The organism is Dactylosporangium sp. NPDC051485 (assembly GCF_040682015.1).
In the GTDB taxonomy this organism is placed as follows: domain Bacteria; phylum Actinomycetota; class Actinomycetes; order Mycobacteriales; family Micromonosporaceae; genus Dactylosporangium.
The window spans coordinates 1-84467 of the sequence record NZ_JBFAZW010000038.1; the positions used below are offsets into that span (position 1 = coordinate 1).

General features: G+C 71.9%; 73 protein-coding genes and 1 tRNA gene. 24 read left to right on the forward strand and 50 right to left on the reverse strand.

All coding sequences use genetic code 11. From position 1 onward, the window contains the following. The 6 genes from AB0M46_RS22170 to AB0M46_RS22195 form a co-directional block, all read right to left on the reverse strand. Nucleotides 1–472 (reverse strand): response regulator (locus AB0M46_RS22170; protein ID WP_363338761.1); only part of this gene is annotated, 472 nt, incomplete at its 3' end. A 151-nt stretch (nt 473–623) separates the two neighbouring features. After that, on the reverse strand, nt 624–1517 hold the full coding sequence (locus tag AB0M46_RS22175) for a hypothetical protein (protein ID WP_363338763.1): 894 nt from the start codon (nt 1515–1517) through the stop codon (nt 624–626). Nucleotides 1518–1626: 109 nt separating this feature from the next. Further along, on the reverse strand, nt 1627–3168 hold the full coding sequence (locus tag AB0M46_RS22180) for a methyl-accepting chemotaxis protein (protein WP_363338765.1): 1542 nt from the start codon (nt 3166–3168) through the stop codon (nt 1627–1629). Beyond that, the gene (locus AB0M46_RS22185) at nt 3169–3627 is read right to left on the reverse strand and encodes a chemotaxis protein CheW (protein ID WP_363338767.1); all 459 of its coding nucleotides are present in this window, start codon (nt 3625–3627) and stop codon (nt 3169–3171) included. It abuts the gene before it with no gap. Between the two features lie 3 nt (nt 3628–3630). Then, a complete protein-coding gene (locus AB0M46_RS22190) occupies nt 3631–6153 on the reverse strand; it encodes a chemotaxis protein CheW (RefSeq protein WP_363338769.1) in 2523 nt (840 codons plus the stop codon). 177 nt (nt 6154–6330) lie between these two features. Continuing rightward, a complete protein-coding gene (locus AB0M46_RS22195) occupies nt 6331–7047 on the reverse strand; it encodes a class E sortase (RefSeq protein WP_363338771.1) in 717 nt (238 codons plus the stop codon). A 110-nt stretch (nt 7048–7157) separates the two neighbouring features. Between AB0M46_RS22195 and AB0M46_RS22200 the strand changes: the two genes are divergently transcribed. Next, nucleotides 7158–9377: a bifunctional diguanylate cyclase/phosphodiesterase gene (locus AB0M46_RS22200; RefSeq protein ID WP_363338773.1), complete on the forward strand. Its 2220-nt coding sequence runs from the start codon at nt 7158–7160 to the stop codon at nt 9375–9377. 54 nt (nt 9378–9431) lie between these two features. Here the strand turns inward: AB0M46_RS22200 and AB0M46_RS22205 are convergent, their stop codons facing one another. Further along, nucleotides 9432–9911 carry a hypothetical protein gene (locus AB0M46_RS22205; protein WP_363338774.1) on the reverse strand — a complete coding sequence of 160 codons (480 nt, stop codon included), beginning with the start codon at nt 9909–9911 and terminating at the stop codon, nt 9432–9434. A 199-nt stretch (nt 9912–10110) separates the two neighbouring features. Here AB0M46_RS22205 and AB0M46_RS22210 point away from each other — a divergent pair, with 199 nt between their 5' ends. Further along, complete coding sequence (locus AB0M46_RS22210; protein ID WP_363338776.1) at nt 10111–11733, forward strand: S8 family serine peptidase; 1623 nt, start codon at nt 10111–10113, stop codon at nt 11731–11733. A gap of 69 nt (nt 11734–11802) precedes the next feature. On the opposite strand, the gene AB0M46_RS22215 is transcribed toward AB0M46_RS22210, so the two are convergent. From AB0M46_RS22215 to AB0M46_RS22265, 11 genes are all read right to left on the reverse strand, one after another. Further along, nucleotides 11803–12522 (reverse strand): GAF and ANTAR domain-containing protein, encoded by a 720-nt coding sequence (locus tag AB0M46_RS22215; RefSeq protein ID WP_363338778.1) that lies wholly within the window; start codon nt 12520–12522, stop codon nt 11803–11805. Nucleotides 12523–12572: 50 nt separating this feature from the next. After that, entirely contained in the window at nt 12573–13715 is a 1143-nt protein-coding gene (locus tag AB0M46_RS22220) for a SigB/SigF/SigG family RNA polymerase sigma factor (RefSeq protein WP_363338780.1), read from the reverse strand. Nucleotides 13716–13823: 108 nt separating this feature from the next. Beyond that, nucleotides 13824–14600 carry an ATP-binding protein gene (locus AB0M46_RS22225; protein WP_363338782.1) on the reverse strand — a complete coding sequence of 259 codons (777 nt, stop codon included), beginning with the start codon at nt 14598–14600 and terminating at the stop codon, nt 13824–13826. Nucleotides 14601–14694: 94 nt separating this feature from the next. Then, nucleotides 14695–15414 carry a phosphoribosyltransferase family protein gene (locus AB0M46_RS22230; protein ID WP_363338784.1) on the reverse strand — a complete coding sequence of 240 codons (720 nt, stop codon included), beginning with the start codon at nt 15412–15414 and terminating at the stop codon, nt 14695–14697. A gap of 473 nt (nt 15415–15887) precedes the next feature. Further along, on the reverse strand, nt 15888–16634 hold the full coding sequence (locus tag AB0M46_RS22235; RefSeq protein WP_363338786.1) for an MFS transporter: 747 nt from the start codon (nt 16632–16634) through the stop codon (nt 15888–15890). A gap of 371 nt (nt 16635–17005) precedes the next feature. After that, nucleotides 17006–17368, reverse strand: a complete 363-nt coding sequence (locus tag AB0M46_RS22240; protein WP_363338788.1) for a response regulator — start codon at nt 17366–17368, stop codon at nt 17006–17008. A gap of 60 nt (nt 17369–17428) precedes the next feature. Then, a complete protein-coding gene (locus AB0M46_RS22245) occupies nt 17429–17626 on the reverse strand; it encodes a hypothetical protein (RefSeq protein ID WP_363338789.1) in 198 nt (65 codons plus the stop codon). 22 nt (nt 17627–17648) lie between these two features. Continuing rightward, complete coding sequence (locus AB0M46_RS22250; RefSeq protein WP_363338791.1) at nt 17649–19265, reverse strand: glycoside hydrolase family 13 protein; 1617 nt, start codon at nt 19263–19265, stop codon at nt 17649–17651. Next, nucleotides 19262–20125, reverse strand: a complete 864-nt coding sequence (locus AB0M46_RS22255; RefSeq protein ID WP_363338897.1) for a carbohydrate ABC transporter permease — start codon at nt 20123–20125, stop codon at nt 19262–19264. The genes AB0M46_RS22250 and AB0M46_RS22255 overlap by 4 nt, the downstream gene beginning before the upstream one ends. 62 nt (nt 20126–20187) lie before the next feature. Continuing rightward, nucleotides 20188–21174: a sugar ABC transporter permease gene (locus AB0M46_RS22260; protein ID WP_363338792.1), complete on the reverse strand. Its 987-nt coding sequence runs from the start codon at nt 21172–21174 to the stop codon at nt 20188–20190. Between the two features lie 70 nt (nt 21175–21244). Beyond that, nucleotides 21245–22585 (reverse strand): ABC transporter substrate-binding protein, encoded by a 1341-nt coding sequence (locus AB0M46_RS22265; protein ID WP_363338794.1) that lies wholly within the window; start codon nt 22583–22585, stop codon nt 21245–21247. Nucleotides 22586–22782: 197 nt separating this feature from the next. Here AB0M46_RS22265 and AB0M46_RS22270 point away from each other — a divergent pair, with 197 nt between their 5' ends. From AB0M46_RS22270 to AB0M46_RS22285, 4 genes are all read left to right on the forward strand, one after another. After that, a complete protein-coding gene (locus AB0M46_RS22270; protein ID WP_363338796.1) occupies nt 22783–23811 on the forward strand; it encodes a LacI family DNA-binding transcriptional regulator in 1029 nt (342 codons plus the stop codon). Nucleotides 23812–23863: 52 nt separating this feature from the next. Next, nucleotides 23864–24013, forward strand: coding sequence for a hypothetical protein (locus tag AB0M46_RS22275; protein ID WP_363338798.1), 150 nt, complete (start codon nt 23864–23866; stop codon nt 24011–24013). Between the two features lie 79 nt (nt 24014–24092). Beyond that, nucleotides 24093–24165, forward strand: a tRNA-Lys gene (locus tag AB0M46_RS22280). Between the two features lie 389 nt (nt 24166–24554). Next, complete coding sequence (locus AB0M46_RS22285; RefSeq protein ID WP_363338800.1) at nt 24555–25586, forward strand: nuclease-related domain-containing protein; 1032 nt, start codon at nt 24555–24557, stop codon at nt 25584–25586. A 387-nt stretch (nt 25587–25973) separates the two neighbouring features. On the opposite strand, the gene AB0M46_RS22290 is transcribed toward AB0M46_RS22285, so the two are convergent. The 7 genes from AB0M46_RS22290 to AB0M46_RS22320 all read right to left on the reverse strand — a co-directional run bounded on the left by AB0M46_RS22290 (nt 25974) and on the right by AB0M46_RS22320 (nt 31175). Then, entirely contained in the window at nt 25974–27239 is a 1266-nt protein-coding gene (locus AB0M46_RS22290) for an RNA polymerase sigma factor (RefSeq protein ID WP_363338802.1), read from the reverse strand. A 2-nt stretch (nt 27240–27241) separates the two neighbouring features. Beyond that, entirely contained in the window at nt 27242–27664 is a 423-nt protein-coding gene (locus tag AB0M46_RS22295; protein ID WP_363338804.1) for a YciI family protein, read from the reverse strand. A gap of 50 nt (nt 27665–27714) precedes the next feature. Continuing rightward, nucleotides 27715–28056, reverse strand: coding sequence for a DUF1801 domain-containing protein (locus AB0M46_RS22300; RefSeq protein WP_363338805.1), 342 nt, complete (start codon nt 28054–28056; stop codon nt 27715–27717). Nucleotides 28057–28134: 78 nt separating this feature from the next. Continuing rightward, entirely contained in the window at nt 28135–28680 is a 546-nt protein-coding gene (locus tag AB0M46_RS22305; protein WP_363338807.1) for a dihydrofolate reductase family protein, read from the reverse strand. A 386-nt stretch (nt 28681–29066) separates the two neighbouring features. Then, nucleotides 29067–30257, reverse strand: a complete 1191-nt coding sequence (locus AB0M46_RS22310; protein ID WP_363338809.1) for a CU044_5270 family protein — start codon at nt 30255–30257, stop codon at nt 29067–29069. Further along, complete coding sequence (locus tag AB0M46_RS22315; RefSeq protein ID WP_363338811.1) at nt 30250–30933, reverse strand: RNA polymerase sigma factor; 684 nt, start codon at nt 30931–30933, stop codon at nt 30250–30252. The genes AB0M46_RS22310 and AB0M46_RS22315 overlap by 8 nt, the downstream gene beginning before the upstream one ends. Nucleotides 30934–30998: 65 nt before the next feature. Next, nucleotides 30999–31175 carry a hypothetical protein gene (locus AB0M46_RS22320; RefSeq protein WP_363338813.1) on the reverse strand — a complete coding sequence of 59 codons (177 nt, stop codon included), beginning with the start codon at nt 31173–31175 and terminating at the stop codon, nt 30999–31001. Nucleotides 31176–31270: 95 nt separating this feature from the next. Between AB0M46_RS22320 and AB0M46_RS22325 the strand changes: the two genes are divergently transcribed. Next, nucleotides 31271–31675, forward strand: coding sequence for a hypothetical protein (locus AB0M46_RS22325; protein WP_363338901.1), 405 nt, complete (start codon nt 31271–31273; stop codon nt 31673–31675). 2 nt (nt 31676–31677) lie between these two features. Here the strand turns inward: AB0M46_RS22325 and AB0M46_RS22330 are convergent, their stop codons facing one another. The 3 genes from AB0M46_RS22330 to AB0M46_RS22340 all read right to left on the reverse strand — a co-directional run bounded on the left by AB0M46_RS22330 (nt 31678) and on the right by AB0M46_RS22340 (nt 33462). Further along, nucleotides 31678–31986, reverse strand: a complete 309-nt coding sequence (locus tag AB0M46_RS22330) for an antibiotic biosynthesis monooxygenase (protein ID WP_363338815.1) — start codon at nt 31984–31986, stop codon at nt 31678–31680. 17 nt (nt 31987–32003) lie between these two features. Continuing rightward, nucleotides 32004–32567 (reverse strand): TetR/AcrR family transcriptional regulator, encoded by a 564-nt coding sequence (locus AB0M46_RS22335; RefSeq protein WP_363338817.1) that lies wholly within the window; start codon nt 32565–32567, stop codon nt 32004–32006. 79 nt (nt 32568–32646) lie between these two features. Continuing rightward, complete coding sequence (locus AB0M46_RS22340; RefSeq protein ID WP_363338819.1) at nt 32647–33462, reverse strand: SAM-dependent methyltransferase; 816 nt, start codon at nt 33460–33462, stop codon at nt 32647–32649. An 88-nt stretch (nt 33463–33550) separates the two neighbouring features. Here AB0M46_RS22340 and AB0M46_RS22345 point away from each other — a divergent pair, with 88 nt between their 5' ends. Continuing rightward, nucleotides 33551–33898: a hypothetical protein gene (locus tag AB0M46_RS22345; protein WP_363338821.1), complete on the forward strand. Its 348-nt coding sequence runs from the start codon at nt 33551–33553 to the stop codon at nt 33896–33898. 102 nt (nt 33899–34000) lie between these two features. On the opposite strand, the gene AB0M46_RS22350 is transcribed toward AB0M46_RS22345, so the two are convergent. From AB0M46_RS22350 to AB0M46_RS22370, 5 genes are read right to left on the reverse strand one after another with little or no spacing between them, the layout of a single operon-like run. Then, nucleotides 34001–36226, reverse strand: coding sequence for a hypothetical protein (locus AB0M46_RS22350; RefSeq protein WP_363338823.1), 2226 nt, complete (start codon nt 36224–36226; stop codon nt 34001–34003). 13 nt (nt 36227–36239) lie between these two features. Continuing rightward, on the reverse strand, nt 36240–38222 hold the full coding sequence (locus tag AB0M46_RS22355) for a TIM-barrel domain-containing protein (protein ID WP_363338825.1): 1983 nt from the start codon (nt 38220–38222) through the stop codon (nt 36240–36242). Nucleotides 38223–38267: 45 nt separating this feature from the next. Then, on the reverse strand, nt 38268–39074 hold the full coding sequence (locus AB0M46_RS22360; protein WP_363338827.1) for a carbohydrate ABC transporter permease: 807 nt from the start codon (nt 39072–39074) through the stop codon (nt 38268–38270). 43 nt (nt 39075–39117) lie between these two features. Further along, on the reverse strand, nt 39118–40068 hold the full coding sequence (locus tag AB0M46_RS22365; protein WP_363338829.1) for a sugar ABC transporter permease: 951 nt from the start codon (nt 40066–40068) through the stop codon (nt 39118–39120). A 4-nt stretch (nt 40069–40072) separates the two neighbouring features. Then, on the reverse strand, nt 40073–41254 hold the full coding sequence (locus tag AB0M46_RS22370; protein WP_363338831.1) for an ABC transporter substrate-binding protein: 1182 nt from the start codon (nt 41252–41254) through the stop codon (nt 40073–40075). Between the two features lie 208 nt (nt 41255–41462). Between AB0M46_RS22370 and AB0M46_RS22375 the strand changes: the two genes are divergently transcribed. Beyond that, entirely contained in the window at nt 41463–42485 is a 1023-nt protein-coding gene (locus tag AB0M46_RS22375) for a LacI family DNA-binding transcriptional regulator (RefSeq protein ID WP_363338833.1), read from the forward strand. Nucleotides 42486–42503: 18 nt separating this feature from the next. Here AB0M46_RS22375 and AB0M46_RS22380 read toward each other — a convergent pair whose 3' ends face one another. After that, complete coding sequence (locus AB0M46_RS22380; protein WP_363338899.1) at nt 42504–42752, reverse strand: TetR-like C-terminal domain-containing protein; 249 nt, start codon at nt 42750–42752, stop codon at nt 42504–42506. Nucleotides 42753–42768: 16 nt separating this feature from the next. Beyond that, nucleotides 42769–43566 carry a DNA-formamidopyrimidine glycosylase family protein gene (locus tag AB0M46_RS22385; protein ID WP_363338835.1) on the reverse strand — a complete coding sequence of 266 codons (798 nt, stop codon included), beginning with the start codon at nt 43564–43566 and terminating at the stop codon, nt 42769–42771. 83 nt (nt 43567–43649) lie between these two features. Between AB0M46_RS22385 and hrpB the strand changes: the two genes are divergently transcribed. The 4 genes from hrpB to AB0M46_RS22405 all read left to right on the forward strand — a co-directional run bounded on the left by hrpB (nt 43650) and on the right by AB0M46_RS22405 (nt 48816). Continuing rightward, entirely contained in the window at nt 43650–45929 is a 2280-nt protein-coding gene (hrpB, locus tag AB0M46_RS22390) for an ATP-dependent helicase HrpB (RefSeq protein ID WP_363338837.1), read from the forward strand. A gap of 190 nt (nt 45930–46119) precedes the next feature. Beyond that, nucleotides 46120–47391, forward strand: a complete 1272-nt coding sequence (locus tag AB0M46_RS22395; RefSeq protein ID WP_363338840.1) for a DUF1254 domain-containing protein — start codon at nt 46120–46122, stop codon at nt 47389–47391. Nucleotides 47392–47506: 115 nt separating this feature from the next. Beyond that, nucleotides 47507–48070 (forward strand): NADAR family protein, encoded by a 564-nt coding sequence (locus AB0M46_RS22400; protein WP_363338842.1) that lies wholly within the window; start codon nt 47507–47509, stop codon nt 48068–48070. After that, entirely contained in the window at nt 48067–48816 is a 750-nt protein-coding gene (locus AB0M46_RS22405) for a hypothetical protein (protein ID WP_363338844.1), read from the forward strand. The genes AB0M46_RS22400 and AB0M46_RS22405 overlap by 4 nt, the downstream gene beginning before the upstream one ends. Here AB0M46_RS22405 and AB0M46_RS22410 read toward each other — a convergent pair whose 3' ends face one another. Next, nucleotides 48817–50919, reverse strand: coding sequence for an MMPL family transporter (locus tag AB0M46_RS22410; protein WP_363338846.1), 2103 nt, complete (start codon nt 50917–50919; stop codon nt 48817–48819). 106 nt (nt 50920–51025) lie between these two features. Beyond that, the gene (locus tag AB0M46_RS22415; protein WP_363338848.1) at nt 51026–54634 is read right to left on the reverse strand and encodes a BTAD domain-containing putative transcriptional regulator; all 3609 of its coding nucleotides are present in this window, start codon (nt 54632–54634) and stop codon (nt 51026–51028) included. Nucleotides 54635–54706: 72 nt separating this feature from the next. Here AB0M46_RS22415 and AB0M46_RS22420 point away from each other — a divergent pair, with 72 nt between their 5' ends. Next, nucleotides 54707–55360 (forward strand): hemerythrin domain-containing protein, encoded by a 654-nt coding sequence (locus tag AB0M46_RS22420; RefSeq protein ID WP_363338850.1) that lies wholly within the window; start codon nt 54707–54709, stop codon nt 55358–55360. On the opposite strand, the gene AB0M46_RS22425 is transcribed toward AB0M46_RS22420, so the two are convergent. Both AB0M46_RS22425 and AB0M46_RS22430 read right to left on the reverse strand, forming a co-directional pair. Then, entirely contained in the window at nt 55357–55788 is a 432-nt protein-coding gene (locus AB0M46_RS22425) for a hypothetical protein (protein ID WP_363338852.1), read from the reverse strand. The genes AB0M46_RS22420 and AB0M46_RS22425 overlap by 4 nt on opposite strands. A gap of 49 nt (nt 55789–55837) precedes the next feature. Next, a complete protein-coding gene (locus AB0M46_RS22430; protein ID WP_363338854.1) occupies nt 55838–57328 on the reverse strand; it encodes an amino acid permease in 1491 nt (496 codons plus the stop codon). Between the two features lie 92 nt (nt 57329–57420). Between AB0M46_RS22430 and AB0M46_RS22435 the strand changes: the two genes are divergently transcribed. Beyond that, nucleotides 57421–58743 (forward strand): FAD/NAD(P)-binding protein, encoded by a 1323-nt coding sequence (locus AB0M46_RS22435; protein ID WP_363338856.1) that lies wholly within the window; start codon nt 57421–57423, stop codon nt 58741–58743. On the opposite strand, the gene AB0M46_RS22440 is transcribed toward AB0M46_RS22435, so the two are convergent. After that, a complete protein-coding gene (locus AB0M46_RS22440) occupies nt 58710–59669 on the reverse strand; it encodes a DUF5996 family protein (RefSeq protein ID WP_363338858.1) in 960 nt (319 codons plus the stop codon). The two genes, AB0M46_RS22435 and AB0M46_RS22440, sit on opposite strands and share 34 nt — an antisense overlap. 213 nt (nt 59670–59882) lie before the next feature. On the opposite strand from AB0M46_RS22440, the gene AB0M46_RS22445 reads away from it, so the two are divergent. After that, nucleotides 59883–61001 (forward strand): acyltransferase, encoded by a 1119-nt coding sequence (locus tag AB0M46_RS22445; RefSeq protein WP_363338860.1) that lies wholly within the window; start codon nt 59883–59885, stop codon nt 60999–61001. Nucleotides 61002–61006: 5 nt separating this feature from the next. Here the strand turns inward: AB0M46_RS22445 and AB0M46_RS22450 are convergent, their stop codons facing one another. Continuing rightward, nucleotides 61007–61624 (reverse strand): YetF domain-containing protein, encoded by a 618-nt coding sequence (locus AB0M46_RS22450; protein WP_363338862.1) that lies wholly within the window; start codon nt 61622–61624, stop codon nt 61007–61009. A gap of 140 nt (nt 61625–61764) precedes the next feature. Continuing rightward, nucleotides 61765–64497 (reverse strand): BTAD domain-containing putative transcriptional regulator, encoded by a 2733-nt coding sequence (locus AB0M46_RS22455; RefSeq protein ID WP_363338864.1) that lies wholly within the window; start codon nt 64495–64497, stop codon nt 61765–61767. Between the two features lie 136 nt (nt 64498–64633). Between AB0M46_RS22455 and AB0M46_RS22460 the strand changes: the two genes are divergently transcribed. Continuing rightward, entirely contained in the window at nt 64634–65386 is a 753-nt protein-coding gene (locus AB0M46_RS22460) for a matrixin family metalloprotease (protein ID WP_363338866.1), read from the forward strand. 31 nt (nt 65387–65417) lie between these two features. Here AB0M46_RS22460 and AB0M46_RS22465 read toward each other — a convergent pair whose 3' ends face one another. From AB0M46_RS22465 to AB0M46_RS22480, 4 genes are read right to left on the reverse strand one after another with little or no spacing between them, the layout of a single operon-like run. After that, a complete protein-coding gene (locus AB0M46_RS22465; RefSeq protein ID WP_363338868.1) occupies nt 65418–65996 on the reverse strand; it encodes an ATP/GTP-binding protein in 579 nt (192 codons plus the stop codon). Further along, the gene (locus AB0M46_RS22470) at nt 65977–66360 is read right to left on the reverse strand and encodes a DUF742 domain-containing protein (RefSeq protein ID WP_363338870.1); all 384 of its coding nucleotides are present in this window, start codon (nt 66358–66360) and stop codon (nt 65977–65979) included. Before AB0M46_RS22470 ends, AB0M46_RS22465 begins: the two co-directional genes overlap by 20 nt. Then, entirely contained in the window at nt 66347–66769 is a 423-nt protein-coding gene (locus AB0M46_RS22475) for a roadblock/LC7 domain-containing protein (protein WP_363338872.1), read from the reverse strand. The genes AB0M46_RS22470 and AB0M46_RS22475 overlap by 14 nt, the downstream gene beginning before the upstream one ends. Next, a complete protein-coding gene (locus tag AB0M46_RS22480; protein ID WP_363338874.1) occupies nt 66770–69238 on the reverse strand; it encodes a nitrate- and nitrite sensing domain-containing protein in 2469 nt (822 codons plus the stop codon). It lies immediately after the preceding gene. Nucleotides 69239–69356: 118 nt separating this feature from the next. Between AB0M46_RS22480 and AB0M46_RS22485 the strand changes: the two genes are divergently transcribed. Then, nucleotides 69357–69749: a hypothetical protein gene (locus AB0M46_RS22485; RefSeq protein WP_363338876.1), complete on the forward strand. Its 393-nt coding sequence runs from the start codon at nt 69357–69359 to the stop codon at nt 69747–69749. Nucleotides 69750–69772: 23 nt separating this feature from the next. Here AB0M46_RS22485 and AB0M46_RS22490 read toward each other — a convergent pair whose 3' ends face one another. Next, on the reverse strand, nt 69773–70885 hold the full coding sequence (locus AB0M46_RS22490; protein ID WP_363338877.1) for a DUF5925 domain-containing protein: 1113 nt from the start codon (nt 70883–70885) through the stop codon (nt 69773–69775). 10 nt (nt 70886–70895) lie between these two features. Then, nucleotides 70896–71822, reverse strand: coding sequence for a PfkB family carbohydrate kinase (locus AB0M46_RS22495; RefSeq protein WP_363338879.1), 927 nt, complete (start codon nt 71820–71822; stop codon nt 70896–70898). A 418-nt stretch (nt 71823–72240) separates the two neighbouring features. On the opposite strand from AB0M46_RS22495, the gene AB0M46_RS22500 reads away from it, so the two are divergent. After that, a complete protein-coding gene (locus AB0M46_RS22500) occupies nt 72241–73671 on the forward strand; it encodes an FAD-dependent oxidoreductase (RefSeq protein ID WP_363338881.1) in 1431 nt (476 codons plus the stop codon). A gap of 228 nt (nt 73672–73899) precedes the next feature. Here AB0M46_RS22500 and AB0M46_RS22505 read toward each other — a convergent pair whose 3' ends face one another. After that, on the reverse strand, nt 73900–74490 hold the full coding sequence (locus AB0M46_RS22505) for a helix-turn-helix transcriptional regulator (RefSeq protein ID WP_363338883.1): 591 nt from the start codon (nt 74488–74490) through the stop codon (nt 73900–73902). Nucleotides 74491–74590: 100 nt separating this feature from the next. Between AB0M46_RS22505 and AB0M46_RS22510 the strand changes: the two genes are divergently transcribed. The 5 genes from AB0M46_RS22510 to rpsT all read left to right on the forward strand — a co-directional run bounded on the left by AB0M46_RS22510 (nt 74591) and on the right by rpsT (nt 82209). Continuing rightward, a complete protein-coding gene (locus AB0M46_RS22510; RefSeq protein ID WP_363338885.1) occupies nt 74591–77272 on the forward strand; it encodes an FtsX-like permease family protein in 2682 nt (893 codons plus the stop codon). 3 nt (nt 77273–77275) lie between these two features. Further along, nucleotides 77276–78016, forward strand: a complete 741-nt coding sequence (locus tag AB0M46_RS22515; RefSeq protein ID WP_363338887.1) for an ABC transporter ATP-binding protein — start codon at nt 77276–77278, stop codon at nt 78014–78016. A gap of 61 nt (nt 78017–78077) precedes the next feature. Next, nucleotides 78078–80552: an ATP-binding protein gene (locus AB0M46_RS22520; RefSeq protein ID WP_363338889.1), complete on the forward strand. Its 2475-nt coding sequence runs from the start codon at nt 78078–78080 to the stop codon at nt 80550–80552. A 66-nt stretch (nt 80553–80618) separates the two neighbouring features. Next, on the forward strand, nt 80619–81806 hold the full coding sequence (locus AB0M46_RS22525) for an Ig-like domain-containing protein (protein ID WP_363338891.1): 1188 nt from the start codon (nt 80619–80621) through the stop codon (nt 81804–81806). Nucleotides 81807–81939: 133 nt separating this feature from the next. Continuing rightward, the gene (gene rpsT / locus AB0M46_RS22530; RefSeq protein ID WP_363338893.1) at nt 81940–82209 is read left to right on the forward strand and encodes a 30S ribosomal protein S20; all 270 of its coding nucleotides are present in this window, start codon (nt 81940–81942) and stop codon (nt 82207–82209) included. 535 nt (nt 82210–82744) lie between these two features. On the opposite strand, the gene AB0M46_RS22535 is transcribed toward rpsT, so the two are convergent. Further along, nucleotides 82745–84427: a hypothetical protein gene (locus AB0M46_RS22535; protein ID WP_363338895.1), complete on the reverse strand. Its 1683-nt coding sequence runs from the start codon at nt 84425–84427 to the stop codon at nt 82745–82747. Nucleotides 84428–84467 lie beyond the last annotated feature (40 nt).

The following is an 84467-nucleotide window of genomic DNA, read 5'->3' on the forward strand; positions in this document are numbered from 1 at the left end:
GCCGGGCCGGCACGGCGCCGGGGCGCGGCGGGGCGGCCAGGCCGCCGGAGAGGCCACGGCCGGCGCGGGCGCCGCCGCACAGCGCGTGGATGCGCGGGATGATCTGCTCGCGGACCGACCGGATGCTCTCCGCCACGCTGCCGACGTTGGCCGGCTTGGTCACGTAGTCGCTGGCGCCGGCGGAGAGCGCGTCGAGGGTGGCCGTCGCGCCGGCCGCGGTGAGCGTGCTGAACATGATGACCGGCAGCCGGGCGTACTGCTGGCGGATCGCCCGCATGGTCTGCAGCCCGTCCATGATCGGCATCTCGATGTCGAGGGTGACGAGATCGGGGCGCAGCTGTTCGATCTTCGTGAGCGCGACCTTGCCGTTGGGGGCGGTCCCGACCACGCGGATCTCCGGGTCGTCGCCCAGCGCGTCGGTGATCAGACGCCGGACGACGACCGAGTCGTCCACGACCAGAACCGAGATCACGCGGGTTGCCTCCAGCACCGGGGGCCACGGCACTTGCGAGGCCCGTACGTTCCAGCGGGCTAATCGGCGCCGCCACCGGCGTGGATAAGGAAATTCCCAAAAGAACCGCCGCTGCCCGGAGCATTCCGGACAGCGGCGGTGGTCTACGGCGTCAGCCCGCGAGCGGGCCCATCGCGGTGAAGTACGGGTCGAGCAGGCGGCGGGCGGTCGCCGAGTCGAGCAGGTCCTGCACCATGAGGGCCTGCAGGGCGCCGCTGAGCAGGTTCCACATCCCGCCGGCCCGGTCGGGCACGGGCACGCCCGAGCGGTCCAGCGCCTGCACGAGCAGGAGCTGGGCGGCGGCGCCGGCCCGCACGCGACCGGAGAGGAAGACCGCCCAGGAGGCGGAGTGCACGGCCGGGGCCCAGTCGGTCAGGCCCGGGCGGGCGCTGTCGGTGACCTTGTTGAGCCGCTGCTTCTCGGCCGGCGACAGGGCGCCGACGCGGGTCAGCAGGCGCCGCACGTCCTCGGCCTGCGGGCCCAGGTCGTGCTCGCGCTCGGGCAGGGCGCGCATCGCGGCGATGAAGGGGGCGCTGAGCCGGCGGCGGGACTCGTCGGAGAGCAGCTCGCGCAGGTAGGCGGCCGCGGCCGCGTCGGAGAGCACGCCGGTCGCCTTGCTGGCCACCGGGCTCTGCCGCTGGCGCGGGGCGCGGGCCTGCGGGGTGGGCATCGTCGCCTGCTGCGCCGGGGGCTTGCCCCAGGTCCAGTCGAGCACGTCGTACCGCAGGCAGTGCAGCAGCCCGTCGAGGGTGCCCAGCGGCGCCCGCTCGATCACGGTCAGCGTGCCGGCGTCGGCCACCGACGCGCGCCGCTCCTGGGCCGCGGCGTCCACGTCGCGCCAGAGGTCGACGCGGTCCCAGTCGTCGTCGGACCGGACGTCCGCAATGGCCGGGAGGTCACTCTGCGTAAGAGTGAGGCTGCGAAGCAGCACATCGGCCGCGGCCGATCCGCCCTGCAGACGGGAGAGGTCGAAACCGAGGACGGGGGCGCTCACCAGGCTGTACATGGCAACTAGTCTGCAACGCACCTGCACCCCGGTCTGTCCGCCGAATGGGCCGGGGGCGACGCCCGGGCAGTAGCCCAGCGTCACCCCCGGTGTCATCCGACCGGCATCGTCAGATCCTGAACCGGGCCACCAGCGAGCGCATCTCGCTCGACATCCGCGACAGATCGGCGGCCGCGCGTTGCGCCTCGGACACGTTGCGTGACGTGTTCTGGGTCGCCGCGGCCACCGTCGAGACGTTGTTGGCGATCTCGGCCGAGCCGGTCGCCGCCTCGCTGACGCTGCGGTTCATCTCGTTCGTGGTGGCCGTCTGCTCCTCCACCGCCGAGGCGATGGTGAGCTGGTAGTCGTTGATCCGCGAGATGATCTGGCCGATCTCGCCGATCGCGGCCACCGCGCCGGTGGTGTCGGCCTGGATGGCCTCGACCCGCCGGGAGATGTCTTCGGTGGCCCGCGCGGTCTCCTGGGCGAGCTCCTTGACCTCGTTGGCCACGACCGCGAAGCCCTTGCCCGCCTCGCCGGCCCGGGCCGCCTCGATGGTGGCGTTGAGGGCCAGCAGGTTGGTCTGCTCGGCGATCGAGGTGATCACCTTGACCACGTTGCCGATCTCGGTCGAGGACTCGCCGAGCCGGCTGACCGCCTGGTTGGTCGACTCGGCCGCCATCACCGCCTGCGACGCGACCTTCGCCGCCTCGCTGGCGTTCTGCGCGATCTCGCGGATCGACAGGCCCATCTCGTCGGCGCCGGCCGCCACCGTCTGCACGTTGCGCGAGACCTCCTCGGCCGCGGCCGCGACCACGTTGGCCTGGTCGCTGGCCTCGCCGGTGCCGGAGGCGATCTGCGCGCTGATCCCGGTCAGCTGGCCGGCCGAGGCGGCCAGCGAGGTGGCGGTGGAGTCCATGGTGTGCACGGTGTCGCGCATGCTCTCGGTGGCCCGGTTGAGCGCGCCGGCCATCACGCCGACCTCGTCGCTCGAGCGCACCTCGACCTTGATGTTCAGGTCGCCGTTGGCCACCGCGTCGAGCACCTGGGAGACCCGGCGCAGCGGCACGACCACGAGCGAGGTCACCCACAGCCCGATGCCGAACGCGGCGATCAGCCCGATCACGGCCGCCGTGATCATCCACATGCGGCTGCTCTTGTAGTCGCTCTCCGCGCCGGTCTGCCAGGCGATGGCCTCGGCGACGTCCGCACTCTGCATGCGGCTGATCGCCGCGATCGCCTTGGTCAGCAGCGGCTGGCCCTTGGTCGCCATGATCTGGACGTACCCGGCGATGTCACCGTTGGCGACGGCGGGGCTCGCCTCGGTGTCGCGCACGGTGCGGTAGCCCTGCACCGACTGCTCGATCGTGGCGAGCTCGTTGTCGCGGTCGGCCGGGGCGGCCTCGCGGTAGCGGCTGATCGCGTCGGCGAGCTCGATGTCGGCCGCCTTGCGCTGGTCCGCGTCCAGCGAGCCGAGGATGTCGGCGATGCCCTGGCGCATGTCGGCCAGGGCCACGAACTGCTTGTTCTTGGCGGTGAACTGCCGCATCTTGTCGTTGGCGCTGCTCAGCGCGCTCAGCCCGACAAAGGTGATCACGATCGTGACGATGCCGCCGACCGCGATGGCCGCGAGGACCTTGGCCCGCACGGACCGATTGGTGAACCAGCTCATCTATTCCTCGCGGTTGTTGCTGGAGCCAGGGGGGTTGGTGTTCACGGCCTTCGTCGTGTCGAGGGCCAGCAGCAGGCGCCCGTCGAGCTTGAAGGCGCCGGTGATGAGGTGGCGGGCCCGGCCCTGCAGCGTGTCCGGCGGCGGCTCGAACGTGTCGTCCTGCAGCGTCACGACCTCGCCGATGCGGTCGACGAGCAGCGAGACCGACTCTTCCTCGGTCTTGACGATCACGTTCATGGCCGGCTCGGCGGACTTGGTCCGCGGCGGCAGGCCCAGCTGGACCCGCAGGTCGACCGCGGCGATCACCTGACCGCGCAGGTTGAACAGGCCGCCGACGGACTCCGGGGCGAGGGGGACGGGGGTGTACTGGTCGAAGGAGAGGACCTCCTGGACCTTGGCGACGTCGAGGCCGAACAACTGGTCGGCGACCTCGAAGGTGGCGTACTGACGGCTGGCCATGGGTCAGGCTCCGGCGGGCTGGTAGGTGTTGAGGTCGGCCTCGGATCCGCTGTGGTACGGATCGTGCTGCTCGTAGGGGTCCATGGAGGTGTGGAACAGCGGGTCAGCGGCCAGGATGGCCCGCCGCACGTCCAGCAGCTCGGTGACCCGCTGCTGGATGACGGCCGAGCCGAGCAGGCCGTCGTCGCCGAAGTCGCGGCGCGAGTCGTCGAGGCCCTCCTCGACGATGTCGAGGATCTTCTCCACCGCGAGCGCCACCGAGCGGCCGTTCTCGGTGTAGACGACCACCGGGACCGTCGAGCCGGGCTCGGTCTCATAGGCGCCCAGCAGGTGCGACAGGCGCAGGACCGGCAGGATCTGGTCGCGGTACTGCACGACCTCCCGGCTGCCTGTGCGCTCGATGCGGTCGATCGGGAACTCCTCGAGCCGGGTGACCATGTCCAGCGGGATGGCCACGCGCCGGTCGCCGACCCCGGCGATGAGCAGCCGGTCGGCGTTGCCGCCACCGCGGCGGACCGTGGTGTCGACGTCGGTGCGCTCGCCGCCGGCGGCCAGGTGGGCCCGCCGGGCCAGCGAGGCCACGTCGAGGATGAGCGCGACCCGGCCGTCGCCGAGCAGGGTGGCCCCGGCGTAGACCCCGATGTCCTTGAACCGCGAGGTCAGCGGCTTGACCACGACCTCCTCGGTGTTGAGCACCCGGTCGACGACCAGCCCGAAGCGCTTGCCCTCGGCCTGCAGGACGGCGACGTAGACGTCGGTGTCGTGCTCGCCGTCGCGGGCCAGGCCGAGGGTGTCGTCGAGGTACACCAGCGGCAGCAGCTTGCCGCGCAGGCGGTACACCGGGGCGCCCATCGCGTGCTCGACCACCCGGCCGGACTGGCCGTCCAGGTAGACCAGCTCGTGCACGGCGACCTGCGGGATGACGTACCGCTCCCGCCCGCACTCGATCGTGAGGGCCTGGATGATGGCCAGGGTCAGCGGGATGGTGAGCCGCCAGGTCGTGCCGTGCCCGACCACCGAGTCGACGTCGACCGCGCCGCCGATGCGCTCGATGTTGGTCTTCACCACGTCCATGCCGACGCCGCGGCCGGAGACGTTGGTGACCGCCTTGGCGGTGGAGAAGCCGGGCCGGAAGACCAGCGCGAGGATCTCCCGCCGGTCCATCGCGGCGAGCTGGTCGCGCGAGACGAGGCCCTTCTCCACGGCGATCCGGGCGATCTTGTCCGGGTCGATGCCGGCGCCGTCGTCGCGCACCTCGACGATGACGTGGCCGCCCTCGTGGTACGCCCGCAGGGTCAGCGTGCCCTCGGCCGGCTTACCGGCGGCGACGCGGTCCTCCGGGGTCTCGATGCCGTGGTCGACCGCGTTGCGCACGAGGTGCGTCAGCGGGTCCTTGACCGCCTCCAGCAGCGAGCGGTCGAGCTCGGTCTCCTTGCCCTCCTGGGCCAGCTTGATCTGCTTGCCGAAGGTCGAGGACAGGTCCCGCACGACCCGGGGCAGCTTCGACCAGAGGTGGTCGATCGCCTGCATGCGGGTCTTCATCACCGATTCCTGCAGTTCCGAGGTGATGAGGTTGAGCCGCTGGCCGGTGCGGGTCATGGCCGGGTCGGCCACCCCGCCGATCGCCCGGACCAGCTGGTTGCGGGTCAGCACCAGCTCGCCGACGAGGTTCATGAGCTTGTCGAGCAGGTCGACGTCGACGCGGATCGACTGGTCGGCCACGCTGCGACGGGACACGGCGTCATCGCCCGCCTCCGGCGCGGGGCCGCCCGACGGCGCCGGCGGCTTGGCGGCCGGGGGCGGCGGGCCGGCGGACTTCGGCGCGTCCGCGGCCGACGGGGCGGCGGGCTTCGGCACGTCTGCGGCTGGCGGCGGGGTGGCTGCCGGAGCCGGCGTGGGGGCCGGCGGCGGCACGGGAGGCTCCACGACGGCGATGACCGGCTCGACCACGATCACCTCGACCGGCGGCGGCTGCTCGACGACCGCCTCGACGATGGGGACGGCAGGCGCGGCGGGCGGCGTGGCCGGGGCGGCGGGCGCGGCCGGGGCGGCAGCGACAACCGGGGCAATCGGGGCAGCGGGCGTGGCCGGGGCGGCGGGCGGCGTGGCTAGGACGGCGGGCGCCTTGGGGGCGCCGGAGCCGTCGGTGATGCAGGCGTTGACCGCCGCGACCACCTCGGAGTCGTCGCCCGGCAGCTCCTGGCCGTTCTCCTCGATCTCGGCGAGCAGGCCGCGGACCGTGTCCACCATGCGCAGCAGGGCGTCGGTGGTCGCCGGGGTCATCTCCTGGGCGCCGTCGCGCAGCCGGGACAGCAGCGACTCGCCGACGTGCGTCACGCGCTCCAGGCGGTTGAACGCGAGGAAGCCCGAGGTGCCCTTGATCGTGTGGATCGTCCGGAAGATCGAGGAGAGCAGCTCGCGCGAGCCCGGCTGGGCCTCGAGCGCGACCAGGTCTCGGTCCAGCTGGTCGAGGTTCTCGTGGGACTCCACGAGAAACTCCTGGACAATGTCACCCAACTCGCTCACGGCCAGGCGCTCCTTTCGACCCCGCGCGGGGACACGACAGGCATCGGGACGAACCCCGCGGCTCGCACCCACTGGGACAATCGGCACTCGCGATGGCCGGTGAAGAAGATTCGTCGCGATTGGGTGCCCGCGCCACTACGCGGGGTAAACGGCCCTGCCCTGCGGAAAAACGGGCGGTCAGGCCAGTTCCGCCGGGCGGGGGCCGGCGTGCGGGTCGCGCCGCACGAGCGTGGCCTGGCGGATCAGCCGGCGGGCCGTGCTCAGCCGCGGCTCGCAGGTCACCAGGGTCAGCAGCGGGCTCGACCCGGGCGGCGGCGGGCCGAGCACACCGGCCTCCTCCGGGCGCACCACGCGGGCCTCGACGACGCGGTACACGAGCCAGGTGTCGCCGGTCTCCAGGACCACCGGGTCGCCGACGCGGAGCCGGTTGAGCGCCCAGAACACGCCCGGGTAGCGGGCGCCGGCGATGCCGGTGTTGCCGGCCGCGCCGATGGGCGCCGTGCCGGGGATGTGGCCGGGGCCGAGCCGCAGCGCGGCGTCGTCGGCGCCGTCCACCACCACGAGGTCGATGCCGAGCGTCGGCAGGTGCAGGCGGGCCAGCGGGACGGCCGGGCCCGAGTGCGGCTCCTCGGCGAGCGCGCCGAAGGGCATGGTCACCGGGGCGGGTGCGGCCACGGCGGCGCGGCCCGGGCCGGCCATCCTCGGCACGGCGGCGGCCGGCTGGGCGACGCCGGCCGGCCACTGGCGGGAGAGCCGCTGCTGGGCGGCGTTGATCTCGCGCGTGCGCCCCCACCAGGTCCACGCCACGGTCCCGGCCGTCGCCAGGCCGGTGAGCAGGAGGAGTACCGCCGAGGCCAGAACCGCCCGGGCCACCCGGTCCTGGCGTTTCCCCATGAATACACTATAAGTGGATCAACCGACCCACGCGGCGGCCTCGGCCGGCTGATCCTGCTTGCACCCCCTTGCACAACCCACCTGCACCGCTCGTCCCGGTGAATGAGTGTGTGCGAATCTGGCTGTGGTTTCTCGTGAGCGCCGTGGTGGCGTCGGCGGTCGCCGCCGCGGTCTCCCCCGACGGTGACGGGCTGCCCAACCTGGTGGTGCTGCTCGTCAGCATCGCCGCGGCGGTCGCCGGGCTGCGCCGGCACCGGCCCGAGCCCGCGGCCGCGTGGTGGCTGCTGGTGGCCGGGGTGTCCGTCTCCGCGGCCAGCACCGCCGTCACCACGCTGGTGCCCGGCGCACCGCAGGCCTTCCAGTCCGGCTACATGTTCTGCTACCCGTTGACCGGGGCCGGGCTGTGGCTCATCGCCCGGCGGCTGCGCCCGTGGACCTCGACGCGGCTCATGGACGCGGTCATCGTGATGCTGGGGATCGCGCAGCTGACGTGGGTCCTGGTGCTGTACCCCCTGTTGCACCGCAGCGACCTGGACCGCATGACCACGATCGGCATCACCACCCTCGCGGTCTGCCAGATGCTGCTCGTCGCGCTGCTGTTGCGGGTCGTCTTCGCCGTGGGCCCGGGCACCGCCGCGCTGCTCACCGTCGGCTCGGCCACCGCGATGGTGCTCACCGACGTGAGCTACAACGCGATCCTGATCGCCGGCCACGGCTCCGCGGTGCGCAGCTTCGCCACCTCGGCCGGCTGGCTCACCTGGACGTTCCTGCTCGCCGCCGCGCTGCTGCACCCGGAGGTCGGCACGGTGGCCAACCGATCCCGGGTCATCGGCGAGGACCGCGGCACCCCGATCGCCGGCTTCATCGCCCTGGCCCTGCTCGGCCCCTGCGTGGTCGTCGTCGACCTGATCCTGCGCCCGGGCACGGACTCCTGGCAGCACGCGCTCGTGCCCACCATCATCACCGCCGCCCTCATGGTGGCGATGGTGCTGCGTCTCGGCCGGGCCCTGCGCGACCGGGTGCGGCTGCAGCAGGAGCTCGCCTTCCGCGCCCAGCACGACGTGCTCACCGGCCTCGCCAACCGCGAGCTGTTCCGCAGCAGCCTGCAGGACGACATCGATGCCGGCGGCGAGGTCGGCCTGCTCATCATCGACCTCGACGGCTTCAAGGACGTCAACGACACCCTCGGCCACCCGGCTGGCGACGAGCTGCTGCTGACCGCCAGCGAGCGGCTGCGCCGCACCGCCGGCTCGTCCCGGGCGTCCCTGCTGGCCCGCCTCGGCGGCGACGAGTTCGCGGTCATCTGCCCGCCGGACGCGCTCGACGAGCTCTCGGCGGCGCTCGTGGTGCAGCTGGCGCGGCCGTACCGCGTGGCCGGCCGCGAGCAGCGCATCAGCGCCAGCATCGGGGTCTACGCCGGCACCCCGGCGAGCACGGGCGAGGCACTGCAGAGCGCGGACATCGCGCTCTACGCCGCCAAGGAGGCCGGGCGCAACCGGGCCGTGCGCTACCACCCCGGCCTGCGCGAGGCCCACGTCGCCCACACCGTGCTGGCCGACCGGCTGCGCGCCGCGGTCGAGGCCGGCACCGGCTTCGCCATGCACTACCAGCCGGTCGTCGACGTGCACACCAACCGGATCACCGCCGTCGAGGCCCTGCTGCGCTTCACCGCCCCCGACGGGACTTCGGTGTCGCCGGCCGTCTTCGTGCCGGTCGCCGAGGAGATCGGCCTCATCGGCCACCTCGGTGCCTGGGTGCTGGAGCAGGCCTGCACCGACGCCAAGGCCTGGCACGAGGAGTACGGCATCTCGGTCACCGTGAACGTCTCGGGCCGTCAGCTGCGCAACCCGCAGTTCGCCGACGAGGTCCTGGCCGCGCTCAAGCGCACCGGCCTGCCGGGGGCCGCCCTGGTCCTCGAGATCACCGAGACGGTCCTGGTGACCGCCTCGATCGAGCAGACCGCCGAGGTGAGCCGCCGCCTGGCCCGCCTGCGCGCGTTCGGCATCCGCATCGCCATCGACGACTTCGGCACGGGCTACTCGTCCCTGGCCTACCTGCGCACCCTGCCCCTCGACGTGCTGAAGATCGACCGTGCGTTCGTCTCCCGCATCGAGGAGCGCCAGGACAAGGCCCTCTTCCGCGCCGTGGTGGAGCTGGCCCGCAGCATGTACCTCCAGCCGGTCGCCGAGGGCGTGGAGACCACCGGCCAGGCCGGCGTGCTGCGCGAGCTGGACTGCGGCCTGGCCCAGGGCTTCCTCTTCGCCCGCCCGCTGCCGGCCCCGAGCCTGGCCGCCCTGCTGTCGGAACGCGCCGCCACCGTGGCCGCGTAAGGCCAGGCCCGGCCGCCCTGCTGTCGGGGCACGCCGCCGCGTTGCGGCCTGAGGTCAGGTTCGGCCCTCGGCCTCCTGGGCCTGCTGCAGGGTCGAGGAGTGCGGCACCCAGTCGGCGAGGCGCACCGGGTACCCGAGGCCGCGCAGCCGCTCCACCACCGCCGGGTCGTCGTCGACCACGACCTCGATCGGCGACTCACCGGCCAGCCGGGCCAGCTGCCGGGCCTTGTAGTCGCGGGCCGGCCTTCGATCGTTGGCCGGGCGCATGAACAGCAGCTCGGCGGGGAGGCCGGCGTCGCGCAGCCAGCCGGCGGTGACCTCGCGCAGGTACTCGGGCCTTCCGGTGAGCCAGACCAGGACGTGGCTCTGCGCGTACTCCTTGGCCAGTTGCACGCCCTCCTGCAGGACGGGGTCGCGGTCGGCGGCGGCGAAGAAGCGGCCCCAGTCCTTGGGCCGGCGCTCGAGGTACTTGAGCCGGTGCCGCACGTCGGCGACGACCCCATCGATGTCGAACACGGCCAGCGACGCCTCCATGCGCCCAGTCTTCCAGGCCGTCCGATACCGGGGCGCAACGCGGCGGGACCTGCGGCTGCGGGCGCCGCCACGCTCGGCACCACGGGTCCGGCGCGCGAGCAACCCGCTGGCAACGGCCGGCGAACCGGCGGCGCACCGAGCGCCGCGGAGTCTGGAGCGGTCAACGACCTCGCGCGACCGACCCCGAGGAGCCCGACCGATGCGCCATTCCCTCCGCGCCACGCTCATCGCGGCCGTCGCGACCGCCGGGCTCGCCGGGGCCGGCACGCCCGCCCTCGCCGCGCCCGAGGGAGAGATCCTCGGGGCGAACGACGCCGGGGCGATCCGCGGCCGGTACATCGTCGTGTTCAAGGACTCCGTCGCCGCCGACGCGACCGCCGCCACCGCCAGCCGGCTGACCGCGCGCTTCGGCGGGCAGGTGCGCCGCTCGTTCGGCCAGACCCTCAAGGGCTTCTCGGCGCAGCTGTCCGAGCGGACCGCGCGCCGCCTGGCCGCCGACCCGCTCGTCGACTACGTGCAGCAGGACAAGACCGTCGAGATGGCCGAGACCGAGGCCGGCGCGCCGTGGGGGCTGGACCGCATCGACCAGGCGAGCCGGCCGCTGGACGGCCGCTACACGTACAACAACACCGGGGCCGGCGTCACCGCGTACGTGCTCGACACCGGCATCCGCACGACGCACTCGGAGTTCGGCGGACGGGCCCGCTCGGGGTACGACTTCGTGGACAACGACACCGACGCGAGCGACTGCCACGGGCACGGCACCCACGTCGCCGGCACCATCGGCGGGGTCACCTACGGCGTGGCCAAGGCCGTCTCCCTGGTCGGCGTGCGCGTCCTGAACTGCGAGGGCTCCGGGTCGTACTCCGGGATCATCGCCGGCATCGACTGGATCACGGCCAACGCGCAGAAGCCCGCCGTGGTCAACATGAGCCTCGGCGGCGACGCGGACGGCTCGCTCGACCAGGCCGTGCGCAACTCGATCGCCTCGGGCGTGACCTACGCGCTGGCCGCCGGCAACTCCAACGTCGACGCGTGCAACGTCTCCCCGGCCCGCACCGCGGAGGCGATCACGGTCGGCGCCACGGACAGCAACGACCAGCGCGCCCCGTTCTCCAACTACGGCCCGTGCCTGGACATCTTCGCCCCGGGCGTCGCCATCCTCAGCGCCGGCATCGCCAGCGACACCGCGACCAAGGTCATGAGCGGCACGTCGATGGCCACCCCGCACGTGGCCGGCGCCGCCGCGCTGCAGCTGGCGTCCGACCCCCGGGCGACCCCGGCCCAGGTGCGCGACGCCCTCGTCGGCGCCGCGGTCAACGGCGCCCTCATCAACGCCGGCTCCGGCTCCCCGAACCGCCTGCTGCAGGCCGTCTCGCCGGCCGCCGCCCCGGTGCAGGAGCAGGCCCCCGTCACCACCGCCCCGGCCGCAACCACCCCGGCCACCATCCCCGCGACCACCCCCGCCGCGGTCCCCTGCAACGTCAGGACCAACGGCACCGGCGTCGCCATCCCGGACCGCCGCTCGGCCACGAGCGCCGTCACGGTGACCGCCTGCCCCGGCAAGGCCTCCGCCGCGGCCAAGGTCGAGGTGCACGTGGCCCACGCCAAGCGCGGCGACCTGGCCGTCGAGCTGATCGCCCCGAACGGCGCGGTGAAGCGGCTGAAGGCGGCCAACAAGCGCGACAACGCGGCCGACCTCAACGCGGTGTACACCGTGAACCTGGCCAACCGGCTGCGCAACGGCACCTGGAAGCTGCGGGTGACCGACTCGTACAAGGGCAACGCCGGCCGCCTGGGCTCCTGGACGCTCACCCTCTGATCGCGCGGGCCGCACGGAAATATCCGCCCACTCGAAGACCGGTATATCGAACACCGGTATATCGGAAAATCAGCCGGAACCGGCCCGTCGCTCCACCGTCTGCACCAGCCGCGAAGCGACCGTCGTCAATGGCAGATCCAGGCGCTGGGCCGTGCTGCGCAACACGTCCAGCGCCGCGTTGGCCGAGCACGCGCGCTGGACCATCATGATGCCGACGGCCCGGTTCACGGTCTCGCCGTCGACCAGGGCCTCGCGCAGCTCCGCGTGGGCGCCGGCCCGGCGGCCGCGGTCCAGGACGGCCGAGAGCAGCAGGCCCGCGTGCTCGGCGACCAGCATCGCGGCCAGCCCCACGTCGGTGGTGAAGTGGCCGGGCTCGGCCGAGTAGACGGTCAGCGCCCCGATCACCTGCTCGTCGATGTCCACCGCCACGGCGAGGACCGCCTTCACGCCGGCGGCCAGCGCGCGCGGGCGCCACTGCGGCCAGCGGTCCTCGGCGGCCAGGTCGTCGGCGAGGATCAGGTCCCGTGTGCGGATGGCCTCCATCGAGGGGCCGGTGCCGCTGTCGTACTGCATGTCGAGCAGCGAGTCCGGCAGGCCCGAGGACGCCGCCGCGGTGGACGGGCCACCCGAGCGGACGAGGGTGACCGCGCACCACGATGCGCCGTCAACGAGGTCGGCGGCGGTCTCGACGAGATCCTCCAGTGCCTCGTCGAGGTCGTCGCTGGCAATGAGCCGGGCGGTGAGCTGGCGCAGTACGGCGGCGATCTCCACGGTGTGGAGGTCTGTCACGGCTCCCCCTTCATCAAGGCCGGGGGCGTACTACCCGTCGAGCCGAACTCTCAACCGTCCAGGAGCGCCCGCCTCAGCCCGTCGAGGGTCCGGCTCAGCAGCCGGGAGACGTGCATCTGGGAGATGCCCAGGTCGGCAGCGATCTGGGCCTGGGTGCGGTTGCCGTAGAAGCGCAGCGACAGAATCCGCCGCTCGCGCTCGGGCAGCCGGGCGATCAGCGGCTTGATCGCCTGCCGGAACTCGACGCCGTCGATGTCGCGGTCGTCGTCGCCGAGCACGTCGGCCAGGGTGCCGGCGTCGTCGTCGCCGCCGAGGGGGGCGAAGAGCGACACCGGGCGGTACGCCGAGGAGGCCACCAGCGCCTCCAGCACCTGCTCCTCGTCGATGCCGAGGTGCTCCGCGACGTCCTTCGGGGTGGGCGAGCGACCGAGCCGCTGGCCGAGCGCGTCGCGCACCCGGTTGATCTCGATGCGCAGCTCCTGCAGCCGGCGAGGAACGTGCACGCCCCAGCCCTTGTCGCGGAAGTACCGCTTCAGCTCCCCCACGATCGTCGGCGTGGCGTAGCCGCCGAAGTCGGTGCCGTAGTCCGGGTCGAAGCCCTCGATCGCCTTCATCAGGCCGAGCGCGGCCACCTGGCTCAGGTCGGCGGGCGACTCCCCCATGCCGTGGAACCGGCGGGCCAGCCGGTCGGCCAGCGGCAGGCTGTGCGCCACCGCTCGGTCACGCAGGGCGCCCCGGCGCGGGTCGCTGCGATCCATCGCGGCCGCCTGGCGCAGCAGCTCGTTGACCGTGGTCCACTGGCTCGGCGGCTCGGCGTCCTCCGCCGCCTCCTCGCGCACCGGCGGGGCGCCGGGTGGCGGATCGTCGTACGCCCGCAGCTGCTTCGCGGCGCCGATGATCTCCAGGACGTCGAGGACGAGGTCGCTCGCGCCGGGCGCGCGCAGAGCCCCGCCCCGCTCCTGGGCCTCGTTCTGGGCCCGTAACAGCGTGTCCGCCGCCGCGCAGTCCAGCAGGCGCAGCCGGGACAGGTCCACGGTGAGCTTGAGCTGCCCGGCGTCGAGGCGCCGCGACAACGCGACCCGCAGGCCGACGCTCGCCGAATAGTCGAGGATTCCCCAGGGTCGAAGGACCTCGTCGTCCCCATTCCGCCAGGTGTCCAGTGCAGGTACCGAATCCGTAGGCATTGTCTCCATGGCGGAGACTCCCCCTAATCTGCTCAGGCGGATTTGCTTTCCGGATTACTGTACGCACCATTTCCCGCGCAATTACAAAGCGAAAGGATGAGTTCGCGGGTGAGCTTTTTAAATGCGCAATGTCGCCCATACAACTTTTCCGTCGGGCACCGGGGTACACCCCCACGCCCGGGTGAGGGCGCTCACCACCAGCAGCCCGCGGCCGTCCTCGCGCAATTCGCCGGCGTCCTTTTCGTCGTCGGCGGGCCGGCCGCCGAGGCGGGGCTGGCCGGGGGCGTGGTCGCGCACCGAGATGTGCAGCAGGCGCCGGTCCCGGGCCACGCCGACCTCCATCTCCGTCCCGGCGTGCCGCAGCACGTTGCTGACCAGCTCGGTCACGACCAGCTCGGCGACGTCACGGACCCGCTGCACGCCCCAGCGCGAGCAGGCCCGCCCGACGAGATGCCGGGCCGCGGCGGTGGCGTCGAGCATCGGCTGCAGCGTGAGGCGCATCCGCTCCGCCGGTTCGTCCTTGGCCCTGGCGGTACGTCCCGTGCCCGCGCTGGCCAGGGCGGCGTCCGTGGTCGGGAAGACCGGGACCAGCCGGGCGACCGCCATCCGGTCCAGCGCCGAGGCGAGCTGCGGAGGCGCGGCGGCGAGGGTCATCGCGCTGCCCGGCCAGGCCGCGGCGTGCTGGGCGAGCGCCGGGAGCACGGTCAGCGCCACGTCGTCGCGGTGGCGCAGGTCGGCGACGTCCAGAACGATCATGGAGGGCTCGGCGGCCAGGCAGGCCAGCACCGCCGAGCGCAGCGACGGCGAGCTGTCCACGTCGAGCACACCGTCGAGGCGCACGACGGTGGCGTCACCCCGGCGCTCGACGCGGGCTCGCAGGTCTTCCGCCCTCATGGGGTGATGCTCTACCCACCCCCGGCGTTATAAACACCGCAATCCCGGACCCTTGTGCGGGCGCCGGGATCGCGGGAGGTGCGGTCGCGGAGAGTTACACCGGGGTCGGTACCTTGTGCGTGTCCCACATCCGCGTGCACATTTGCAGCACATGATTGTCGGTCAGTGGGGCGAAGTCGCTGTAGTAGAGCCCGAGGGCGAAGAACTCGCGCGGGCTGTGGATGTCGATCACCGTGTCGACGTCGGCGGCGAGCAGGTCGACCGACTCCGCAGCGCACACCGGCGCGGCGAAGACCAGGTGGGCCGGCTTCCCGGCCTGCAGCGCCCGGGCCGCGGCTCGCGCGGTCACTCCCGTGGCGAGCCCGTCGTCCACGACCACGACCACGCGCCCGGCGACATCCGGGGCGGGCCGGGAGCCGCGGTAACGCTCCTGGCGCCGGCGCAGTTCCACGCGCTCGCGCTGCACGGCCGGCGAGAGGTCGTGCACGGTGAGTCCGACGGCGGCGACCGCGCTCAGGTCGAAGACCGCCGGCCCGTTCTCGGCGATCGCGCCGACCCCCTGGTCCGACTGCCACGGCAGCCCGATCTTGCGCGAGATGACCAGGTCGAATTCGGCCCCGATGGTCTCGGCCACGGCGACGCCGACCGGCACACCCCCCTTGGGCAGCCCCAGCACGAGCGGCTCCCGGCGCTGGGCCCCGCCCGCCGCCGTGATCTCGGGCGCGATCTGCTGCAGATGTTGCGCGATGGCGGTGCCGAGCATGCGCCCCGCGGCCGTACGGTCCGCGAACCGCTCGTGTTCAGGAGGCCACATGGCGATACTCCTCCATCCGGCGCTGCACGCTGCACGCGATCCGCAAATCGATCCGCATCAAGCGGACACCCCCTTCGGTCGGCGCGGTGGTCCGGTGCGCCCGAAGCGCTCCAAACCTGTCGCCGCTCTGCCGCGGCGTCGCGCCCGGTGCGAAGCCTACCCCCGCCTGAGCTGGGAAAACTCTACTTTCCGCTACTCCGCTCGGGGTGATCCACCGGCTCGCCGAACCACCGCGACGAATGCGCCGCGTGCGCCCACTGTGACGATCCGTACACCTGCCAGGCTCGGGCTTTGCGGTTATGTCCGGATGCTGGCACATCCGGACATAACCGATTTTTCGCCTGCCGGGCGGCGCGCGCTGCTGTTTCGGCTAAGTCCGATATGCCGGACGCCCAACACCGGCCGATCGGGGCATATCGGACTTAAGGTCTGACAGGGTGTAAATCTGATAAGTCCGTGGCGCGCCGGCGCTCTCACTCGCCACGGTGGCGGCGGGCGCCCAGGAGGGCCGTCGTCGCGGCAGCGCCGGCGAGGGCCGTCACGGCGCCAATGGCGATCAGGTGGTTGAGGCCGTCGGCGAAGCCCTCCTCCGTCGAGGGGAAGGCGCCGAGGACCGCGCCGTACGCCGCGATGCCCACCGCCAGGCCGAGCTGCAGGGCGGTGTTGTTCACGCCTGAGGCGATGCCGACCCGGGACGGCGAGACGTCGACCGCCAAGGAGCCAAGGGCGGGCAGGCCGATGCCGCAGCCCGCGCCGGCGAGGATCAGGCCGGGGACGAGGTGGGACCAGCCGGTGTGGGCGGTGACGCCGAGCATCAGCAGCAGGCCGGCGCCGATCAGGACGAGCGCGGCGCCCACGGTCAGGCGGGGCGGGAGGCGGTCGAGGAAGGGGCCGACCGCCGCGCCGGCGAGCATAATCGGCACCACGATCGGCAGGAACGACAGGCCGGCCGCGATGACGCTCTTGCCGAGGTGGTCCTGGAGGTACACCGAGAAGTAGACGAGCAGGCCGAAGATGCCGGCCTGCACCGCGAAGGAGCCGAGCTGGGTGCCGACGAACCTTCGGTCGGCGAACATCCGCAGGTCGAGCATGGGGGCGTCGAGCCGGCTCTCCACGAACAGGAAGACGCCCAGCAGCAGGACGCCCGAGAGCAGGCCACCGAGGACCAGCGGGTCGGTCCAGCCCCTGGTGGCGCTGCTGCGCCTGACTGACCATGTCATCGGCGCCCTGCGCGATCACGGCTTCGGCGACCGGCTGGCCGGCTACGGGTACACCGTCTTCATCACTACGTCATCGGCTTCGCGAGCCAGGAGACGGCGTTCGGCAAGGGGCCCCGGCAGCGGCTCGACAAGGTCGAGTCGTTCCTGGCGGCGCTTCCCGAGGAGCGGTACCCCGACCTCGCCGCCGTCGCCGGCGAACTCGTCGCCGGGCAGTTCACCGCGCGGTTCGACCTAGGGCTGAGCGCCATTCTCAACCGTCTGGCCGCCGAACTGTCCTTGGCACCGCGGACCCGGCAGGGAGGCCCCCAGGGCCGACCGGTGTCTGACGGGAGCAACGGCCTCTGGTGACGCGGACCTGAGTCCATAAATAACTAATGCGAGAGGCAGTTGATGGTGGCGAGAAGGCTGTTGAGTGACCGGCCTTTCGTCAGGCGCGGATCGGCCAGGGAAAGGCCGTGCACGGACGTGGCGTGCGGGGCGTTCGCGCTGTAGAACACCACCGGGAGATCGGCCGTCGCGCTGTTGTGCCGCAGCAGGTCGATCAGCTCGTCACCGTCCGCGCGGGGCAGATGCAGGTCCAGCACGGCCACGTCGAAGCGTGGATGGTCCGCCGCCACCGACAGGGCCTCCTGCGGGGTGGCGGCGGATATCACGTGATGGCCGCCGATCTGCAGCCTGATGGCGGTGGTCTCGCGGATCTCCGCGTCGTCGTCGATGAGCAGGACTCGCGCCATGGCCGCATATTTCCCTTCCCGAGGGGGTGCAATCCCCCCATCGGTAGGAGCGCGGCGAAATCAAGCCCGCGGGCGGCGCCGCCTGCGCATCACGATCAGGACGACCGCGAGGGCGATGATCACCACCACGGCGCAGCAGCAGCCGATCAGCCCGCCGCCGTAGCTGCGGCGCCGGCGGTCGAGCTCGAGCCCGGCGTCCAGGGCGTCCAGGGTCGCCGGACTGAGATAGCTGTAGACCAACGCGATGAGTGCGCTCATCTCTCGACGGTAACCGGGGCTGTCACGCCCGCAGCCAGGCCGTGGTGTCCGGCGGCAGGCTGCCGTCCGCGGCCAGGTCGCCGCTGGCCAGCAGGACCTCCCCCGGCGGGAGCGGGGCGGGGACCTTGCCGAAGTTGACGATCACCCGGACCCGGCCGTTGCGGAAGTCGAGCCGGTCGGCGGCGTCGTTCCAGGCGACGGTACCGCGACCCAGCCCATGCGTCCGCCGCAGGCGCAGCGCCTCGATGTACATCGACAGGGTCGAGCCCGGCACCCCGCGCTCGCGGTCGGCGGCGAAGCGGGCCCAGTCCGACGGCTGGGGCAGCCAGGACCTGCCGTCCGGGCCGAAGCCGTACGCCGGGGCGTCCGCCTCCCACGGGATCGGCACCCGGGAGCCGTCGCGGCCGCGCACCTCGTGGTGGGAGCGGAACCACGTCGGGTCCTGCCGCACGGCGTCCGGCAGCGCGCTGTGCTCCGGCAGGCCGAGCTCCTCGCCCTGATACAGGTACGCCGAGCCGGGCAGCGAGAGCATGAGCAGCGTGGCCGCCCGGGCCCGGCGCAGGCCGAGGGCCTCGTCCGGCTGCGGGTCGTGCTCGCCGATGCCGCCCTGGGTGGAGTAACCGGCCTCGTAGCCGAGCCGGCTCGCGTGCCGGACCACGTCGTGGTTGGACAGCACCCAGGTGCAGATCGCGCCGACCGGGGCCACCCCGGCCAGGCTGGACTCGATCGCCTCGCGCTGCTTCGCGGCGGTCCACGGGGCCATGAGGTAGTTGAAGTTGAACGCCTGGTGCATCTCGTCCGGCCGCACGTACCGCGCGAGCCGCTCCGCTGGCGCGACCCACGCCTCGCCGACCATCATGCGGTCGCCGGGGTAGCTGTCGAGGACGCGCCGCCACGAGCGGTACACGTCGTGCACCCCGTCCTGGTCCCACATCGGCGGGGTGCGGTGCTCGGCGCCGGGGCTGGTGATCGGCACCTGGGCCGCGGTCCAGTCCGGCAGGCCGCTCTCCTTGATCAGGCCGTGGGCCACGTCGACGCGGAAGCCGTCGACGCCGCGGTCGAGCCAGAAGCGCAGCACGTCCTCGAACATGGCCCGCACCTCGGGCAGGTCCCAGTTGAGGTCGGGCTGGCTGGTGTCGAACAGGTGCAGGTACCACTCGCCGTCGGGCACGCGGGTCCAGGCCGGGCCGCCGAAGACGCTCTGCCAGCCGTTGGGCGGCAGCTCGCCGTCGGAGCCGAGGCCCTTGCTGAAGTGGTACCGGTCGCGGGCCGGGCTGCCGGGGCCGTCCGCGAGCGCCTCCTTGAACCACTCGTGCTCGCTGGAGGTGTGGTTGGGCACCAGGTCGACGACCACGCGCAGGCCGCGCTCCTTGGCCGCGGCCATGAGGGCGTCGAAGTCGGCCAGGGTGCCGAACAGGGGATCGACGTCGCGGTAGTCCGCGACGTCGTACCCGGCGTCGTGCTGCGGCGAACGGTAGAAGGGCGACATCCACAGGGCGTCGACACCCAGCTCGACCAGGTGGTCGAGGCGCGACGCGATGCCGCGCAGGTCACCCATCCCGTCGCCGTCCGCGTCGGCGAACGAGCGCGGGTAGACCTGATAGATCACGGCATCGCGCCACCAGAGCAGCTGACTCACCCCTTGACTCCACCGGCCAGCAGGCCGCGTACGAAATAGCGTTGCAGGGACAGGAACACGACCAGCGGGATGACCATCGACACGAATGCGCCGGAGGTCAGCCGCTGCCAGTCGTTACCCCGGGTGCCGGCGAGCTCGGCGAGCCGCACCGTCAGCGGGCGGTTGCCCTGTCCCGAGGTGAACACCAGGGCCACGAGAAGGTCGTTCCAGATCCACAGGAACTGGAAGATGGTCAGCGACGCCAGCGCCGGCGTGATGAGCGGCAGCACGATCCGCCAGAACGTCGTGGCCGGGCCCGCACCGTCGACTCGGGCCGCCTCGAAAATGTCCTTGGGCAGTTCCACCATGAAGTTGTGCAGCAGGAAGATACCCAGCGGCAGGCCGAAGCATGTGTGCGCGAACCAGACCGCGAAGAATCCGCCACCCAGGTCGGTGAAATTGTTGAGCAGCTTCAGCAGCGGGATGAGGGCCATCTGCAGCGGCACGATCTGCAGCGCGAACACCCCGATGAAGATCCAGTCGCGGCCGCGGAAGTTCAGTTGCGACAGCGCGTACGCCGCCATCGTCGCCAGCGTGACCGAGAACAGCACGGCCGGCACGGTGATGACCAGCGAGTTGATGAAGTAGCTAGCCAGGCGGCCGGACGAGCCGCTGGTGCCGAAGATGACCTCGTTGTAGTTGTCGAGGGTCAGCCTCGGGTGCGAGAAGAACGTCCACCAGCCGGTGGTCTTGATGTCCTCCTCCGGCCGCAGCGACGAGACGAACAGGCCGAAGGTCGGGATCGTCCAGATGAGCGCGATGACGATCGAGATCACACTGGCCGCCCGCGACGCCAGCCGGCGCCGGACGCGGGACGCCATGGTGTCGTCGTCCGAGCGGTGCAGCGGGCTGACCTCGGGCGCGTCGGTGCTGACGGTGCTGCTCATCGGCTCTCCGTTCGGTGCCGCAGTTGCCGGGCCTGGTACACGACGACCGGGATGACCAGGACGAAGAGCAGGACGGCGAGCGCGGAGCCCTTGCCGTCGTCGTAGGAGCGGAAGGCCTGCGTGTACATCTCGAACGCGAGCACGCTGCTCTTGAACTGGCCACCGGTGGAGGTCCGGACGATGTCGAAGACCTTCAGCGTGGCGATGGTGACGGTGACGGTCACGACCACGACCGCGGGGCGGATGCTCGGCATGGTCACGCGCCAGAACATCTGCCACGGGTTGGCCCCGTCGAGCTTGGCGGCCTCGACGATCTCGGCGGGGATCGCCTTGATGGCGGCCGAGAGGATGACCATCGCGAACCCGGCCTGGATCCAGATCATCATCACGATCATGAAGAACGTGTTCCACGGCGAGGTACTCAGGAACTGCTGCGGCTCGAAGCCCATCCAGACCAGGATCTGGTTGAGCAGGCCGATCTGCTCGACCTTCGGGTCGCGGTAGGCGTAGATGAACTTCCAGATGATCGACGCGCCGACGAGGGAGATGGCCATCGGCATGAAGATCAGGGACTTCGACACGACCTCGCCGCGGGCCCGGTCCACCAGGACCGCGTAGAGCAGGCCGAAGCCCGTCGACAGCAGCGGCACGCAGACCACCCAGAACAGGGTGTTGCGCAGCATCAGCAGCGTGTCGTCGTTGGTGAAGATCCAGCTGTAGTTCTCGACGCCGACGAACGCCTTGCTGTCGGCGTCGAAGAACGACAGGTACACCGTGCGCACGAGCGGATAGACCAGCCCGAGGCCGAGCAGGACGAGCGCCGGGCCGAGGAAGCCCATGGCCTGGAGGCGCTCCTTGTGCTTGCCCCACCGGGGCAGGAAGTCGAGCACGAACAGCAGCGCGCCGACGACCACGAGGAAGCCGCCGATGTACATGAGCGCCGGCCAGATCTTGGCGACGTCTTCGGAGAAGTCGTAATCCATAGGGGGTGTCCTCCGACCAGGCGGGTCCGGCGCCGTGGTGCTGTTGGCGCCGGACCCAGACCTCAGCTCATTACTTGGGCCAGGTGCTTTCGATGTAGTCCAGCGTCTGCTTGGTGTCCTTGGTGCCGTTGATCCAGTCGGTCATGCCGGTCCAGAAGGACTTCGAGCCGACCTGGGCGGGCATCAGGTCCGAGCCGTCGAACCGGGCCACGGTGGCCGAGTCCTGCAGGATCTGCACCGAGAGCTTGTCGATCGTGCCCTGGACCAGGCTCACGTCGAGGCTCTTGTTGGCCGAGATCCAGTCGCCGAGCTTGGCCTTGCTGTTGGCCCACTCGCCGGAGGAGAGATAGGTCTGCACCTTCACGACCTCGTCGCGGTCCGAGAACGCCGAGACGAACTCGCCACCCACGAGGACCGGCTTGCCCTTGGACGGGTCCACCGGCGGGAAGTAGAACGCGAAGACGTCACCGTCGGGGCCGACGTTCGTGCCCTTCGGCCACTGGTTGGAGTAGAAGTTGGCCTGGCGGTGCAGGCCGCACTTCTTCTCCTTGACCGGCAGGCCGGCCTCCTGGAAGGAGGTGGTCACGATGGTCTTGGGATTGCCGACGTACTTCGGGTTCTTGAGGATCGACGCGGCGCGCTCAGCGGCCGAGAAGATCTTCGGGTCGTTGAACGGGATCGTGTGGTTGACCCACTGGTCGTACACGTCCGGACCCTGGTCGCGAAGGACGATGTCCTCGATCCAGTCGGTGGCCGGCCAGCCGGTGGCGTCACCGGACTCGATGCCCGCGCACCAGGCCTGGATGCCGCTCGCCGCGATGTCGTCGGAGAGCTTGATCATCTCGTCCCAGGTGGTCGGGACCTTCCAGTTCTTCTCCTTGAACAGGCCCGGGGAGTACCACACTAGGGACTTCACGTTCGCGCCCAGCGGCACGCCGTAGATCTTGCCGTCCACCGTGGTGTACTTCGCCCAGTCCTTCGACCAGTTCTTGTCGAGGTTGGCCTTGACCGGAGCCGGCAGCTCCTTGAGCTTCTTCGTCTTGGCGAACGAGGAGAGCAGGCCCGGCTGCGGGAAGATCGCGATGTCCGGCGGCTGGCCACCGTCGGAGCGGACCTTGATCTGGGTCTCGAACTCGCCGGAGCCCTCGTAGTCGATCTTGATATTGGTGCAGTCCGAGAACTGCTTCCACGACTTTTCGAGCTTTTCGGCCTCGGCATCACGGATCGTGGCGTAGATGGAGACGTGCTTGGTCTTGTCGACCTTGTACTGCGCGAACGGCGCGCACTCGGGCTTGTCGGCGTTGTTGGAGCCGGAGCCACTGTCGCCACTGCCGCAGGCGGATGCGGCGAGGGCCAGCGCGGCTACACCGGCGAGCGTGAACGCTCGACGCCGCCTCGAGAGGACGGCCATGGTTAGCCTCCTTTGGCTATACCCGGTCCGCGGCGAACCTCAACCCGCGTACCCGGCGTGTGGGGTGTGCCTGTGTTCCTGGATGTAAGCGTTTGCAAGGTTGGTTTGTCGAGCCCTTCGGGCGCTTTGATCGATAACGAGTTAGCAACACGACGGACATGTTGCCGTTGCCCGCCGCGTTGCCTAGCCTTCCGCGTGTGGCTGACGTTCCACCGCCCGTCAGCATGGAGGACGTTGCCCGGCTCGCGGGTGTGTCGACCGCGACCGTGTCCCGAACCCTCCGCGGGCTGCCCAACGTCTCCGAAGAGACGCGCGACCGCGTGCTGCAGGCCGCGGCGTCGCTGTCGTATGTCGTCTCACCGATCGCGTCGCGCCTGGCCAGTGGGCGGACCCACACCGTTGGCGTCATCGTGCCGTACGCCTCCCGCTGGTTCTTCGGCCAGATCGTGGCCGGCGCCGAGTCCGTGCTGCGCGAGCACTCGCTCGACCTGCTGCTGTACAACATCGGCGACATCCCGGCCCGCCAGCGCTTCTTCGGCGCCCTGCCGCTGCGCCGGCGCGTCGACGCGGTGCTCACGGTCGCCATGCAGTTCACCGACTCGGAGATAACGGACCTGCTGTCACTCGGCGTGCCGATCGTCGCGGTGGGCCACAAGGTGCCCGGCGCCGGCTGCGTCCGCATCGACGACGTGGCCGCCGCCTCGGCCGCCGTGCAGCACCTCCTGGCCCTGGGCCACCGCCGCATCGGCATGATCTCGACGTTCAATGACCAGAGCATGTTCCTGCCGGTCGCCCACGCCCGGCGGCGCGCGTACGCCGACACCCTCGCCGACGCCGGCATCCCGATCGCCGAGGAACTGGTCATGTCGGTACCGCACGGCCTGGACGGCGGCGAGCAGGCCATGCGCCGCCTGCTCACCCTCGCCGACCCGCCCACCGCCGTCTTCGCCGAATCGGATGAACTCGCCTTCGGCGCCCTCAGCGCGCTGCGCCGCACCGGACGTCACGTATCGGTCATCGGCTTCGACGACCACGAGCTGAGCGCCTTGCTGGACCTGACGACCGTCCGCCAGCGCGTGTTCGAACAGGGCGTCCTGGCCGCCGGCATGCTGCGCCGCGCCATGACCGCCGGCACCTGGACCCCGGAGGAACTCCTCATGCCCACCACCCTGGTGCTGCGCGCCTCCACCTGGCCGGTCGCGGTTAGGACCACCGAGCCCGGGTAGGTCGCCGGTCGCCAGTTTCGAACCACGATCCGGTGACCCACGGGGGTATGCCATGACAGCCGAGATGCCACAGTCGCCCATGACCTGGGACCAGCCCGACGACGAGATGGACGAGCTCGCCGGACCGGACTCGGACCTCCTCGAGGAGGACCCGGACCAGGCCTCCAAGACCGACTTCTTCTGGGAGGACGACGAGGAGTAGTGCGGACCACGTTCTGGACGGGGGTATCTCGTTTTTGCGGCCCCCCGAGGCCGTGCTAGGGTTACCTCCGTTCAGCCGGGCGCCGCTAGCTCAACTGGCAGAGCAGCAGACTCTTAATCTGCGGGTTGTAGGTTCAAGTCCTACGCGGCGTACTGTTCCTCCTGTTTGCTTCGCTGCACGCCGGGGGAGCTTCGCTCCACCCGAACCCCCTCAACACCGCGAGGGGGTTCTTTTGCGAGTGGACGTTTTCTGAGTCCAAGCGCCTCAGGCGCAGCGCTCGATCGCCAAAGACCGCCGCCCTGCGCGCCTTCCATTCCGCCAGTTGGCGAGTCCGGCGCACCCCGGGCTAGCGTTTCGGTCTCGCCCGGGTGCCAGCCCCATCGGGGTCGGGGTCGGGGTCGGGGTCGGGGTCGCAAGCGGATGTAGTGAGCATCACGGGACTCGGAAGGCACCGTCCGCTCGGGCATGCCTGGCAGTCGATTTGGTCAATTGTGTGCGGTGGATCTTCGTTTGTTCGGGATTCCAGCGGGATCATTCTCGGGTGGAAGAGCTGACGGTTTCGCGGTGGCGCAAATACGGCAAGGACCGGTTGTACGTCTCTACGCTCGGCGGCGTGCGGGTGGGCTGGCACGACCTCCTGACAGACGAAACAAGCGTGGAGGCAACCGCTGACCGCAACGCCGTGATGGCGGCAATCGTGCACTGGCGGGAAAACGCCTCGCCCACTGCCGAAAAGATCGTCGTAACTCAACGTGAGGCTGTGCCTCCCGCCGCCGAGCCGGCGTTGGGAGATCCTCTCACCGCCATTAAGCCGCACGAACCCACCGCCATGGATGTCGAGACGGCGTCAACGAGCACCGAGTCCACAGCGCCGCAGACGTCGCCGCCGAGCTGCCACGACCCCGCGGCGGCCGTCGAAGATTGGGAGGACCTTGCGCTACGCCGTGCCGGCGCCGAGGCTCGCGAGCAGGCTGTCGCACTGCGGCAAGCGGCGCCGGTAAAGACGTTCCTCGCACGTGTCCTCCGCGTGCATACCGACGAGCGGGCCTGGCGCATCGGCGCCGATGGTGAGGAGAAGGTCGCCCGACAGCTCGCCATCCCGATCGAGCGTGATCCCCGCTGGCGGGTGATCCACGCGATTCCGGTCGGGGATCGCGGCAGCGACATCGACCACCTTGTGATCGGGCCGGGCGGCGTCTACTCGCTGAACGCCAAACACCATCCCGATGCGAAGGTGTGGGTTGGTGGGAACACGGTCATGGTCAACGGACAACGCCAGCCCTACATTCGTAACAGCCGACATGAAGCCGAACGGGCAAGCAAGCTCCTGGCTGCAGCAACAGGACAGCCTGTAGTCGTCACCGGAGTGCTCGTCATCGTGGGCGCCGACGACCTCGTCATCAAGCAGGCACCCGACGACGTCCACGTCGTCAACCGCATGCGGCTCGGCAAGTGGCTGCAAGCCCGGCCGGACGCGCTCGACGAGACCACAATCGAGGCGGTGTTCCAGGCAGCCCGACGATCAACGACGTGGCGCCCACAAACACAGAATGCAACCCAACCCAAGTCCTGAGCCGCGGCATCGTCCATACAGCCAGCCGCCTCCCCTATTGCATCGCAGGCAGGGCGTGACCGTAGGTGATCATGGCCGCAGCGATCTGCGGGTGCCCAACTTTCCATCACCACGCGGGGCGAGACGCCGACAAGTAGCAGCAGCGTCGCGCAGGTGTGCCGCAGATCGCTCGAACCCGGTGGGCCGGACGATGCAGAATGCGAACACCATCACGGTCGTGGGTTGCCCGTTATCGACCCGTTTGGTCAGGTGACTGGCCGAGTAGCGCCCGGTGCCGCTGCCCGCAATGCCCAACCAGCCGGGCGGGTGTACTTGGTGCTGCGCGACGTCCGCATCGAGTTCGCCGCGGGTGTGGCTACGACCGACACTCGTCGTGAGTCGTTTGCGTCAATGTGCGGTGTCGGCGGCCTTGCCGGCGAGGGCGTCGGCCATCCGCCGGCGGAGCAGTTGCCGCTCGTGGCGCGTCGGCGCGAGGTCGGCGGCGTGTTCGAGCTCTTCTGCGGCCTCGGCCACCCGACCCAGGCGGATCAGGATGTCGGCGCGGACGGCGCCCAGCAGGTGGTAGCGGGCCAGGCGCTTGTCGTCCCGGATCGCGTCGATCGCCACGAGGGCCGCCTCCGGCCCGTCCGCGTAGAGCAGCGCGACCGCACGGTTCAGGTCGACGATGGGTGAAGGGGCGACCTGGGCGAGTGCGTCGTACAACGCGACGACCCCGGCCCAGTCGGTCTCGGCGAAGGTCCTCGCGCGGGAGTGATGGGCGGCGATCGCGGCCTGGATGGCGTAGGGCCCGAGCGGCCGGCCGAGCTTGGCCGCGCGGTCGAGCATCGACAGCCCGTGGGCGATGAGGATGCGGTCCCAGCGGGACCGCTCCTGGCTGTCCAGCAGGACCGGTGTTCCGTCCGGCTCGGCGCGGGTGGCGAATCGTGACGCATGCAGTTCCATCAGCGCCAGTAGCCCGAACACCTCCGGCTCCGTCGGCAGCAGGCCCGCCAGCACCCGGCCCAGCCGCATCGCCTCCTGGGCCAGGTCTCGGCGAACCCAGCCGTCGCCGGAGGACGCGGAGTAGCCCTCGTTGAAGATGAGATAGACAACCTCGAGTACGGCACCGACCCGGGCCGGCAGCGTGTCGGCGCCGGGTGGTTCGAACGGAACCTGCGCCTCGCTGAGGGTGCGTTTGGCCCGCGAGATCCGTTGGCCGAGCGTCGCCGAGGGAACGAGGAACGCCCGGGCGATCTCGTCGGTGCTGAGACCGCCGATGAGCCGCAGGGTCAGCGCGACCCGCGCCTCCCGGGGCAGGATCGGATGACAAGCTATGAAGATCAGCGTGAGTACGTCGTCGGAGATCGGGTCGGGCAGGTCGTCGGCGACGTCGGGCGTGTACGGCTGCGCTTCCACCGCGATCAGTGCGGCCTTGCGACGGCCCGCTTCCTCGCGGCGCGCCCGGTCGATCGCCTTGTGCCGGGCCGTGGCCATCAGCCAGGCGCCCGGCCGGGGCGGGATGCCCTCGGCCGGCCACTGCTCCAGCGCGGCAACGAACGCCTCGGAGGCGAGGTCCTCGGCGACCCCCACGTCCCCAATCTGGCGGGCGAGGGTGGCGATCAGCCGGGGCGCCTCCATCCGCCAGAGCGCCTCGATCGTACGCCGCACGTCCATCGTCATCCGTCTTCCCGGGGCGCTGGGCTCCCATCGTCGACGCTGGCGGCGACGAGAGTGGCATCGAAGTCTGCCATTTCATAGAACGGCCGGATCTCGAGCACCTGATCCGCGCCGTACCGCGGGTCGTACGGACATCTCTTGGCCCACTCGACGGCCTCCTCCAGCGAGCGGACCTCCCAGATCCAGTAGCCGGCGATGAGTTCCTTCGACTCCGCGAACGGCCCGTCGACGACCGACGTGCCGGTCTCGGTGAAGACCACCTGTGCACCCTTGGCGCTGGGCTGCAGTCCCTCGCCGCCGAGCATGATGCCGGCGTTGACCAGCTGCTCGTTGTACACCCTCATCTGCTCGAACATCTCCGCCGTCGGCGTGCCCTTCTCCTCGTTCGCGCCGGCGCCCTTCGTCATCACCAGAACTCGCATGTCGTCTCCTCCTGTCTCCGCGCTTCCGCCTGCTCCGCGTAACGCTAGCGTTAGCGGGCGCTGGTCCTGGCCAGGACGTCGGCGAGAAGCTCGACGTCGACCGCCTGCCCTTCGCTGATGTCAGCGGTCTTCCGCTCGCCGTTGCCCAACGACCGCAGAACGCCCTTGACGGGATCGATGCCGCTGGCATTGAAAATCAAGAATGAGATCTTGCCCCGCGCGACGTGGATCGCTGCCACGTGCTGACCGTCGCTGGCGAAGTGCGGCTTGCCGTACTCCAGCCGCTCCTCGACGTCCGGGACCGTCCGATGGACGAGCTGCCGAAGCTTCTCGCACACCTCGACCTGCCATGGCAGTCCCCGGTTGATGTAGGTCGTTACATCGTCGTTCATGTCGATCTCCTCAGGTATTGGTCCTCGTCATCGTGCCGGCTCGCGCGTCACCGACACGCTCCGGTGCGACTCGTCAGATCAGCTGACCGGGCGGTAGGTGACCACGACCACGCCGTTGTCGAACGTGGTGGAGTCGACGAGCTGCAGTGCGGTGGCGCTCTCCGGCCGGAACAAGGGCTCGCCGTTCCCCTTGATCACCGGGTAGATCCAGACCCGGTACTCGTCGAGCAGCCCCGCCGCGGCGAGCGCGTCGGTCAGGCGGCCAGTCCCCCAGATGAGGATGTCCCCGCCGTCGCGCTCCTTGAGTTGCGTGACCTCGGCGACGAGATCGTCCCCGGCGATGACCGTCGCGGGTCCCCACGCGGTGGTGTCCACCGCACCGTTGGCGACCACGTACTTCGCGATGGAGTTGACGTGGTCGGCGTAGGGGTTGCCGCCCATGCTCGGCCACGCCTGCGCCATCCCCTCGTACGTCACCCGGCCGAGCAGCAGGGAGTCCGCCTTGAGCGTCATCGTGAACGCGTACTGCTGGGACCGCTCATCCAAGTACTGGAACGTCCACTCGTGGGGGTTGTCGATGTAGCCGTCGAGGGTGGCGTAGGTCGAGGCGATGATCTTGCGCACGGAACTCTCCTGCGGGTATCTGTCCGGGCTGGCCGGGGTCGCGGGGCTCGCTTCCGTACTGACTTCGAACAGGACAGGGCGGCTTCGACAACCGGCCGACAAGTTTTTTTCAGGAGCTCGACGAGCCACCCCAGAACGCGGCCGACGGCGTACGGCCCCCATCCAGCCGCTGCCGTGGGCCTTTGCATGTCGGGCCGCCGCGCCACCGCCGACCCGGTGCGCGGGCCCGGGTCTGCTCCAGCCCAGCGAGGACAGACCCGGGCCCTGCGAAGGCGCACACCGCCACCCCGCCTACTCCCAGCACACCCGCGTCAGCGCGCTGGCGTCGGATCGGCGACGCTACCCAGCGGTGGCGTAGACCCCGGGGTCGGACGGACGGGTCACGTTTACGGTGTCGCGCCCATCGCGCCCACAACCTGTCGGCTCACCGTGGTGTACCTGATTGTGGTGCCGCGAGACAACCCGGGACGGTACCCGTCGCGGAGGACCACCTCCCGCTCGCCGATCACTTCCCCGGTCGAGGAGTCGAAGATCAGCTCTACCCGGGTGTTACCGCCTTCGGTACTGGTGACCGCCACGCCCTGGCGACCGTCCAGATTCGCCGTGTCGGCGGCCAGGCGTACTCCTGGGATCAGGGCTGCCGCGCTGAACAGCGCGGCCCGCAGGTCGGCCGGCACGATCCCGGAGCGCAGAATGTCCCCGACCAGGACGAACGCCTCCTGGTCGCGGCTACGGCCGTGCCCGGCCGAGTCGTGGTAGATGCGGTCCAGCAGCCGCGTCGGGTTGCGGGGAAGGTCCGCCATGAACTGTGGCGTCGGCATCTGCCAGCCGCCGTGGGCGAGGCGCCGCTCGATCTCGGCAGGGCTGAGGTGGTAGACGATCGCCCCGTCGGCGTCCCGCGGTTCGTCGTCGATCTTGTGCGCGCCCTCCGGATAGAACAGGCCCGCCGGGGCCTTACGCACTTCGGGAGCGCCCGGAGACCGCTGGTCGTCACATTGCTCGATCCTGGCCTTGTCTTCCGGCCGGAAGTACTGTCGATCCAAATCGTAGGTGGAACGGCTCATCCACTGGTCGGTCCAGTTATGTGGTACCCATGTTTCGGCAACGCTGGTGCTGAGATACGAGACTCCTCCACAGGGACCGCCGCTGAAGCCAACCAGCGCGGCGCCCGCCCTTCGGATGTAGAAGAACTGACCGTCGCGCAGCGCAGGGTCGCTCGCCCGCAGTGCCGCCTCCGCGGCCTGGTTGAGTTCCGCGGCCGCGGCTTCATGCCCGACAACCGGCTGTCCGTCCCGCGTTACCAGCGGCTCGACTACAACTAGGCCGGTCGCGACCGCGCCGACAAGCACAGCCGCCAACCCGAACCGTACGGCACGGCCACCAGCGCGTACACCGATCCTCCCCAACACCCCGGGCCTCCACGACGCGCTCGACCAGCGGTTCCGGACGCCTGCTGGGGTGGTATCGGCACCGGACGGCAGTGCCGTGAGTACGTCCTGTCGTATCCGCCGCAACGTTGCTGGATCCGGCTCAGCCATGGCTTCCCGAAACTGCCGGACCATCGTGATGTCATCCATCCCCGAGCATCTCCTTCGCGGTTTTCTGAGCGCTCTCCCGCTGCGCGGCGCCGGTCTCGCCCCGCACCGCAAGGTCCTCCCCCTGCACCACGTCGAGAAGTGGGCGTAACCGCTTTCGGGCGCGGTGCAGGCGGGAACGGACCGTCCCGACCGGAATGTCCAGTACCCGGCTGATCTCGTCGGGGCCCATGTCCGCCCACGCATACAGCAGCAGCACATCGCGCTCGCGACCCGGCAGGTCGGCGAGAACCGCGGCGAGCCGGCGGGACGACCTGTTCGCGTCGACCCGGCTGGCGACCCGTTCCGCCGGACCGGGATCGGTCACCGGATCGGTGCCGGTGCGCGCCAGGGCTCGCAACAATCGGGCCTCGTCGCGGTGGTGCCTCCGCAGCAGGTTGGTTGCGATGCCGAAGAGCCAGGCACGCGCCTCGGCTCGAGCCGCGTCGTACCGGTCGCGCCGTTCGAACGCGACGAGAAACGCCTGCGCGACGAGATCCTCTGCGGTGGGGTCACCCACCCGTCGAGCCAGGTACCGATGCAGTGCCGCGGCATGCCGGTCGAACAGGACCCCGAAGTTCTCTCGTACCTCGGCCGACCGCGTGATCAGTTCCGCATCGGTCCGGATACTCGCCTCCGCGGGAGAGTCAGAAGCCGAGGTACCGTCAATAAGCGTCACACCTGTTCTTGCCCGATCGGCGAAACCCCGTTCGCCCAGCCGTCAGGCCCTGAGTTTCCCGAACGTCACGGCTGCGTCAGGGTCTCGGCGTGCTCCCGGTGCTGCCGCGTGGCGAACTCCAGCAGCTCGATCATCCCGGTGAGGACCGCGTCGTCGAAGCGCGCGAGGAACGCGTTGCCCTCGGTGACGACCGGCCCGTAGATCTCGCCGACGGCACGCTGCGCAAGCTCGGTCGGACGCACCGTGACCCGCCGGCGAACGCAGTGCTCATCGACGCCCGAGCCAGCGCAGCGCCTAGCGCGGTAGGCTTCTTGATATAGCCGGTTCCGAGGATCAGGTGCGTGCAGTCGTCGCAGAGTACGAGGCGACCAAGAAGGCCGCGCTCGCAAAGCGCGACGCCGCGCTGCGCGCCTTCCACGCCGCCGGCTGGCGAGCCGTTGACCTTCAACGCGTGACCGGGTACAGCCGCGAGACGACGGAACCATGCTGCTCCGACTCTGGCCCCAGCTCTGGCTACCGCTCAAGGTTCGCCGCCTCTGGGAGGACCGCTTCCCCGAACTCGCCGAAGCCCGGAACGCAGCGGCCTGAGATGGACCCGTTCCACGAGCGGTTGGCGCGACTCGGGCTGGCCGCCGCTGACCGGTTCGGGTTCGCGCTTGCCGGCGGATACGCCGAACTACGCCGCCGGTGTCTCGTCGACGCGCTTGCGGGCCGTCGGCACGAGACGAGCGCGCCGCACTGAGTTCAGGCGGGCAGCTTGGCCGCGACCACGTCGGTGAACTCGAACGTCGGCGGTGCCGCCAGCAGCTCACGCATCGACTCGTCCTCGATGCGCACCCGCCCCGCATCGAGGTGGAACTGCCGCCCCGCCTCGTGCGGGAATACGTCCACGACCGCGAACGTCGTCGGGCCCAGCCGCAGCGCGAGCCAGGCGGTGGTGTCCGGCTCTCGCAGTACCGCATCCAGGCCCGACCGCAGGCGCGCCTCGACCTCGCCGTCCCGGCCGGGCTTGGCCTCGATGCGGACGAGCAGCCCCTTGGTGACCGTGCTCATGCTTGGTACGTCCCTTCTCATAGGATCGCCAGGACGGCGTCGGCGGCCCGGCGGGTGCGTTCGGTGGCGCCCGTCTTCGCGACGACCACCATGCCGATGAACGAGCTGAGCAGCAGCGTCGCCAGCTGGCCCGGGTCGCGTCCGGCAGCGAACTCCCCGGAGCGCTGGCCGTCCTCGATGGCCACGCGGAAGGCATCCTCGACCCGGCCGAACATTCGGTCCACCAACGCCGCGGCCACCGGATCGCCGGTGAGCTCGGCCGCGGTGTTGACCGCCAGGCAGCCGCGGGCCGGGTCCGGTGCGTTCGCGAGGTGCAGCAGCGCCGCGCGGACGCGTTCCCGGGCCGGCCCCGGTCCGGTGAGCGCCTCGGTCAGGGCCGCCGCCCGCATGTCGGTGTAGCGGGCCAGCGCGCGGTCGAACAGCGCCCGCTTGCTGTCGAACGCGTTGTACAGGCTGCCCTTGCCGATACCGAGCTCCGCCACCAGGTCCTGTGGTGTGGTGGCCCCGAAACCCTTGCGCCAGAACAGGTCCATGGCCTGCTCGACGGCCGCGTCGGGGTCGAACGCCTTCGCTCTGCCCATACCCCGAAGGTAGTCATTTTGTACCTCCAGGTCAAGAAAAAGGGCTCGCGGTGGTCTCCCAATCTCGCAGTGGTCTTCGTCAGGGCTTGCGGGCGACGCCGGCCCAGATGCTGATCCGGCTCGGGTCCACAGGGTCGCTCGCGTCCTCCGGTCGCCATTGCGAGACCAGGGCGACCCCCGGGTCGACCAGTTCCAGGCCGTCGAACAAGGCGGTGAACTCGGCACGGTCACGCGGCCAGACGTCGCTCAGGCCGGCGTCGAGCATCTGCTGGTAGGCGGCCCTCTCGTGCTCCGGCAAGAAGTCCAAGGTGAAATGCGTCGCGGCGAGGTAACTTCCGGAGGGAAGCTCGTCCAACAGCCGCTTGACGATGGTCCGGGCTTCTCCCGGTCCGGAGATGAAATGCAGGACGGCGATGAGCATCAACGCCACCGGCTGGTTCAGGTCAAGGGTGTTCCGCAGTTGCGGGGCGGACAGAATGGCCTGCGGGTCGCGCAGATCTGCCTCGATGTAGTTGGTGACTCCTTCGCCGCTGCTGGTGAGCAGGGCGCGCGCATGGGCCATGACCAGCGGGTCATTGTCGACGTACAGCACCCGGCTGTCCGGCGCGATGCGCTGGGCCACCTCGTGGGTGTTGTCCTCGGTGGGCAGGCCGGTGCCGATATCGAGGAACTGCCGGATGCCGGCCTCGGCGGCCAGATACCGGGTCATCCGGCCGAGCACGTCACGGTTGGCGCGAACCCCGGCACGCATACCGGGAAACTTCTGCTCGATCGCGTCAGCGGACTCGCGGTCGGCGGCGAAATTGTCCTTACCACCGAGCCAATAGTTGTAGCGCCTGGCCGGGTGCGGCACCGACGTATCGATCACTGCCGGCGTGGGCTCTTGCTCGGTCACGGCGTCTCCTGTCGACGACCGACGATGCGGACACCCGCACTGTAGTGGCTCGAAGGGAACGAGAGACACAGCGATTAGGGTCGCGCAGGTGGACGTGTATGTCCGGCGTGCTGACGAGCTGGCCCAGGCCGTCGCCGCACGCTTCGCAGAAGAAGGCTTGGTGTTCGAATACGAACTCCAGCCGTACGGCGGTGGGTGCATGGCGCACGTCGACCTCGCTGACGACGACGGCTTCATTTTCACCGTGGCGCGAATCGATCCATACGGTTGGATCGAAATCCTCGATCCCGGGGACTATCACTTGCCACCTACGGCCCTGCTGCACTATGCCCTGCTGCGGGCGCGCGGAGCTCGACCCGGTGACGCTTGGGACACGGCATTGAGAGCTGATCCCGATGGCAAGCGGCGGACAGGCCGCCATCGCACCCCCAAGTAGCGCCCATCCTTCACGGTCTCGCTCAGCTCGGCGCTACTGACGGTTGTGCCGTGGTGGTGGTTCGGGGCCTGGACCCGGCCGGGTCCAGGCCCCGAGTTCGGATCAGGTGATGTCGGCGCGGTCGAGGGCGATGTTGAAGCCTGAGCTCGCGCTGTTCTTGGTGCCGGTGTTCACGATGGTGATCGTGTGGGCGCCGGACGTCAGCGCAGCGCTCGTCCACACGACACCCGACGCGTTACGCGTCGAGGCGTAGTTGTCGACGCGCTGTGCGGTGCCGCCGTCCACCGATACCGTCATGATTCCCTGGTCGACGTCCCGTACCGCGTGCAGCGCGACCTGGGTGCCGGTGAACCTGAATCGTGCGGTGGCGGCGCCGGTGTTGCTGTGGTTGGCGGTACCGGCGTACATGTCGGGGATTCTGGGGGTCAGGCCCCATGCGGCGTCGTAGTCGAACTGCAGGTTGCCGGTGCCGGTTTCGTTGCTGTCGACGATCACCTGCGAGGCGGCGGTGATGTCGGCGCGGTCGAGGGCGATGTTGATGCCGGAACTCGTACTGTTCTTCGTGCCGGTGTTGACGATGGTGATGGTGTGCGATCCGGATGCCAGCACAGCGCTGGTCCACACCACGCCTGACGCGTTACGCGCCGGGGCGTAGTTGTCGACGCGCTGCGCCGGGCCGCCGTCCACCGACACCGTCATGATCCCCTGATCGACATCCCGCACCGCGCGCAGCGCGACCTGCGTACCGGAGAACCGGAACGTCGCCGTCGCGCCAGCCACGTGACTCCAGTTCGCCGTGCCCAGGTACATGTCCGGCACCCCCGAGGTCACGCCCCAGTTCGCGTCGTACTGGAACTGTCCCGGACCCGTACCGGTCACGTTGGCATCCACGATGACCGGGCCGCTGCCGGTGCCGGGCAGCGCCACGCCGTTGGGCGACAGGACCAGCCAGTACGCGTCGGCGCCCGCCTGGAAGGTGGCCGGCAGGCTGATGCTGCCGCCGTTGATGGTGACGTCGGCGTCGCTGACCGTGACGGGGAGGGACAGCGGCGTCGAGTCCGGGATGCGCCGCAGGGTCGCGTGCACCTTGCCCGACGACGTCAGCCACGGCACCGAGCTGAAGCCGTTGACGGTGATGGTCGTGGTGCCGGTCTGGTTGCTGTTGTTGCCGATCAGGATGTTGGCCTGGGCCGTGGTCTGGTCGGTGGCCGCGGCGGCGGCGATGGCGCGGTTGCCGCTGGTGGTGCTGACGAGGTTGCCGGTGAGGCCGGCGTAGGCCCGGTACGTCCACCACTGGCCGGTGGGGGCGGCGTTGCTGCCGCTGCCGGCGAGCACGTCGTCGAGGGTGCCGGCGAAGCAGCAGGTGTTCCAGATCGCGTGGGCGGCGGTGGCGACGTTGGACTGGGCGAAGCGCGACAGCCACCACGCGGTGGTTCCCGCAGTCTGCTGCTCGTTGAACAGGTATTCGTTGACCGACTGCGGCAGGGGGCTGATGCCATGGGCGCTGACCAGGCTGGCCGCGTCCTGGGAGTCGGTCACCGGGTCGGTGCCGAAGTGCCAGTTGAGGACGGTCGGGAGGGTGCCGTCGGTCTTCGTCCGGCCGAGGAACTGGTCGAGGAGGGTGTGGTTGTAGCCGCTGTACGACGGTCCGACGATCACCGCGGAGGGAGCGAGCCGGCGGATCTCGCGTACCGCGGTGTCCCACATCTGGAAGTACTGGGTGGTGTTGACGCCGCGCGGCCAGAAGCTGGTGCCGTCGGGCTCGTTCCAGATGTCGTAGGCGACGTTGGTGAGGCCGGATGCCTGCACATCGGCGACGGCCTGGTCGATGAACGCGATCCAGTTGGTGCAGTTGCCGTTGTCGCAGGGGTAGACGGTGCCGGGCGGCGCGTCGAACCCGGGGGTGTACACATCGGACAGGAGCAGGTCGTAGCGGGCGTTGTAGGGGCTTGTGCCGACCCGGCGCGCCTGGCTGAGCGCGGAGGTCATGCGGGCGCGGTAACCGGGTCCCGCGGTGTAGTTGTCGCCGATCCAGCCGTTGCCACTGATACCGGCGCCGCCGCCGCGGAACAGGGTCGGCTGCAACGGCTGCAGGAGGTTGTCGGCCGGTCCGGAGCCGTCCTGGGTGAGGCCGTACAGGAAGCCGGCCCCGGCGTGGGTCGGGGCCTTGACCGTCTGGGCGAGGTTGACGGTGACGGTGGTGTCCGGCGGGTTCGCGTGGGCCGGTGACGTCACGGACGCCACCAGGCCGGCCGCGAGTACGCCGCCCAGGGCAATCCATGCCGCACGGGCGGCCAGACGGCGGCCGGACCGGGAGTGTTGGTTCATTGCACCTCCATCTTCACTGCAGGGAGATCTGTGCATCGTCGCGGACGAGCACCGGGATGTGATCGAGCGGTGCAGCGATGTCGACCCAGGCCCCGCCCGGATGGCGGTGGCCGGTGTCGGTGTCGGTCCATTCGGCGCCGGCCGGCAGGTAGACCCGCCGGTGGCGGGCGCCGAATTCGGTCACGGGGGCGACGAGGAGATCCGGGCCGAGCAGGAACTGGTCCTCGATCTCCCACGCGACCGGGTCGGTGGGGAACTCCAGGAACAGCGGGCGCATCGGCGGGATGCCGGTGGCGGTCGCGTGATCCATCTGTTCGAGCAGGTACGGGGTCAGCCGGGTGCGCAGGTCGAGTGAGGAGCGCATGACCGTGTACGCCTCGTCGCCGTAGCTCCACAGTTCGTTCGGGCCGCCGCTGTGCCCGGCCCCGTCGCCGTGGTGGGGCTTGCGGTGGCCGTGCATGCGCAGCAGCGGGCAGAAGGTCGCGTACTGGAACCAGCGGATCATCAGTTCCCGGAACTCTTCGGACTGCGCGTCGCCGCCGTGGAAGCCGCCGATGTCGGTGGTCCACCATGGGATGCCGCTGACGGCCACGTTCAGGCCGGCCCGGATCTGGGCGGCCAGGGACTCGAACGTCGTCGGGATGTCGCCGGACCACAGCGCGGCGCCGTAGCGCTGGCTGCCCGCCCACGCCGACCGGGTGAGCGAGATGACCTCGTCGTGGCCGTCGGCGCGCATGTGCTCGAAGATGCCGCGGGCGTGTTCGCGCGGGTACAGGTTGGCGACCTCGCGGCCGGGTCCCGCCGCGAAGACCAGGTTGGCGTGCTGCTCGGGGTAGATCTCGGGCTCGCACGCGTCGAGCCAGAAGATCTCGATGCCGTGCGTGACATAGTTCGCGCGCAGCTTGTCCCACACGAACTCCCGCGCGCGGGCGTCGGTCGCGTCGTAGAACGCGACGCCGAGCGACTTGCCGTGGAAGCCGATGTCGGAGAACCGGTGATGGAACGGTACGCCGGACTCGGCGCCGACCAGCAGGCCTTCGTTGTGCATGTGGTCGTAGTTGTCGCTGAGCGGGTTCACCGATGGCCAGACGGACACCATGACCCGCATGCCGAGGTCGGACAGGGCCTTGACCATCCCGGACGGGTCGGGCCACGCGTCGGCGTCGAACCGCCAGTCACCCAGGTGCGTCCAGTGGTAGTAGTCGATGACGATGACCGACACCGGGATGCCTCGGCGCGCGTGCTCCTGGGCGACCTCCAGCAGCTCGGCCTGGTTGCGGTACCGCAGCCGCGACTGCCACAGCCCGGCCGCCCACCGGGGGAAGACCGGCGGGTGCCCGGTCGCGTCGGCGTAGTGCGACAGCACCTCCTGCGGGCTGTCGCCGGCGGTGATCCAGTAGTCGATCTGCCGCGCCGAGTCGGCGACCCACCGGGTGCCGTTGTCGGCCAGCTCCACCCGGCCGACGGCCGGGCTGTTCCACAGCAGGCCGTAGCCGCGGTTGGACACGGTGAACGGGATCGACACCTCCGCGTTGCGTTGCACCAGGTCGAGTACGAGGCCCTTCTGGTCCAGGCGTCCGTGCTGGCGCTGGCCGAGTCCGAAGAACCGTTCGCCCGGGTAGGCGGCGAAACGCTGTTCCAGCCGGTAGTAGCCGTCGCCGTTGGCGGCGAACAGTCGCGGGCCCGGCCACGCGAAATGCGCGGCCTGCTCGCGCAGCAGTTCGGCTCCGTCGGTGTTGCGCACGAACCGCAGCCCGCCGGTACGGTCGAGTTCGACGGTCAGCTTGCCGACGACCAGCCTGCGGATGCCGTCCGGGTCGGGCTCGGCGAGGTGGGCCTCGGTTGCGGCGGGCGCAAGTTCGAGCGCTCCCGGCACGTTGTCGGTGATGGTGTGCCTGGCCGCACGGACCCGCACGCTGTCGCCGCCCCACGGTTCGACACGCAAGACGTGCTCGGCGTTGTGGAATTCCAGGGCAACCTGACGGGAGGTGGTCACAAGTATCTGCCTTTCCAAAGGGTGGTGCCGCGACGTGGGTTGTCGCTAGTCCTTGACGGCGCCGCTGGTCACGCCGGCGGCGATGTATCGCTGCGCGACGACCAGGAGGACGGCGGCCGGTGCCGAGGCCAGCACGCCGGTCGCCATGACGGAGTTCCAGCTCGTCGTGTTGACCCCGGCGCCGATGAAGTTGTAGAGCGCGACCGAGATGGGCGTCGCGTGCTCCGCGCCGAGGTTGAGGGTGGACGCGAAGAGGAAGTCGCCCCACGCGAACAGGAACGCGAACAGACCACTGGTGATCAACGCGTTGCGGCTCAACGGGAGGACGACGGAGACGAGGGTGCGCAACCGACCCGCTCCGTCGATTGTGGACGCTTCCATCAGCTCGCGCGGGATCGAGGCCATGAAGGCCCGCAGGATCAGCACCGCGAACGGGACCGCCAGCGTGCTGTCGGCCAGAATCAGGCCCTGCACGGAGTTCAGCAGCCCCAGCGGCCGGAAGATCCGGTACAGCGCATTGGCCATCACGATCCCCGGGATCAGCTGAGCCACCAGCAGGAACAGCATGATGCTCTGGGCTGCGCGGGTCCGCAGCACGGCGAGCGCGTAAGCGCCAGGCGCGGCGATCAGCAGCGTGAGCAGCGTGGTTCCGCCGGCCACGACCAGCGACGTCCCCAGGTGCTCGCCGCCCAGGCTGATGGCGTCGCGGTAGCCGTCCAGGGTGCCGCCGATCGGCAGCCAGTTCGGCGACGGCAACGCGATCTGGGCATTGGTCTGCAGCGAGGCGTTGACCATCCAGTACAGCGGGAACAGCATGATCGCGACGAGCAGGACCCCGACGCAGGTGCGCACCCAGGACGTTCCTCGTCCCCGTCGAGCAGCCGTAGCAGCCATGTCAGCGCACCTCCCCCTCGGCGCGCAGCGTGCGCAGGTAGACCAGCGACAGCCCGAGACACACCAGGATCAGCACGTTGCCGACCGCGGCGCCCTGGCCGAACTCCGACAGGCCGCCGAAGGACAGCTGGTAGCCGTAGGTGGTCAGATTCTGTGTCGCGTTCGCCGGACCGCCCTTGGTCAGGACCCAGATGACGTCGAAGATCTTGAGCGTGTAGATGAGGCCCAGGGTCGTCACGACCAGCAGAACCGGCCGCAGCATCGGCAGCGTGATGTACCAGAACTGGCGCAGCTTGCCCGCGCCGTCCATGGCCGACGCCTCGTACAGGTCCGGCGAGATGGACTGCAGTCCGCCGTAGAGGATCACCATGTTGAAGGGCACGCCGATCCAGATGTTGCACAGCAACACTCCGACCATCGCGGTGTCGTAGTCGGTGAGCCACGGGACCGGGGTGTCCACGACATGCAGGCCGAGCAGGATGTGGTTGATGATCCCGTTGTTCGTGTCGAGCATCCAGCGGAACACCGTGCCGGACACCACCAGCGGCAGCAGCCACGGCACCAGCAGCAGCGAGCGCAGCAGCGCGTTGAGCGGGAAGGTGCGCACGAAGAAGACCGCCAGCGCCAGCCCGATCGTCAGCTGGAAGACGATGGAGAAGAGCGTGAAGACGATCGTGTTGCCGACGGCGGTGCGGAACACCGGATCGCCGAAGATCCGCCCGTAGTTGCGCAACCCGATGTAGGGCGCGTCGCCGGTGTACAGCGACGCCAGGGTGAAGTCCTGCAACGACACCTGCACGTTCTTCGCCAGCGGATAGACGAAGAACAGTACCGAGAACGCGAGGACCGGCCACAGAAACGGCAACGCCGACGCCCGGCGGCGCCGGGGCCGCGCCTCGCCCACCCCGCCGGGGGTGGACAAGGCACGGTTCGATCCGATCGTGACGCTCACGACGTCAGCCCGCGGCCTTCGCCTGCGCCTCGTCCAGCGCGGCCTGCGGCGTCGACTTACCCGACAGGACGGCCTGGACGGCGGTCCACAAGGCCTCGCTGTACTTGGGGTACTTCGGCCCGAGCTCCGCCGTGCGTCCCTTGGCGCCGGCGATCTCGTCGACGAACGTCTTCATCGTCGGCACCTCGGTGGCGATCTTCGCGGCGGCCTGCTGGTTGGCCGGCACGTAGTTCACCTGCTTCGACCACGTGGCGGCGTTGTCGGCGGAGGTCATGCACTTGATCACCTCGACGGCCTTGGCCGAGTTCTTGCCCTGCGAGGCGGCCCAGACCTCACCACCCAGCGGGCTCGACGGCGTGCCGCCGGCGTCGGGGACCGGCATGGTCACGATGCCGAAGTCGACGTTGGTCTTGGCCAGCACGGGAAGCTGCCATGGCCCGTTCACCATCATCGCGAGGGTGCCGTTGGCGAACTGCTCCTCGACGTTGCCCTGGTTCCACGTCAGGACGTTCTTCGGCAGGGAGCCGGCGGTCATCATGTCCGCGACCAGTTGCAGGGACGCCACCGCCTGCGGCGAGTTCAGGGTCTTGAGGTCGCCGCCGCCGCTGAGCAGCAGAGACTCGAACTGGAAGCTGCCCTCCTCGGTGGCCGGCAGCGCCATGCCCAGGCCGAACTGCTTGTTGCCCTTGGTCAGCTTGGCCGCGGCGTCCTTGAGCTGCGACCACGTCTTCGGCGGCTGCAATCCCGCGTCGGTGAACAGCTTCTTGTTGTAGTACAGCGCGAGCGCGTTGACGCCGGCCGCGAGGCCGTACAGCTTTCCCTGGTACGTGCTCGCGGCGACGACGTTGGGGTAGAACCCTTCGGTCGTCAGGCCGTGCGAGGACAGGTCGACCAGCGCGCCGGTCGCGGCGAGCTGGGCCAGGTCGGGGTTGTCGACCAGGACCAGGTCCGGCAGGGACTGGGCGCCGGCCAGCTGCAGCAGCCGGGTCCGCAGGTCCTCGACCACCTGCCGCTTGATCGTGACGCCGACCGTGGACGCGCACGAGTCCAGCAACTGGCCGAGGGCGGCCTTGTTCGGCTCGGTGCCGTAGTAGTCCATCTCGGTGAGCGTGACGGAACCGTTCTTCTGCGCGTCGTCGCCGCTGCAGGCGCTGGTGAAGGTGAGAGCGGCGGCCGTGAGCGTCACCGCTGCGACACGCCACCGCCGTCGTGCTGATACGCGATCAACCATGTTCGTCTCCTCGGTTGTCGAAACAGTTCGACTCCCCGGACCGTAGGGTACATCGCGCCTACCGAGCAATCACGTGTTACGTGATCGTTACATGGGGGGTGGCGGCCTGTTTACGACGCGCAGCACATGTACGCTTCTGTCGAACAGTTTCGAGGGAGTGGGCATGGCGGCGAGCGTCAAGGACGTGGCACGGCACGCCGGAGTCTCCGTCAGCACGGTCTCGTATGTGCTGTCGGGAAATCGGCCGATCTCGGAGGGCACGAAGCAGCGGGTCCTGGCGAGCATCGAGGCGCTCGGATTTCAGCCCCACGCGGGCGCCCGCTCCATCCGCGCCGGCGCCACCGACATCTTCGCGCTGGTCATGCCGATCGATCGTGATGTACGCGCCGACGTCCAGATGCGCTTCGTGCTCGGCGTACTGCGCGCGGCCCGCGCCAAAGGGAAGAACCTACTGCTCCTGCCCGCCGAGGACGGTGTCGACGAGCTGACCCGGCTCACCGCCGGCTCCGCCGTCGACGGAGTCCTCGCGATGGAGGTGCAGGTCCACGATCCGCGCGTACCCACCCTTGCCAACCTGAGCAAGCCGGTCGTGCTGATCGGCACGCCGGAGGATCCTCAGCATCTCGCCCACGTCGACTTCGACTTCACGGCCGCGGGTGCGCTCTGCGCCCGATACCTCGCCGACCTCGGCCATCAGTCGATCGCCTACCTCGGCCAACCCGCCGAGACGTTCGACCGCGAAGCCGGCTACGCCGTACGAGCCCGCAACGGGGCTCTGCAAACGCTGCACGAACGCGGGATCCACGGCGTCGTCGACCTGCCGGTCGAACTGGGACGCGACGGGGCATCCGAGGCGATCGAGCGCATGTTCCGGATCCAGTCGGAAACGACCGGCCTGATCATCTACAACGAGCAGGCCCTGACCCATCTGCTGCTGCGACTCGAAGAGCTTGGCATCCGCGTGCCGGCCGACATGTCGATCGTCGCCATCTGCCCCGAGGCCCAGGCACTCGACGCCCATCCGCCCGTATCCAACGTGTCCCTGCCCGCCGCCGAACTCGGTACCGTCGCCGTCGACCACCTCCTCCAACTCATCGACGGCCGCAGCCCCGAGCCCGTCGTCCTGCCTCCCACCCTGGTGGCTCGCGGCACCGCAAGTCGCCGGAGCGTTCCCCGCCAGTGGTAACCCAGCACCTGCCGACGGCTAACCGCCATCCGGCGCACGCCGGTCGTGGGCGCGGATGGAGTCCACGCCGCGCAGGGTCTTGAACACGTCCGGGGTGGCCCAGCCGCGCAGTGTGGCGTGGACGGCCGAGTTGAAGGTGTGGTTCGCGGCGGTGTTGTCGAGCGCCCCGGCCAGTTCGAGGGCCACGAGCCCGTGCAGCGTCACCCAGAGGGACAGGGCGATGGCGGTCGGGTCGCCGGCGAGCACGGACGCCGCCAGCGATGACAGCGACGCGCCTGCGGTTCTAAGTGGCCTGCTCCCGGGAGCACCACCACGTCGTGCGGCCGCCGACCGTGCCCCGGTGCATCGGGGCGCCGCAGCGGGGGCAAACGCCGCCGGACCCGCGGGCCGCGACCACCCGCAGGGTGTGCACGCCGCCGCCGGACAGCGCCGATGACAGCGCGGTGCGCAGGCCGCGCCGCAGCCGGTCCACCTCGGCCCTGGTCAGCTCGTCGACCGGCCGGGCCGGGTGCACCTTGGCCAGCCAGAGCGTCTCGTCGGCGAGGAGGTTGCCGACGCCGGCGAGCGCCTCCTGGTCGAGCAGGCGGGCCTTCACCGGCGCGGTGCCGCGAGCCAGCGCGGCCCGGAACTGGGCGGGCGTGATGTCCAGCGCGTCGGGGCCGAGCCGCTCCACCGGCGGGTCCAGCCGCACCCGGCCGAGCCGCCGCGGGTCGATGAGCAGCAGCCGGGTGCCGTCGGCGAAGTCGAGGGCGAAGCGGGTGAACCGGTGGTCGCCCTGGGCCCGGCCGCGCTCCCAGTAGTCCCCGCCGTCCACCTCGCCGCCGTCGGAGGAGGCGAACACGATCCGCCCCGACATGCCGAGGTGGATGCCGAGCGTCGGGCCGGAGGTGTCGCACCACAGGGACTTGCCGCGCCGGTTCGCCGACGTCAGCGTCAGGCCGGTCAGCGCCGCGCGGATGTCCCCGGGTGCATGCGGCCGGCACACCCACGTGTCGGCGTCGTCGACGTCGACGATCCGCCGCCGCAGCGCGTGCCGCTCGAGCACGGCGCGGGCGGACTCGACCTCCGGCAGTTCGGGCACGCAGGCCAGGCTAGCCCGAGGGCCGGGATAACCCGGGCCAACCCGAGGGCCGGGGTAAGCAGGGCCCGGGTAACCTGACCGGGATGCTGCCCGTCGTCGCCGTGCTCGACCAGGTCGTCGCGGCCGTCAGGCACGGGAAGGCGGCCGTGCTCGTCGCGCCGCCCGGCACCGGCAAGACCACGCTCGTGCCGACCGCCCTGGCCGACGGGCTCGATCAGCGAGTCCTGGTCGCCGAGCCGCGGCGGATCGCGGCCCGGGCCGCCGCCCAGCGGATGGCCCAGTTGCGCGGCGAGCGGGTGGGCGAGAGCGTCGGGTACTCGGTGCGCGGCGACCGCAAAGTCGGGCCGAAGACCCGGGTCGAGGTGGTCACCACCGGCCTGCTCGTGCAGCGCCTGCTGGCCGACCCGGAACTGCCCGGCGTGGGCGCGGTGATGATCGACGAGTGCCACGAACGGCACCTCGACACCGACCTGGCCACCGCGTTCCTGATCGAGGCGCGCGAGGCCCTGCGGCCCGACCTTGGGCTCCTGGCCGCCACCGCGACCCCCGACGCCAAGCTGCTCCAGGCGACGACCATCACCACCGACAGCCCGCTCTTCCCCATCGACGTACGCTGGGCCCCGGCGGGCGGCCGGGACATCGTCGAGCACGTCGCCCGGACCACGAGGCAGGCGTGGCGCGAGACCGAGCACGACATCCTCGTGTTCGTCCCGGGGGTCAAGGAGATCGAGGGCGTACGCCGGAGCATCCCCGACATCCCCACCGTCCCCCTCCACGGAAGGCTCCCGGCGACGGCCCAGGACCAGGCGCTCACCGCGGGCAAGACCCGCCGCGTGATCGTGGCCACCGCCGTGGCCGAGAGCAGCCTGACCGTCCCCGGCGTGCGGGTCGTGGTCGACTCCGGCCTGGCCCGCGTGCCGCGCATCGACCTCGCCCGCGGCCTCGGCTCGCTGGCCACCGTGCGGGTCTCGCGCGCGGGCGCGGCGCAGCGGGCCGGGCGGGCGGCCCGGGAGGGGCCCGGCGTGGTGTACAAGTGCTGGTCCCCCGCCGACGACGAGCGGCTGCCGGCCCACCCCGAGCCCGAGGTGCGCACCGCCGAGCTCACCGGCTTCGCGCTCGCCCTGGCCTGCTGGGGCAGCCCCGGCGGGCGCGGCCTGGCGCTGCCCGACGCGCCGCCCGAGGCCGCGATGAGCGTCGCCACCAGGACGCTGCTGGCGCTCGGGGCGATCGGCGCGGACGGGCGGGCGACCGAGCGCGGGCGGCGCATCGCCCGGGTCGGCGCCCACCCGCGGCTGGCCCGGGCGCTGCTGGACGGGGCGCCGATCGTGGGCGCCCGCAACGCGGCCGAGGTGGTGGCGGTCCTGGCCGAGGACTCCTTCGCCGCGGATGACATCGCGGCGGTACGGCGGACCACCGACCGCTGGCGGCAGGAGGCCCGCCTGCTGTACCGCATGATCGAGAACCCGGTCGAGCAGGAGACCAGCGCCGACCGCGCGGCCGGCATCATCGCGGGGCTGGCCTACCCGGAGCGCATCGCCCGGCGCCGCCGCGACGCCTACCTGATGGCCGGGGGCACCGAGGCCGACCTGGCGCCCGGCTCGCCGCTGCAGGGCCACCCGTGGCTGGCGATCGCCGCCGCGGACCGCCCCGCCGGCCGGGTCAACGCCCGCATCCGGCTGGCGGCGGCGATCGACGAGGACATCGCCCGCGAGGCCGGCGCCGCGCTGCTGTCCACTGTGGACGAGGTCACCGCCGCCGGGGTACTGCGCGTGGAGCGCCTCGGCGCCATCGTGCTCGCCAGCAGGCAGGTCGGCGCCGCGCCGGCCGAGCTGGCCGCGCAGGCGCGCCGGGAGCGGCTGCGCAAGGAGGGCGTGCCGTGGACGCCGCTGCGCCACCGGCTCGGCTTCCTGCACCGCGCGGTCGGCGCGCCGTGGCCCGACGTGAGCGACGAGCCCCTCATCGAGCTGATGGCGGACGGCACCGACGTGCACACCGCGCTGCAGGCCCGGCTGCCGTGGCCGGAGGCGAAGGACCTCGACCGGCTCGCCCCCGAGCGGCTCGCGGTGCCCAGCGGCTCGGCCGTCCGGCTCGACTACGCCGACCCCGAAGGCCCGGTGCTGGCGGTGAAGGTGCAGGAGATGTTCGGGCTCGAGCGCACGCCGGAGGTCGCCGGCCGCCCGGTCCTGCTGCACCTGCTCTCCCCCGCTGGCCGCCCGGTGGCGGTCACCCGCGATCTCGCCTCCTTCTGGCGCACCGGCTACCTCCAGGTCCGGGCCGAGCTGCGCGGCCGCTACCCCCGCCACCCGTGGCCCGAGAACCCGTCGGCCGCGACCCCGACCCGCCGGACCAACCCCCGCAAGTAGCCACACGGAGCCCCGCGACCCCGACCCGCCGGATTAACCCCGCAAATAGCCACGCGGAGCCCCGCCACCCGTGGCCCGAGAGCCCACCCGCCGGACCGCAAGTAGCCGCGCGGAACACGGTCACCCGCGCCCTCACCCGATCGGCCCCGGCCCGGCCCGGACGCTGGAGGCAGGACGAGGGAGGCTTCGTATGAGAGACGACCTGCCCGCGCTGGCCGCCGAGGCGTACGGCTACGGCTATCCCCTGCTGCAGGACCTGCACGCCGTCGACACCGCGAGCGTCTTCAACGCGTTCAGGCACCAGCGCAGCGTGCCGGACACGCCCAACGCCAATCCCGACCTGTTGTACTCCATCGCCCAGCTCGACCTGTCCGGCGGCCCGCTGTGGCTGCGCATCCCCGAGACCGGCGGGCGCTACCACGTGGTCCAGTTCGTCGACGCCTGGACCGACAACTTCGCCTACGTCGGCAGCCGCACCACCCGCGACGAGGAGCGCGAGTACCTGCTCGTGCCGCCGGGCTGGGCCGGCCGCGAGGCCCCCGCGGCCGACATCATCCGGGTGCCCACCATGATCGCCACGCTGATCGCCCGCTTCCGGATCGGCCCCGGCGTGGCCGCCCTGCAGGACGCGCTGTCCGTCGAGCGGATGTACCCGCAGGTGCCGCTGGACGGCCTGCCACACCCTCAGTCCGGCGTCCCCGACGAGCTGGCCTTCCTGGAGACGCTGCGGCGCAGCCTGTCGGCGTTCCCGCCCTCCCCCGCCGAGCGGCGCTACCAGCGCCGGTTCGCCCCGCTGGGGCTGTTCGACGGGGGCAACTCGCCGTACCCCACCATCCCCCGCGACGTGCGCGCGGCGCTGCGCGAGGGCCTCGACCGCGGCCGGGAGGCGCTGGAGGAGGCGGCCACGACGGATCACGCCGCGCTGGTGAACGGCTGGACCAACGACCTGCACGCGTTCGACTACAACCTCGACTACTTCGAGCTCGGCACGTTCGACGCTCCGCAATGGACGATCGCGGACCGCGAGGCCGCCCACCGCAGCCGCGCGGTCGCCGCCCGCACCCAGCTGTGGGGCCACCACGCCTACGAGGCCGTGCACCCCACCGTCCACAAGGACCGCGACGGCCGACGGCTGACCGGCGCCCGCGCGTACACGCTGCGCCTGGACCCGCCCCCGCCGTCCGCCGCCGGCTGGTCGCTGACCATGTACGACGCCCCGACGTCCCACCTCGTCCCCAACCGGCTGGAGCGGCACTCGGTCGGCGCCGGCACCGAGGGCCTGCGGGCCGACCCGGACGGCGCGGTGACGATCCTCGTCCAGCACGAGGAGCCCGCCCCCGAGGCCCGGGCGAACTGGCTGCCGTGCCCGCAAGGCGAGTTCCACCCGGTCCTGCGCATCTACGAGCCGGCCGACGAACTGCTCCGGGGCGACTACATGCTGCCCCCGCTGGTGCCCATCTAGGCTGGGCCGCTCGGGCGTCCGGCCCAGAGAGAGGCCGGCGGTGATCCTGCCCACCGCCTCCGAGCGCAGCGCAAATCCGACACGGCTTCGTGCGGCGATCCGGCACACTCTGGGCATGTCAGCACCACCCACCTCCACCAGTGCGTTGATCCGCGTCCTCGAGTCCGGGGCACGCGTCAAATATCTGTTCTTCTGGGGCCACCACGAACGCCGCGACGGCTCGCTCGGGCCGAGTTGCCTGAGCCAGTGGTGGCCGGTCGAGTTCGAGGCCGACGGCGAGCGCTTCGCCTCGGCCGAGCACTACATGATGTGGCGCAAGGCCCGGCTCTTCGGCGACGAGGCGGTGGCCGCCCGCATCCTCGCGGCCGGGCACCCGAACGAGGCCAAGACCCTCGGCCGGCGGATCTCCGGCTTCGACGAGGAGACCTGGGTCCGCGAGCGGTTCGCCATCGTGGTGGCCGGCAGCCTCGCCAAGTTCTCGGCCCGCGACGACCTGCGCGACTTCCTGCTCGGCACCGGCGACCGGGTGCTCGTCGAGGCGAGCCCGCTCGACCGGGTCTGGGGCATCGGCCTGGCCGCCGGCGACGCGTCGGCCGACGAGCCGGTCCGCTGGCGCGGCCTCAACCTGCTCGGCTTCGCGCTCATGCGGGCCCGCCACGAACTGGCCGGCGCCTCGTGAGCCGGCGCGACGAGGTCGAGCCGCTGCCGGCGTGGGCGGCCTGGCCGATCCGGGTCCTGGCGATCATCTTCGTGGTGCCGTTCAAGCTGGCCTGGGACCTGCTGGTCCTCGTCTCGCGTTTCCTCTGGCGGTACGTCGGGCAACCGCTGTGGCGGTACGTCCTGCGCCCGGTCCTGTACTACGGCCTGTGGGTGCCGATCCGCTTCGTCGTGTACTACCTGCTGTGGGTGCCGATCCGCTTCCTGGCGGTCCACGTCTTCTGGCGCCCGCTCGCCTGGTTCGCGACACGGGTGCTGGCGCCGGTGTTCAGCGCCCTGTGGGACGGCCTGGTGTGGTTCGTGCGCGCCCTGGGCCCGTTCTGGCGGCTGCTCGGCCGCGTGCTGCTCGAGGTGTCCCGGGCCGTCGCTTGGGGCATGCGGCAGGTGTACCGCTTCGTGCTGCGCCCGCTGGGGCTCGCGGTCGGGTACGTGTTCGTCTTCGTCGGCCGGTACCTGCTCGTCCCGGTGGCGAAGGCGATCGGCTACGTGTTCGTCTTCATCGGCCGGTACCTCATCGTCCCGGCGGCGAAGGCGATCGCGTGGGCGTGGAACCACTCCGTCGTGCTGCTGTGGCGGTACCTCGTCGTCATCCCGGTGTCGTGGGCCTGGCGGACGATGGTGGTCCCGCCGGCCAGATGGGTCCGCTTCGCGGTACTCCGTCCGATCGCCGAGACCACCCGTCGCGTCCTCGCCGCGCTCGGTCTGTAGCTAGCCGACCGGCGCCGGCTCCCGGACCGGCGCCGGGGCGTGCCCCTCGACGTCGACCCGCGGCAGGATCCGGTCCAGCCAGCGGGGCAGCCACCAGTTCGCCCGCCCGAGCAACGCCATCGCCGCCGGCACCAGCACCATCCGGACCACGGTGGCGTCGACCAGCACGGCGGCCGCCATCCCGACCCCGGTCATCTTGACCGTCACGTCGCCGTCGAGCCCGAAGCCGACGAACACCGCCACCATGATCGCGGCGGCGCTGCTGATCACCCGCCCGGTCGCCGACAGCCCGCGCACCACGCTGCCCTGCGCGTCCCCGGTGACCAGCCAGTCCTCGCGGACCCGGGAGAGCAGGAACACCTCGTAGTCCATCGAGAGCCCGAAGAGCACGGCGAAGAGCAGGATCGGCACCCAGCTGGAGACCGCCACCCCGTGCGGCAGCCCGACCGCCCGCGCCCCCGCGTCGGTCTGGAAGACCGCGGTCATCACGCCGTACGCGGCCGCCACCGACAGCAGGTTCATCACCGCCGCCTTGATCGCCACCACCGGCGCCCGGAAGAGCACGGTGAGCAGCAGCAGGGACAGCGCAACGACGAACGTCACCACGATCCAGAGCCGCTCGGACAGCCGGTCGGAGATGTCCGCGAACACCGCCACCAGCCCGGTCACGAGCACCCCGTCGGGCAGCACGTCGGCGCGCAGGTGGTTCAGCAGCCGCGTGGTCGCCTCGTCCTGCGGCCCGGTGGCGGGCTCGACGACGATGACGGCGGCGTCGCCCTGCACCACCGGCGGCGCGACGGCCGCGACCCCCGGCTCGGTCCGCAGCCGCGCCACGAGCCCGTCGAGGTCGGTCACCTTGGACAGGTCCACGGCGAGGGCCAGCGGCCCGTTGGCGCCCGGCCCGAACTCGGCCGCCACCAGGTCGTAGGCCTTGCGGGTGGTGTTCGAGGCCGGCTGGCTGCCCGCGTCCTGCGGCCAGGTGCGCATGCCCAGCATCGGCGCGGCGAGCACGGCCAGCACGGCGAGCGCCCCGAGCGCCGCGACGATCGGCCGCCGCGCGACCCCCGCCGCCCACCGGGCCGTCCTCGTCGTGGTGGCGCCGCCGGTGCGGCCCTTGCGGACCCGCCGGGGCAGGACTCGCGACCCCGCCAGCGCGCAGAGCGCCGGCACCAGGGTGAGCGCCGCCGCCATGACCACGGCCACCGCGGTGAAGGTGGCGTACCCGTACGAGGAGTACACCGGCAGGGACGCCAGCTTCAGCCCGAACAGCGAGACGAGCACGGTCAGGCCGGCCACGATCACCGATGCCCCGGCCGTGGCCGTGGCCCGCGCGGCGGCCTCCCGCGGCGCCAGCCCGTCGCGCAGCCCTTCGACGTGCCGGGCCACGAGCAGCAGCGCGTAGTCGATGCCGACGCCGAGCCCGACCATGGTGGCGATCGTGGGCGCGGTACCGCTGATGTCCGTGACCTTCGCGAGCAGCGTGATGACGGCGGAGGCCACGCCGAGCCCCGCGATCGCCACGACCAGCGGCAGCCCGGCGGCGACCACGGAGCCCAGCGCCAGCACGAGGATCAGCAGCGCGGCCACGATCCCGACCGCCTCGGCCGTGCCGCTGGGCGCCGTGATGTTCTCCGCCACCTGCCCGCCGAGCTCGACCTGGACCCCCTCCCGCACCAGCGGCTCGGTCGCCTTGCGCAGCGCGTCGAGCCCCTCCTTGCCCTGGAAGTCGGTGACCGGGATGTTGTACTGCACCCCGACGAGCGCGGTGTCCCCGTCCGCGGACATCCGCGGCGGCGCCACGGCCGACACCCCCGGCAGCGCGCCGAGCCGCCCGCGCAGCGCCTCCAGCGCCGCCGGGTCCAGCTTCTTGTCCGAGTGCACGACCACCCGGGCATCGGTCCCGGACATCTGCGGGAAGTGCGCCCGCAGGAACTCGGTGCCGGCCTGCGACTGGGTCCCCGGCACGTTGTAGTCGTCGTGCACCGTCCCCCCGAAACCCGCGGACAGCCCGATGAAGCCGACCAGTACCACGACCCACACCCCGATCGTTCGCCAGGGATGTGCGGCGGCCGCTCCTCCGAGCCGCCCGAGTAAGCGAGACATGACGTCCTCCTTTCGACCGTCACACTCGCAAGTCCCGCTTTCAACCGACTTGGAGTCCACTTAGGTCAGGGTGAACGGCCTGGCCCCGGCCCCGCCGGAGGCTGCCCTACCGCTCGAGGGCGGCCTTCGCGGCCGCGAGCCAGTGCGGGGCGTTCCAGCGCGCCGCCACGTCCGCGGCCAGCTCGAAGTGCTCCGTCGCGGCCTCCTCGCGGCCCAGCAGCCGGTACAGCCGGCCCAGCGTCAGGGCCACCGGCTGCATCACGATGGCCGTGCTCGACCAGCCCGCCAGCTGCTCCCGCACCGGGAGCAGCGCGTCGATCACCGGCTGCGCCAGATCCGCCCGGCCGAGCGCCACGACCGCCAGCGCGCGCAGCGTGTAGAAGGCGGACTCGAAGTAGTCCGGGCGGATCGGGTGGGCGCCGATGCGGATCGATCGGGCCTCCGCGGTACGGCCGGCGTCGGCGAGGGCCAGGGCATAGCCGTCGTCGGCGATGGCGCCTTGCGCTTCGCGGGCCTGCCGGGCCGGCTCCAGGTAGTCGGCGGCCCGGCCCTGGCTGATCAGCAGGGTCGCCGTCGCCAGGAAGTAGAAGCCGTCGGCGTGCAGCGAGCCCTGCCGACGCATGTGCTCGCGCCCGTCGTCGTACAGCGCCTGCGCCGCGGCGAAGTCGCCCTCGATGTGCGCGAGGGCGGCCCGCCCGGCGAGGTTGATGGCGAACGACTCGGCGAGGTGGTACGTCCGCGCCACGCTCGACTGCCGGTCGAGCGACGCGCGCAGCCGGGCCGGCCGGTTCGTGGCCGCCGCGCAGTTGCCCAGGATCTGTTCGGCCATCCAGCGGTACGTCACCAGCCCGTGCCGCTCGGCCAGCTCCCGCAGCTCGGTCCCGACCGCCTCCCGCCGCGCCACGTCCCGGTCGAACGGCAGGGTGTGCCCCCGCGCGGTCAGCCCGAGGGCGAGGAGTCCGGGGTCACCGACCCGCCGCGCGATCTCCAGGGCCTCCGCGCCCGCCGCCGCGGCCCGCGGGTCGCCCTCGCCGGCGAGCTCGCTGATCAGCGCGTCGAGCAGCCGGCAGCGGTCCGCGTCGGCGAGGTCGTCCCGGCGCAGCAGCCGGGTGAGGAGGTCGACGGTGCGTTCATCGACGATGCCGTACTGCCGGATCTGCCACGGCGCCGCCACGGTCCACGAAGTGAAGGCGGCAATCAGCAGGTCCTCCCGCCCGGCGGCGACCGCCACGTCCACGGCCCGGTCGCGGGTCCGCCGCGCGGCCGCGACCGCCCCCGCCCGCGCGTACGTCCGCAGCAGCCGCCCCAGCAGCTCCACGCGCAGCGCGTCGCGGTCGCCGGGCACGCCCCCGGCCGCGTCCACCGCGCCGGCGAGCACCTCGGCGGCGGCGTCGTAGGCGTAGCGCCGCTCGGCCAGCTCCGCCGCCCGCACCGCCGCCTCCACGGCCAGCGGGGCGGTGTCGGAGGAGGCCGCCCGCGCGAAGTGGTAGGCCAGCGCCGGGTAGTCGTCGGGGCGCAGCCGCCGGGTGCAGGCCGCCACCCGCGCGTGCATGCGCGCCCGCCGCAGCTGGGAGAGGTCGGTGTACATCGTGTCCCGCACGAGCCCGTGCACGAACCGCACCCGCCCCGGCCCCGGCTCGGTGAGCAGCCCCGCGATGAGCCCCGCCTCCAGCGCGTCGAGCACGGCGTCCTCGTCGGCGTCGGCCGCCTCGACCAGCGTCTCCACGTCGGCCTCCCGCCCGACCACGGCGGCCAGGCGCAGCACGGCGACGACCGCCGGAGGCAGGCGCGAGAAGCGCCGGCGCAGCACGTCCCGCACGCCCTCGGGCACGTCGGAGGTGGCCACGAGCGCACCCTCGGAGGCGAGCAGCTGCGCGGACTCGCGCACGTAGAACGGGTTGCCCCCGGTCCGCTCGGTCAGCGCGGCCACGGTCTGCGGGTCGACGTCGGCGCGCGCGAACGCCCGGACGAGCCGGGCGACGTCGGGGGCTTCGAGACCATTGAGCTGTACTCGTACGGGCGATCGCCGGGCCAGCGCCCCCAGCGTGCCGGCCAACCGCTCCCGGTTGTCCCCCGGCCGCAGCGCCCCGACCACGAGCAGCCGCGGCCCGCCCCGCTCGACCAGCTCGGCGACGGCAGCGAGCAGCATCAGCGTCTCCCCGTCGGCGGCGTGCAGGTCGTCGAGCACGACGGCCACGCCGCCGCCCTGGGCCGCCGCCGCCCGCAGCCACCCGGCCACGCCCCGGTGCAGCCGGAACCGTCCCGCCGCCACGTCCTCCTGCTCCCCGAGCCCCTCGGCGTGCTCCTCGAGCAGCGGCCGCACGACGGGGAGCAGGTCGCCGGGCGGCGCCGCCTCGGCCAGCTGCCGCAGCACCTCGACCCAGGCCCAGGCCGGCGGCGCGCCCTCGATCTCCGGGCAGCGCCCGACGGCCACGAGCCAGCCGCGCCGCTCGAGTTCGGCCCGGAAGCGCCCGAGCAGGCTCGTCTTGCCGACCCCGGCCTCGCCGCTGATGAGCACGACCTGGGGGCTGTCCTCGGCGGCCCGCACGAGCGCCTGCAGCTCATCGCCCCGTCCGACGAAGACCTCTTGCGATTCGGACGAGCCCGACATTTCAGATTTGTCGCCATCCGAGGAGCTGAGCGTGGGAGAGCCGTTCGCCGCGGAAGCTGCCTCCGCCGGCGACGTGGCAATCGCCGGCAGTGCCGCGTTGGCCGGGCTCACCGGCGACGCGCCAATCATCGGCAGGGCCCCACCGGCCGGGCCCGTCGGCGACGCGGCAACCATCGGCAAGGCCGCACCAGCCTGACCCGTCGGCGACGCGACACTCGCCGGCAGGGCCGCGCCGGCCGGGCCCCTCGGCGACGCGGCACTCGCCGGCAGAGCCGCACCAGCCGGGCCCGTCGGCGGCGCGGTAACGATCGGCGGGAGCAGGTCCTCGCGCCGGGACAGGATGGCCGACTCCAGGTCGAGCAGCGGGCGGCCCGGGTCCAGCCCCAGCTCCTCGGCCAGCACCGTGCGGGCCCGGCGCAGGGCGGCCAGCGCGTCCGCCTGCCGGCCCGCGCTCCACAGCGCCAGCGCCAGCAGCCGCCACGACTCCTCGCGCAGCGGCGCCTGCCGCGTGAGCAGCTCGGCCTCCGCGGCCGCCTCCGCCGCCGCGCCCGCCCGCAGGGTGACGTCCAGCAGCAGCTCGCGGGCGGCGAGGCGGAGCTCTTCCAGGCGTACCGCTTCCGGCTCCGCCCAAGCCTCCCCGGCGAACTCGGCGTAGGCGTCGCCGCGCCACAGCTCCAGGGCCGCGCGCAGCTGCAGCCGGGCGCGCTGCGGATCCGCCGCGGCATCGGCCCGGGCGTCGGCCAGCAGCCGCTCGAAGCGCCAGGCGTCCACCGACTCCGGCGGGAGGCGGACGGCGTAGCCGGGCGGGGCGCTCACCAGCAGCCGCGCGGGGGCCCGGCGCTCGCGGTCGGGCTCGAGGAGGCGGCGGAGGTTGGAGACGTACGCCTGCAGGGACGCGATCGCGCGGGGCGGGGGCTCGCCGCGCCACAGGTCCTCGATCATCCGGTCGACCGAGACGGCCTCGCCGCGGGCGGAGAGCAGCAGGGCGAGCACGGCGCGCTGGCGGGGGCCGCCGATGTCGACCGTTCCGCCTCGTCCGACCTCGACCGCGAAAGGGCCGAGCACCCGCAGCAGCATGACGCAGGCCATGGTATCGGCCGCCAAGAGGCCTCCAAGACCACTACAAGACAGTCCGCTGACAGTCGGCGGACAACAACGAGCGAAGGAGTTCCTGACATGACCACCACCGTCGAGCGGCCCTGGGTGCAGGAGATGGTCGTCGTGCACCGCATCTTCCGGCGGGAGTCGCGCAACCTGGCCGAGTCCGTGGCCGCGTGCCCGGCCGGGGACACCGCGCGGGCGGCGCTGCTGACGGGGCTGGCCCGGGACTACGTCGAGGGCCTGCACCACCACCACACCGGCGAGGACGACCTGCTCTGGCCCAAGCTGCTGGCCCGCGTCGACCTCGACGCCGAGACGGTCCTGCGCATGGAGCAGCAGCACCACGTCGTGGCCGAGGGGCTGGAGGACGTCGGGCGGTGCCTGGCCGCCTGGGAGCGCGGGGCCGGCGAGGCGGAGCGGGCCGCGCTGGTCGAGGCGCTGCGCCGGCACCGCGAGCAGCTCCTGGTGCACCTCGACGACGAGGAGCGGCACATCCTGCCGCTGGTCGCCGAGCACATCACGGCCGCCGAATGGGCCGAGCTCGGCGAGCGCGGGCTGGCCAATACCCCGAAGAACAAGCTGCTGTTCCTGCTCGGCGCCATGCTGGAGGACGCCACGCCGGAGGAGACCGCCCGCTTCCTGGGGCTGCTGCCGCTGCCGGCGCGCATCCTGTGGCACACGGTCGGCAAGCGCTCCTACGCCAAGCGCATGCGGGAAGTCCGCGTTTAGTTCGACGCGTAGCCCGGCAGCTCCTCGGACCCGTCGGCCGTCTCGATGCGGTCGACGTGCCCGTCGAAGTCGTCGTCGTGGTAGATCAGGTCGATCCGGCCGTCGTGGTCCTGGTCGTAGGCGACCCGGTCGACCAGGCCGTCGTGGTTGGTGTCCCACATCGCCACGTCGGTCCGGCCGTCGTGGTCGGTGTCGGCGAGCAGCATGTCGGTGTGGCCGTCGCCGTCGGCGTCGTACCCGGCCGTCTCGGTGTCCCCGCCCATGCCCCCGGCCGAGATGCCGTCGCCGTCGTCGGCCGCCGACAGGCCGGCGGTGCCGTAGGTGAACGAGGTCACCGGGTCGTGGCCGAAGACCGCCTGCGGGTCGGCCACGTCGTCCGGGCCGATGTCCAGGTGGTAGTCGTCCGAGTGCAGGCCCCATTCGCTCATGACCGTCAACTTTCCCGCAATATGGGGCGAACCGCCACCCGGAGACCGCCTATGTGGACGGCGCCGTGGGCGTCGACGCCTCCTGCCGCTCGATGGAGAGCTTGGCCCGGCGCATGCCGTAGGCGAAGTACAGCACCAGGCCGATCACCATCCAGACCAGGAACCGCACCCAGGTGATCACCGGCAGGTTGAGCATCAGCCAGACGCTGGCCAGCACGCTCGCCGCCGGCAGCCACGGCACCAGCGGCGCCTTGAAGGCCCGCGGCAGGTCGGGCCGGGTCCGCCGGAGCACCGCCACGCCGATCGAGACCACCACGAAGGCGAACAGCGTGCCGATGCTGGTCAGCTCGGACAGCTCGGACAGCGGCACGAAGGCGGCGAGCACCATCACGACCGCGCCGGTGATCGACGACATCACCCATGGCGTGCCGTAGCGCGGGTGGACCTTCGCCAGCACCGGCGGCAGCAGCCCGTCGCGGGCCATCGCGAAGGAGACCCGGGCCTGGCCCAGCAGCAGTACCAGGATGACCGACGTGATGCCGCAGACCGCGCCGAGCGAGATCAGGTGGGCCGCCCAGCCCTGCCCCGCGAGGTCGAAGGCCTTGGCCAGCGGCGCGGCGGTGTCCAGGTCGCCGTAGTGCGCCATGCCGGTCACCACCGCGGACACGCCCACGTAGAGCACGGCGCAGATGACCAGCGAGCCGATGATGCCCAGCGGCACGTCGCGCTGCGGCCGGCGGGTCTCCTCGGCGGTGGTCGCCACGACGTCGAAGCCGATGTACGCGAAGAAGACGATCGAGGCCGCCGCCACGATGCCGAACCAGCCGAAGTGCTGCGGCGTGATCCCGGCGAGCACCTGCAGCAGCGGCGCCGAGCCGCCCGACTCCTTCGTCGCGGGCTGGGCCGGCGGGATGAACGGGGTGTAGTTCGCCGCCTTGATGAAGAACAGGCCCAGGCCGATGACGAAGAGGACCACGGCCACCTTGACGATCACCAGCGCGCCGGTCACCCGGCCGGAGAGCTTGGCGCCGAGGATCGCCACGACGGTGAGGGCCACGACGATGAACGCGGCGCCGAAGTCGGGGCGGGCCTTGTCGCCGGCCAGCCAGCTCGGCAGGTCGAAGAGCGCCTGGAGGTACGCCGACCAGCCCCGCGACACCACGGCCGCGCCGAGGGCCAGCTCCAGGCACAGGTCCCACCCGATGATCCACGCCACGAACTGGCCGAGGGTGGCGTAGGAGAAGGTGTACGCCGAGCCGGCCACCGGCACCGTGGAGGCGAACTCCGCGTAGCAGAGGGCGGCGAGCGCGCAGACGACCCCGGCGAGGGTGAAGGACAGCACGATCGCGGGGCCGGCGTTGCGGGCCGCCTGCTGCCCCGTGAGCACGAAGATGCCGGTGCCGATGATCACCCCGACGCCGAAGACGGTCAGGTCGAAGGCGGAGAGGTTCTTGTGCAGCTTGCGGCCGGGCTCGTCGGTGTCCCGCATCGACTGTTCGACCGATTTGGTGCGAAAAAGCGAGGACATGTCACCCGACATGCCCAGAGGATCTGCCAACTACACGTCGGAGGCTTCCCGCAGTACCATTAAATCTATCTGTTAAATAGGATTTTGACGAAGGGCGGCGAGCCATGGGAAGGGCGGATACCACCGTCGTGGTGGGCGGCGGCTGTAGCGGGGCGCTGGCGGCGATTCACCTGCGCGAGGACCCCGCGCGGAAGGTGGTGATCGTCGATCCGGCGCCGACCGGCTCGCTCGGGCGCGGCGCGGCATACCGCACCGTGGACCCCGCCCATCTGCTCAATTCCCGCGCCGCGGCGATGAGCGCGCTGGCCGACGAGCCCGGCGACTTCGTGAACTGGTGCCGCGAGCAGGGCATTCCCGTCGGCCCGGCGGACTTCGCCCCGCGCCGGGTCTACGGCGACTACCTGCACGACCGGCTGGGGCGGGTGAGCTTCGTCCACGTCCGCGGGGTCGCCACCCGCGTGCGGGCCGACGGCACGGTGCTGCTGCGCGGCGGCGGCACGCTGCCCGCCGACCGGGTGGTGCTGGCCCTCGGCCACGGCGCCCCGGCCGGCCCGCTGGCGATCACCTCCGCCGTGCGCACCCACCCCTACTATGTGGGAAACCCGTGGCTGCCGGGCGCGCTGGACCGGGTTCCGGGCGACCTGCCGGCGCTGCTGATCGGCACGGGCCTGACCGCGCTCGACGTCGCCCTCACCCTCGGCGGGCGGGGCCGCCGCGCCCCGGTGCTCGCCGTGTCCCGCCGGGGCCTGGTCCCCCAGCCGCACCTGGAGCACCAGCCGCCCGGCGACGCCGCCTTCGCCTACCACGGCACCGACGCGGCCGGCCTGCTGCGGGCGGTGCGCACGTACGCGGCCACCCAGCCCGACTGGCGCAGCGCCGTCGACGCCATCCGCCCGCAGATCGACCGGCTCTGGTGGCAGCTGTCCGTCGACGCCCGCCAGCGCTTCCTGCGTCACGTCGCGGCCTACTGGGAGGTCCACCGCCACCGCATGGCCCCCGGCATCGCCGAGCGGGTCCAGCGGATGCGCGCGGACGGCGCCCTGCGGATCACCGCGGGCAAGATCCGCGCGATCCGCCGCGGCGAGCGCGGCTTCGTCGTCACCGTCGACGACGAGACGTGGCCGGTCGGCGCGATCGTGAACTGCACCGGCCCCGGCGGGGCGGCCACCACCACGCTGGGCCGGGCGCTGCTCGACGACGGCCTCGCCCGCCGGGACGCGACCGGCATCGGGCTGGACGTCGACGGGCTGGGCCGGCTCATCGAGCGGGGCGGGGAGCCCTCCGAGCGACTCTTCGCGCTGGGCCCGACCCGCCGCGGCGCCTGGTGGGAGACGACCGCGGTGCCGGAGATCCGCGCCCAGGCCAAGGCCCTGTCCGAGGTGGTCGGATCGGTTCAGCTGCCCGTTGAGGCCATCGCCCGGCGGTAGCTGGGTGGCACTGGCGGCGTCCATTCGAGCAGGTCGCGCGGCCAATGCTGGAGCCGGGCACCCGCTTCGTACGTGGTCTGGGCGAACTCGAGGATCGCCCGGCGCGGGTCGTCCGCCAGCCGGACGTCGTCGTAGCGCAACACGAACTCGCCGAGTCCGGTGTCGAAGGACGCCGGCGCCGGGCTGACCGGCTGGTTACGGACCCCCGGCGGCTCCGGATAGGTGTAGGAGTAGAAGACCGGCTGCTCGACGCGCATGCCGTTGAGCCAGGTGCCGCCGGGCCAGAAACCGAGCGAGCTCTGCTCGGCGGTGTAGCTGAACCGGGTGATCGTGTCAGCGTTCGGCGGCGGCTCGGTGGGCCGGCCGGAGTAGCGCGTCGTAGCGAGGTCGAACGAGCCCCAGTAGAACTGCACCGGGCTGGCCTTCCCGGTGAAGCGGGCCCGGAACTCGTCGAAGATCCCCTCGACCTGGCACAGGACGTGCCAGTACCGCTCCACCTGGGCCGGGTCATATGTGGCATGCACGGTGTCCTGGTCGAACGGAATCGGATCCGCCACCTCCACCGGCACGGTCCAGATCGGCACGTGCAGCCCCAGATCGTCCAGCGCCGTCATCGTGGCGGTGTAGAAGTCGCGCACGGACCCGCCCAGCGGTACGGTGCGCCGCTGTCCACCCTCGGCGTCGATATGCAGCGCATGGTCGAGGAAATCGAACTCCATGTCGAAGGTACGGGCGCCGTGCGGGATGGCCCCGGTCCGCAAACCCCTGGCAGAAAGCTCCAGCGCGACCTGCCACCAGTGGTTCGTCATCGGCCGCAACGCCAGCGAGATCTTCCCGACGACCTGGGTGTACATGTGCAGCGTGTCGTACGTGGGCTCCCAATCGGCGACCGGAAGGGCCGCCCACTGCCTCTGCTCACTGGTCATCTCCGACCTCCCCCGCATCGCGGCATCGGCTCCTGCCATCGGACAAAGACAGCGCTGCCCGAAACGGACCCGATCATGCGCGGCCCACCCGCCGCAACGCGGCCGACGAGAAGATCCACAGTCCCGGAGGCGTCCGCCGTCCGGGGTCGGCGGGTTGGGTATGTCTGGGCAAAGCGTCGGCGAGCGCGCCTTCCGGTGGCCACCATGGCGTAGGTGACGTTGCCTGCCGGCCGGGATCGGTATCTGGATGTACTGCGCGCTGTGGCGATCATCCGGGTCGTGGTGTTCCACATGTTCAGCGTCGGGTGGCTCAGTTACGCGTTCCCCGCGATGGGCGTCATGTTCGCCTTGGGCGGCTCGCTGATGGCGTCGTCGCTGCAGCGCTCGACGGCGCCGGCGGTGACCAGCCGCATCCGGCGGTTACTGCCCGCGTTGTGGGTGCTCGCGGCGTTCCTCGTGCCGGTGATGCTGTGGCACGGGTGGACGACGGCCGACCCGAACGGCCGGGATCTGCGCCTGCTGGTGTTCTGGCTGGTGCCGCTGGCCGATCCGCCCGGCAGTGCCTGGGCCGGCGACGCGACCGTGGTCCTGTGGTACCTCGTGACGTATCTCTGGCTGGTGCTGCTGTCGCCCCTGGCCTGGCGGCTGTTCCGCCGGCTGCCACTCGTCGCGACGGCCCTGCCGCTGGCGGCGCTGGCCGCCACCCAGCTGGCGCCCGGGCATGCCGGCCTGGACCTGCTCGGCTCGCGGGCCGCGGCGGTCGTGCTCGACGTGGCCACGTTCGGGGCGTGCTGGATGGTGGGGTTCGCGCACCGCACCGGCGCGCTTCGGCGCCTGCACCCGGCGCTGGTGGCCGTGCTGGCCGGCGGCTGCATGGCGGCGGGTGCCGGGTGGGCGGTGACGCACCCGGCCGAGGACGGCAGCGGCAACCTCAACGACATCCCGCTCGCGCAGGGCCTGTACTCGCTCGGGTTCGCGATGCTGCTCCTGCGGGCGGCGCCGGCGATGCGGTGGCTGCCCCGGTTCCGGCTGCTGGACAGCGCGGTCAGCGTGCTCAACGCCCGCGCGGTAACGATCTATCTCTGGCACAACATCGCCATCGCCCTGTGCTTCGGGGTCGGCGACCTGCTGCGCGTCTGGCAGCTCGGGTCTTGGACGCAGCTGGGGTACTTCAGCGTGGCGCTGGTCCTGCTCTGCGTGCCGGTGCTGGTGCTGGGGCCGGTGGAGGACCTCGCCGCCCGCCGCCGGCCGACACTGTTGCCGACGCAACGCGCTGCCGCCAGCGACCGCGTCCCCGTCGAGGCCACGGTCGCGGCGCGGGGCGCAGGATAGCCACGCTACGGTGCCTGGCCGGTGGCCGGGGCGGCGGCAGGCGGCTTGGGCAGACGGTCGGCGAGGCGCGCTTCGAGACCCGCGACGGCAGCCTGAATCTCCGCACGGATGTCGTTGAGCAGCGCTTCGCGATCGTTGTGGAGATCCCGGCGGGTGACGTCCTGTGCCTCCTCGGTCAAGGTGACCACGATCGCGCCGCCCGGGGCGATCGTGGCCTTCTTGACCTCGTGCAGGTCGCCGGCGCCTTGGCGGCGCAGGGCCGCGGCGACGTCCGCCTGGCGAAGCCCCATCCGGTGCAGCACCTTGTGGTCAACCGCGCCGTCGCGGACGAGGACGGTCTCCGCCCCCTCGAAGATCCGGGTCAGCCGCGGATGCCGGTTGACCACACGCACCATGACGCCGTTGACCGCGACGAGCACGGCCGCGCCGAGCAGACCGCCGGTAAGGCTGTTGTCGTTGCCGATGATCGAGTTCTGCACGACGTTGGACAGCAGCAGCATCACCACGAGATCGAAGCTGTTGAGCTGGGCGAGATCCCGTTTCCCGCCGACGCGGAGCAACAACGCCAGGCCCCCGTAGACGAGCACCGTCCTGAGTACCTTCTCCAGCGTCGGGATCTGCATGTGCCAAAGGTCAGCCCACATGGACCTCATCTCCCTCTGTTGCAACTCGGACTGAGGCGTCGCCGACTCGCGACCCGGGCCGGTGATGAGCCAATTGTCAGGCGCTCCGCGGCGCGGCGCGGCGGCGCCGGGCCCTTCGCTCAGAACGCCACATAACCGGCCGGAGCCAAGCGGGACCACAGGCGCGAGAGCGCGGGATGGTGCAGCTCCGCCGCCAGCGCGAACCCCTCCCGCCAGGCCGCGAGGGCCCGTTGGGTGTCCCCGCGCGCCCGGTGCGTGTTGCCGAGCCCGAAGAGCGGCTCCACGACGTTGTACCGGTCGCTGAGCTCCCGATAGAGGGCGATCGAGCGCCGGTACGCCGTCTCGGCGGGCACCAGCTCGTCCAGCCGCAGATGGATGAAGCCGATGCTGTCCCAGAGGTTGGCCGCGCTGGTGCGATCCTGCGATGCCTCGGCCAGTACCAGTGCGGCCCTTGCCTGTTCCAGACCCGGCCGCAGGTTGCCCTGCCGGGCCTGGTACCACGCCATCGCCGCCAGCGCCCGGCCCTGGCCCGCAAGGTGCCCGGCCCGCTGGTAGAACACGAGGCTGCGCTCGGCGCAGTCGTAGGCCGCCTCCAGGTCGCCCTCCCGCTCGTGCCGCAGCCCCTGCAGCTGGCTGGTCCCGGCCAGCCCGTAGGCGTCGTCGAGGGCCCGGAACTGCCGCTCCGCGATCGCCAGCGCTGGGCCGACCTCGGCCGGGTCGCCGTAGCGGAAGTGCGCCATCGCGACCTGGAAGGCGGCGTTGGCGATGCCGACCGGCTCGGTGGCGGCCCGGGCGGCGGCCTCGGCGACCGCGATCCAGGTGCGGCCGTGCCCGCCCCGGCGCAGGTACGTGCTCATCGCCCAGGCCAGCCGCCAGCCCGCGGCCGGCACGAGGGCCACCAGGGTGCCGTGCTCGGCGGCGAACCAGGCCAGCGCCTCGTCGGGGTCCGCCGGCTCCGGCCCGGTTACTCCGTCGGGCAGGGCCGGCATCGGGATCGGGGCACGGTTGGGGTCCAGGTGCAACGCGGCGGCGTGGGCGGTGTGCAGGTAGTGGCCGAGCAGCCGGGCCTGGGCCGCCTTCACTTCCGGGCCGAGGCCAGCGACCAGTTCCGCGGCGTAGGCGCGCAGCAGGTCGTGCGCGGCGAACCGGCCGGGCCCGTGCTGGCCGAGCAGCTGCGCGGCGGCCAGCTCGAGCAGCAGCCGCTGCGCCTCCGGCAGGTCGCAACCGGCCAGGCTGGCCGCGGCGGCCACCGACACGTCCGGGCCCGGGTGCAGGCCGAGCAGCGCGAAGAGCTCCGCCGCGCCGGGGCTCAGGGTGGCGTACGACCACGAGAACACCGACCGCAGGTCCGCCCTGGGATCGTTGCTGCCGAACGCGTCCAGCGAGCCGCGGTCCACGTCCGCGGCGATGGCGTCGAGGGAGAGGCCCGGCTGCACCGCCGAGGTGGCCGCGACCACGGCCAGCGCCAGCGGCAGCCCCGCGCACCGGCGCACGATCCGGGCCACGGCGTCGCGGTGGCGGGCGACCCGGTCCGCGCCGAGCCGGGCGGCCAGCAGCCCGGCCGCCTCCGGCTCGCCGAGCGCGTCGAGGGCCACGGCGTGCGCGCCCTCGACGGCGACCAGGCCGGTCAGCCGGTCCCGGCTGGTGACCACGGCGAGGCAGCCGGCCGACCCGGGCAGCAGCGGCCGCACCTGCTCCACGTCGCGGGCGTTGTCGAGCACCACGAGCACCCGCCGGCCGTGCAGGACGCTGCGGTACTGCGCGGCTCTCGCCTCCACCCCGTGCGGCACCCGGTCCTCGGGCACGCCGAGCGCGACCAGGAAGCGCAGCAGCGCGTCGGCGGGGTCGACGGCGAGGTCCGGGGCGAACCCGCGCAGGTCGGCGAAGAGCCGCCCGTCGGGGTAACGGTCCTGCACCTCGCGGGCCCAGTGCACGGCGAGCGCCGACTTGCCGACCCCCGCCGTGCCGGTGACGACCACCAGCTCGCGGGCCCGGTCCAGGGCGGCCAGCTCCGCCTCGCGCCCGACGAAGCCGGCGGCCCCGAGCGGCAGCTGGGCCGGCACCCGGGAACGCGCGGGCGACGGCGACAGCGAGGACGACCGCGACGGGGCGGCCGCGGGGCCCGCCTCGAGCGCGTGCCGGTGCAGCAGCTGCAGCTCCGGCCCGGGCTCGACGCCGAGGTCGTCCACCAGCCGGCGCCGGACGTCGCGGAAGACGCCGAGCGCGTCGGCCCGCCGCCCCGACCGCTGCAGCGCGAGCATCAGCTGCCCGGCGAGGCGCTCCCGGTGGGGGTGCTCGGCGTGGTACCGCGCCAGGTCCGCGACCAGGTGAGGGTCCACGCCGGCGTCGAGCCGGGCGGCGAACCACTCGTCCACGGCGGCCAGCCGCAGCTCGGTCAGGGCCGTGGTGGCCGCCGCGATCGCCGGGGTGGCCGGCACGTCGGCGAAGGGCTCGCCGGTCCACAGGGCCAGCGCCTCGGCGAACCCGGCCACGGCGTCGTCCACGGCGCCGTCGGCGTGCACGGCCCGGGCTCGGGCGACCGCGCCCTCGAACCGCGCCACGTCCCACTCCTCGGCGCCGACCTCCAGCCGGTAGCCGGGCTTGTGGGTGACCAGCCGGGCGGCGGCGGGCCCGAGCGCGCGGCGCACCCGGGACACGTAACCGTGCACCAGCGGGCGGACGTCGCCGGGGGCCTGCTCGGCCCAGATCTCATCGACGAGCTGGTCGACCCCGACGAGGCCGCCGCGGCGGACCAGCAGGAGGCCCAGCACCGCCCGGGCGCGAGGGGTGCCGATCTGTTGTGACTGATCGCCGTCGATGACGCTGAGCGGCCCGAGCGAGCGGAACAGCACGGCTACGCACGCCTTCCAGGTTTTGTACAGGTCTGCGCAAGTCCGGATTGCCACTCTAACCACGCCCACGGGATCAAATCGGATCTCGTGACTCACGACACTGGGAGTGCGCGTGCGCATCAAGCAACGTCTGTTTGTGACGGCCGCCGTGGCCGTCGCGGCGGTGACCGCCGGGCTGGGCCCGGTCGGCGCCAACGCCGCCAACGCCGCCGATGTCCCGGCCGACGCGGCGGTGACCTCGGTCGTGCAGAACGCCGACGGCACGGTCACCGAGACCTCGTACACCCCGGCGCCCGGCGTCAGCCCGGCCGCGCTGGCCCAGCGGCTGCGCTCGCGCGGGGTGAACGCCAAGGCCGGGACCCAAGCGACGGCGAGCCTGGCCGCGGCGGCCGCCTGCAGCAAGGGCACCGCGCGGACCTGGCCCAGCTCGGCGACCTGCTTCGTCCGCTGGTCCTACAACGGCGCGGTCCGCCCGGTCATCGACTTCGTGGACAGCTCCGGCGCCAGCTGGCCGGTCGGCCGCTCGGTCACCAAGTGGAACGAGACGTCGGGCATCGACTCGATCTACCGCACGTCATCCGCGGGCTGCGACGGCCCCCCGACCCACTGCGTGCCGGTCACCAGCGCCAACTACGGCGACACCGGCTGGACCGGGTCGACGAGCCGCACGCTCAACTCGGCGCAGACGTACTACTCGACGGCCTCGACGAAGCTCAACGACTTCTACGGCGGCACCGAGGCACAGAAGTGGAACACGGCGTGCCACGAGCTGGGGCACGTGCTGGGGCTCGACCACAACACGTCGACGACCAGCTGCCTCTACTACGCGCGCACCAGCCAGCAGTACCCGAACGCCGACGACTACAACCTGCTCGAGTCGTACTACTAACAGTACCCGGCGGCCTGGCGCCCACTGGGCGTCAGGCCGCCACTTCCTTGAGCGTCATGACGTGCTCGACCAGGGCGATGAGCACGTCCTTGACCGAGCGGCGGTCGCGGGCGTCGCACAGCACGACCGGCACGTCAGGGTCGAGATCGAGCGCCTTGGCGATCTGCGTCGCGCTGTGCTTCTGCACGCCGTCGAAACAGTTCACGGCGACGAGGAACGGCGTGTTGCGGCGCTCGAAGTAGTCCACCGACGGGAAGCAGTCGTCGAGGCGGCGGGTGTCGGCCAGCACGACGGCGCCGAGGGCGCCCAGCGCCAGCTCGTCCCACAGGAACCAGAAGCGGTCCTGGCCCGGAGTACCGAACAGATACAGGACGATGTCCTGGTTGATGCTGATCCGGCCGAAGTCCATCGCGACGGTCGTGGTGCGCTTGGCCTCCACGCCGTGGGTGTCGTCGATGCCGACGCCGACGTTGGTGAGCACCTCCTCCGTCTGCAGGGGACGGATCTCGCTCACCGCGCTGACGAGCGTGGTCTTGCCGACGCCGAACCCGCCCGCGATGAGGATCTTCACCGCGAGCGGGACGTGACCGTCAGAGCGCTCGGAGGCCATTGACAACCGCCTTGAGGATGCGATCGTCGGGCCGCTGCGGCCCGACGGACTGGTCGTACTCCGGTTCGTGCATCTCGATCAGCCCCTGCTGGAGCAGGTCGCCCAGCAGCACTCGCACGACGCCGAGCGCGAGATCGAGGTGGGAGGCGAGCTCGGCGACCGACACCGGCTCGCTGGTGCGCGCCAGGATCGCGCGCTGCTCGGGCAGGAGGTTTTGCTCGCCCGAGCCGTTGGCCCGGCTCACCACGAACGCGACCAGGTCGAAGGCGCCGACCGCCGGCTTGGCCCGGCCGCCCGTCACCGCGTACGGGCGCACCACGGGGCCGGCGTCGGAGTCCAGCCAGTCGTGCTCACCCTGCGGCATCGTGGGACACGCCCGGTCGCGACGGCGCGGTGAGGTACTGCCCGACCCTGGTCACCAGCATCGCCATCTCGTAGGCGATCACGCCGATGTCGGAGTCGGCGGCGCTGAGCACCGCGAGACAGGCGCCCTGGCCGGCCGCGGTGACGAACAGGAACGAGTTGTCCATCTCCACGATGGTCTGGCGGACCGAGCCGCCGTTGAACTGCCGCCCCGCGCTGCGGGCCAGGCTCTGAAACCCGGAGGCGACCGCCGAGAGGTGCTCGGCGTCGTCGCGCCCGAGCCCACCGGACGCGCCCATGAGCAGCCCGTCGGCGGACAGCACCACGGCATGCTGCGCCGACTCGACCCGCTCGACGAGATCGTCGAGGAGCCAGTCGAGCTTGCCGGTGCGGCTCGTCGAGTGCGTCACCTATGCGCCCCTTTCCGGAGTGTTCGTGGGCTCGCCGAGCGGAATCTGCCCGGCGTCGCGGCGGCCGCGGGTGAAGCCGGACTGCAGCGACGTCATCATGGCCCGGGTCTGCTCGGGCGAGCGCCCGCCGACAGTGGTCGTCTCGAACTGTGCCGCCGGGATGCCGTCGACGGTCATCTCCTCCTCGGGCCGTTCACGCAGCTGTGGGGCGAGGCTGGCCTGGCGCCGCCGCCGGGGCAGCCCGTCGTCGGTGAGTTCGGGCTGCTCGTCGGCCACCCGCTCCGGCACCCGCTGGAGTGGGATGACCGGCGATGGAGGAGCTGGCCGCGGTACGGCGAACAGCTGGGGCGGCGCCACCGGTTCCACCCGGGCCAGTTCCGCGCGGGCCAGTTCCACGCCGGCCGCCGCCGGGCGGATCGCGTCGGCGGGGTCGAGCTCCAGCACCGCGTCCTCGGCCGCCGGCCGCTCCTCGGCCGAGGTGGACGCGGTCAGCTCGGGCGTCGCGCCGGCGATCAGGTGCGGCGGGACCAGCACGACCGCGGTGACGCCGCCGTAGGCGGAGGCCCGCAACGTCACCCGCACCCCGTGCCGGGCGGCGAGCAGCGCCACGACGAAGAGGCCGAGCCGGGCGCTGTTGGCCGGGTCGAAGTCCGGCGGCTGCAGCAGCCGCTGGTTGGCCTCCTCGATCGCCTCCGGCGGCATGCCCAGGCCGCGGTCCTCGATCTCGATCGCGTACCCGTTCGGGACCAGCTGCCCGCTGATCTGCACCCGGGTGTGCGGCGGCGAGTACGTGGTGGCGTTCTCGATCACCTCGGCCAGCAGGTGGATGACGTCGGCGACGGCCCGGCCGACGAGCGACGCCTCCGGCAGGGCCAGGAACCCGACCCGGGCGTAGTCCTCGACCTCGGAGACCGCGCCGCGGATCACGTCGACCATCGGCACCGGGTTGCGCCAGCCCCGGCCGGGGGTGGCGCCGGCCAGGATGACCAGGTCCTCGGCGTGGCGGCGCATGCGGGTGGCGAGGTGGTCGACGCGGAAGAGGTCCTCGAGCTCCTCCGGGTCGGTGGTGCGCCGCTCCATCCGGTCGAGCAGCCCGAGCTGGCGGTGTAGCAGCGTCTGGCTGCGCCGCGCGATGTTGAGGAAGACCTCGTTGAGCCCCTGCCGCAGCTGGGCCTCGTGCACGGCCGACTCCACGGCGGTGCGCTGCACGGCGCTGAAGGCGTTGCCCACCTTGCCGATCTCGTCGGTGCCGTACTCCAGCGGGGGCGCCGCGGCGACCACGTCGATGCTCTCGCCGTGCCGCAGCCGGCCGACCACCTCGGGCAGCCGCACGTCGGCGAGGTCCTGGGCGGCCTGGCGCAGGTTGACCAGGCGGCGGATCAGCGAGCGGCCGATCCGGATCGACAGCAGGATCGAGATCAGCACGGCGCCGAGGCCGAGCACGCCGGCGCCGACCATCCGCAGCACGATCGCGGTGGCGATCGGGCCGGCCTCGGCCACGATGATCTCGCCGAAGCGCAGGTCGAGGTTGCGCAGCTGGTCGACCAGCTTGTCGTAGGCGTCGCGCCAGACGTTGACGTCGAACGGCAGCGCCGCGCCCGCCCGGGCGTCCGACATGACCTTGTTCTCGAGCTCCGCGATCTTCTTGTACGAGTCGCTGGCCGCGATCGGGGTCCAGATCTGCATGCCCTCGGCCGGCAGGTCGGGGATCGCGTTCGCGTAGACGTCACGCTTGGCCCCGATGAGCGCGATCAGGTCGGCGTGCTCGGCCAGCTGGAACTTTCCGGCCGCCGCCACCCCGTTGATGATCGCGTCCTCGCGGGCCAGCATCTCCCGGCCGCGGCTGGTCGAGATGTTCGTGTGCGCGCCGCGGATGAGCCGGGCGTTGCTGATGCCGGGCAGCGCGTTGTACCACCGGTAGATCGTGTCGATCGGCCTGTTGTAGGCCTCCATGGCCTGGACGCGGGTCACCTGGCCGAGCGAGATCGCCTGCCGCTCGTTCGCGAGCGTGTCGAACGAGGCGACGATCTGCTGCAGCAGCACGCGGGCGTCGGCCGGGATCGCGTCCTGCAGGTCGGAGTCGTCGGCCCGGTGCCGGAAGTCGGCGAGCACCGCGTCGGCCTTGGCCCGCTGGTCGGTGAGCGCCGTCGTCTCCGGCCGCCCCTCCTGGCGCCCCGTGGCCAGGTACACCTGGGTGAGCTTGCGCTCGCGCTGCAGCTCGACGATGACGCTCTCGGAGGGCTTACCGCTCAGCGCGTAGTACGTCTGGCTGTCGAACAGCTCGAACGCGGCCCCGGCGGTGAGCGTCGTGGCGAACACCCACATGACCACCAGCGACGCCAACGGCGGCACCAGCAGCGTGATGATCTTCGCGCGGATCGACCAGGTGCGGATTCTCCACGAAGGGCTCTTCATGCGGGTCGGTTCCTCGACGGGGTCGCGGGGCAGGAAGGGTGGCGCCTCGGGCATGATACGGACACCTGGGGCCGTACGTCACCAACAAGGCGTTCCGGGATCGAAAACGGACTCGCCCCGTGACTCGCTCTACTCGGAGTGTGAGCAAGGTGTCCCGGGGCAGCGTGGCCGCATGCGGGGTGCACGGTGGGTGCTGGCGATCGTGGCATGGACGGGCTGCACGGCGGCCCTGAGCGTCTTCGGCCTCGACCGGGCCGCGGCGCTGCGCGACACGCTGCTCACCTCGACCCGCGGCGACCCCGGGGCCGGCCCGACGGCCTCGCCGTCCCCGTCGCCGGGCTCACCTGTGATCCTGCGTACGCCGGGTGGCAACGTCATCGCGGGCTGCGCCGGCGACCAGGTGCGCGTGCAGTACCTCAGCCCCGCCGCCGGCTTCCACATCGAGAACGCCGACCGCGCCCCCGGCCCGGAGTCCCGGGTCACCTTCAAGACCGACGGACACGAGGTACGCGTGGTGGTGCACTGCGCCGCCGACGGGCCGCACGCCGACATCACGGTGGGCTGAGGACGCATCGAACGGGATTTACGTCACAGGTACATCCCGACGCCGGTCGGCTGGTCGGCGGGCACACTGACCCGCGGGCCGCCGTCGCGCAGCTCGTACAGCTCGGCCAGCGTCGCCCCGTCAGGCCCGATGCCGGCGGAGTTGACGCCGGAGGCCTCCAGCCACGCGGCCGCCTCGTCGAACGGCAGCGGCGCCACGTGCAGCTGGGCGAGGCAGCGGCCGGGACGTACGACCGCGGGATGAAGCTTGGCGAGATCCTCGTTCGTGGTGATCGCCACGAGCACGTCGCGCCCCTGCCCGAGCAGCCCGTCCGTCAGGTTCAGCAGCCGCGACAACGCCTGCCCGGTGGCCTGCTTGGCCTCGCCGCGGACCAGCTCGTCGCAGTCCTCGAGCAGCAGCAGCCGCCAGCGCCGCCCGCCCTCGTCGTCACCGTCGACGCCCAGCGCGGTGTCCATGAGGTACGCCGGCTCCGCGAACAGCCGCTCGGGGTCGAGCACGCAGTCGACCTGGCACCAGTTGCGCCACTGGCGGGCCAACGCCCGCAGCAGCGTGGTCTTCCCGGTCCCCGGCGGCCCGTGCAGCAGCAGCAGGCGCCCGTTGACGTGCTCCGCCTCCAGCCCCATGAGCCGATCGATCGCCTCGGCCGTCTTCGCCGCGTAGTTGCCCCGGATCTGCGCCCAGTCCGGCGCCCCGATCCGCCGCTCCCGCCGCCGCGGCCCGTGCTGCGCCGAGTGCCAGAACCCGATCGGCACCGCGTCGTCGGCCGGCGGCGGCACCTCCTCCGCCCCGTCCACCGCGGCGGCCAGAATCCGGTCCGCCAGCTCGGCGTCCACCGCCGTGACCGTCACCGAGCCGTTGCGGCTGTGATGCCACCGGGTGGCCCGAAGCGTCCACCCCTCGCCCGCCGCCAGCGTCGAGCGATCCTGGTCGTCGACCGCCTCGCGCAGCACCGCCGCCCCCTCGGGCAGCAGGGTGGCATCCTTGCGCAGGTTCGTCAGCCGGCGAGTCCGCGCATGCGGCTGCCGCCCGCTGACGAACGCCGACAGCGCCAGCACGTCGAGCACGTCGATCACGCCGTCGCCGTCGTCGACCCAGCTGGTAACGGGCACGGCCGCGGTGGGCTCAACGGGGGACATCGCTCAAGGATCAGGCGGCATCGCGCTGCCGTACACCCATTTTCTCCGGCACCACGGCCGTACCGACGCCCCGGATCGCCATCGACGCGCAGCGCTGCGCCACCCCCGCCGCCTCGGCCAGCCCCGCCCCGGCCAGCCGCCCGAGCACGAACCCCGCCAGATACGCGCCGCCGGCCCCCGCCCCGTGCGCCACCGGAGCCGGCGGCGCCGCGGTCGTCACCGACTCGCCATCCAGGCTCAGCACGGCCGACCCCTCGGCGTCCAAGGTCACCGCCACCACCGACGCCCCGGTCCGCCGCAGCAGCTGCCCCCGGTCCCGCTCCCGATCGAAGTCGCCCCGCTTGTCCAGCACCCGGCACGCCTCCTCCCGGTTCGGCGTGACCAGGTCCGGCCCGATCTGCGCCCAGGGCAGCAGGTCGTGCGCGTCGACGGCCAGCAGCGGCAGGTCCAGCCGCCGCGCCCCGAGCAACGTGCGCACCTGCCCGCCGAGCGTCCCGTTGCCGTGATCGCACACGACCACCGCGTCCGGCCGGGGCTCCGTGTTGAGCGCCTCCTCGAGCCGCCGGACGAGCGTCTCCCCCGCGATGGCGTTGAGCGCCCCGGTGTCGCCCTCGTCGAACCGCACGAGCACGTAGCCGTCCGCCACCACGCGGCGCTTGGTGACCGTGCGCCGCCCGACCGCCGTCACCAGCCGGTCCGCCACCCCGCTGTCCCAGACACAGGTCCGCAGCCGGGCTCCCGCGTCGTCGTCGCCGACCGCTCCCAGCAGCGTCGTACGCGCCCCGAGCGCCGCGAAGTTCGCCGCGGTGTTGGCCGCCCCGCCGCAAACCTCCCGCGTGACGTCGAGCTCGATGACGGGCACGGGCGCCTCCCGGCTGAGCCGCGTGGGCCTGCCGCACAACCACGCGTCGAGCAGCGCATCCCCGACAACGAGCACCGACGCATCCCGCCAGCCCTCAGCCAGCAGGCCAAAATTGCCAGAGTTCTGCACGTTCCGGCCGTTACCCCCGAGCCCCGACTTCATGCCCCTCAAGATCCAGCCCGCCCGTCCGCTCGCACCCGGCGTCAGCCCCGCGACCACCCCGGCGCGCAAGAGCACCGCGGTCCGCCCACCGGCACTCGGACGTGGGCCATCGCGGGGCGGGACATGCGGCGCACGGACGCGGACGCGGCGGCCTGACGCGCACCACGTGGGATCGGGCGGGACTCCGCCCCCGGTCACCCCGACGGCCCCGTTTGCCCCCGGGCGCGGCGACCTGCCGACTTTTCCTGAGCGTTACGGGTGTGGCCGAGCGCCAGTACCGGCTCGGCGCGCCCCGTTGCCTGCGACAATCCTGGTTATCGAACGCGCAGACGTGGCGATCATCGGCGGGGGCATCGCCGGCCTGGCCCTTGCCGCAGAGCTCGCCGAGCTGGATGGCCGGTTGGTGGACCGGGCGGGCGGCACCCGGCCGGAGCTGCGCATCGTGCTGCTCGAACGCGAGAACCAGTTCTCGTACCACTCCTCGGGCCGCTCGATCTCCTCCTTCTCCGAGAGCGTCGGCGGCGCCCAGCAGCGGGCCCTCACCCGGGCCTCGCGCACCGTGCTCGACGCGTTGGGCGCCGAGTCCGGCACCCCGCTGCTGCGCACCCGCCCCATCGTGTGGGTCGCCGCGCAGGAGCACCTGGCGAGCCTCAATGCCCTGCTGACCGCCAATCCGTCCCTGCGCCCCGTGGATCTGGCCGGCGCGCAGACGCTCTGCCCGGTCCTGCGGCCGGAGGCGGTGGCCCGGGCCGCGGTCGAGCGGACCGCCCAGGACGTCGACGTGGACGCCCTCCTGCAGCAGTACCGCGACCGCGCCACCGCCGCCGGCGCGATCCTGCGCACCGCCATCGGCCTCGAGTCGGGCGTCCGGGACGGAGGCGCCTCGGCGGCCTGGCACCCCTCGGGCACTTCGAGCACGTCAAACACCCCGGCGACCCCGGCACCCTCGGACACCCCTGCGACCCCGGCGGCCTCGGCGACCTCGGACGCCCGGGCGACCCCAGCGCCCTCGGACACCCGGGCGAACCCGGCGCCCTCAGACACCCCGGCGGCCTCGGACGCCCGGGCGACCCCAGCGCTCTCGGGCGAGCCGACGACCCCGGCACCCTCAAGCAGGCCAGCGGCCCTTGCGCCCTCGGGCGGGCCGGCCAGGGCGTCGCTTCCCACCGGGCCGCTGGTGTCGGCGGGCTCGGACGGGGTGAGCTGGCGGCTCACCACCGACCGCGGCGAACTCGTCGCGGGGTACGTCGTCAACGCCGCCGGCCCCTGGGCCGACGCCGTGGCCGCCCGCCTGGGCGCGGACCCGGCCGGGCTGACCAACCTGCGCCGCACGGTCGCGATCGCCTCGGCCGAGCGGGTCGGACCCGCCTGGCCCCTGGTCATCGACGTGGCCGACGCGTACTACTTCCGGCCCGAGCGCGGTGGCCTGCTCATCTCGCCGGCCGACGAGACCCCGTCGCCGCCCACCGACGCCGTAGCCGCGCCGGAGAGCGTGGCCCTGGCGATCGAGCGCATCACGGCCTCCACCACGCTGCGCCTGACCCGGGTCCGGACCAGCTGGGCCGGGCTGCGCACGTTCGCCCCCGACCGCAACCCGATCGTCGGTCCCGATCCGAACCAGGACGGCCTCTACTGGTTCACCGCCCTCGGTGGCACCGGCATCCAGACGGCCCCCGCTCTAGCCCGCCTGGCCGCCGCCCAACTCCTGGGCGAGCCCTACGAAATCCCCGATCTGCGACCAGAAGCCCTCCTCCCCCGCTGAAAGCCGATTCGTCCGCGCGCTAAGCGTATCGACCGGGTACGACATTTCCCGGCGCCACTTTCCCGGCGCCACTTCCCGACGCGCTGTGCCCGGCGCGATTTGCCCAACGCCATCTCTCCGGCGCCAGAAAACCGGACATACACGAAATATCCGATAAATCCGTTGCGGAGTGGCGGATTTATCGGATCACCAAAGCGCCAGCAGCAGGAGACCCCGGCGGACGAACAATCAGGCGCTGGCCGGCAGATCACCCACCGCCGGAGCCGGAGCCGAGCGCACAGGAGCCACCGGCAACGCCCCCTCCGTCCGCAGCAAGGCCCGATCCGCGTCCTCGACGAACGCCAGATCCGCCTCGACATGCCGGCTGGCCGCCGACAACAACAGCGTCACCACCGGATCCGTCGCCTTGCGCCGCAGTCCGTCGAGATTGCGCAGCTCCCGCATGAGATACGTGCGCTGCTGGGCAAGCACGGTCCGTACCGTCTCCGAATCCCCCGACCGGGCCGCCGCGGTCACCTTGAGGAAGAAGTCGTCCCGGAACCCGCCGGAGCGCGGTGACGCCTCCCCCAGCCACCGCTCCAGCTCCGCCAGCCCGGCATCGGTGATCTCGTAGACCACCCGATCCGGCTTGATGGTCTGCGCGTGGCGCTGCGAGACCACCATCCCGTCCCGGGACAGCCGGTCCAGGATCTGGTACAGGTGCCCGATGTTCAGCGGCCCCCACTGCGGCCCCACCGCGGCCTCGAAGGCGCCCTTGAGCTCATACCCGTAGCTGGGCCCCTGCGACAGCAGCGACAGCACCGCGTGATGGATCGGCATGCGCAAGACTCTACCCCTTGCATTGTCACAATGCAGGGGCCAAAGTATGCACGTGATCCCATTCATCTGGGCACATCTACGGGGGCGCGCGGCGAGGTCGGTGGCGCTTCTGCTTGGTGTGCTGGTCGCAACCACCGGCTTCACCGTGCTCACCGGGGCGACGGACACCGCCCGCCTGCAGGTCACGGGCGAAGTGGACCGAACCGCCACGGCGGCGTACCAGGTGCTGGTGCGGCCGAAGAACACCCGCACGCAGCTGGAGACCGACAAGCAGAAGGTCCGGCCCAACTCGCTGAGCGGCATCTACGGCGGCATCACGCAGGCACAGGTCGACAAGATCACCGCCCTAGACGGGGTGGAGGTCGCGGCGCCGATCGGCATGGTGGGGTACGCCTTGAAGACGGGCTTCCAGGAGGTGGACATCACCAACCTCATCGACAAGTCGCTGGACCGGCAGGTCATCCGCATCGACCGGAAGTTCCTGGGCGACCGGGGCCTGAGCAGCGCCCAGGGCCGCCCCTACTTCGCGTACATCACCAAGCACAACGTCAGCTGGCCCAAGATCGACGGCTACGGCTCGAAGCGGGCCGAGTTCAGCAACGGCGAGGTCATCCCCGGCGAGAAGCTGTGCGACAACACGATCTCGGTGCTGGAGGACGGCCAGCCGGTATGCGACTGGATCACCAATGCCGTGCTGAGCGACCTGATCACCGACGCGCGGTACACCGTCATGCAGATCTTCCGCCTGACCCCGGACGGCCAGTTCGAGGTGGGCGGCATGCCGGCGTCCGTGGTGAGAAGCAGCGACCGGGCCGTGATCAGCGTGTCCTGGACCGTGCCGATGCTGCTGGCCGCGGTCGACCCGCAGGCCGAGGCGCGGCTGGTCGGGCTGGACAAGGCGGTGCTCAACGGGCGGTACCTCGACCCCCAGGACAAGGTCGAACAGGACCCGAGAATGCCGGTCACGCCGGTGATCGCCGTGCGCGACCCGTACCCGGACAGCAGCGTCAGCATCGGCCTGAGCCGCATCCCGGTGAGCAACCCCCCGCCCGGCAACGAGGCCCACGACGCGCTCGACGCCCTCGAGGCGCTGCACGGGCCGGTGCTCGAAACCCGCTCGTTGCAGGGGCAGGAGGTCACGGTCGACAGCGGCGGGCAGGGCCTGTACCCGTTGATGCGCACCGGCGGCATCGACTACGACGAGAGTCCTGACGGCTCGCTGGCCGCCAGGACCGTGCCGGAGAACTCCGGCGCATGGCGCACGCCCGACGTGCACGGGATCCCCCTGCCCTGGCAGATCGACGACACCTCGTTCCGGACCATCGAGCAGGGACACGATCTCGGCGTCACCAGGATCGTCGGAACCTACGACCCGCAGAAGCTCACGGCGTTCGACCCGCTGAGCAACGTACCGATGGAGACCTATCAGCCGCCCGAGGCGACCGGCATCGACCAGGCGACCCGCGACCTGCTCGGCGGCAAGCCGCTGCGGCCCAACGGCAACCCAGCCGGCTACCTCTCCACCCCGCCGACGCTGCTGACCAGCTTCGACTCGCTGCGCGAGCTCTACAAGCTGGAGCACATGGACGTGCCCGACCCGGTCTCCGCGGTCCGGGTGCGGGTGGCCGGCGTCAGCGGGTTCACCGCCGCCTCCCGCGAGCGGGTGCGGGTCGTGGCCGAGCGCATCGCCGCCGAGACCGGGCTGGACGTCGACATCACCTACGGCTCGTCGCCCACTCCGCAGACGGTGACGATCGCGGCCGGCAAGTACAACCGGCCGGCGCTGCGGCTGTCGGAGCTCTGGACCCGCAAGGGGGTGGCCGCGGCCATCGTCAGCGCGGTGGACCGCAAGAGCGTCGTGTTGTTCGCATTGGTACTCGTGGTCTGCGCCCTGTTCCTCACCAACGCGGTCGCGGCGGGCGTCCGGGACAGGCGCACGGAACTGGCCACGCTGACCGCGCTGGGCTGGCCGGCCCGCCGGGTGTTCGCCATCGTCCTCGGCGAGGTGGCCGCGATCGGGCTGGTCGCCGGGGCCGGCACGATGCTGCTGGCGGCCCCGCTCGGGGCCCTCCTCGACGTCCAGGTGCCGTGGGGGCGGGCGCTGCTCGCCGTACCGATAGCGCTGGCGCTTTCGCTCCTGGCCGGCCTGACGCCCGCCATCGGCGCGTCCCGGACGCGTCCGGCGCGGGGGCTGCGGCCCGTGGCGCTGCGGCCGCGGCGGGCCGGGCGGCCGAGGGGCCCGATCGGCATGGGCCTGCGCAACCTGCTGCGCGTGCCGGGCCGGACGCTGCTCGGCGCGGCGGCGCTGGCCATCGGCATCACCGCGGCCACGCTGCTGGGCGCGGTCACGTTCGCCTTCCACGGCGCGATCATCGGCACGCTGCTCGGCGACGCCGTGTCCCTGCAGGTCCGCTCGGTCGACACGGTCGCGGTGGCGGCCACCGTGCTGCTGGGGGCCATCGCGGTGGCCGACGTGCTGTACCTCAACATCCGCGACCGCTCCGCCGAGCTCGCCACCCTGCGCGCCACCGGCTGGACGGCCGGCGCGCTGGGCCGCCTGGTCGCCGCCGAGGGCTTCGGCATCGGCGCGCTGGGCGGGCTGCTCGGCGGCGGCCTGGGCCTCGGCGGCGCGGCCTGGCTGGTCGGCGAGGTCACCACCGGCCTAATCTGGACCGCCGTCGCCGCGCTCGTCGCCGGGGCCCTGGTGGCCACGACCGCCGCGCTCGTACCCGCGCTGCTGCTGCAGCGCCTCCCAACCGCCCGCCTGCTGGCCGAGGAGTAGAACATGCCGGAGAGCGCCGCAATTGCTGTAGCAAGCCTGACCAAGCGCTTCCACACCGGTGAGCAGGACATCGTCGCCGCCGACGAGCTCACGCTGGACATCGCCGCGGGCAGCTTCACCGCCGTCACCGGCCCGAGCGGCTCGGGCAAGTCGACCCTGCTGCACCTGATCGGCGCGATCGAGTCGGCCGACGGCGGCACGATCACGGTGGACGGCGTGGAGGTGACTTCGCTGCGGCGCAAGAAGCTGAGCGAGTACCGCCGCACGGTCGGCTTCGTCTTCCAGCGCTACCACCTGTTGCCCGCGCTCACCGCGCTGGACAACGTAATCGCGCCGGTGCTGCCGTTCAAGGTCGGCTTCGACAAGCGGGCCCGGGCCCGGGAGCTGCTCGACGCGGTCGGGCTGGCCGGCCGCGAGCGCGCGCTACCGGCCCAGCTCTCCGGCGGCCAGCAGCAGCGGGTGGCGATCGCCCGGGCGCTGATCAGCGGCCCGAAGCTGCTGCTGGCCGACGAGCCCACCGGCAACCTCGACTCGGCCAACAGCGCGCAGATCCTCGACCTGCTGCTGGAGCTGCGCGACGAGCGCGGCATGACGGTCCTGCTGGCCACCCACGAGCAGCACATCGCGGCCCGCTGCGACCGGCTGATCCGCCTCGCCGACGGCCGGCTGGTCGAGGACATCGACCTGACCGAGGGCGAGTCGCCGGAATCGACCCTGGCGCGCGCCACCCAGCTGCGGCTTTAGCCGGGGTTTGCACCATTTCGCGGGTACGATCAGTCGCACGTGCTTGCGGGTTGGGGGTGGTATGCCGCAACTCGATACCGGCGTGCTCGCGCAGCCCGAGCGTCTCCGCGCCCTGCGCCGCGCCCACCTGCTGCTCGAGTCGTCCTCGGCTCCGGTCGACGGGCTCGTCCGGCTCGCGGCCCGCTCGGTGGTGGCCCCGGTCGGCCTGCTCACCCTCGTCGACGACGAGCGCATGCACGTCGTCGGCAAGCACGGCCTGCCGCCGGACCTCGAGCGGGTGCACGCCGAGCCGGCCACGAGCTCGTTCTGCCAGTTCGTGGTCAGCGAGGACGTCCCGCTGGTGGTCCGCGACGCCCGCGAGGACCCGGTGCTGCGCGACCTCGGCGTGGTGCACACCCGGCACATCACCGCGTACCTCGGCCAGCCCGTCCACGACGCCGCCGGCCACACGCTGGGCGCCGTCTGCGTCACCGACTCCGTGCCCCGGCACTGGACCGACGACGACATCGCGGCGCTGGCCGAGTGCGCCTCCCTGCTCGAGATGCTGCTGGCCGCCGAGACGTCCCGCGAGGACATCGCGCTGGCCGCCGCCGAGACCGACGCGGTGCTGGAGACCGCCCTCGAGGCGTTCGTGGCGATCGAGCTGACCGGCGAGATCACCCGCTGGAACCGCGCCGCCGAGCGCACCTTCGGCTGGTCCGCGCAGGAGGCGATCGGGCAGTACGTGCACGATCTGGTCATTCCCGAGCGCTTCCGCGCCGCCCACCGCGCCGGGCTGACCCGCCTGGCCCGCGGCGGGGTGCCGCGCCTCATCGGCCAGCGCCTGCAGCTGTACGCCGTGAATCGCTCCGGCAACGAGTTCCCCGTCGAGCTGACGCTCAACGTCGTCGAGGGCCAGCTGGGCCGGCACGCCCACGCCTTCATCTACGACATCAGCGAGCGGGTCACCGCGGAGCGGCACCTGGCCCGCGAGCGGCACTTCCTCAGCGCCCTGCTCGACAACCTCGACGCCGGCGTGGTCGCCTGCGACGAGCGCGGCCGCCTGATCCTGTTCAACCGGGCGATGCGCCAGATCGTCGGCCACGACGCCGACGGCAGCACCGCCGAGCGGTGGACCGCCGCCGGCACCGCCCCGGGCGGCGGCACCATCTCCGGCGACGAGATGCCGCTGACCCGGGCCTTCCACGGCGAGCACATCCGCGACGCCGAGTTCGTCATCCACGTGCCCGACCGCCCGCGCCGCTCGTTCACCGTCAACGCCCAGCCGATCCGCGACGCCGACGGCGCCCGGCTCGGCGCGGTGGCCGCCCTGCACGAGGTCACCGACCGCCGCCGGGCCCAGCGGCTGATCGAGTGCGAGCTGGCCGTGTCGCGCATCCTCGAGCACTCGGCCACCATCGAGGCGGCCGGCCCGGAGCTGCTGGAGACCGTGGCCCGCACGCTGCACTGGCCGCACGCCGAGATGTGGCTGGTCGACAAGGTCGGCAACGTGCTGCGCAACGCCGCGATGTGGACCGAGCCCGGGTACGAGATCCCGTTCCCCGACCCGCTGCCGCCCGGCAAGGGCGTCTCCGGCGTGGCCTGGGAGACCGGCCAGCCGACCTGGATCCCCGACATCTCGGCGGTCAGCAGCCGGCTCAACGTGCCCTCGCTGGCCAAGCACGGCCTGCGGGTGGGCCTGGCCCTCCCCATCCGCGACGGCACCGGGGTCACCGGCACGCTGAGCTTCTTCGGCGACGCCGCCGAGCAGCCCGAGCAGTCCCTCATCGCGCTGCTGTCGGGCATCGCCGCGCACGTCGGGCAGTTCCTGGAGCGGCGCCGGGCCGAGGACCTGGCCAAGCAGCTCGCCCGGACCAAGGACGAGTTCATCGCGCTGGTCGGCCACGAGCTGCGCACGCCGCTGACGTCCATCTCGTCGTACACCGAACTGCTCCTGCACGACCACGAGGACGAGACGACCCGGGCCGAGTTCCTGGCCGTCATCGCCCGCAACGCGGAGAACCTGCGGGCCATCATCGACGACCTGCTCGACCTGGCCGGCCTGGAGAGCGGCTACGTGACGATGGTCGAGCGCCCCCTGGACTTCGCCGCCGTGGTTCGCGAGGTGGCCGACGCCAACGCCCCCTCCGCCCGCGACCGCGACCTCGACTGCGCCGTCACGCTCCCCCACAACCCGACCCCGGTCTCCGGCGACCTCCCGCGCCTTCGCAAGGTCGTCGACCACCTGGTCACCAACGCGGTGAAGTTCACCCCCGCCGGCGGCCGCGTCGAGATCCGCCTCGACGGCGACGTGGCCGGCGTCACGCTGCGGGTGACCGACACCGGCGTCGGCATCCCGGCCGAGGAGCGCTCCCGCCTCTTCGAGCGCTTCTTCCGCGGCTCCAACATCCGCAACCAGGGCGTCCCCGGCACGGGCCTGGGCCTGGCCATCAGCCGCACGGTGGTGGAGCGCCACGGCGGCACGATCACCGTCACCGACCACGGCGAGAAGCCCGGCACGACCTTCGAGGTCCGGCTGCCCGCCTACTGCCCATGAGTTTTTACCGGACGATTCGTCGGGCAAGCTAGTCCTATGCACCTTCGATGGTCGACATTGCTCACCGTGAGCGCGCTGGCACTCAGCGCCTGTTCCGGCTCGGGCACGTCATGGAACAGCCCCGGCAGCAGCGGTACGTCCAGTGCTCCCACCATCCACATCGTGTCCCCGGCGGACGGGGCCTCGGACGTGTCGACGGCGCTGGACCTGCGGTACTCGGCCCCCGGCTCCGCGACGGTGACCCTGAAGGACGCCTCGGGCACCACCGTCTCCGGCGCCCCGTACGCGGGTGACGCCTCCCCTTCGCCCAGCCTTGCCCCCAGCGACTCTCCCAGCGCGCCTCCCAGCGCCGCCCAGGACACGCATCGCTGGCTGCCGGACAAGCAGCTCAAGTGGGGCACCGAGTACACGGCCACCGTGTCCGCGGGCGGCGGGTCGAGCAGCGTGAAGTTCACCACCATGAACAAGCCGTCCAGCCTGTCCCGGGTCACCAGCCAGGTCGGCGACAACCAGGTCGTGGGCGTGGGCATGCCGATGATCCTGCAGTTCGGGGCCGACATCCCGAAGGACAAGCGGGCCGAGGTACAGCGGCGGCTCTTCATGTCCTCCAACCCTCCGCAGGAGGGCAGCTGGAACTGGTTCAGCGCCAAGGAGATCCACTACCGCCCGAAGGAGTACTGGCAGGCGGGCACCAAGCTGGAGCTGCGCGCCGCCCTCGGTGGCGTCTCCCTCGGCGGCAACACGTACGCCGAGAAGGACCTCACCGTCGACGCCACCGTCGGCCGCCGCGTGATCATGGAGGTCGACAACGCCACCAAGCAGATGACGGTGACGCAGGACGGCGCCGTGCTCAAGACGATGCCGGTCAGCCTGGGCAAGCCGAGCAGCCCCTCCGACAGCGGCAACTTCATCGTGATGGTGAAGAACGAGTGGGAGTGGTTCGACTCCTCGACCTACGGCGTCCCGGTCGACTCCGCCGGCGGCTACCGCACCAAGGTCCAGTTCCCCCAGCGCATCACGTGGAGCGGCCAGTACATCCACGCCGCCCCCTGGTCCGTCCCCGACCAGGGCAAGCGCAACGTCTCCCACGGCTGCGTGAACATCTCGCTGGAGCTCGCCCAGTGGCTGTACGGCGTGACCCACATCGGCGACCCGGTCATCGTCAAGGGCACCGAGGAGCGCGTGAAGTACGGCGACGGCTGGACCGACTGGGAACTCCCCTGGGCCCAGTACGTGAAGGGCAGCGCCCTGTGAAACCCGCCCGATCGGCTGGCCCGTTTTGGCTGGCCGCGGGGTGACCTGGTAGCCTGATTCATCGCGCACGGTGACGCGTCGTTGTTCCATGCGCCAAGAAACCAAACCCGAGCTATCAAGACGAGGCTGTCGCGTGGCGAACATCAAGTCCCAGATCAAGCGCAACCGGCAGAACGAGAAGCGCCGCCTGCGCAACAAGTCGGTCAAGTCGTCGCTGAAGACGGCCATCCGTAAGTTCCACGAGGCGTCCGCCGCCGGCGACACCGAGACGGCCACCGCGCTGCTCCGTGACGCCTCGCGCAAGCTGGACAAGGCCGCCAGCAAGGGCGTCATCCACAAGAACCAGGCCGCCAACCGCAAGTCGGCGATCACCAAGAAGCTCCACACGCTGACCACGGCCTGACCGTTCTGCTCGCACCGCGAAAAGCGCCGCCCACCCAGTGGAGCGGCGCTTTCGCTGTGCCCGCGGTCACCCCCCCGACAAAAAAGTGACCTTGGAGGCGAGCCCCCAAGGTCACACCACCGGCCCGAGAAGGCCGGATAAACCGGATCTATCGCGTGCACGCCGCCCGACGAGCCGGACGGCAGAGCAAAGCCTGTCGGTCCTCAATGCGCACCCACCAGCCGAACCCCCACCAGCGGGCCACCCTTCAGCCGGCTGGCCCCGCCCGGCGGCAGACCCCCGTCACCGACGCCCTCCAACCGCCACACGAGCGCCCGCCCCGCTGGCAGAACGCCCTTCGGCCGGCCGCCCCGACTGACGGGAGCCCGGTCAGCCAACGCCGTTCAGCCGTCACGTCAACGCCCGCCCCGCCAGCGGACCGCCCTCCAGCCGGCGGCCGCCGCGAGGCCGCTGGCCATCAGCAGCCGCCCGGAGGCGCCGGCCGTCGCCGCAGGCTGGCGACACGGAGCCGACGCCACGGGCACCGGCGGCGACCCTAGGCGAATCGGCCCTGGTTGACCCCACCGGATCGCTGCCGGGCCAGGTCGTCCTCCGACCGCCACGACCGCTCCGCGTGCCGCCCGGCCGAGAAGTGCCCGCTCGTCACGGTCTCCCCGTCCTCGGACCGCCGCCGCCCCGGAGCCTGCTGCCGCGCGTGCCGCCCACCGCCGGCCTCCCGGTTCTGCGGCCGCCCGTCGCTCTCCTCGTACCGCCGGTGCTCCCCCGCATCCCCGAACCGTCCGTCCCCCGCGTCTTGCCCGTAGCCCTCGCCCCCGAAGCCATCGCCCTCGTAAGCGTCGCCTGCGAACCCGTCGCGCCCGTAGCCGTCGCCCCGGTAGCCGTCGCCCCCGTAGCTGTCACCCCGGTAGCCGTCGCGCCCGCGACCATCACCCTCATAGCCGTCGCGCCCATGACCATCACCCCCATAGCCGTCGCGCCCGTAGCTGCCACCCCGGTAGCCGTCGCGCCCATGGCCGGCACCCCCGTAGCCGTTGCCCCGGTAGTCGTCGCCGGAGAACTCGGCCGAGTTGGAGTGCCCGTCCCCGCCCGCCCGGTACGCCTCGCCCCGAGCCGCCAGATCCCGCGCCGCCACCCGAGCCGCCTGCTCCTGCTCCGCGGCGCCGAACGCGGCCCCGATCCCGGTGATCTCCCCGGTGTAGTCGGCGACATAGCTGGGCGCGTCGGCCTGCCACTCCCCGTACGGGTCCCACGACGACCTCGTCCCGGACGACGACCGCGACACCCCCCAGGCCGCCTGGTCGGCGAACCCGGTCTCGTCATCCCAGTCCGCGACCGGCTGCGCCGGCGTCTGGTACCCCGCGGAGTACCCACCCCGGTACTCCCCGCCCCGGTACGCCGCCCCCGCCCGCTGATCCGTCCATCCCGCCCGGCTCCCCGCCGCCGCGTTGCCGCCCGCCGCCGCGTTGCCAGCCCCCGCCGCGTTACCGGCTGCCTCCGCCCGGCCGTCCCAGGCCGCCGCCGGACCGTCCCAGGCCGCCCGGTTGTCCCACGCCGCCTCGTCGCCCCGGTTCCCCGCCGGGCTGCCGCCCGCCGCGCCCGCGCGCCGAGCGGCCTGGTCGCCCCAGCCCGCGGTGTCGGGCCAGCCGGCCTCCGACCCTGGCGTGCGAGCCGGATCGACGGCCTGCTCCGCCCACGGGTCCTGCGCGGGCCGATCGCTCCACCCCGCCGGCCGCTCGCGCCGCGCCGCCGGCCGATCGCTCCACCCCGAGGGATGCAGCGGCCGCGACCGCTGGAACCCGTGGGCGTCGGTGTCGGTCCACTCGTCCTCGTACGACTCGTAGCGCACCTGATCCCCGGCGGCGCCGTAGCCCGCACCGCCGTAGCGCACGTCGTCGCCGTCCACCCCGTGGCGGCCGCCGTCCTCGTGGGCGGCGGCGTTGCCGGCGGGGGCCGGGGCGGTGCCGGACGCCTCCCGCAGCGCCGGCACCGGCTCGTCGCCAGCGGGCACGGGCGCGTCGTCCGAGGCCGGCGAGATGCCGTGGCCGGCGTCGAGGACCCGGCGGGGGCCGGAGTCACCGCCAGTGCCCGCGTCGCGCGCCGGGACCGAGATCCGGATGACGCCCACCTTCTTGCGCTGGGCGGGCGGCTCGACGGTCCGGGTGCGCACCGTGGAGGTGGCGCCCGCGCGTCCATCACCGACGAGCACACGGCTGACCACCGCTCACCCCCAACTATATCGCTATTGCCGAGTACAGGAT

Excerpts from the sequence above, each read along its gene's own strand:
- AB0M46_RS22375 (WP_363338833.1), top strand. The coding sequence starts at position 41,463 with ATGGCGGCGAGCGTCAAGGACGTGGCACGGCACGCCGGAGTCTCCGTC.
- AB0M46_RS22265 (WP_363338794.1), bottom strand. The coding sequence starts at position 22,585 with ATGGCCGTCCTCTCGAGGCGGCGTCGAGCGTTCACGCTCGCCGGTGTA.
- AB0M46_RS22335 (WP_363338817.1), bottom strand. The coding sequence starts at position 32,567 with ATGGGCAGAGCGAAGGCGTTCGACCCCGACGCGGCCGTCGAGCAGGCC.
- AB0M46_RS22450 (WP_363338862.1), bottom strand. The coding sequence starts at position 61,624 with ATGCAGATCCCGACGCTGGAGAAGGTACTCAGGACGGTGCTCGTCTAC.
- AB0M46_RS22420 (WP_363338850.1), top strand. The coding sequence starts at position 54,707 with ATGACCACCACCGTCGAGCGGCCCTGGGTGCAGGAGATGGTCGTCGTG.
- AB0M46_RS22515 (WP_363338887.1), top strand. The coding sequence starts at position 77,276 with ATGCCGGAGAGCGCCGCAATTGCTGTAGCAAGCCTGACCAAGCGCTTC.
- AB0M46_RS22480 (WP_363338874.1), bottom strand. The coding sequence starts at position 69,238 with ATGCCCGAGGCGCCACCCTTCCTGCCCCGCGACCCCGTCGAGGAACCG.
- AB0M46_RS22210 (WP_363338776.1), top strand. The coding sequence starts at position 10,111 with ATGCGCCATTCCCTCCGCGCCACGCTCATCGCGGCCGTCGCGACCGCC.
- AB0M46_RS22410 (WP_363338846.1), bottom strand. The coding sequence starts at position 50,919 with ATGTCTCGCTTACTCGGGCGGCTCGGAGGAGCGGCCGCCGCACATCCC.
- hrpB (WP_363338837.1), top strand. The coding sequence starts at position 43,650 with ATGCTGCCCGTCGTCGCCGTGCTCGACCAGGTCGTCGCGGCCGTCAGG.
- AB0M46_RS22220 (WP_363338780.1), bottom strand. The coding sequence starts at position 13,715 with ATGGAGACAATGCCTACGGATTCGGTACCTGCACTGGACACCTGGCGG.
- AB0M46_RS22435 (WP_363338856.1), top strand. The coding sequence starts at position 57,421 with ATGGGAAGGGCGGATACCACCGTCGTGGTGGGCGGCGGCTGTAGCGGG.
- AB0M46_RS22505 (WP_363338883.1), bottom strand. The coding sequence starts at position 74,490 with ATGCCGATCCATCACGCGGTGCTGTCGCTGCTGTCGCAGGGGCCCAGC.
- AB0M46_RS22225 (WP_363338782.1), bottom strand. The coding sequence starts at position 14,600 with ATGAGGGCGGAAGACCTGCGAGCCCGCGTCGAGCGCCGGGGTGACGCC.
- AB0M46_RS22300 (WP_363338805.1), bottom strand. The coding sequence starts at position 28,056 with ATGAACGACGATGTAACGACCTACATCAACCGGGGACTGCCATGGCAG.
- AB0M46_RS22235 (WP_363338786.1), bottom strand. The coding sequence starts at position 16,634 with ATGACATGGTCAGTCAGGCGCAGCAGCGCCACCAGGGGCTGGACCGAC.
- AB0M46_RS22230 (WP_363338784.1), bottom strand. The coding sequence starts at position 15,414 with ATGTGGCCTCCTGAACACGAGCGGTTCGCGGACCGTACGGCCGCGGGG.
- AB0M46_RS22275 (WP_363338798.1), top strand. The coding sequence starts at position 23,864 with ATGACAGCCGAGATGCCACAGTCGCCCATGACCTGGGACCAGCCCGAC.
- AB0M46_RS22430 (WP_363338854.1), bottom strand. The coding sequence starts at position 57,328 with ATGTCGGGTGACATGTCCTCGCTTTTTCGCACCAAATCGGTCGAACAG.
- AB0M46_RS22180 (WP_363338765.1), bottom strand. The coding sequence starts at position 3,168 with ATGAGCTGGTTCACCAATCGGTCCGTGCGGGCCAAGGTCCTCGCGGCC.
- AB0M46_RS22185 (WP_363338767.1), bottom strand. The coding sequence starts at position 3,627 with ATGGCCAGCCGTCAGTACGCCACCTTCGAGGTCGCCGACCAGTTGTTC.
- AB0M46_RS22205 (WP_363338774.1), bottom strand. The coding sequence starts at position 9,911 with ATGGAGGCGTCGCTGGCCGTGTTCGACATCGATGGGGTCGTCGCCGAC.
- AB0M46_RS22440 (WP_363338858.1), bottom strand. The coding sequence starts at position 59,669 with ATGACCAGTGAGCAGAGGCAGTGGGCGGCCCTTCCGGTCGCCGATTGG.
- AB0M46_RS22175 (WP_363338763.1), bottom strand. The coding sequence starts at position 1,517 with ATGTACAGCCTGGTGAGCGCCCCCGTCCTCGGTTTCGACCTCTCCCGT.
- AB0M46_RS22485 (WP_363338876.1), top strand. The coding sequence starts at position 69,357 with ATGCGGGGTGCACGGTGGGTGCTGGCGATCGTGGCATGGACGGGCTGC.
- AB0M46_RS22465 (WP_363338868.1), bottom strand. The coding sequence starts at position 65,996 with ATGGCCTCCGAGCGCTCTGACGGTCACGTCCCGCTCGCGGTGAAGATC.
- AB0M46_RS22295 (WP_363338804.1), bottom strand. The coding sequence starts at position 27,664 with ATGCGAGTTCTGGTGATGACGAAGGGCGCCGGCGCGAACGAGGAGAAG.
- AB0M46_RS22195 (WP_363338771.1), bottom strand. The coding sequence starts at position 7,047 with ATGGGGAAACGCCAGGACCGGGTGGCCCGGGCGGTTCTGGCCTCGGCG.
- AB0M46_RS22260 (WP_363338792.1), bottom strand. The coding sequence starts at position 21,174 with ATGGATTACGACTTCTCCGAAGACGTCGCCAAGATCTGGCCGGCGCTC.
- AB0M46_RS22240 (WP_363338788.1), bottom strand. The coding sequence starts at position 17,368 with ATGGCGCGAGTCCTGCTCATCGACGACGACGCGGAGATCCGCGAGACC.
- AB0M46_RS22330 (WP_363338815.1), bottom strand. The coding sequence starts at position 31,986 with ATGAGCACGGTCACCAAGGGGCTGCTCGTCCGCATCGAGGCCAAGCCC.
- AB0M46_RS22520 (WP_363338889.1), top strand. The coding sequence starts at position 78,078 with ATGCCGCAACTCGATACCGGCGTGCTCGCGCAGCCCGAGCGTCTCCGC.
- AB0M46_RS22425 (WP_363338852.1), bottom strand. The coding sequence starts at position 55,788 with ATGAGCGAATGGGGCCTGCACTCGGACGACTACCACCTGGACATCGGC.
- AB0M46_RS22400 (WP_363338842.1), top strand. The coding sequence starts at position 47,507 with ATGTCAGCACCACCCACCTCCACCAGTGCGTTGATCCGCGTCCTCGAG.
- AB0M46_RS22490 (WP_363338877.1), bottom strand. The coding sequence starts at position 70,885 with ATGTCCCCCGTTGAGCCCACCGCGGCCGTGCCCGTTACCAGCTGGGTC.
- AB0M46_RS22310 (WP_363338809.1), bottom strand. The coding sequence starts at position 30,257 with ATGGATGACATCACGATGGTCCGGCAGTTTCGGGAAGCCATGGCTGAG.
- AB0M46_RS22470 (WP_363338870.1), bottom strand. The coding sequence starts at position 66,360 with ATGCCGCAGGGTGAGCACGACTGGCTGGACTCCGACGCCGGCCCCGTG.
- AB0M46_RS22290 (WP_363338802.1), bottom strand. The coding sequence starts at position 27,239 with ATGGACGTGCGGCGTACGATCGAGGCGCTCTGGCGGATGGAGGCGCCC.
- AB0M46_RS22255 (WP_363338897.1), bottom strand. The coding sequence starts at position 20,125 with ATGGCGTCCCGCGTCCGGCGCCGGCTGGCGTCGCGGGCGGCCAGTGTG.
- AB0M46_RS22395 (WP_363338840.1), top strand. The coding sequence starts at position 46,120 with ATGAGAGACGACCTGCCCGCGCTGGCCGCCGAGGCGTACGGCTACGGC.
- AB0M46_RS22245 (WP_363338789.1), bottom strand. The coding sequence starts at position 17,626 with ATGAGCGCACTCATCGCGTTGGTCTACAGCTATCTCAGTCCGGCGACC.
- AB0M46_RS22350 (WP_363338823.1), bottom strand. The coding sequence starts at position 36,226 with ATGAACCAACACTCCCGGTCCGGCCGCCGTCTGGCCGCCCGTGCGGCA.